The sequence below is a fragment of the Ensifer sp. GW821-FHT05G01 genome (assembly GCF_059419585.1).
Genome location: NZ_JBWKSC010000003.1, coordinates 173,015 through 285,913 on the forward strand (window position 1 = coordinate 173,015; position 112,899 = coordinate 285,913).

The following is a 112,899-nucleotide window of genomic DNA, read 5'->3' on the forward strand; positions in this document are numbered from 1 at the left end:
GGGTGCCCTTCTCGAGAGCATTCCTCAAAATGTTCTCGTCCCCCTTGTTGCCGCCGCTGAGTTCGATGTAGGCGGCACCGGTCAAGCCCTGCACTTCCAGCGTCGCCTTGGTCGATTTCAGCACGGGTGCGTCAATGGAGACTTCCGTCACCGCGATGGAATAGCGCGGGTCGTTGGCGTCGATCGCCAGATTGCGCACGGAGCCGACGGGAATACCGTTGAAGCGAACAGGCGAGCCGACGGAAAGCCCGTTGGCGGAGCCGGGAATGTTGACGACCAGCTCGACCATTTCGCCGCTGCGGCCGTATTGCGACATCCAGTAGACGAAGCCGAAGGCCGCCGCGATCACGAACACCGTGAAGAAGCCGACAATGGCGTAATTCGCTTTAGTTTCCATTCGTTCCGACTACCTCAGTGGCCATCCTATCGGCCGTTCATCTGCTCCAGACATCCGGAAAATCTCCCAAGCTGCCCGCCGGCTTCCTGGCGCTATTCGTCGTGACGCACGATCGACCGCGCCCGTTTCCCCCGGAAATAGGACTGCACCCAGGGATCGTCACAGGCCAGCATGTCCTCGACCGTCCCCTCGACCAGAACCTTCTTGTTTCCGAGCACCGCGATGCGATCGCAGACCGAAAACAGGCTGTCGAGGTCGTGAGTCACCATATACACGGTCAATCCGAGCGTGTCGCGCAGCTTGGCGATCAACTCGTCGAACTCGGCCGCACCGATCGGATCGAGGCCCGACGTCGGCTCGTCGAGGAAGACGAGATCGGGGTCGAGCGCCAGCGCCCTGGCAAGTGCGGCCCGCTTGATCATGCCGCCCGAAAGCTCGGATGGGTACTTGTCGGCCGCCTCTGGCGCCAGGCCCACCAATTCGATCTTCACGCGTGCCAGCTCGTCCATCAGGCTCTGCGACAGGTCGAGATACTCGCGCATCGGCACCTGGATGTTTTCGCGCACTGTCAGCGCCGAAAAGAGCGCGCCGTGCTGGAAAAGCACGCCCAGACGCATGTCGAGCGCGATCCGGTCGGCCTCCGACATCTTGTCGTATTCCGCGCCGAGGATCTCGATCGTGCCGGAGCGCTTGGCAAGAAGCCTGAGGACCGTCCGCATCAACACTGATTTTCCGGTGCCAGACGCCCCCACGAAGCCGAGGATTTCGCCGCGATAGATCTCCAGGTTGAGCTTGTCGAGCACGATATGGGGGCCAAAGCCGACCGTCAGGTCGCGCACGGACAGAACCGATTCATGGCCGTTCGCGGCGTCTGGCTGTCTTTCTGTGGCTGTTGTGTCCATCGTCCCATCCGCCTCAGAATTCGATCGCCGCGTAGAACATGGCAAACAGGCCATCGATCAGGATCACCACGAAGATCGATTTGACCACCGAGGAGGTCACGTGCCGGCCGAGCGATTCGGCGCTGCCGCCCACCTTCAAGCCTTCGACGGCCGCCACCACACCGATGATCAGCGCCATGAACGGCGCCTTGATCATGCCGGCCGCGACCGATGAAAAATCGACGGCCTCCTGCAGGCGCGACAGAAAGGTCGCAATGGTAATGCCGGAATAGGTCCAGGCGACCAGCGCCGCACCGGTCAGCGCCGCGAAATTGGCGATGATGGTCAGAAGCGGCAAAGCGATCGTCAGCGCCACAAGGCGCGGAAACACCAGGACGCCAACGGGGCTGAGGCCCATGACCTTCAGCGCGTCGACCTCTTCGCGCATCTTCATTGAACCGATTTCGGCTGTAATCGCGCTGCCCGAACGCCCTGCGATCATGATCGCGGTCAAGAGCACGCCGATTTCACGCAATTGCAGGATACCGACGAGATCGACGACGAAAACTTCGGCGCCGAAGTAGCGCAGCTGAAATGCACCCTGCTGCGCAATGATCGCGCCGATCAGGAAGGACATCAGCATGATGATCGGAACGGCCTTGACGCCCATGCGGTCGATCTGGTGGACGATGGCCGCCGGCGAGAGGCCGCTGTGTCGCCCGAGCTTGAGCTGCGCACCACGAACCGCCGAACCGAGAATGTACATTGCAGCGACGATATCGTTCCAGGTGGCGATCATCACTTCGCCGATCGGAGCGAAGAGCCGTTGGAACAGCGGAATCTTGTCGCTTTCGTCCTCCGGTGTCGGCAGTTCCGCAGGCAGCGCGCCGATCAGTTCGACATAGCGCTGTCCGCCATCGACAAACTGGATCCCGTCCTTTTCAGGGCCGGCGATCTTCGTCATGAAACGCCGGATGATCCATGCCCCCGCCGTATCCATGGCAGTGACACCCGACAGATCGAACTGCTTGACGCTACTACCCTTGCGCGCAAGCTGGTCGAGCTTGGCAGCCATGGCTTCAGCCGTCTCGTGCCGCCAGACGCCCGAAAAGACGTAAGTGCCATCAGAGCCTTCGGCGTCTCCGCCGAGCGCGACATCCGCAACGATCTTGGTCTGGGAACGCGTCACCTGGTCTCTGTCATCCCGATTTGCTAACCGCTCGTAAAAGCTTGCTCCGTCATAACGGCTCACATCCTTGATGTCATCCGGACGAAGCCGGTAACATCGCCACCAATGTGCCAGATAGCCCCCGCCGGAGAAGATTTCATGTCCACTGTGCTCGAAGCGACAACCGAAGACTTCCCGATTGCGGGCACTTTCACGATTTCACGCGGCTCGAAGACCACGGCGAGCGTGGTGACCTGCCGAATCACTGAGGGCGGCAGCAGCGGCTGGGGCGAATGCGTGCCCTATGGCCGCTACAACGAAAGCATTGCCTCGGTGCTTGCAGAGATCGAAGCCATTCGCCCGCAGATCGAGCAGGGTTTGACGCGCCAGCAACTGCAGTCCACGATGAAGCCGGGTGCTGCCCGCAACGCCGTAGACTGCGCGCTGTGGGACCTCGAAGCAAAGCAGAAAGGCAAATCTGTCCGCGAGCTTGCCGGTCTTTCCTCACCAGAAACATTGACAACGGCCTATACGCTTTCTCTGGCCGAGCCCGAAGCGATGCGTGCGCAGGCCGCGCAATATGCCCACCGCGCCCTGCTCAAGATCAAGGTCGGTACGTCGGACGATGCCTCTCGCATCCGCGCCGTGCGGGAGGGTGCGCCGGAGAGCCGCATCATTCTCGATGCCAATGAGGGCTGGACGCCGGACAGCCTCGCCTATCACTTCGCCATCTGCGCCGAACAGCGCATCGACCTGATCGAGCAGCCGCTGCCGGCCGGCCGCGATCAGGCGCTCGCCACCATTGCCCGCCCCGTTCCCGTGTGCGCCGACGAGAGCGTGCATGCGACCGGCGATCTCTCCGCCCTTGTCGACCGCTATGACGCGGTCAACATCAAGCTCGACAAGACGGGCGGCCTGACGGAGGCCCTCCGCATGCGCGATGCGGCGACATCGCTCGGCCTTAAGGTGATGGTCGGCTGCATGGTCGGAACCTCGCTCGGCATGGCACCGGCGATCCTGGCGGCGCAGGGCGCCGATTTCGTCGACCTCGACGGCCCCCTGCTCCTGGCGCGCGACCGCACGCCGAGCCTGCGCTATGAGGCCTCGCTGGTCTTTCCGCCCGAGCCGCGCCTCTGGGGCTGAAGGTATCGGGCAGTCAGGGCAAAGCAGCAGCCGGCAAAGGCGACCACCGACATCGAATAGAACCCGTTCACCCCGTACCAGGCATAGAGATAGCCTGACAGGAACGTGAAGATTGCCGTGAAGATGCCGGTGTAGAAGAAGTAGAGGCCCTGCGCCGATGCTTCCTGCTCCTCGACCACGCGCTCCACCAGCTTGTTCTGCATGCCGGTGTGCATGATGGCATAGGTGAAGGCGTGAAAGCACTGCAGCACGAAGTATCCGGAAAAGCCGAGATCCATCGGGAAGATGATCCAGCGCAGCACGGCCAGGAAACAACCGGACAGGATCATCGTCCAGACGCTGAAACGCCGAATGATCGCCTTGGCGAAGATGAACATCGTCACTTCGGCAGCAACGCCCGCACTCCAGAGAATCCCAATCTCCGTGCCGCTATAGCCGATATGCTGCCAGTAGATTGCCGAGAAGGCGAACAGCATGGCGTGGCTGGCGTTCACCAGCGTCACGCCGATCAACAGCAGTTGCAGATCGAGCTGGCGCAGCGATTTCGGCGGGGGCTCGGTCAAGGCCGTGATCGGCGACGGACGTCGCGGCCGACCGACCTTGGGCGCCGCGAAGGCCATCGCGATCGTCAGGCCAAATCCGATCGCCATCGCCGGCAGCACCATGTCGCCACCGAAGATGCCGATCAACCAGCCGCCGAGCATGGTTGCGCCGATGAAGGCAACGGAGCCCCACAGCCGCATCTGGGCATAGTCAAAACCCCAGCGCCTGACACCGGAAAGCGCGATCGCCTCGACGATCGGCACATAGGGTGAATAGACGGCAGATTGCAGCGTGTAGATGATCAGGATCGGCCAGAAATCGCGGGCATAAAACAGCACGAACGCCGTCGCCAGCGACAGGAACCCAGACCAGATCAGAACGATCGTGCGCTCTCCGAGCCGATCGGCGATCACGCCCGCGATCGGCGCCGTGAACACGCGCACGAACATCGGCAAGGCCAGCACAACTCCGATCTCGAAATCGCTCATGGAAAGCGTCGTCAGCCAGACCGGAAAATACGGCATGGCGAAACCGTTGACGATCAACGGAGCGCAGAAGAGCAAGGCTGTGCGAAGCGTAAAATAACGCGGCGGAGGGCCCACGGCAGCGGGCGCTTGGGAGGGAATCATGGGAGGACCTGATGGCTATGGGCCAGCAATAGCATAGCCCACTGCAGGATCGCCATAACCTAGATTTCGCTACAAGCGCGGTTCGTAGGCTGCTCGCAGCCTCTTCAGGCAGCCCGCTGCGTCAGCAATTGCGCCAACAGACGTTCGGCTTCTGCAGTTCCCTCGGCTTCAGCGGCGCCGCCGCGCATCTGATGCCAGGTGATCAGCTCCATGGTGCCGTCGTGGTGCTCGGCGATCGCCGTGCAGCTTTCGACCCAGTCGCCGGTGTTGATGTAGCGGATGTCGCCGATGTCTTCGATGACGGCATGGTGGATATGGCCGCAGATCACCCCTTGGGCGTCGTGACGCCTGGCCTCGTCGGCGACCACCTTCTGGAACTCGCCGATGAAGTTGACGGCGTGTTTCACCTGCAGCTTCGCCCAGGACGAGAACGACCAATAGGGCATGCCGAGCCGGCGGCGAATGGCGGCGAGACCGATATTGATGGCGATTGCCGTGTCGTAGGCCCAGTCGCCGAGATAGGCGAGGATGCGGGCATTGCGCACGACCACGTCGAACTCGTCGCCATGCAGCACCAGATAGTTGCGGCCGTCGGCGCCCTTATGCATGTGGCGCTGCGCCACCTCGATTCCGCCAAAATGAACGCCAGGAAAATCGCGCATGAATTCGTCGTGGTTGCCAGGGATATAGATGATACGCGTGCCCTTGCGCGCCTTGCGCAAAAGCTTCTGGACGACGTCGTTGCAGTTCTGCGGCCAATACCAGCTTCGCTTCAACCGCCAGCCATCGACGATGTCGCCAACGAGAACGATGGTTTCCGCCTCGTGATACCGCAGGAAATCAATGAGAAAGTCGGTCTTGGCCGCCTTGGAGCCGAGGTGGACGTCGGAGATGAACAACGTCCTGAGATGTCTTACGGAGTTGTCTTGCGGCGCCGCCATCATACCAGCCTCGTCTTGATTGAGCCTTCTGGGGCCCGTCAAAACCAGACTCGTGTTTCAGGAAGATGACACGGACGCCGGCCGCTTCGTCGCACCGGCGCAAAAGAACCGCGCAAAAACTGTACGCGGTTCGCAATTCGTGCCACAAGGCCACGTCCAAAAAAGAGGAATGCAGACTATGAGCACGGGCGACAAAAACAAATCCCACACCGGTCCGGCCAGCGGCGATATCGACCAGCAGGCTCTTTTCTTCCATCGTTACCCGCGCCCGGGGAAGCTCGAAATCCAGCCCACCAAGCCGCTCGGCAACCAGCGCGACCTCGCGCTCGCCTATTCGCCAGGCGTGGCTGCACCTTGCATCGCCATCCGCGACAACCCGGAAACGGCAGCCGACTACACGGCGCGCGCCAATCTTGTCGCGGTGATCTCCAATGGCACGGCCGTTCTCGGTCTCGGCAACATCGGTCCGCTTGCCTCCAAGCCCGTGATGGAAGGCAAGGCCGTCCTGTTCAAGAAATTCGCCGGCATCGACGTCTTCGACATCGAGATCGATGCGGCAAGCATCGAGCGCATGGTCGACGTCATCTCGGCGCTGGAGCCGACTTTCGGCGGCATCAACCTCGAAGACATCAAGGCACCGGAATGCTTCGAGGTCGAGCGCCAGCTGCGTGAAAAAATGCAGATCCCCGTCTTCCATGACGACCAGCATGGCACCGCCATCATCGTTGCGGCCGCGATCCTCAACGGCCTGGAGCTGGCCGGCAAGGACATCGCCAAGGCCAAGATCGTCACCTCGGGTGCCGGTGCTGCAGCGCTTGCCTGTCTCAACCTGCTCGTCACGCTCGGCGCCAAGACCGAAAACATCTGGGTGCACGACCTCGAAGGCCTCGTCTACAAGGGCCGCGAAGTTCTGATGGACCAATGGAAATCGGTCTACGCCCAGGAAAGCGACAACCGGGTGCTTGCAGACAGCATCGGTGGCGCCGACGTCTTCCTCGGCCTGTCGGCGGCCGGCGTGCTGAAGCCGGAACTGCTGGTACAGATGGCGGAAAAGCCGCTGATCATGGCACTGGCCAACCCGACGCCCGAGATCATGCCGGAAGCCGCCCGTGCGGCACGCCCGGACGCCATGATCTGCACCGGCCGTTCGGACTTCCCCAACCAGGTCAACAACGTGCTCTGCTTCCCGCACATCTTCCGCGGTGCGCTCGACTGCGGCGCAAGCACGATCAACGAAGAAATGAAAATGGCGGCCGTCCGCGCCATCGCCGGCCTTGCCCGCGAGGAGCCATCGGATGTCGCTGCCCGCGCCTACTCCGGCGAGACGCCGGTCTTCGGCCCTGACTACCTGATCCCCTCGCCCTTCGACCAGCGCCTGATCCTGAGGATCGCGCCGGCCGTCGCCAAGGCTGCTGAAGAGAGCGGTGTCGCCACTCGTCCGATCCAGGATTACGACGCCTATCTCGACAAGCTCAACCGCTTCGTCTTCCGCTCCGGCTTCATCATGAAGCCGGTCTTTGCCGCCGCCAAGAACGCGCAGAAGAACCGCGTGATTTTTGCCGAAGGCGAAGACGAGCGCGTGCTGCGCGCAGCCCAGGTGCTGCTCGAAGAAGGCACTGCCCGCCCGATCCTGATCGGCCGTCCGCAGATCATCGAGACGCGCCTGCGTCGCTACGGCCTGCGCATTCGTCCTGATGTCGATTTCGAAGTGGTCAACCCCGAAGGCGACCCGCGCTATCGTGACTATGTCGAGGACTATTTCGCCCTTGTCGGCCGCCTCGGCGTCATTCCGGAAGCAGCCCGTACGATCGTGCGCACCAACACCACGGTCATCGGGGCGCTTGCCGTCAAGCGCGGCGAAGCCGACGCACTGATCTGCGGTGTCGAAGGACGCTACAGCAAGCACCTGCGCGACGTCTCGCAGATCATCGGCAAGCGCGAAGGCGTTCTCGACTTCTCGGCGCTGAGCCTGCTCATCTCACAGCGCGGCGCAACGTTCTTCACAGACACCTATGTCAGCTATTGCCCGAGCGCCGAAGAAATCGCCCAGACGACAGTCATGGCGGCACAGGAAATCCGCCGCTTCGGCATCACGCCGCATGCCGCCCTTGTCTCGCACTCGAACTTCGGCTCACGCGATTCCGAAAGCGCCACCAAGATGCGTCAGGCATTGCAGCTCGTGCGCGAACTTGCGCCCGACCTCGAAGTGGATGGCGAAATGCATGGTGATTCGGCCATCTCCGAGGTTCTGCGCCAGCGCGTCATGCCCAACAGCACGCTTTCGGGCGAAGCCAACCTGCTGGTCTTCCCGAATCTCGATGCCGCCAACATCACGCTCGGCGTCGTCAAGACGATGACGGACAGCCTGCATGTCGGCCCGATCCTGCTTGGCTCGGCACTGCCGGCGCACATCCTGTCGCCGTCCGTGACCTCACGCGGCGTCGTTAACATGGCAGCACTCGCTGTCGTTGAAGCCAGCCATCCGGGTTGAAACTTTTTGCAGGGCCGTCGTACCCGGCGGCCCTGTGTTTCCGATCCGATCCTGGCAACAACCATTGTTTGTAGGATCGACAATCCACAGCAAATGCGGATGACGGTTCTGGACAAAAGGTGAACCCCCAACCATTGTGGGGTTCAGGGCAAGAATCGGTGTTGTGGCATGACTGAACAACAGGCTGTCCTCGACATGCTGGAAATCCTGGAATGCGGAGGCTGTGTCGAGCCGGCCCATTTTTTTACGTTGATGCGACGTACCTTTCGCATCGCTCATCTCCTTTATCTTGAGGCCGAGCCCTATGCGGACGAGCTCAAGATCTGCCGCCTGCACCACACATTCGGTGCCTACGCGGCGGAGCTTTATCTGACGCGTGGGCTCTATCGCATCGATCCGATCCTCAAGCTGGCGCTCGGCGGCGTCAGACCGGTCGAATGGACGACGGCGCGCCATCGCTTTCCCGAATGCGAGCCGTTGTTCAAGACGGCCGAAGAGATCGGGCTCTCTAGCGAAGGCGTCGCCCTGCCGCTACCCTCGCCGGCCGGTCGCATGGCGTTGCTTGCCATCAACGTCAACATGTCGGCGGCCGAATGGTCGATCTATCGGCGCAATCATCTGCGCGACTTCCAGCTCGCCGCCAACCTGTTTCATGCCGGCATGCTCGAGAATGCGGCCATGACGAGTGGCGCGGCAACGCGCGAGATGCGCTTGACCGGCCGTGAAACCGAGGTTCTCACCTGGTCGGCAGCCGGCAAGAGCTATTGGGAGATTGCCACCATTCTCGGCATTTCCGAGCGCACCGTGCGCTTCTTCATGACCAATGCCCGCCGCAAGCTCAACGTCGTCTCCAACACGCAGGCCGTGGCCCAGGCCGTCCGCCATGCGCTGATCCCCACAGTTTGATCCGGGCTAGAGCCGCTCCCCCCACGCTCTTCCGGAAACCCATCGAAATTTAGAGTAAAAAATCCGTTACCGGTACTGTCACTAGTGCCAGTTTCTTCTCCGCCGCCGGACTGACAGCATCACGCCATCCCCCAAAGACAAGGATGGAGAGAACGATGATCAGGATCCTCAACGGCAGGACACGCGGACAGCACCCACAGGCCATCGACGAGATGTTCAAGTTGCGCAAGCGCGTCTTTCACGACTTCCTGAAATGGGACGTTCAGACCGATGGGGACTGGGAGATCGACAACTACGACAAGTCGAACCCGCTCTACATCCTGTCCTATTCGCCGGACACCGGAAAGCTGCGCGGATCGCTGAGGCTGCTGCCGACGCTTGGCCCCAACATGCTGGACGATACGTTCCCGATCCTGCTTGGCGACAACCCGGAGATCCGCAGCGCCTCGATCTGGGAATCGAGCCGCTTTTGCATCGATCCGGAAATTTCCCAGGACCGTGCTTCCAATCAGGTCACGGTTGCCGCCGCAGAACTGATGTGCGGCGTCGGCGAACTCGGACTTGCCTCCGGCATCAGCCACATCGTTACGGTCACCGACGTCTTCCTCGAGCGGATGTTCCGTCGCATGGGTTGCCCCGGCGAGCGCATCGGTGAACCGCACCGGATCGGCTCGGTCTTTGCCGTGGCGGTCGCCTGGGAAGTGACGCCGTCGCTGCTGAGCGCCATGAAGGCCGTCGCCGCGATCGAAGGCACCGTGCTTGAGCGGCCGATGTCGCTGGAAACCGCACGCGCAGCCTGACACCGGATCGGAGCCGTCCATTCGTCCGAGAGGACGACACTGTTAACGCATTACGAGGCTTGTCGTTGCACACGCAGTGACAAGCCTTATGATAGGGCTGAAACAGGAAATGCCGACGGCGACCGATCCCGGACAACAAGGGCGGCGCAGCGCGGTTGCAGAAATGGACGTTCGCCCTTGTTCCGGAACATGAAAACCCTTGCCGCGGCGACTTTGCCGCTGCTTCTGGTTCTTGCCGATCAGGCGCTGGCCTCCAGCGTGTGCGACCGCCTGAACACCCGGCTTGCGCAATTGCCCGAGGCCATCACCACCACGGCCGATACGCGCGATTACGCCAGCGCGATTTCGCGACAGAACATTGAACTGCGTCGAGCGCGCAACGATCGCCGCCGCGCCGGCTGCGGCACAGGCAGCGTCGTCGTGTTCAATGGCGGCGACCCGGATATCTGCGCTGATATCAACAGCCTGATCGCCGAGATGGAAGACAATCTCGCTATCCTCAAATCGGAACGCCAGCAGCTGATATCGGGCGATGGCGACGACACGCGTCGGCGCATCCTGGCTGCACTTGAGATCAACGGTTGTTATGGCGACCGCGAGGAATTTGCCAGCGCCGACCCGGACGCGCCGGAAACGCATCGCAATATCCTGCGCGATCTGCCGCCGGAGGAATCCTACGGGCCGTTGTTGCGCGATGGCGACGCAGACGGATACCCTCCGGAAAGCGGCGTCTATTCCGGCACGCTTCGCACCATGTGCGTGCGCACCTGCGACGGCGCCTTCTTCCCCATTTCGTCCGAGGCGAGCCCGGCGGACTTTGCTCGCGACGAGCAGGCCTGTCGCGCCCGCTGCCCGGGTGCCGAAACCGAGCTCTTCTTCCACGAGCTTGCGACCGAAGAGAGCGACCAGATGGTTTCCGCCTCGACTGGACGCCCCTATCGGGAATTGCCGAACGCCTTTGCCTACCGGACGCGAGACGTCGGCAAGCCCGGCATCTGCGGCTGCCAGATCCCGAAGACGGTGGCAACAGCGCCCAAGGCAGGCGGCGGCAATTCCAGCGATAGTCGGTCCTCGATCATCGTCATCGAAGGCAATAAGGGGGCAGATGCCCCTTCTGCCAAGGTGACGGTTCCCGCTGAAGAGCGCCCCTACGATCCCGCCAAGAGCAAGGTGCGGGTCATCGGGCCGACGTTCCTGCCCCAGAAGGAAACGTCGATCGACCTTCGCCACCCCACGGGTCCGGCTTACCAGCCCGTTCAGAGCAACTGATCGCGGCGTCAGCCTTCCGGCAGGCTCCCCAACCTTCCTCGAATACCAGTTCCTCCAGCGGCAGGCGCTGGCGCCAGCCTTTTACCGCCAGTTCCGGCTCACGGTAGAGGTGGTCGACGAAGCCCAGGCAAAGCCAGGCGACGATCACGACATGATCGGGTATGCCGAGGATCGCCTTGATCTCGTTCTCATGAAAGATGCTGACCCAGCCGACGCCGACGCCTTCAGCGCGCGCGGCAAGCCAGAGATTCTGGACGGCGCAGACGGTGGAATAGACATCCATGTCAGGATTGTGGGTGCGCCCGAGAACGACCGAGCCGCCGCGTGTGCGATCGCATGTCACGCAGATACTGAGCGGTGCCTTGCGGATACCCTCCAGTTTCAGCGAGCGGTATTTCGCCCGCTGATCACCATCGAACATCAGCGCAGCTTCGTCGTTGGCGCGGGAAAACGCCTGCCAGACCCGCTCGCGGGTTTCCGCCTGGCGCACGACGACGAAATTCCATGGCTGCATGAACCCCACCGATGGCGCCCGGTGCGCTGCATTGAGCAGGCGCATCACCAGATCGTCAGGCAAGGGGTCGGGCAGGAACTGATCCCGCACGTCCCGGCGTGTTTCGATGGCGCGGTAGACGGCTTCGCGCTCGTCAAATGAAAAGGCTTCTGCGGCCGCAAGGCCGCCATTCGCGTCAGTCAGCATCGTTCGATCCCCAACAATGCACAACCTTCCGCCGTCCGCGCGGGTTTCGGTCTATCTTGCCAGGCCGGTCTTCTGACTTCGGATCCCCCGGCCGCTCCGCCTTCCCAGATCCGATGAAGATCCAGTGGCAAGACTTTGAGAAAACTCAAGATCCCTGGGGCAGCCGTCCCCGTCACAGCGTTGGGCACGTTCCGGAGTGACACCGGATTCCCGATTCTCCCGCGTCGCGGGCACCTGACGACGCCATAAGTGCACAGCCAATCGGGAATGACAAGCAACTCGGTGGGTGCCCGCCGGCACCGTGCGAGCCTTTCGGCAGCGGTCGACATCGGAGACCTTTCGACCGCTGCCCTTGCGGCTCACTATCAAAGCGGGGCGACGGGATGTGGCGAGCCGTCATAGCCACCCCAGACCGACTGGTCGAAGCAGATGACCGACCCCGTCATCAGGCCGGATTCGTTCGAGGACAGATAGGCGCAGGCGCGCGCGACTTCCTTGGGATCGACAAGCCGGCCGAAAGGCTGGCTGGCGGCCGCCTTTTCCAGCCAGTCGGCTGCAGCACCGTGAAACTCTCGCTGGATGCGATCTTCCCCCTCTGAGGCCATCCATCCGATATTGAGACCGTTGACACGAATACGGTTGCGCAACAGCGCGTAAGCCGTGTTCTTGGTCAGCGTCTCCAGCGCGCCCTTGGACGAGCAATAGGCAGCGATGAACGGCTGCCCGGCCATGGCCGACATGGAACCGATGTTGACGATCGTGCCCTGAGTGCCCTCCCTTCGCATAACCTTGACAGCCTCCTGGATCAGGAAGAACGGCGCCCGCACATTGATGGCGAACATCCGGTCGAAGAGTTCGGGGCTTGTATCGAGAATGGTGCCGCGGTCGGTGATTGCTGCCGCGTTGACCAGCGCATCGACCCGCCCGAAGGTGGCGTCGCAGGCGTTGACAACCTTTCGGGCATCTTCGACCTTTTCGAGATCCGCTTCGACATAAAGCACCTGCGCGCCGCTCGCCTTGCGGATCTCCTCAGCCTTCGCCTCTCCCTTGGCAGTGTTGCGCCCGCAGATGACGATGCCTTCGGCCCCGCGTTCCGCAAACAGGCTGGCGATCGTTGCCCCCAACCCTTGCGTCCCACCGGTGACGATGGCGACCTTGCCGTCAAGACGGCCGTGTTGTTCGGTCATGAAATTCCTCCCAGGAGTGAAAGTGTCATCGAAACAGGAACGGCCCCCGCCGCCGAGCGCCGGGGACCTGTCATGGCGATATCTTCTGTTCAGCTCAGCTTGCGCTGTGCCTGCTCTTCAAGCGCTTTGCGGAAATCCGCCTCGCTCCACCTTCCTGAAAGCGCCTCATGCATCAACTGCGCCTGTGTTTTCGGCGCAAGGCCGCCGAGCGGCGGGTCGCGATCGAGATTAGTCGGGAAGGAATAACCTTCGGCACAGGACGCAATCGCATTGGCGACCTCACCCTTCGAAAGGGCGCCGGATGCGATAAGAGCTGTCAGCGCCGGATAGAGCGCCGCGCTCATCTTCACGCGATCCACGGTCTCCATCGCTCGCCCGAAGGCCGACGAAACCTGCAGCAGATTGGCAACGCGCTTGATATCGGTCGAACGGTTGCTGCCGGCGGCATGGAACAGCGCCGGATTGAAGAAAACGACATCGCCCTTTGCAAGCGGCAACTGCACGTGATGTTCGTCGAAATAGGCGCGGAACTCCGGCCGCTTCAGCGCGAGGTAGCCGGGCACATAGGTCTGGCTATAGGGCAGGAACAGCGTTGGGCCGCTTTCAAGCGGCATGTCGCAATGAGCAACCGCCCCCTGCAGCGTCAGGACAGGTGACAGCCGGTGCACATGAGCCGGATATTGCTCGATGACATCAGAGCTCTGGAAGCCGAGGTGGTAGTCGCGATGCGCCGCCTGCGACGCCCCACCCGGATTGACCCGATTGACCTGCGCCGTCATCTGATAGTTCGGACCAAGCCAGGCTTCGCTGACAAGTGCAATGATGGCATTGGCATAGTAGGCAGCAAAATTTTCAGGGCTCTTCAGGCAGTGCTTTTCGAGCGAGTTCCAGATCCGGTCGTTGGCGCCGGGCTTGGCAAAATGGTCGCCGCCGCCGCTCTTGGTGCGGTGCTGCTCCTCGATGATCGCATCGAAGATGCCGCTGGCGGCATCGATGACGGTTGTGTCGGCGTAGGCGTGCTTGAACACGGCAACACCTGGACCGGTCGCCAGCACTTCGCAGATCTCGGCCAGTGCCGCGCGGCGCCCCTCGGCCGTCGCGCAGGCTGATACCAGGCTGGCGCTGTCATAGATCAGCACGTTCTTCTCGCAGGCGAGCGCATGCGGATAGTCCGCAAGGTTCGTCTGGCGCTCCACCTCGGCACGAAATTCTTCGATGTCGCAGCCATCTTCGCTCAGCCACACGCGTTCGAGGCGCTGGCGCGCATTGTTGTCGGTCTTCATCCCGTTCCTCCTCAGAAACATTCGATGCCCCGACTATAGGCGCCGTCCAATCGTGATATAGAGCAGGAATCCATCAAAAAACCATCAGGAGAGATCGCCGTTGGCTCATCCGTTTCTGGTCAAGGATATTGCTTTTCAGGCCGGGCTCAGCACCGCGACCGTCGATCGCGTCCTGAACGGGCGCCCCGGCGTGCGCCAGCAGACCGAAGCGCGCGTGAAGGCCGCCATTCGCGAGCTGGAAAAGCAGCAATCCGGATTGGAGATCCAGGGCCAGAGGCGGACGATCGACGTGGTGATGGAGGCACCGGAGCGTTTTACCGATACGGTCAGAGAGGCATTCGAAACCGAAGCGCCGACCTTCATGCCAACGACGTTCCGTTGTCGCTTCCACTTCGCCGAGACGATGCGCCCGCAGGACATCGCCCAGCTTCTCGACCGCATTCGGTTGCGCGGAACCGATGGGGTGGTGTTGAAAGCGCCTGATATGCCTGAAGTCGCGGGCGCCGTCGCCCGCCTGGAACAGGCGGGTATCCCGGTGATTACGCTTGTCACCGACCTGCCGAATTCGGCGCGGACCGCCTATGCCGGCGCAGACAACCGTGCGGCCGGCGAAACGGCGGCCTATCTCATCGGCGAACGCTTCGCTGAACGCTCCGCAACCGTGCTCGTGACAATTTCAAGCAGTCGTTTCCGTGGCGAGGAGGAACGCGAAATCGGCTTTCGCCGCGTACTGCGTGAACACTATCCGGCAATCCGCATTGTCGAGATCAGCGAAGGCCATGGCAAGGACACCGAGACCGGTGCGCTTGCGGCAAAGGCGCTTGCGGCACACGCCGACATCAATGCGGCCTATTCCATTGGCGGCGGCAACCGCGCTGTGCTCGCGGCGTTCGAGCGCGTCGGTCGCGATTGCACGTTGTTCATCGCCCATGACCTCGACCAAGACAATCTGGCGCTGCTGCGCGAACGCCGGATCCATTTCGTCCTGCACCATGACCTGCGCAGCGACGCCCGCATGGCCTTCCGCGCCATTCTCGCCGGGAGAAGCGGCAACGGTCAGAAGCCGGCCGGGGCCCGGCTGTCGGCCGTGGAGGTGATTACGCCCTACAACGTGCCCGTCGCCTGAGCGGAGCGGCCCGCAATGAAGCGGGGCCGGTCCGTCATTCGGGTAAAAGCACGATCTTTCCCGAGAACCGCCGGTCCTCGAGCCGAGCATGGGCCGCGGCCCCGTCCGATAGTGCGAAGGTCTCGATGCGCGGTCGTTCGATGACGCCGTCCCTGAACGACTGGAACAGCCGCCCGGCCCGGCTCAGCCGCTGCTGTCGATCGGTCAGAAAATTCCAGAGATCACCACCGACGACGGTTTTGGAATGCTCCATGAGATAGCGCGGATCGACCAGGGGTGCCGGCCCACCGGCCATGCCGAACGTCACAAGCGTTCCGCGCGAGCGCACCGCCGAGAGACTGTCGAGAAGGGTTATGCCGACTGAATCATAGGCGACATTGACGCCGCCGTCACTCAAGGCGCGCACCTTGTCCGGCCAGCCCTCGTCATAGCCGAGCGCATAGGCAGCACCCGCGGCCTTGGCGAGCGCCTGCTTCTCCAGCGTCGAGGCCATGCCAATGACACTGGCACCGCGCGCGATGGCAAGCCGGATCAGCAACTGCCCGACACCGCCGCCGGCGGCCTGCACCAGAACGGTATCGCCGGCCCGGACGCTATAGCTGTCCTCGACCAGATACTGCGCCGTCAGCCCCTGCAGCAGAAGGGCAGCAGCGGCCTCAAAGCCGATATCGTCAGGAAGCGGGATGGCCCGCTCCAGCGGCACGGTCACCCGCGTTGCATTGGCAAACGGCACGTCCGCAAACCCGATTCGGTCACCGACAGCGACGCCTTCGACGCCTTCACCGATGGCGATCACCTCGCCTGCCCCTTCGTAGCCGGCGATGTAGGGCGCCTTGCCCGCAAGCGTGTAGTTGCCCTTGCGCCGATAGATGTCGGCGAAGTTGAGCCCGATTGCCCGCATGGCCAGCTGGATATGGCCAGGTGGCACAGCCGGGTCGGCAACCTCGCGATAGCTCAAGACCTCCGGCCCACCGAAAGTGTCGAATACCAATGCATGCATGGTTGCCTCCCCCTATCGGATCAGTGTGCGGACGAAATCTTCGCCAAGCCCGACCGACTTGCAGTGTGCCGCATATCGGTCGAGCCTGACCAGCACGTCGTCATAACCTTCAGCGTTGCCGTCATCATCGAGATAGACCAGAGGTCCAAACACGTGGAACAGCGCCTTCATGTGGCCGGCCTCCGGATGCACGTAGAGCGTATGGATATCGCCCGCCGGTTCGAAGATGAAGGTGCCGGGCCGTGCGATCCAGTCGCGCTCACGATAACCCCAGGTGCCCTCCAGCGTCCAACCGGTGACCGGATTGGAATGACGATGCCGCTCGATGGTGCCGGCGCCCTTGGCCTTGAAGATGCTGACCCAACTGCCGCCCCGCACATCGAACAGCAACGGCAATGTGAAGGCGCTGTCGCCGAAGGGCAGCCAGCGCCGTTCATCCGCCTCCGCATCGGCGACCAGCAACTCGTCAACTCCGTATCTGCTTTCCTGAATGTTGATCAAAGTCCATCCTCCCGTTAAGTTTCACAAACGGGATTTATCTACTATAGTGGATTTCGTCAACAGAATTGAGAATCGTCGATTTTGCTCGTATGCATTGCCCGAGGAGACGCCATGCCAAAACTGACCATCACCCGCCGACCTGCCGAACAGAGACTTCGCTCGACCGAAGAGCGACCGGCCGAACTTGGAGCCCGCGTGAAGGAGCTCCGGGTCGCACGGGAATGGACGCTCGAAGAAGCGAGCCAGCGAATCGGCCTGTCGCGCTCGGCGCTATCGAAGATCGAGCGCAACGAGATGTCGCCGACCTTTCACGCCATGCAGAAGCTGGCGGCCGGCTTCTCGCTTGATCTCCTGAGCTTTCTCGCCTCCGGCGAGGCAAGCCCGCCCGCCGGCCGGCGCAGCGTCACCCGCAAGGACGATGGCACCCGCCATGAAACGCCGAATTATGGCTTGCGGCTGCTGATGGAAGAGGTGCGCAACACGGCCTTCATGGTGGTCGAAGTGCTGGTCAGGGCACGGGGGCTCGACCAGTTTCCCGATTGGGACCGGCACGATGACGAGGACTTCATGTATGTCCTCGACGGAGAAATCACCCTCTATACCGAGCACTACGCACCAGCAGTGCTGAAGAGCGGCGACGCCGTCTACTTCGATGCACGCCTCGGCCATGCCTGCATTTCAACCAGCGACGGCGACGCCCGGCTTTTGTGGGTGACCGCTCCGCTCGGCGGACGCTTCAGCCGCTCGGATGAAGACCATGGCGATGGAAAGCTACCGGCATGAAAACTCAGCCGGCGTGGCGCCTTGACACCTCTGCACTCAGCGCAACCTTGTCTTCCGGGGAAAGGTCGTCAGCCGTCTGGACACGGTTGCGCCCGCGTTTCTTGGCGAGATAGAGCGCCTCGTCGGCAGCGGCCAGCAGCGCGCGGGCAGTGCTGCCGTGCTTAGGCGCAAAGGCCAGGCCGACGCTGCTGCCGACGCGCAACATCTGCCCCTCAAGCTCGACCGGCGTCTGTGCATCGATGACAAGGCCCGCAGCCACAGCCGATACGTCCGCATCCTTGCCTGACGAACGATGGATAACCGCAAATTCATCACCGCCCAGGCGGGCAACGGTTCCACGCACCCCGACCCGCCGGCGGTACCGTTCGGCAATGGCCATCAACACCGCGTCACCCGCCGCGTGCCCATGCCGGTCGTTGACGGCCTTGAACTCGTCCAGATCGGCAAGGATCAGCGCGAATGGGCGGTTTTTCGCGTCGAGGAGCGCGGCGGCCAGCGCATCGTCGAAGCCGCTGCGATTGAGAAGCCCGGTGAGGCGGTCATGTTTTGCCATGTAGAGGTTTCGCGCCTCGCTCTGCTGCAAGGCGGCAAAGACACTGGAGAACCTGAGGGCTACAAAGGCCATCAAAAGCATTGCCAGGATCGCGATGGCGATCACGCTCGGCAGGATCTCCGCCCGCACGAAGCCGCCGGGCGATTTGGACGTCCAGGCAACGACCAGGCAGGAGGCGTCCAAGCACCGGCCGACGGACACGTGCACGCTATCGGCCGGAAGTTGAGACAGCGGGACGAAGGCAAGGCCAGACACCCCAAGCTTTGCTTCGATCTCCCGCAGCGACTGCGCCGTCAGCGGGCGAACAGAAACCATGAACACCGGTTTGCGGCGATCGGCGGCAAGCTGCAGCGTTTCCGGGATCACCGCCTGGACGACCGCGATGCTCATCTGCCCTTGAACCTCGCGCATATCCACGGCGTGGATGCCGGGTACGATCGGCGTTACCGATTGCCGGTTCGGCTGGGGGATATCGAGCGTATAGGTGCCGCCATTGTTTCTCAGCGCATTGTCATAGCGGCGACGTGCCTCGTCGAGCAGATCATCGACATCGCGAAGCGGGCCTTCGGCCGCCTGCGCGGGGATGGCCAGACCGTCCTTCAATGCTGTCGAAACATGTCCATCGGCATCACCGAAGATCAGCCAGGAGAAACCGTAGTCCTCCCAGAGCCACCCGGACAATTGTTCGGCCACGAAGGCGTCACTCAGCCGTCCGGTCGCAAGTTCGTCGTAAGTGTCGTCCCAGAAAGAGACCTGCGCCTGGAATTGCACGGCTGCTTCCATCTGGTGGCGCAATTCGTTTGTCACCAGTCTGCGCTCTGCAGAACGGCCGAAACGGTCCGCCTCGACGACGGAACGATTGAGAACGAAGATGAGGCTGGCGATTGTCAGGATCGCAACCAAGGTACAGGCAGCATGAATTGCCCAGACCGCCCTGTTCCGCTTCGGTTGCCGAAACTTTTCCTCGATCACGCCAACGCCCCCTCACCGGACCAGCCGTCAATGGCGAAGGGTGGCACCGATCAGACGCCACCCTAAAGATCAAAGCAGAAATTTAGTTTAAGCAAGCTGGTATTGAAAGCCTTAAAGACTTCAACCGCCTAGTATAAGCCAACAATCAGTAGTCGTACGACCACTAGTTGGGCGAAGAAAATCTACGCAACATCGAGACGATTTCCTCGTCGCCTTCGTCGCGGGCGAGATCCCGGATCGACCGCGTGCCGCTGCCATCACGCCGATTGGCATCGGCACCTTTTTCGATGAGCAGCTTGACCACGGCGGACCTTCTGTTGACGACGGCGATGGCAAGCGGTGTCATCCAGTCGCTTTGCGGGTTTGGCCGCCCGCGCCCGCGGAATTGGCCGAAGGGTATGTCGAGCAGTTCCGGTTTTTCATCGACGATCGCCATCACCCGTTCGCTCTTGCCGAAGGCGGCGGCTGCAAACAGGTCGAGCGACTGGCTCTCGAGGAAACGAACCATGTCGCCCTTGCCGTTATACTCGGCCCAGCCGATCGGCGGTGCGTGATGATAGGGGTCGCGCGCCATGGCGTTGGCGCCATGCTCGAGCAGCAGCTTTGCCATCTCGATATGTCCATGCAACGCCGCCTCGTGCAGCGGCGTTCGCGACGTCATGCGGTTGACGTCGAAGCCGAGCGACAGCATCAGCGCCGCCTGGACTTCACGGTTTTCGCCCGCAGCCTCATGCAGGATCGCGGGATGTGCCGACTGCGTGCGCGAAACGAGCGTTGCATCCCCAGCCACCAGCGCCTTCGCCTGTTCGCCCTTGCCCTCGGCAATCGCTCTCGCCAGGCGATCGACATCGGTAAGTTCCGCTACCGTGGCGCCATGAGCAACCAGATATTCTGCAAGGGACGCATCGCCGCCAAGCTCCGCCCATTGGTAGGGTGTGCGTCCCTTTACGGTTCGGTTGACGTCCGCACCATGCTCGACGAGCAATCGAACGCGATCGGCCATTCGTTTTTCCAGCGCCCAGGCGAGCTGGTAGTCGAAAACACTCTGGCTGTTTTCGATCAGTTCTCCATCCTCGCGCACCAGCCAGTTGTTCCTGTCCTTGGCGCTCAACCCGTGGCGCAGCAACAGCTCAAGGCAGGTATTGTCGGGCTCGAACATGCGGTTGTAGAGCGCCTGACTGTCGTTGGCCCTGGCGCCGGCCTTGAGCAGCAGCTCGGCAAAGGCGGTGCAATCGGGGTGTTCCGGTTGCCGCTCCTTGCCCGCTTCGCCTTGGCCGAAGACGCCTGTCAGCGCGGTGAAACGATACTGTCCATCATCCAACCAGAAGGCATTGGCATCGGTACCGCGCGCAACAAGCCGCTCACCGGCTGCAAGCGAAGACCTGCCGGGAACGCGGGCATAGGCGGCATAGAGCAGAGGCTCCCAGTCGTAGGGGCCTGCACGCTTGCCGGCGAGCTTCGGATCCTGATCGAGCCAGCGGTCGATAGCGTCGCCATCGCCGAGCGCGGCGGCAACGTGAATACTTTCGCCTGCAATTTCAGGATGCTCTTCGAGCAGAGCTTTCGCCTGGGCATACCGCTCAGGATCGGCGGCTATGTCGCCGAAGTAAGACACAGTCGCGAGCGCCAGGAAGCGGTTGGCAAGCTGCTCGGTGGCAGGCTTGCCCTGCTGAGAGCGCTCAAGGTGCGTTTTCAATCGGGTCCAGCTGGAAAAGCCAAACTCCCGAGCGAGGACCAGTTGGGCATCCTGCAGACCAATCGTGGCCGGTTCGGTGAAATAGGGCAGCGTCCGCTGGCGTGCCGCGGCATCGCCAGCCTTCAGGGCTTTCAGAAAAGCCTTGGCCTGCTTGCGGATGGATTCGAGGGTAGCATTCGCGGGAAGATCGCGCGTGATCATGAAAGACCTCCTTTCATTCACGTCCGGTATCCGCGCCCACAGACTGAAAAGAGGTGTGGCAACCAAGTTCAGTGAAACAGGTGGGTCTGGCCCTTCCCGCGGATCGGGTGCGCCCTGCAAGCGAGACGATCGCTAGCACGCAGTCCGTATTCTTGTCCAGCCTTCTCAGCTTTTCGCTTCGTAGCGAACGAAGGCAAAGCGATCGCCCTTCGGCGACCAGTTGGGAACGTTCATCGTGCCCTGTCCGCCGAAGAGTTCGAACAGGTCGCACGCGTTGGTGCCATCCACCTCCATCAGTCGCAGACGAACATTCAAGTCCCGCGGATGGTCGAAGACATCGCCGTCGTAGGAGAGAACCAGCAGGTGCTTTCCGTCCGGCGACGGATGCGGGAACCAGTCGCCATAGGGACTGTCGGTTATGCGCTCGACGTCCCTGCCGTCGGGCCGAACGCGCCAGATCTGCATGCGACCGGAGCGGCTGGAATTGAAATAGATCCACGCGCCATCGGGCGACCAGTCGGGGCCGTCATTCCGGCCCTCGCCCTGCGTCAACCGCCGCTCCTCGCCCCCGTCAACCGGGATCGTATAGATATCGAAAACCTGATCGCGAATGCCGCAATAGGTGAGTGTCTGGCCATCCGGCGACCAGCCATGCCAGTAGGACGGCAGGTTCTGTGTTACGAGCCTAGGTTCGCCGCCCGAAGCCGGCAGCAGATAGATCGCCGACTTGCCGAATTCGGTCTTGTCGCTGATCGCGATCGTGCTGCCATCAGGCGAAATGCCGTGGTCGTTGTTGCAGAGACGGGCAAAGCCGGTCTCGATCTGGACCGGTTCGCCGCCGTCAAGCGGAAGGCGATAGAGCAGCCCATCGCCATTGATGACAAGATGCGTTCCATCAGGCGACCAGTTCGGCGCCTCGACCAACCGGTCGGTCTGCCAGACGACATGCATCTCGCCGCTGACGATGTCGTAGGTTTCAACGGAACTGCGCATCGCATTCTCCTGCCGTCACTGCGGCTATCTGCGTCGTTCGTCCGCCGGCAACATCGCCAACACCTTGACGCAGATCGATTTCATCAGGCCGAATTTGCTCTGGTCTCGCCAGGTCGAAACGAAACCCCAGCCGAGCAGCAACAGGATACAGACAAAGGCGACGCCAACGATGACGAGACTGCCAGCCGAAAGACCATAGATCCCGAACACCGCCGGTGTCGCGAAATAGGCGATCTGCGCCGAAAGCTGGCCGCCAGCAGAACTATCGCAGAGCGACCACAGCCGGATCAGGTGGACTTCCTCGTCGGTGAACTCTGGCGAGCTCTTGGCGTCGCCCGCCTCTTCGCAGACGGCTTTCACCGCCTAGCCCCGGTCGCGGAACCGGTTCGTGATCGGATAGCGCCGGTCGCGGCCAAAATTCTTCTTGGTGATCTTCACGCCGGGCGCCGACTGCCGGCGCTTGTACTCAGCGATATAGAGCAGATGCTCGATGCGGTGCACCGTCGCCTCGTCATGACCGCGCGCCACGATCTCTTCCGTGCTCATCTCCTTTTCGACGAGGCATTCGAGAATGTCGTCGAGTACCGGATAGGGCGGCAACGAATCCTGGTCGGTCTGGTTGGGGCGAAGCTCGGCCGAAGGCGCCTTGTCGATGATGTTCTGCGGGATGACCACACCGGACGGGCCGAGCGCACCGGGGGGCACGGTGGTGTTGCGCCAGCGCGAGATGCCGTAGACCTGCATCTTGTACAAGTCTTTGATCGGATTGAAGCCACCGTTCATATCGCCGTAGAGGGTGGCATAACCGACCGACATTTCCGACTTGTTGCCGGTCGTCACCACCATCGAGCCAAACTTGTTGGAAACCGCCATCAGAATGGTGCCGCGTGTTCGGCTCTGCAGGTTCTCCTCGGTAATGCCGGATTCCGTGCCTTCGAACATATCGGCGAGCGCGCCGAGGAAGCCTTGCACCGGCTCCTCGATCGGCACGATATCGTAGCGGCAGCCGAGCGCTTCAGCGCAGTCCTTGGCGTCCTTGAGCGAATCCTTCGAGGTATAGCGGTAAGGCAGCATGATCGTGCGCACCCGCTCCTCGCCGAGCGCGTCGACGGCAAGGGCCGCACAGATCGCCGAGTCGATACCGCCGGACAGGCCGAGCACGACGTTCTTGAAGCCGTTCTTGTTCACATAATCGCGGAAGCCAAGCATGCAGGCGCGATAATCGGCTTCCTCCCGCTCCGGCAGACGCGACTGCAGGCCGCCGGCGCAGTGCCAGCCATTGTCACCCTTCTTCCACTCGACGATCGACAGCGCTTCCTCGAACTGGCTCATCTGGAAGGCGAGCGACTTGTCGGTGTTGAAGGCGAAGCTCGCGCCGTCGAACACCAGTTCATCCTGCCCGCCAAGCTGGTTGGCGTAGATCATCGGCAGGCCGGTCTCGATCACCTGCTTCAGCACCACCTGATGGCGCACATCCACCTTGTCGCGATAATAGGGCGAACCGTTCGGCGACAGCAGGATTTCAGCACCGCTTTCGGCCAGAGTCTCGCACACGCCGAGATCGCCCCAGATATCCTCGCAGATCGGAATGCCGATGCGGATGCCGCGGAAATTGACCGGCCCGGGCATCTCGCCCTGGTCGAACACCCGCTTCTCGTCGAACTCGCCATAATTCGGCAGATCAACCTTGTCGCGCACCGCAATGATCTTGCCGCCGTCGAGAACGGCGACGGCATTGTGGCGTCCCGTCTTGGCAAGACGCGGGAAGCCGATAATGACGCCCGGGCCGCCGTCGGCGGTCTCGCCCGCCAGCTTTTCCACCGCTTGCAGGCAGGCCTTGAGGAAAGCCGGCTTTAGAACCAGATCCTCCGGCGGATAACCGGAAATGAAGAGCTCGGTGAGGAGAAGAAGGTCGGCGCCCTGGCGCGCCGCATCGGCGCGCGCCTCACGCGCTTTCGCCAGGTTTCCGGCGATATCGCCGACAGTCGGATTGAGCTGGGCAACGGCGATGCGAAGCAGGGTGGGAGCAGCTTTATGAGCGGTCATGAGCGGGCCTGTCGGTCTGTTCTCGAACGAATGCGTCTGACTTTCGCCCCGATCTTTAGCGCAATCCGCGCCAAAATACCCACAGCCAATCGCAGCGAAGCGAAAAATTCCAAAAAAATTCTGCTATTTCGGATTGTTATCGGCTCCGGTTCGCACACCCTCACGTGACGAAAACCTGTTTCCAAACACCCTGAACAAGCCATTCATCCCCTGTTCAAAATGACAGTCGTATGACAGTTACACGACGCATTGATGAAATTGGAGAAGATGTTGGCTAGTATCGATTCAGCCGTAGCGAGGAGATCACGAGTCTACGCCGATAGACCCGGATTTGCCGCGCGGCACGCCAAGACGCTGACCTCCGCACGTAGCGCATTGCTTTCGCTGTCAATCGCGGCTGCGCTCGTTTTCGCAGTCGAGTTGATCGTGCGCCACTCCCTGGCCGACACGGTTTCCTACTTCCTCGATCCGACCCGCCCGGCCTGGACCACCATCGGTGCATTCTTCCTCATTCTGCTCGCCATCGATGGTGCTTTCGGCCGTGAGCACAAGTCCGCCGTGGTGCTCGCGCCGCTGGCGATCATACCGGCCATCATCTGCCAGCAGAAGCAGGTCTTCCTTTCCGACCCGCTCTATCCGACCGACTTTCTCTTCGGTCGCCAGATTCTCGAACTGATGCCGGTTCTGGTCAAGGACCGTCCCTGGACTGCTGTCGGCATTGCTGTCGGCCTTCTCGCAGCCGTTGCCGCCATCGGTCTTTTGCTGCGCTACGCCTGGCGCAACTTCCCCAAGCTGACGCGCCGCGAGCGCATCGCCCGCGCCGCCTTTGCGTTGCCGCTGCTCTTCGCCTTCTGGAACATCATGGACTACAACCAGTTCTCCTGGATCCGTGATCGCCTGAAGGTCATCCCCATCATGTGGGATCAGACCGAAAACTATCGTCACAACGGCTTTGCGCTGGCGTTCGCGATCAACCTGCCGATGGCCAATGTCAGCGCACCTGCCGGCTACATGGCCGATGCGATCGACCGAATCCCGGTCAAGCCGCTGCCGGCCGGGACGTCCCATCGCAGCAAGCCCGACGTTATCGTGCTGATGAGCGAGTCCTTCTGGGATCCGACCCGTCTGCCGAACGTCAAGCTGTCGCCCGACCCGATGCCGACGATCCGCGAGATGCAGTCCGGCAACGTGTTCTCGCCGGAGTTCGGCGGCATGACGGCCAATGTCGAATTCGAAGCGCTGACCGGCTTTTCCAACGCCTTCCTGCCCTATGGTAGCATCCCGTACCAGCAGTACATCCGCAATCCGATCCCTTCGCTTGCCACCTTCTTCCGTGGCGAGGGTTATGTTTCGCGGGCCATCCACCCGTTCCAGAGCTGGTTCTGGAACCGCACCGCCGTCTACAAGGCCTTCGGTTTCGACACCTTCAAGTCGGAGGAAAACATGCCGCCGATGCAGAAGCGTGGCATCTTCGCCTCGGACGAGTCCCTGACCAACGAGATCATCCGCCAGGCCGATGCCATGGATGACCCGTTCTTCTTCTTCGCGGTCACCTTGCAGGGCCATGGCCCGTATGAGGCCAACCGCTACGCCAAGAACACCATCAAGGTTGAAGGCAACCTGCCCGAAAGCGACCGCCAGGTGCTGGCGACATATGCTCAGGGCATCAAGGAAGCTGACGAGAGCCTGAAGAAGCTGATGGACTGGGCGAAGGAACGCGACCGCGAGACCATCATCGTGCTGTTCGGCGATCATCTGCCGCCGCTGAACACCGTCTACACCAACACCGGCTTCATGAAGGGCGTGACGGCCGAGCGCAAAGGTCCGAAGGACCAGATGAAGGCGCAGCATGAAACGCCACTCGTCGTCTGGTCGAACAAGACTGGTCCGAAGAAGAATGTCGGCACGATCAGCCCGGCCTTCCTCTCCTACCAGATCCTGAAGCAGTCCGGCTACGAGCATCCCTACTACACCGGCTTCCTCGGCAAGGTGCACGATCAATACCGCGTCGTCGACCGCTACATGCTGATCCGCAAGAACGGCAAGGACGTCGCCGAGTGGTCCCGTCAGCCGAAGGTGCCGGCGCTGCTGCGTGACTATCGCTTCCTTCAGCACGACATGATGTTCGGCAAGCGCTACTCGACGGACCGCTTCTTCAAGTCGCACGCGGATCTTTACGCCGCAGGTTTCTAGTTGGTATCGCCGGAAGACGCGTCGCGTAAACACCGCTCTTGCACAGCGCAGGGTGCCGGAGAGCCTGAATGACAACACAGAACCGGACGGGTGACCGTCCGGTTCTTTTCATCTGAGGTCTCCCGTTGATTTCCTCACCGAAGTGGTGCGCTAGATACCGCCCGGACCATTCTCGGAGATAGCCATGCCGCATTTCAACGACCTGTCCCAGCACCTGTTCGGCAAGCCGCTTGCCGAACTCGGCGAAATCGAGCGCCGCATCCTTACCCGCGCCAAGGAGCGGCGCACAGTTGCGACGGACACCAACGCCGAGTTCAGCGCCGAGCTTTCCGTCGGCGATCGGCTTGCCGACTCCATCGCCAGGGTTGGCGGCTCCTGGGCCTTCATTCTCAGCTTTTGCGGCTTTCTGGTTGCCTGGGTGGTAGTCAACACCGTCTTGCTCATGACCGGGGCATTCGATCCCTACCCCTTCATCTTCCTGAACCTGCTGCTCTCGATGCTGGCGGCATTGCAGGCGCCGGTCATCATGATGTCTCAAAACCGGCAGGCCGAGCGCGACCGCTTCGCCGCGGCAAAGGACTACGAGGTCAATCTGAAATCGGAAGTCGAGTTGATCGCCCTGCATCACAAGGTCGATGACGTGCTGCTGCGCGAAATTGCCGAGTTGCGGGCCGACCTCGCCACTCTCAATCGCCAGCTTGCCCAATACCGGCACATACCCGACAACGACTAGCCTTATCCGGTACGGCTAAAACCCTCAAGAATCTACGCAATCCCTAATTCAATCACAAATATGCATTTTGCACCAATAGGCTATTTCTAGCCATTGAAACAACCTATTCGCGTATCAGAAAATTAATATTTGAAGCGCAGCCTGACGGTGCAGGGACAGAGAAAAAGCAGTCACGGTTCGGTCGGAGTTGCTGAAATGTCCAGAATAACGCGCCTGTTTGGCAGCCGCGATGGCGCTGCCGCAATTGAATTTGCAATCATCGCCCCTCTCTTCTTTCTTTGCGTCCTGACGTTGATCGCCTACGGCATCTACCTCAGCGCCGCCCATTCCATTCAGCAGATCGCTGCCGATGCTGCTCGTACCGCCATTGCAGGGCTTTCGGAAGGCGAGCGCGAACGTCTCGCCACCGACTACATCCAGCGCACCACGATGGATCAATCCTTCATCAAGCCGTCCCGCATGACCGTGACGGTCAAGGCCGACGCGAGCAATGCCAACCAGTTCACGGTAAGGATCAAATACGACGCCAGCGATCTGCCGATCTACAACATGTTCACCTTCGCAATGCCGAGCGAGCAGATCGAGCGCTTCGCCACCATCCGCTTGGGAGGCATCTGAAATGGTTCCGAAAGCACCGGCATTGCGCGCGCTCGCCCAATCTAGGCATGGCAATATCGGCATGTCCGCCGCGCTTGTCATGCCGCTGGTTATTGCGTCCATGGGGCTTGGCATCGACTACGGTTATCTCACCGTCCAGAAGCGGGAGATGCAGCAAACTGTCGATCTTGCCGCCATCGCCGCCGCATCGAACGTCTCTTCCGCAGAGCAGGCCGTCCTCAAGTACTTTTCCAACAACAGTCATAATTTCGCGGTCGCGACGCCCACCGGCCTGTTGACCATCGATGGCAAGGTTGTGCGACCAAGCGATGTCGCCACCGCAAAGATCGAAGGTGTGGCAACGGTCACACGCGGGCGTTATGTCCCCGATCCGAACATTACCGCCGGCCAGCGCTTCGTCAAGAACGCGGCCCCTTCGGATGCCGTCCAGGTTCACCTGCAAAAGAAGGGACAGATCTTCCTCGCCTCGGTCTTCGCCGAGCCACCGGATCTCAATGTCGTCGGAACGGCCGCAAGCTCGAAAATTGCCGCCTTTTCTGTCGGATCCCGCCTTGCCAGCCTGAACGATGGCCTCCTCAACGCCATACTCGGCCAGATGCTCGGCACCACCATCTCACTGAAGGTGATGGACTACACCGCCCTGATCGACGCGGATATCGACATCCAGCCGTTCCTGAAGATCATTGCGACCAAGCTCAGCCTCAAAACCGCCTCCTATGAAGACGTGCTCGACGCCAAACTGACGATGCCACAGCTGCTGTCGTCCATGCGGCTGTTCCAGGGACTGTCGGGAACAGTCAACTCCGCGCTCAAGAGCATCGAACTTGCGACGGCCAACAACAGGAAGACCTTTACTCTGGCGCAGATACTCAATCTTGATCCCAAGAAAGACCTGAGGATCGATGCCGGTTCAGACTGGACGATGAGGGTCAGCGCCCTGCAGATTGTCTCCGCCGCGGCCGCCATTGCCAACGGCCAGAACCAGATCGCGCTGAATGCGGTCGCCGGGTTGCCGGGAATAGCGTCGGCGACCGTCAAACTGGCGATCGGCGAACCGCCGGTCGAGACGCCAAGCCATCGCCTCGGCACGCCAGGTACTGCGGTCCGCACGGCACAGACCCGCCTTGCCGTCGAAGTGGGCGTAGACGGGCTGGCCGCCCTTGCCGGTATCCGTATTCGTTTGCCGATCTACGTGGAGCTAGCCCACGCCGAAGCCAAACTCTCCGATATCCGCTGCTACGGCGGCAAGCCGGAGAATGCAGCCGTCGTCGTCGATGCGGTTCCGGGCGTCGCTGAAATCGCGATCGGCGACGTCAACCCGAAGGTGCTTTCGAGCTTTTCGTCCGATGCCCGCGTCGAGCGCGCCCGCATCGTCGACGCGCTGGTGGTCAAGATCGACGCGATCGCCCACATCGAGGCGCAAAACCTTCAGGCGTCCCGCCTCACCTTTAGCCCTGCCGAGGTCGCCGCGCGTTCGATCAAGAGCGTATCGACCAAGGACATCCTCTCGTCGACGACGAAGACGCTGCTCAACAATCTGGATCTGAACATCCAGGTCTTGTTCCTGACGCTTGGCAGCCCGACGATCCTGCAACAGGCGCTGGCCCAGACGCTGGGAGCCGTCACAAAACCGGTGGACGATCTGCTCTACAACCTGTTGCTCCTGGTCGGGGTGCGGGTGGGCGAAGCGGATGTTCGCGTCACTGGGGTCAAGTGCCAACCACCAGTGCTCGTGCAGTAACACCACCCCGGAAAATGCGATGGGGCTGGCGACGGAAAAATCCTTTGCTTGCTCTTTCGAACAAAATGGCGGCTTCACACGTTATGAGCAAGGTAAAGCTGCTAAAAGCAGTAGAGTTGAGTAGTATCGAGGCAGGCGTGGCGAGGGATCGGCCTCCGAAGCCTACGCGAAACATCGTCGGGAGACGTGCACGACACATGCATTTGGTGGCAAAACAGGGGGATGCTGCACCGGAAAAACCGCCCGCCTTTACGGCGGATGGAATTTTGCGCAACCCGCTGCTGCGCGAGACGCTGCAGATCAGCGCCCGCGATCTGATGGCCGTCTATGACATCTTTCCGCGCGTGGCTCGTCTGGTCGCCTCCCATCAGAAATGGATTTTGAGCCAGGCCGCCTATGCGCTTCATCTCGAGCGCGATCCGACGCATCCGGATTCCGGCATCACAGCGGCGCGGCTGTTGAAGTTCATGCGTGATACCGGCGGTGCAAGTCGAAACACGGCAGCCGCATTCCTGGCAGAACTGCTCGCCTACAAATTGCTGCGCGATGTCAGCGGCGAACGGACGAACAAGAAGGTTCGCCCGCTCGAACCGACGGAAGTCAGCGAGAGCGCCATGATGCGCTGGTTCATGAGCCAGATGGGTACGCTCGATCGCCTCGATGGCGGCAATCGGCTGGAACACGTTGAGGCCGACACCTCCGTCCTTGTACGCACGCAGCCGATTGCGGCAAGAATGCTCCTGTCCGACAAGAACTGGAGCGAGCCTCCCGAAGGTGTCGCCATCTTCGCCTGGACCGAGTGCGGTGGCTTGCTGCTCGATGACCTGATGGCGCGCCCGAAAAGCCTGACGCCCGTCGATGGGAAGGTTTGGCTGGAACTCAACCTGGCCGAACTCGCCAACCATTATACCATCTCCAACACCCATGTCCGCAGACTGTTTACCAAGGCGCAGGACTCCGGCTACATCGGCCGATCGAACGACGGTTCGCGCGGTCGCTTCTGGATGAGCATCCGGTTGGTCGACGAATACTGTCGGTGGCAGGCCGTCAAGCTTGCCGCACTGGCCAACGCCTATGAGCGAGCCACCGACGGTGCGGTGCGACTCGCAAAATAGTCCGCGTCTTTCTTGCGGCGAAATCGACGTGCGCGTCGGAACGATCGGAAGCTGTCGGCGATTGCCTGCGCCTGCCTTAACCTGCCGGCGGTTTTCCTTGGGCCGATTGCGATCTAGGCTGCTGTCCCTGTGAACACGCCTGGCCTCGTCGGCACGATTTCGACCCCGTGGCGCTCCAGTTCGGGCCGGTGCTCCCGAAAGACCCTGTTCCAGGTCGCCACATCGGCGATTCCGACAAAATTCGTCGCGCGTGCCCCGTCTTCGCGCACACGAACCTCGCTGATCAGCCGGCTCTTCCAACACTCGCTCGTGGCCGGGGTATCGGCCAAGAACACGAATGCGACCACCCGATCAGGGCGGTGAGCAGCAAGGTATGCCAGGAGCGTGTCGGACAGCGCGCGATGGGGCGCATTGATCGTAGCGCAGACCATATTCTCCGCAAACTCATCGTCCGACATGGCCTTCGCCCTTCCTCTCTTCTGACGAACACGGCGTCGCAGCGAACCTGTGACAGGTTGACCTTTCGCCACAAACACTTTCCACGGCCGCGCCCGGTTTAGGCAATCGCGGGCTCGGTGAAAGACTTTAGCGGTGCGCGCATCGCTGGGCAAACGCAACCAATATACAATCGGCATTCGTCCGTTCGGCTCCGGCCACTCAGAACCACGGTACCTGCTCTCTCAACTCCAAGCTTGCCGGGCGCAGGTGCCGTTATTTCTCAGCGGACAGTTGACCCGTCCCCGGGGCCAGGACCGATAAAGATCGCGGTGAACAGGAAGAGGTGATTCGTGAGCGACTCCACGTGTTTCTTGACTGCAACCGAGGCCGCCAGGCGCCTTGGCGTCTCGATCAAGGCATTACGCCTCTATGAGCAACATGGGTTGATCGCGCCTGTGCGGACTTCGGCAGGATGGCGGACCTATGGCCCGGTGCAAATGGCGCGCGCGGGCGAGATCGCCGCCCTACGCTCGCTCGGCCTCACCCTGGCACAGATCCGACGCGTGCTCGATGGCGGTGCGCGCGAGCTTGGCCCTGCCCTGGCGCAGCAGCAGGGGCTGCTGGAGGCGCGGGCGCAGGATCTGCATGAGACAGTCGCAAAGGTCCGGCGTCTCCGCCGAGATCTGGCAAGCGATGCGGACAATGCGCCCGACTTGCAGCAACTGGTACAAGGGGAGCCGTCATCCGGCAATCCCGCGGTCGCCTTCAACCTGCCATGGCCATGGGGCGGTGAGGCGTTCAGCCTTCAGACGATCCGTCCGCTGACCTACATCATCGGACCGCTCGGCAGCGGCAAGACACGGTTGGCCAAAGCCATTGCCACGGCCCTGCCCGGCGCGGTCTTCGTGGGCCTCGATCGGCTGGAGGAGATAAACGGCGAGGCCACTCTCCGGCGGCTCGAGGTCGAACCTCGGCTAAAATCACGCATAGACACCGTTCTTGCGCGACTACTGGACGACGGCGCCGTCGCATCGCCACCTTTGACTGCTTTGTTGGTGGCATTGGAAGGGGATGCCGAGGCATTCGTAGTCGATATGGTCGAACAGGGCCTCGATGCCGCTTCGCAAACCGCCTTGCTAAAGCACCTGCGTCACCACCGTACCGACCGGCGGCCGATCCTCATGTTGACCCGATCCAATGCCGTCCTTGACCTGGCCGCTCTCGGACCAGAGGAAACCGTCATTCTGTGCCCGGCCAACCATAGCCCGCCGACCGAGGTCGCGCCCTATCCGGGTACCCCAGGCTACGAGACCGTCGCCAACTGCCTGGCGTCGCCGGAGGTCCGTGCGCGGACGCAAGGTGTCATCGCCTGGCGGCCGGAAGTGGCCTGAAGGCTTTTACGGTCGCCCTGCGTCAAACTTCGGCAGGTCGTCGTCGATGCCATAGAAATCGCCCTTGTCGGCGCAATAGATGTGATAGCCGGGTTTGAGGTCCGTCGGCTTTTCAAAGACGCCGGCCATGATCGACGTATAGTCGAGCCCATCGGCTTTCCAGAACAGGGCCGACCCGCAATGACGGCAGAAGCCCCGTTGCGCGCCGTCGCTCGAGCGATACCAGGTGACATCCTCAGCACCTTCCAGCTCCAGGTCGCGATCCAGCACATTGGTCGCGGCATAGTAGAGGCCCGTCTGCTTGCGGCATTGCGTGCAATGGCAAAAGATCAGCTCGCGTAGCTCTCCCCGCGTCTTGAAGCGCACCGCAGTGCAGAGACAGCTGCCGCTGTGGATGTCCGACATGGTCCCCCGACCTCCCTCAATGAAAAATGCCGGGCCAGCTTCGCGAGCGGGCCCGGCATTGTCAATTTCATAGCAGTCGCCCGACAGTCAGAAAAACTGAACCGTGCGGCGCTGCGTCAGGATCAGCCGTTGACGACCAGCTTCTTCTCGTCGCGCCCGCCCTTCATGCGCTCGGCCAGCAGGAACGCCAGTTCCAGCGCCTGGTCCGCGTTCAGGCGCGGATCGCAATGGGTGTGGTAGCGATCAGCCAGATCGTCGCCCGAAAGCGCGCGCGCACCGCCCGTGCATTCGGTGACATCGTTGCCGGTCATCTCGATATGGATGCCGCCCGGATGCGAACCCTCCGCACGGTGGATCTGGAAGAAGCTCTCGACTTCCGACAGGATCCGCTCGAACGGACGGGTCTTGTAGTTGTTGAGCGTGATCGTGTTGCCGTGCATCGGGTCGCAGGACCAGACGACCTTCTTGCCCTCGCGCTCGACCGCGCGGATGAGGCGCGGCAGGTGCTCGGCAACCTTGTCGTGGCCAAAGCGGCAGATCAGCGTCAGGCGGCCGGCTTCATTGGCCGGGTTGAGCAGATCGATCAGTTCCAGCAGGCCGTCGGCTGTCAGCGACGGACCGCACTTCAGGCCGAGCGGATTCTTGATGCCACGGCAGTACTCGATATGGGCGTGATCGGGCTGGCGGGTACGGTCGCCGATCCAGATCATGTGGCCCGAGGTCGCATACCAGTCGCCCGAGGTGGAGTCGACGCGCGTCAGCGCCTGCTCGTAGCCGAGCAGCAGCGCCTCATGGCTGGTGAAGAAATCGGTCTCGCGCAGGCTCGGGTGGTTTTCCGAGGTGATGCCGATCGCCTTCATGAAATCCATGGTCTCGGAGATCCGGTCGGCGAGCTTACGGTAGCGCTCTGCCTGCGGGCTGTCCTTGACGAAGCCAAGCATCCACTGGTGCACGTTGTCGAGGTTGGCATAGCCACCCATCGCGAATGCGCGCAGGAGGTTGAGCGTGGCAGCCGACTGGCGGTAGGCCATGATCTGGCGTTCCGGATCCGGAACGCGTTCGGCTTCCGTGAACTCGATGCCATTGATGATGTCGCCACGGTAGCTCGGCAGCTCGACGTCGCCCTGCTTCTCGATGTTGGACGAGCGCGGCTTGGCGAACTGGCCGGCGATACGGCCGACTTTCACCACCGGCTGCTGTGCACCAAACGTCAGGACCACGGCCATCTGCAGGAACGCGCGGAAGAAGTCGCGGATCGTGTCGGCACCATGCTCGGCAAAGCTCTCGGCGCAATCGCCGCCCTGCAGCAGGAAGCCGCGGCCCTCGGCAACATTGGCAAGTGCGCTCTTCAGACGCCGCGCTTCACCGGCAAACACCAGCGGCGGATACTTCGCGAGCTTCGCTTCCGTTGCCGTCAATGCAGCAAGGTCCGGATAGTCCGGCACCTGCTGGATGGGTTTCTGCCGCCAGCTATTCGGAGTCCAAGTCTGTGCCATTTCGATCACCTGTTGTCTGCCGCGGACTGCGGTCCGCGCGGGTCGCGCCCTGACGGCTTTGATACCGCCCGGTATTCGGAAATTTCACTGCGTCCGCGCCCTGCTCCAGCGCTTGGCCCAAGCCTTGGCGCCCGCCCGAAGCCGGTCACTTCGCGGATGCGGGCTTATAGACGTTAAGCGATGGCTTGGAAAGACATCCTACCAGAATTCATGGCTTTCAGCGCCAGGGAAAGCGAAGCGGCGGCGGGCTCAGTTAACCCGCTCGCCCTTGTGCACTCGATAGGACGGCGCATACATCGTCACGAGTTCTTCGGATGCGGTCGGATGAACGGCCATCGTCCGGTCGAAATCGTCCTTGGTGCATCCGGCTTTGAGCGAAATGCCAAGCAACTGCGCCATCTCTCCGGCGTCGTGGCCGAGGATATGCGCGCCCAGCACCTTGCGGTCGGCAGCGTTGACGATCAGCTTCATGATCGTCTTTTCCTTGCGACCGGAAAGCGTCGCCTTCATCGGCCGGAACTCGGCGCGATAGACTTCCAGGTCCTCGAACTGGTGGCCAGCCTGCTCTTCGCTGAGGCCGACCGTGCCGATTTCCGGCTGGGAGAACACGGCCGTTGCGATCAGGTCGTGATCGGGCGAGACGGGGTTGTTCTTGTACTCGGTCTGGATGAAGCACATCGCCTCGTGGATCGCGACCGGCGTCAGCTGCACGCGATCGGTGACGTCGCCAAGCGCATAGATGCCAGGCGCGCTGGTGCGCGAGAAGGCATCGACAATGATCGCGCCGCGCTCATCCGTCTTCACGCCGGCGCTTTCAAGCCCCAGTCCCTTGGTGTTCGGCACGCGGCCGAGCGCCAGCATCACCTGGTCGACGGCGATCTCGCCGTGCTTCATCGTGTGCGCCACACGTTTGCCGTCGGCGTCGACAGCCACGGACTGGATGATGTCCTCGCAAAGGATCCGGATACCCTTCTCTTCCATCGCCGCGTGCAGACCGCGGCGCATATCCTGGTCGAAGCGCGACAGGATTTCCTTGCCGCGATAGATCAGCGTCGTCTCGACGCCGAGACCGTGGAAGATGTTGGCGAACTCGACAGCGATATAGCCACCGCCGGCGATCAGGATCGACTTCGGCAGTTCCGCAAGGTCGAAGGCCTCGTTGGAGGAAATGCAGAGTTCGTGTCCCGGCAGCGCGTCGTGCGGCGTCGGATGCCCACCGACGGCAATGACGATGCGCTCGGCGGTGACGGTCTTGCCGGTGTCGAGCAGACGAACGGTGTTCGGGCCGACGAGTTCCGCCCGGGTACGCAGGATCTCTGCGCCGGCATTGGCAAGCCCCTTCTGGTAGAGACCTTCAAGCCGCGTGATCTCCTGCTCCTTGGCGGCGACAAGCTTCTGCCAATCGAAGCGGCTTTCACCGACCGTCCAGCCAAACCCGGCTGCATCCTCGAAGTGCTCGGTGTATTGCGACGCGTAAACGTAGAGCTTCTTCGGCACGCAGCCACGGATGACGCAGGTGCCGCCGTAGCGGAATTCTTCGGCGATTGCGACCTTCTTGCCCAGGCTCGCCGCCAGCCGACCGCTTCTGACGCCACCGGAGCCGCCACCGATCACGAAGAGGTCATATTCGAAAGCGGGCATGGGCGAACTCCTGAAGGTCGTGCAGACGGAAATTGGGATCATGGGAGCACCGTCCGGTCGGCATTTCGCCGACGGCATGCCCCGCCCGGGGTGGGAGCCCCGTTGCAGGCACATATAGTGTTGCACTGCAGAAAAAGAAAAGCCCGGATTGCTCCGGGCTCCTCAAAACGTGATGACTTTGTCGGGCTGGCCCAAGGTCAGTTCAACTGGCCCCAGATTATCTCAGACTATTGAGCCGGCGCCGCCGGCGTGCCCTCAACAAGCGCCGGGGCCGACGTGCCGACCTTGGCGTCAAGCGACTTCGTCGCTTCCGTGTTCAGATCGCGCGACACACCAGCTGCCCAGATGTCGGCAGCCTTCAACAGTTCGCGCGAAGCGATCGGGCCATCGTTCAGAAGCTTCTTGCCGGCCGTCGAGTTGTAGAACTCGGAAATGGCGTTCAGTTCTTCCAGCGTGAAGGTCTTGGCGTAGATCGTCGCAGCTTCGTTTTCGAGGTCGGCGCGGCGTGCAGCCAAGGTCAGAGCCTTCTCGTCGACGGTCGCGGTGATCAGCTCCTGGAAGTTCGGCGAAGCCTGGATCAGCGTGTTCTTCAGGCGCTCGGCGAGGTTCGGCAGGATGTTGTCAAAGCTGTTGGTGACACCAAGTGCCGCGATGGTCGCGCGAGCAGCCTTGATCTGTTCTTCGGACACGTCCTGAGCCTGGACTGCCGGAATGGATGCAGAAAGGAGAACCGCGGTGGCTGCGAAAGTGCGGACAAGACCTGCGAGTTTGTTCATTTTTATCCATGCTCCTGTGTTTGTCGCATGCTGCCCGGGCGATTGCCGCCGCCAGGCCCGCATGTGTGGTAACCTGTTTTCTTCACCGTCCCGGCTCCTGGCGGAGCCACGGGAATCGGCTCAAGACGCGGTCAGAATGCGTGCCTCTTCCGGTCCAGCAATAATTGCCAGCGAAGCGATGCCGATGAAAAGTCCATGCTCGACGACGCCGGGAATGGCATTCAGCTCTCCCGCGAGCGCATCTGCATCAGGAATACGGCCAAAAGATGCATCAAGAATGAGGTGTCCGCCATCGGTCTTGAAGGGGCCGTCGCCTGAATTGCGCACGGAAATTTCGCCGGTAAGGCCGAGCCGCGAAGCCACCTTTTCAATGGCGATCCGCGTTGCCACCTGACCGAAGGGATTGACCTCGATCGGCAGCTTGAACGCGCCGAGAACGTCGACGACTTTCGATTCGTCGGCAATCACGATCATGCGCCTGGAAGCAGCCGCGACGATCTTTTCACGCAACAGCGCGCCGCCGCCACCCTTGATCAGCCGCAGGCGGCCGTCGACCTCGTCGGCGCCGTCGATCGTCAGATCGAGTTCGGGAAGTTCGTCCAGCGACTTCAGTTGCACGCCCAGTTCCAGGCAGAGCCGTGCCGTGCGCTCGGAGGTCGGAACACCCTCGATGCGAAAGCCTGAGGCGACCTTTTCGGCCAGCAGCCGAACGAATTCCTCCGCCGTCGACCCCGTGCCGATGCCAAGCCGCATGCCGTCTTCGACATGTTCGAGCGCCGCTGCCGCGGCTTTGATTTTCATTTGGCGGGCGTCCATGCGCCAGTCGCTCCCTTATGTTCACCGGATGTGCATGTGGTAAGCCCACCTTTGTCATCCGTTTTCCGCTGAGACACTTACACGCCCCAAGCTGCAAACAAAAGCCAAATTCAAAGGCGCCGCCCGGATTCCCGCACGCTTCCCACGCACACTTGCCATTGCATTTCGGCGCAACTTCGCCTACCCGAACGGCAACCCTTTCCCGCTACGCGAGGTTCTCTCCTTGTCTTCTCCCATTGTCGTCTTTGATCTCGACGGAACTCTTGTCGATACGGCGCCGGATCTGGTGGCGAGCCTCAACCATGCGGTGACCCAGGCCGGCGTCGAGCCCGTCACGTACCGCGACCTCACCCACCTCGTCGGCCATGGCGCCCGCGCGATGATCGAGCGCACGTTCGCCATGCGCAACAAGCCGCTCGATGAAGACGCGCTCGCCTGGCAGATGAAGGAATTCGTCGACTTCTATCATGGCTCGATGCCCGGTGATTCCCTTCCGTATCCCGGCATGCTCGATGCGCTCGACCGGCTGGCTGCAGCCGGGTTCAAGCTCGCCGTCTGCACCAACAAGCCGGAAATGCTGGCAAATCGCCTGCTTGAGCGCCTCGGCCTTCTCGATCGCTTCGCTGCGGTGTCGGGCGGTGACACGTTCGAGATCCGCAAGCCGGATGCGGACCATCTGCTGCGCACGATCGCCAATGCCGGCGGCAGCGCCCAGCACTCGGTGATGGTCGGTGACAGCCTCAACGATATCCTCGTCGCCCGCAACGCCGCGGTCCCATCGATCGCCGTCCCGTTCGGCTATTCCGACGTTCCGATCGAGAGCCTTGAGCCGACGATCATCATCCAGCACTTCGACGAATTGACGCCGGAACTGGTCACGGGACTTTTCAACGGCAAGTGAGTTGCGGCCCCGGAGCCGCCTTGGAAGATCCAAGTCGCTTCACAGCAACGGTTGACTTCATCGCCAAGACGGATCGCAGGACTGGCGATGCCCGATGGGTTGGCGGACTCGCACCAAAGCGACGCGACAGCCCTCCTTCGCGGACCGCCAGAATGAAAAGACCCCACGGAGGTTCTCCATGGGGTCGCAAATTCCGTGAACACGGATGGCATCAATGCCCACCGAGCCTCTTTGGCGCAGATTTACCCCTCGGCCCGGCGGGCGTTGCGGGTCGCCTCGAAGGCGCGGTTCATGTACATGTCGCGCTCGTATACGTCGTCGAAATACTCTATGACACCGTCCTTGTTCGGCCAGGCTGTGAAATAGGCGACGTAAACCGGAACCTTCTGCGGCACCTGCAGCGCCTTGTTGCGGCCGCCGCCGATTTCCTTGCCGACATCCTCGATGCTGGTGCCAAGCACGGCTGCTGCCATCCGGCGCGGATCGGCAAGCCGGACGCAGCCATGGCTGAGCGCACGCTGGTCGCGCTTGAAGAAACTCTTCGACGGCGTGTCGTGCATGTAGATGGCGTGTGCATTCGGGAACAGGATCTTCAGTTCACCGAGCGCATTGTCGCTGCTCGGCGGCTGTCTGACCGCAACAGACGCAGTCGATCCGTTCCAGTTGATCGACGACGACGGCACCGAACGGCCGCCGACTTCCACCTGATAGCCCATTCGATCGAGATAATTGGGATCGTTGCGCAGCTTCGGCAGCATCTCGTTGATGATGATCGACTGCGGCACGCCCCAGTAAGGGTTGACCTCGACGGTCTGGATCTCGTCCTGGAAGAAATAGGTCTGGTTTGCCTTGGAGCCGACGACCACACGCATCGAAAACTGCTCGGTGCCGTTGTCGGTATAGGACGCCGTAAAGGCCGGCTGGTTGATGAAGACGTAGCGGTTGCCAAGACCGTCGGGAAGCCAGCGCGCCTGTTCCATCGCGACTTCGAGCTTGTTGATCCTGGCGGCCGTGCTGTCGCCACCCGTCAGGATGCGCAGCGACGCCTGCCCCACCACGCCATCGGCCTTGAGGCCGTGCTCCTTCTGGAACGCTTCAACCAGTGCAACCAGCTCCGGGGTGTACTCCGGCGTTCCCTGGTAGGCCGCAAGCACCGCGGCGTGGTCCGCCTTCAGCGTCTCGGAGCCCTTGATGCGGATGCCCGCGACAATGTTGGCAAGTTCCGGATTGCTCTGGCCCGGCTTCAAGAGCGTGCCCGGCGCAATTTCGACGCGCTGTTCCATGCCTTTTTCCGCGCGCAGACGCTCAAGCTCCACCGACAGGGCGGCAAACTGCGCGCTCTTCGGGTTCTGATCGTTGAGCAGTGTGGCGACATCGGTCGATGCCGAAAGCTTGTCGAGGAAGGCGCCGAGATCGACGGTCTTGCGCTGAAAATCGTGATAGCCGGAAATCTTGTTGGGATCGATGCGGCCGCGCACGGTGTCCTGCACATAGGACAGGGTAGCTGCGGACAATGCGAGTTCGAACTGAACGAGCTCCTTTTCGCGCGCGATCATATCGCCCCGATCGAAATCGTCGGAGGGCACCTGAACGGCATAATCCTGTGGATCGAGCCCGACCTTCGCCGCCTCGGCAAGCACGGCCATCGCCGACTTCGCCCGCGCATTCACACCCGCGCCGTCGATCCAGACGAAATCTGAACGCGAGCCGTAATGGGTCTCGATGGCCTTTGCGACGGCTGCGGTTGCGCGCACATCGACGTCCGGCATGAACTGGCGAGCATCTGCGAGCGGCGTGCGCAGCATCGGTGGCAGTGCGCCATTGCGCACTGAGCCGGTCACGACCGGATCCAGCAGCTTGTCGGTTGCGATCCGGCGCAGCGGATCGGCCTTGTAGGTGTAATACTGCGGACCCGTGACCTTCGGCAAAGGCTTGGCAACCGCATTCTGCTGCGGCTCGACCATGGCGCCGACGCCTGGAAGCGACTGCGGCTGCGACTGCTGAGGTTCCGGCTTCTTCCTGCCTGCGCGGATGAAATCGCCGAGCGAGAAGGCCGATGCCGGCCGAGCATCCAAAGTCGCGACCGCACAACCGCTCATGAGCGCTACGATCGCTGCCGTCTTAAAAATTCTCATGTGAAACTGCGTCCCCGTATCGCGTTGTCGCCGAACTCGGCTTTAGCCAATTCCTCGCCACGCCCTCGTGCTCCAAAACTTATAGAAAAGGATGGTGAATGAAAAGGAAACGCGCCTGCCCGAACTCGCATGAAACCACCTCGATGACGCGAAAAAAAACGGCTCATTTCCAGGACGTTCGAAAGGGCATAAAAATTTGATTTGCATCGACATTAATGCTGCAGCAATGGGCGTCCGCGGCCAGTGCGCAGCATTCCTGACGGCACGGAAGGTTGCGAATGTGACTGAAACGCCACAAGAAATGCGCATGCGGCGAGAAGAAGGCGAATCACCCATTGCATGGCGTCAGAGCCGCGTTTCGTCGCAAGCCTGCCTTTCAAACGATTGTAGCATTGCCAGCGCCGCGGCCACCTCTTTACAAGCCTTTCCAGCCGGGGCAGAGAGAGGCCCGGCACCTTGGGGAGGGACAGCCGGTTGCGGCCGCGTCCCCTCGCCCAGACTTCATGAACCGCATGACGAAGGCAGGGATCACGATGACATCGACGCGCACGGAAACAGATACGTTCGGCCCCATCGAAGTGGCAAACGATCGCTACTGGGGCGCCCAGGCCCAGCGATCCCTGGGTAACTTCAAGATTGGCTGGGAAAAGCAGCCGGCGTCGATCGTCCGCGCCCTCGGCATCGTCAAGCAGGCTGCCGCCCGCACCAACATGGCACTCGGCCGCCTCGATGCGACCGTCGCCGATGCCATCGTAAAGGCGTCGCAGGAAGTCATCGACGGCAAGCTCAACGAGCATTTCCCGCTCGTCGTCTGGCAGACCGGCTCCGGCACGCAGTCGAACATGAACGCCAACGAGGTGATCTCGAACCGGGCGATCGAAATGCTCGGCGGCGTGATGGGCTCGAAGAAGCCTGTCCACCCCAACGACCACGTCAACATGAGCCAGTCGTCGAACGACACCTATCCGACGGCCATGCACATCGCCTGCGCCGAGCGCGTTATCCACGACCTCTTGCCGGCCCTGAAGCACCTGCACAAGGCGCTCGAAGCCAAGGTCAAGGCGTTCGATCACATCATCAAGATCGGCCGCACCCACACCCAGGACGCAACCCCGCTGACGCTTGGCCAGGAATTCTCCGGCTATGCAGCCCAGGTCGCCTCCTCGATCAAGCGCATCGAGATGACCCTGCCCGGCCTTTGCGAACTGGCCCAGGGCGGCACCGCCGTCGGTACCGGCCTCAACGCACCGGTTGGATTTGCCGAACAGGTTGCAGACGAAATCGCCAAGATCACCGGCATTGCCTTCACCACGGCGCCGAACAAGTTCGAAGCGCTTGCCGCCCACGATTCCATGGTCTTCAGCCACGGCGCGATCAACGCCGCTGCCGCCGCCCTCTTCAAGATCGCTAATGACATCCGCTTCCTCGGCTCCGGCCCGCGCTCGGGCCTCGGCGAACTGTCGCTGCCGGAAAACGAGCCGGGCTCGTCGATCATGCCGGGCAAGGTCAACCCGACCCAGTGCGAAGCGCTGACCCAGGTCTGCGTCCAGGTCTTCGGCAACAACGCCGCACTGACGTTTGCCGGCAGCCAGGGCCACTTCGAACTCAACGTCTTCAACCCGCTGATGGCCTACAACTTCCTGCAGTCTGTGCAGTTGCTCGCCGATGCCACAGTCTCCTTCACCGACAACTGCGTCGTCGGCATCGAAGCCCGCGAAGACAACATCAAGGCAGCCCTTGATCGCTCGTTGATGCTGGTGACGGCACTGGCGCCGAAGATCGGCTACGACAACGCCGCAAAGATCGCCAAGACGGCGCACAAGAACGGCACGACGTTGCGCGAAGAAGCAGTTGGCGGCGGCTACGTCACCAACGAAGAGTTCGACGCGGTCGTCCGCCCGGAAACGATGATCAGCCCGGCCTGATCGGCAGATCAGCCGGCCTGATCGGTTTGTTGCTGCCGCGGCCCTTCTATCGGCGTCGCGGCAGTGCCCTCGCCCGGGCTAAAGGGAAATCGCATTATCGGTGTTAAGTCGAATTGTCTTCGTTCGCGAAAACAATCATTAAGACTTCGCAAATCATTTGCCCCTAAAAATCAGTACCCGTAAGCAATGAGTAATATTGAGGGTTTGCGGATGCAAACGGCCACATCTGGAAAAACGCAGGCTCCGGATATCGCAGCGCAGGTGACCCATGCGATGCGCATGATGGGCGTTTCGCCGATACCGCGCAATTACGAGCTTTATTACGAAGCCTATCTCGGTTCGAACCCACAGCTGTCCAAGGAGCTCGCCGCCCTCGGCAGCCGGGCGACTCAGGAAGAACTCGACGCGATCGGCGCGCAGTATTTCAGCCATATCCACCGTTCGACCGGCATCGAACGCGCCCATACCAGTCTTGCGGCCAAGCTGGCCGAACTCGTCAACCTGTTGAAGGACGAGCAATATGCGCTCGAAAACTACAACAAGGTTCTCGACGAAGCCTATGTCAACATAACCAGCAAGAGCGCTTCCAGCGCCGACATCCTGCGCCACGCCATCGGCATCCTGACTGAAGCAACCGCCGACACGATGAGCCAGGGCAAGGAACGCGTCCAGACCGTGGTGCAGAAGTCCTTCGAGATGGAGGTCATCCGGCAGGAACTCGACGAGTACAAGCGGATCGCCAACACCGATTCGCTGACGCGGCTCGCCAACCGCCGCGCCTTCGACGACAATCTCGCAGCTGTCTACAACAACGATCACCAGAAGAACTTCACCGGCCTGCTGGTCGCCGATATCGACCACTTCAAGAAGGTGAACGACACGTTCGGACACCCCGTGGGCGACAAGATCCTGGCGACAGTCGGCAGCGTCATCCGTGCCAATGTCCGGCGCGATGCTTTCGTGGCGCGGACTGGTGGTGAAGAATTCGCCATCATCCTCAACGACAGCAGTCAGGAAGAATGCCTGCAGGTCGCAGATCGCATTCGCACGGTGCTTGCGGGAACGCCCTTCCGCAACTCCAAGACCGGCGTCAATTACGGCCCGATCACCCTGTCGGTCGGCGTCTGCATGGCGACCGCCGCCGAGGATGCCGTCGACCTCTACAACAAGGCGGATATCGCGCTCTACTCCGCCAAGAATGCCGGCCGCAACAAGACGATGCTGTTCGAAGACGGCATGCGCAAGGAATCCGGCCGCAACTGGCTGATCTACAGGCGCTAGCGAACTCTCGACACTCCCTTGGTAAGATGGCGCCCGATCGGCGCCATTTTCGTTTCGCCTCCCCGTTCCCTTGGAAACAGCCAGATCAGGTTGCACCCGCTACAACCCTGACAACAGGGAACAACGGCTACGAAAAGCGCGATCGGTTCCCACAATTCGAGGGGAGAACCGACATGAAGCGCATTCTTGCAGCAATGATAGCGACCGCCCTGATGGCCGGAGCATCGGCGACCGCCGACGCAAAAGACGTCAGACAGGATCCGATCACCGTTGCCTCGCTCGACAGCGCCACCGCCAACACCGGCTGGCTTCAGGTACTGTCGCAGGGCGGCACTAGGCAGAAGGCGAAGCGCAGCGACATCAGCCAGTCGCCGATCGCCCGAGAACTCGTTGCCATCCCGGCAACCGCAACGCCGGGCACCATCATCATCGACAACTCCGAGCGCAGGCTCTACCACGTCGTTGGCCGCGGTATCGCCGTCAAATACGCTGTCAGCGTCGGGCGCAAAGGGTTTCTCTGGACAGGCACCAACACCGTCAGCCGCAAGGCCGAGTGGCCGACCTGGATCCCGCCGGAAGACATGCGCGTTCGTGAAGCAAAGAAGGGCAAGGTGCTGCCGGCGAGCATGGAAGGCGGCATCGACAACCCGCTCGGCGCCCGCGCCCTGTATCTCGGCTCGACGATCTACCGCATTCACGGTACCAACCAGCCCCTCTCGATCGGCAAGGCGATGTCATCGGGCTGCATCCGCATGGCCAACGAGGACGTCGAGCATCTCTATGCCAATGTCGAGATCGGCGCGACGGTGATCGTTCGCGACTGACAGGTTGGTTTCCCCCAAGAGACTGGCGCGCAACGGCGGCTAGCGACAGTCGGAGGCGCCCGCCTGTCTCGCGATGGCGATCAATTCCGGCCGGTATTCGAAATGCATGGTGTCGAAATGATACCAGCGCCCGCCCCAGATGAAGCCGTGTTTCTCGAAGATCTCGACGATGTCGAGCGGATAGCGGTTACGGTAAGGCGCTGCCCCGCTCTTGGCGCCGCCGGCCCAACGCCAGTAGTCGGCAAAGGCGGTATTGAGATCGATCGCAGCACCAAAGCTGTGCACCGAGAGCGTGCGCGTACCGGCGATATTGCGCCAGTTGAAAGTCCCGGCACTGGGAACAAGATACCGCTTCAGCTTCGGTCGTGAGGTAAGTTCGGCCTCTACTGATTGCAGCGCCTTGGCCACGCCATGCCTGCGGGTGACCATCAGGCGCTCGCCGAACCAGTTGACCGTGACGAGATCGCGCCTGGCGCTCGCAGCGCTGGCGCCATAGAGACGTTTCATCAAGGCCTCGCTGCGGATGCGCCCCGGATCGAAATCCTTAGGCGGCGGCTTTGCGCAGGCGCCAAGCGGATAGATCTGCGAAAGACTGTCTTCGATGTCGCCGGACGCGAGCTTTTCGGCGTGGCTCTTCTGCCTGCCGTCATCGATCGGAAGCGCCGTGCCGCCATCGCGCAGCGTCAACGTATCTGTGCCAACCTCAACGATCCCTTCCGGATAGGCCCTGGCGAGCAATTCGAGTTTCTCTCGAAGTGTCGGATCGGCAGCCAAGGTATCGCCGACGCACACCGACAGAAACACAGTCGCTACCCTCAGACAGGTGCACAGAGAACCACGTCGCATCACGTCCCCATCTCTCGGCACTCCCGATCCGGCCGAAGACCACGCACGGGAATGCGCGGCCGATCGGTCCAGCCTACCACATGGTCTTTGCGGCGCGCTCCGGCCATTCGCGATCATAGGTTTCCCGGTCGAAATCCGCCTTGGCGGCCTTCAGCAGTGCGCCGGGCGTTGGAAGCGTGGCGGGATCGATGAAGCGTTCAGGGTTCCAGATCTGCGACCGCATCAACGCGCGAGCACACTGGAAATAGACCTCACCGATGGTGACGACGATGACGCTGCGCGGGTTCTTGCCATCCACCTCGAAGGAACCTGTCAGTGCCGGATCGATGCTGACCGCGGCGGTGCCATTGATCCGCATGGTGGTATTGGATCCGGGCACCAGGAACATCAGCGCGACACGTGGATCGCGCACGATGTTGGCCAGCGAATCGACGCGGTTGTTGCCGCGCCAGTCGGGCATCAGGATCGTTTTGTCGTCGGCGATCCTGACGACACAATCGTCGTCACCGCGCGGAGAACAGTCGAGCCCTTCGGGGCCGACCGTGGCAAGGGCGGCAAAAGGCGAAGCCTCGATCATCTGCCGGTATTCCGCGGTCAGCGCCTTGGTGACCTTTGCCACCGATGCCTCGCTGACACCGCCGTAAAGCGCGCTCAATTCCTCGACCGTGGTGATGATCGACATGCCGTCCTCCCGCTAATGCACGATATCCGCACGTCGAAATCGATGCACGGAATCATGCCGTCAATCCAATAGCAGCAGCAAGCCTTGCGCCACTAAAAAGCGCCCGACGCTGCGGATCGAAGCGATCCTTTCGACGGATAGCATGACAAGCGTATGACGACGTCAAAGCGACCGGCAGAAGCTGACCCGCCCAGGAGCGGCGTGACGCGACGCGCGTTCCGCCTTGACCGGCAAGGTGGCCTCAGGCCGCGGCCTTTCGATCCTCACCATGGACGAACGCATTGACCCTGTCGATGACGGGCGCTGCGGAGACGATACGGCGATGGCCATAACCGTTCGCCCAGTGAAGTTCGACATTGGGCCCGGCCGCCGCATAACGGCGGGCATGGTCGGCCGAAACCTCCTTGTCGTCTTCCGCATGGATGATCAAGGTCGGCACGGCCCTGACTGCAAGGATCTTGGCCGCATCGAAATCCTCCAGCCGACGCCCGGCCAAGCGCTCGACGACGCCTTCAAACGCTTGCTGCGTCTTCGGCGACAGGCGAAGAATTTTGCCAAAGCCCTTGAAAAGCCACGTCATCTCGCTCGGCGCACCGATGAGGACTAGCTTCTTTGCCACATGGCTGGGCACGTCGCAGACGACGCCCCCCGCCGCGCAAGCCAGGCTGCCGCCGCCAAAGGAATGGCCGACGCTCACATCAAACCCGCCAAAATGACGCCAGGCGGCGTCGATCGCCCTGACCGCTGCAACCATCGTCAGCGTGCGCCCCGGCGACGCGCCGTGCCCCGGCCAGTCGAGCGTCACCACTTCGGCGCCACCGGCAACCAGCCCCTCGATCATGGCGGCGAGATAGTCGCTACGCGATCCCCAGCCGTGGACAAGCAGCACGCGCTTGGCATTGGCGGCATTGCGCGGACCAACGAAATGCCGGGCCATCACCCACCCACCAGCATAAGACAGCGTCACCGGCTTACCCTTGGCAATCACGGGAGCCGCAGCCGCCAGTGCCGCGCGTTCCTTGGCGTTCTTCGGTTTGCGCCCGGGCGTCACGGTGAAAAGCTTGAAGGCCAGCCGGCCGGCGGCCTCCGGTGAAATGGCCGACACGCCGGCAAGCGCATGGCGGATGACCTTGATCGCAAAGGATGCCATAGTGAGAATCTCTTAATATGTTCAATGCTGAACATTATTGTACAACGATGAACAAAAATCAAGTGACGAACGAACAGCATCATTTCCCTTGGGACCACCCGCGTTTTCGCAGCTGGATTGCCGTTGCCCGCGCCTGTCAGCTGATGCAGCAGACGATGACGCGTTCTCTCGCGCATCTCGACATCAAGACGCCGCACCTCGACATCCTGATCAACCTCTATCGCTTCGACGGGATCTCGCAGCAGGAGCTTGCCCGCAAGCTGCTGGTGGGGCGGTCGAACATGAGCATGCTGCTGCCGCAGCTGGAAAAGCGCGGCCTGATCGAGCGCCGCGGCGACGACAAGGACAAGCGAGTGCTGCGACTGTCGCTGACGCCATCAGGGCGCACGCTGACCGAAGAGGCGATGGAGGTTCAGACCGGCCTCATCGGAAAACTGATGGAGGACGCGCCGCTCGAGGAGTGCATGGTTGTGGCACAATCCATGGAGCGACTGATCACCCTTCTCCTGAAGCACGAAAGCGAAATCGCCTGACGCCCGACCGGGCTGGTCAACCGGGTGAGCCTTCCTGTGCCTCACGCGCTTCCGCGAATCAGCTGCCACTCGGTATAGATGCCGCCGATGGTTTCGAGCGCGAACCGCTCCTTATCGAGGTCGCGGAACGCTTCGATCACATCCGCTGCGGTCTCGGCATCTCGCCCAGAACGTTCAACACCTGCGCGCCGAAGAGACGCGCTCGAACAGCGGTACGGCGACCGCACCGGCGATCAACAAACCGTCTCTTTTTGAAAAGGTTCAGCGCGGCTTTTCGGTCTTGTCGCGCGACATGCCCTTGTCGGCCAGCTCCTGTTCATAGACGGCAAACAGCTCTTCGCCCTTCTCGCCCAGTTCACGCAGGTAGGTCCAGGTAAAGATGCCTGTGTCGTGGAAATCATCGAAGCCGATGCGCACGGCATAGTTTCCTGTCGGCTGCATCGAAATGATCTGCACATTTCGCTTGCCGGGCACGGTCACCCGCTGGCCCGGCCCGTGGCCCTGCACCTCGGCAGACGGCGAAAGCACGCGCAGCATCTCCGCCGAAAGATCGAAGGATGCGCCGTCGTTGAAGGCGACGACGAGGCGATGGCGATCTTTCGATACGCGCAGTTCCGTCGGCCAGATGTCGCTCATGGTGTCTGCTCCTGTTTTCAAGCAACGCTTATCGGAAGAATCGCCTGCCGAGAATTACCCGGCTTTTCCAATCAACACTTTGCGACAGGATGCGCCTTGACGCGACCACGTTTGCTGACGACATTGAAGGAGCTGGGAGAAAGACGTGTGAACACTGCAGCGATAGTGAAAAACGGCGCTACGGCGCTTGTCGACAAAACCGTCCCGATGATCGACCCGTTCGGCCGGGCGATCACCTATCTGCGCGTATCCGTCACTGACCGCTGTGATTTCCGCTGCACCTACTGCATGGCGGAACACATGACCTTCCTGCCGAAGAAGGACCTGCTGACGCTGGAAGAGCTTCACCGGCTCTGTTCCGCCTTCATTGGCAAGGGCGTGCGCAAGCTGCGCCTGACCGGCGGCGAGCCGCTGGTGCGCAAGAACATCATGTTTCTGGTGCGCGAACTCGGCCGCGAGATCGAAGCCGGGCGGCTTGATGAGCTGACGCTGACGACCAACGGCTCGCAGCTTGCGAAACACGCCGCCGAACTGGCCGAATGTGGCGTGCGGCGCATCAACGTTTCGCTCGACACGCTCGACCCTGCGAAATTTCACCAGATCACCCGCTGGGGCGATCTCGGCAAGGTCATCGAAGGCATCGACGCGGCGCAGGCCGCCGGCATCAGGGTCAAGATCAACGCCGTCGCGCTCAAGGGCTTCAACGACGCGGAGATTCCCGATCTGATGCGCTGGGCGCATGGGCGAGACATGGACCTGACCTTGATCGAAACCATGCCGATGGGCGAGATCGAGGAGGATCGGACCGATCACTACATGCCGCTGTCGGAGATGCGCCGGCAGCTCGAAGAGCAGTTCACGCTCTCCGACATTGCCTACAAGACAGGTGGACCTGCCCGCTATGTCGAGGTAGCAGAGACCGGCGGCCGGCTCGGGCTGATCACGCCGATGACCCATAACTTCTGCGAAAGCTGCAACCGCGTCCGACTGACCTGCACCGGCACGCTCTACATGTGCCTCGGCCAGAACGACGCCGCCGATCTGCGCACAGCACTTCGCGCCTCGGATGACGACGCCTATCTCGGCCAGGTGATCGACGAAGCCATCGGCCGCAAGCCCAAGGGCCATGATTTCATCATCGACCGCGAGCACAACCGCCCCGCCGTCGCCCGCCACATGAGTGTCACTGGCGGCTGAGCGTCACTGGCGGTCGAGCGAGCCAATATTCATCAGTGCGTGGTCCGCCCCTCATCCGCCTGCCGGCACCTTCTCCCCGCCAGCGGGGCGAAGGACGCGTGTGGCAGCGCTCCACCCTGAGCCCTGAGCCCTGAGCCCTGAGCCCTGAGCCCTGAGCCCTGAGCCCTGATGGCGAGGAGTTGAGACGTCGGTCAAGCGCGAATAGCGCGTCGTAAGAGGCCATGTGATGGGTAGAATGGCCCAAGGTCACACGAAACCCATAGCGTGGCACGTCCCCTCTCCCCGCGGGCGGGGAGAGGGCTAGGGTGAGGGGCAACCGGCAGGCACATAGCACGCCGGAGGCGTCCCTCAAGCCGCGTAGTGTGCCCCGTAACCACGCCCATGCCCCTGGCCGCGAACCATCGACGTGCCGGTCTTGAAGCGCTCGATCTTTTCGTTGAGCGCCTCGACCTGCCGGCGCAGGCCGTGGATCTCGGCAGTGTTTTCTTCCACCATCGCCGCGTTCTGCTGGGTGATCAGTTCGACCTCGTGCACCGCCGAGTTGACCTCGTTGAGACCGGTATACTGGTCGGCAGCCGCAGCCTCGATGTTGCTGACGAGCTGGTGGATGGTGCCGATGTGGTCGTTGATGACGGCAAGCGCGTCGCCGGTTTCCTTCACCAGCGCCACACCACTTCTGACCTGCGCCGAGCTTTCGGAGATCAGCCCCTTGATCTCGCGCGCAGCCCCGGCGCAGCGCTGGGCAAGTTCCCGCACTTCCTGCGCGACAACGGCAAAGCCGCGACCCGCCTCGCCTGCGCGCGCCGCTTCGACGCCGGCATTGAGCGCCAAGAGGTTGGTCTGGAAGGCGATCTCGTCGATGACGCTGATGATCGTGCTGATCTTCTCCGACGAGCGGTTGATCTCCGCCATCGCGTCGATCGCCTTGGCGACCACCTGACCGGAATGCTTGGCATAGGAATTGGTCTCGTCGACAGAAACCGTGGTCTTGCGAGCGCTGTCGGCGGTCGAGCGGACGATCTCGGTCAGTTGGCGAAGCGCACGCGAGCTTTCCTCGAGAGCTGCCGCCTGCTGTTCCGTGCGACGGGCCAGATCGTCGGCCGAGGCTGAGAGGTTGCTGGTGCCACCGGTGATCTCGCCGGTCACCATCCTGACATCGCTGAGCGTAGCGCGCAGCGCCTCGACAGCATTGTTGTAGGTACGCGCCATGATCACGTAGTCGGCCGGCAGATCCTCCGCCATGCCTTCTTCGAGATTGCCGGCGGCAAGCTCTGCCAGCACGTCAGAAAGTGCGTTCAGCGCCTGCATCTGTTCGGCTTCGATCCGCGCGCGCTCCTCGGCCCGGCGGGCTTCCTCCTCTGCAGAAAGCGTGCGGGCGGCTTCCGCCTCGCGTCCCAGCCGGACGTTTTCGACCGCGTTGTCGCGGAACACCGCAACCGAGCGCACCATGTCGCCGATCTCGTCGCCGCGATTGCGGCCTTCGATCGCCACGTCGAGGTCCCCATTGGCCAACCGTGTCATCGTCTCCGTCACGCGCTTCAAGGGGCCGCGCAGCGTTTCGACCAGCATCAGGCCGCCGATGATGGCGAGCAGCGTGCCCGCTACCATCGCCACGATCGACATGTCTGCCGAACGCTGGCTGTCTGCCTTGCCGACCTCCTGGGCGCTGCTGACGAAGCTTTCGAGTGTCGCGCTCGCGCCGGCCACCAACGTCGAGGCGGCAGCCTTGGCTTCCTGCCAGCGCCCGCCGACGTCGATCAGGGCCGCCGTGCCCGTGTCGATATTGTCGAGCGAAGGCTTGAGCTTGGCCGGCAGGTCGCGAAGTGCTGCATTCTTGCCGCCGAGCTCGGACAATTTGCCCGCGCTGTCGCGAACGGCCTGAATGTCGGCTATCACCAGGTCACGACTTTCCGCGTCAAGCTTTCGGTGCAGTTCGCTGATGTGCAGCCGGGTGCTGTCGAGACCCTTGAAGGTGTCGCCCATCAGCGCGATCAGCGTCTTCAGCTGAGAGATTTCGCTATCCATGCCGACGAAGCGCTTGGCGGCCGTGTCAGAGTTCTTGGCAGCTTCCTTGCCGAAATCGGCTTCGTATTTCGAGAATTTGCTGAGGATCGGCACCAGCGCGTTCTTCTTGGTTTCGCTGTCTTCAGTGCCGGCAAGGATCGCCTCAACCTTGAGCGCCTGCTCCTTCAATTCTGCAATCGGCTTTTGAACCTTTTCCGAAGCGATCGTCTCAGCCTCCCCGATCTGTTTGATCAGATGCGGCAGCAGCTTGCCGGCCTGGTCGATCTTGGCATCGGCACTGGCCGCCATCGTCACCGGCAGGCGGAACTTCTTGATGCGCTCGGCAACGCCCTGATAGGCCGCGGCATCGAACAGCAGCGCCTTGGCGAAGGCTTCCTTCTCGCCCGATTCCTTGCGGATGATGTCGATCTGCTTGTAGGCGCTGTTGCCCTGTGCGGTCATCTCTGTCAGCGCCGCCTCGAGCGACGCTGTTACCTGATCCTGCTCGACCTTGATCGACCACAGCTTGTCGGTCTGGGCGCGCATCGCGTCACCGAGCGACAGCACCGAGGCGATCTCCGATTTGTCCGCCTCGCGCGTCAAAAGGCCGTCGAGCGCGCGGACGCCCGCTTCCTGCTCGTCGACCTGTGCACTCAGCGCGGCCCTCGTCTCTTCGCTCGGTTGATCGGCAAAGCCCTGCAGCGCACCGCGCAGCGCCTGGAAATCCGAGAGATTGTTGATGGTTTCCCGCGTCACGGTCATATGGCCGTTGAGCGTTCGCGCGGTGAAAAAGCCGACAAGGCCGATACCCGCGATCAGCACCACAAGCGGAACCACGAAGAGCAGGACTTTGGTGACGATACGCAGTCGCTGCAGCAGACGATCGATGAAAGACATTGCGGACCCCAGATTATTCTTATGAGAAACATGTCCGCGCGGTGGCTTCTCTTATTGGAAGCATGGTGTGAAGTCTCGGCGCAAGCGCCTCCCAGGCCCCGACCGACACCCCTTGAATGGCGCGCTACCAGGGTTCCGGCGCACGCCATCCACCGATCGCATCATGCGATTGGAAGCGGAATGTTCGGGACGATAGGCAGCGAAACTTAAGATTCCGCGAATAGAAGCGGCGCCTAATAGCCCTGCGTTCCAGGCTGACACAGTCTTCGATCGGCCTGAACTGACCGGCAGGACACCGTTTTACTTGCGATGGAAGAAAAAACGCCCTTCGGCCGCTTGGTGTTTGCACAAAATGACGGCCGATGCTTAAACGGTATGCGACATCCGGCAACGGATTCGCCTTCCCCATCCGCCTCAGGCCCCAGCCCGATCCGGCGCCGCAGGACAGCCAGCATGCAATCCTCCAGCAATTTCCGTGGCATCGTCTTTATGTGTTTGGCGATGATCGCCTTTTCCTGCAACGACGCCTTGGTGAAATCGGTGACCGGAGCGATGAATGTCGGCCAGATCATGTTCGTGCGCGGGCTGTTGACCACGCTCATGGTGATCGTGATCGCCCGGCACTTCCGCGCATTTCGCCCGCTGCGCACCATCCTGAAGCCGGTCATCATCCTGCGCATCGTCATGGAGGCACTGGCCTCCATCACCTATATTTCCGCCCTTGGCCAGATTCCGCTCGCCAATGCCTCGGCCATCATGCAGGCGCTGCCGCTGGCCGTTACGCTCGGCGCCGCAGTATTTCTCGGCGAGCCCGTTGGCTGGCGGCGCTGGACCGCCATCTTCGTCGGTTTCATTGGCGTGCTGATCGTGCTCCGCCCCGGACCTGAAGGTTTTACGCCGGCCGCGCTCACGGTTGTCGCCTGCGTCTTCTGCACCGCGACACGCGACCTCTGTACCCGCCGCATCGACCACGACATCCCTTCGCTCTACATCACCGTGACGACGGCACTGGTGACGACCCTGGTCGGCGCCGCACTGATCGTGCCGCTTGGCGGCTGGCAAGCGATGTCGTCGACCACGATGACCCACGTTGCCGCCGCCAGCCTGCTGTTGATGGTCGGGTACCAGACGATCGTGCTTGCCATGCGGGGCGGCGATATCTCGGTCATCGCGCCCTTCCGCTATACCAGCCTGCTGTTTGCGATCACGATCGGGATTTTCTTCTTCTCGGAAAAGCCCGATGCATGGATGCTGTTGGGTGTCGCGGTCATCGTCGGCTCGGGCCTCTACACCTTCTATCGCGAGAGCAGGCGTGGCAAAAATCCTGTTGCCCAGAGCGCGGTGACGGGACCGCTCGAATAGGAGTGATCGGACCGTGAAGCCACAAGACGAGACGCAAGGGCACACACGCCACGCATGGCCAGCCGTCGTCCTTGCCGGCGGGCTATCCCGCCGCATGGGGCAGCCGAAATCGGCGCTGCATCTCGGCGGACAAACGATGCTCGCGCGGATCATCGCAAGGCTTGAGCCGCAGGCCGAAGGTATCGCAGTCAATCTCAACGACGCCGACGGCCAGGCGACGATCGACGGCCAGCCGGTGATCGGAGATACCGTCGCCGGCTTTCTCGGTCCGCTTGCCGGCGTCCTGGCCGCCATGCGCCACACAGCCGCAACGACGCCAGCGGCAAGTCATGTTCTCGTCGTGCCGACGGATACGCCGTTCTTTCCGCCAGACCTCAGCCGGCGACTGACGATGGCGATGACCGCGCATGGCCAGATTGCCGTGGCAGCATCCAACGGCGCCCTGCATCCGCTCTTTGCGCTCTGGCCGGTCGCGCTCGCCGACGATCTCGAGAGCTGGCTGACCACAGATCCGAAACGCCGCGTGCGCGCCTTCATCGAGCGGCACCCGAACGTCACGGTCGATTTCCCGATGACAGACACGGCCGGCGGCATGTTCGACCCGTTCTTCAACATCAACACGCCTGATGACCTCAAGCAGGCCGAAGAGTGGCTGCATATCCTTGGAGAGAGTGCCGCATGACCGGAACGAAAACCTTCGGAATAGCTGGCTGGAAGAACTCGGGAAAAACCGGCCTGATGGTCCGCCTTGTCACCGAGTTGACGGCGCGTGGATACGTCGTCTCGACCGTCAAGCACGCCCATCATGATTTCGACATCGACAAGGTCGGAGCCGACAGTTTTCGCCATCGTGAGGCCGGTGCCCACGAAGTCACTATCGTTTCCGGTACGCGCTTTGCGATCATGCATGAGCTGCGCGGTGCGCCCGAGCCGAGCTTCGAGGAGATCATCGCCCGGCTCGCGCCTTGCGATCTGGTTCTGGTCGAAGGCTACAAGCGCGAGCCGATCCCCAAGATCGAGGCGCGTCGGCTCGAATCGGCGAACCGCGAGCCCTTGGCGCCGACAGATCCACATATCTGCGCCATTGCCGCCGATCATCCGGTCGCAGACACGAAGCTTGCGGTCTTCGATCTCGATGATACCGATGCGATTGCCGATTTTGTCGAGCAGATCACGGGCCTGACGCGAAAGAGCAGCACGCCCTGACGCGTCGATCGCGTCACTTCTTCGGCAGCGCGTCGAGATACTGTTGCGCCTCCGGGATCCCTTGGGCCGCCGCCTTGCGATACCATTCGGTCGCCGCAACATCATCCTTGGCAACGCCCTCGCCTCGCTCATACAGCAGCGCGAGATTGTACTGTGAACGCGCATGGCCCTGCTCCGCAGCCCGGCGGAACCACGAGACGGCCTTGGCATCGTCCTTGCCGACACCCCGTCCGCTGTAATAGGCAAAGCCGAGATTGTACTGTGCCGAGGCATTCGCCCCTTCGGCTGCCGAACGAAGCCAGCGCATCGCCTCGACCTCGTTGCGTGGAACACCCATACCTCTGCCGTAGATCAGCGACAGGTTGAACTGGGCGACGGCATCCCCCTTGTCGGCAGCGGCGCGAAGCCAAAGCATGCCTCTTTCAGTGTCGACGCGACCCGCCCGGCCATCCATGTAGCGCAGGCCGACCACGACCTGGGCCTCAAGATTGCCCGCTTCCGCAGAGCGCAAATACCAGCGCATGGCTTCCAGCGGATCAGGAGCGGCTCCGGCCCCCCTGTCATACATCATGCCAAGATTGAACTGCGCGCCATCATGGCCGAGCTGGGCCGCCTTCAATGTCCAGCGGTATGCCTCAGCCTCGTTCCTGGGCGCTCCGGTGAGACCAAGGTGAACAATGCCGAGATTGTACATTGCGGGCGCATAACCCTGCTCCGCTGCCTTCAATGACCAGCGAACCGATTCTGCATTGTCACGCTTCGTGCCCCGACCGTCCCGATAAAGAACCGCGAGATTGTACTGAGCCTGATCGTCGCCCTGCTCAGCCGCCAGCAGGTAATATTGCAGCGCCTGTGCCTCATCCTTCCCGACACCCAATCCTCGTTCGTAGAGGAGGCCAAGATTGTACTGAGCGAATGCCGTGCCGCGTTCTGCCGCCATGGAATACCAGCGCTTTGCCTCGGCATAGTTTCGTCTGACGCCGGCAGCGCCTTTCATGTAGATCCCGCCGAGATTGACTTGCGCCTTGGTGCTGCCATTGTCGGCCGCCCGTCGGTACCAGCCAATGGCTTTCATCACGTCAATTGGGACAGCCTCTCCCTTCTCGTAACGTGAACCGAGCCGAAACTGCGCCTCGACATCCCCTTCGTCCGCCAACGTCCGATCCTTTTCGAACGCGGCGACGGCACTGGTCGTTTCCGCCGACGCCAAGGGCGCAACCACGCTGAATGCAAGGGCAGCAATCAGGCCGAAGACGGTGCGTTTCATTCGTTCCTCCGGAGACGGATCAATCCGCCTCGGAAGCTAAACAACGAAAAGTTGATTCGCCACGGGTTTCAACCCGAAGCAGGAAAGGGAGCGTGCAAGACCTGATCTACCGCTTGAAGCAACCCCAAAAGTCGAGCAGCGTCAGTTGGTGGCGCCGACCGTCATCTCGTCGGGAATGTCATCGAGGCGCACGAAGTTGTAGCCCTTCGCCTTGAGGTCGAGAATGCCGCGCGCGACGCCGGCGCCGGCCGCATGTGTCGGCTGGTTGATATGGGCGATGATCACGTCGCCGTCCCGGGCATTGCGGATGCGCTTCTCGGCCATCGTCGCGCCCAGCAGCGAACCGCCGTCGCCGTTTACCGAATAGCCTGCAATGCGGTAACCCATCTCGCGGATCTGGCTCATCGAGGTGTGGGTGTATTTCGCCGTTGCGCCGCGGAACCAGCGCGGCGCCGCAAGGCCGTGCGCCTTGATCGCCGCCGCACCACCTTCGACCTCGGCTGCAACGGCAGCACTCGAACCGGCAGCCGCCAGCCCATAGACGGAAACCTTGATGTCGATTGGCGGCACGTGCATGGCGCCGTGATCCTCGATTTCGAAGAGATCCGGATGCGCCTTCATCACCTCGACCACCAACCCGTTGCGCTTCAGCCACCGCGCCGTCACGAAGATCGTCGCCGGGATGCGGTTTTCGATCAGCGTGCCGAGGATGCGCATGTCCGTTGCGCCACTGCAGGCATCGAGCGTCAACGCCACGCGCGGCGGTTGATCCTTGCCGGCAGGATTGCTCGGAAGCCGCAGGTCGGGCTCGACGAGAGCCGGTGCCGCATGGGCGGCCGGGGCGAACAGGACAAAGGAGGCAAGGAGCAGAGCAGTGGTTTTCATGGCAATCCTGGAAAGAAGTCTCGGAATGAAACGGCAGAAACCCGCCCTTTGAAAGGCGGGTTTCGCATATTCTAAGCAGACGCTCGAGCCAGGCTCGAACCTGTTAGCGCTGGGCGACCGGGCGAACGAGCGGCGTCACGCGGCGGATGGTCACGCGGCGGTTCTGCTGTTCGGCGGCCTCTGTGCGAACCTTGAGGAAGCGCTCGCCATAGCCCTGGGTCACCAGGTTTTCGGCAGGAATGCCGTAGACCTCGGTGAGCAACGAGGCAACCGATTCGGCGCGCTGGTCCGAAAGCACCAGGTTCGACCGGTCGGAGCCGACGGCATCCGTGTGACCTTCGATGAAGAAGGTTTCGCCCGGATCCTTGGCCAGCACCTTTTCCATGGCAGCTGCGACGCCGCGCATGGTCTTGGCCTGAGACATCGACACTTCAGCGCTGCCCGTCGGGAAGGTGATGGTGTCGAGGTCGATGCGGCGGACCTTGTCACGCAGACGCGCGGAGTGACGGACCTCGTCGATCGAATAGACACGCTCGACGCGCTCCACCGGCGGCTCGGCCAGGAAGTCGTAGTAGTCGCGGCCCGGGTCCTCGGAGACATCGGCGATGTATTCGCGAACCGGGATGCGCAGGCGCATCGGCGGCAGTTCGTAGCCGACGTCGATGATCGCCGGACGCGGACCTTCGTCACGCTCGGGCGCGTAGATCATCAGGTACTCGTTGCCATCACGATCGACGCGCGAACGCTGCAGGATGTCGCCATAGCGGTTGTAGATCGTCACGATCCGGTAGCCACCGGGACGAACGATGGTCTCGCGGGTGCGGCCGCGCGGAAGCTGGTCGTAGAAGGTTTCTTCCGCATCGCGACGAAGGCGCGGTCGGTCGTCGCCGCGAACGAAGATCTGGTCACCGACGCCGAGGATGATCCGGTTGTCGATCTCCTGCACCACTTCAACATTGGTGATGTTGTTCGTGACGTTGTTGACCGTCGTGTTGTTGTTAATCACCGTATTATTGATGATGGTGTTGTTGACGATGTTGGTCGTCTCGGGAACGGCGAACACCGGCACTTCCTCGACGCGTGTCCCCTTCTCGGCCAGGTTCGCCTCGATCTTCTGCGGCAGGTCTGCCTGGATTTCGGCCGGCATTTGCGCTTGGGAAGAAGCGTCATCAGTCGGCGCCGGCACGGCTTCCTCCTGCGCGCGCAGCTCTTCGCGCAGTTTCTGGCGGTCTTCGCGCGACTTGTTGCCGCCGGCATTGTCGGCGTCCTTGTCGCTGTCGAGAACGGCTGCACCGTTTTCAACCGGAAGGACGACGGTTTCGTCGCTCGCTGCCGGATCGTCGGCAATCTTCTGCTTTTCTTCCTCGGTCCGGGTCTCGACGATTTCCGGGACGGGCTGGACCTCAGGCTGCTGTTCAGCCGTCGCCGGCTGCTCGGTACCCGGAACCGGCTGGCCCTCGCCCGTCTGCGGTTCGCCGGTCTGCGGTTCGACAGCCGGTGCCACGGCTTCGCCGGCATTCTGGCCGTCGGTTGCCGGCGGCTGCTCGCCTGCCTTCTGTTCCTCGGTCACAGCAGGCTGTTCGCCGGCATTCTGACCTTCGGTTGCCGGCTGCTGGCCGGTCGTTGCTTCGCCACCAGCCGGCGGGCAAGCGGTCGATGCGTCCTGGCCTTCCGGCACGACGCATTCGCCAGCCTGAGCCTTCTTGGCTTCCTCAGCCTGGCGTGCGGCCTCTGCTTCGGCAGCCTTCTGCTGTTCGGCGGCCTGGCGGGCGGCTTCGTCTTCTGCAGCCTTCTGCTCGTCTGCGGCCTTCTGCTGAGCTTCGCCTTCAGCAGCCTTCTGGGCTTCAGCGGCCTTCTCCTGCTCGGCGGCCTGGCGTGCAGCCTCGTCTTCAGCAGCCTTCTGCTGTTCGGCGGCCTGACGGGCTGCCTCTTCGTCGGCAGCCTTCTGGGCCTCGGCTTCAGCGGCCTTCTGGGCTTCCGCGGCCTTTTCCTGTTCGGCGGCCTGACGCGCGGCCTCTTCTTCAGCAGCCTTCTGCTGCTCAGCCGCTTGCTGCTCCTGTTGCTGGCGCGCGGCCTCCTCTTCCGCCGCCCGCTGGGCTTCCGCGGCCTTCTCCTGTTCGGCTGCCTGGCGAGCGGCCTCCTGCTCGGCGGCCTTCTGCTGCTCGGCCGCCTGGCGGGCAGCCTCCTCTTCGGCAGCCCTCTGCTGTTCGGCCGCCTGCTGCTCCTGCTGCTGGCGCTGCGCTTCGGCTTCCGCCGCGCGCTGCTGCTCCTCTGCGGCACGCTGTTGTTCTTCGGCTGCGCGTTGCTGCTCTTCGGCCTGGCGCTGCTGCAGAAGCAGCTCTTCCTCGGACGGCTGGCCACTCCCTTCCTGCGCCACCTCGAACGGCTTCATCAGGCTGTCGGCAAGGGCTGGTTGCACCGCAAGCGACACCGAGAGCACCGGCAGCGCCACGGTCGCGAATAGTCTGGATCGAATCGACATTGTCTTCCTTCCTCGTCCTGGGAGGTCCCTTACCCGCCACTGTTACCCACCGGACAGCCGGTTCGGCAACAGAGACAGGCGTGAATTCTCAAGGGCTTTGTTCCAAGGTTCCGGCTTTTTTGTGTTGCCCGCTTCAAGAGCCGCCAACGCAACGCCCGAACCTGTGATCGGTTCCCGCAATAGGCCTAGCCAAAGCAAGATTAACCGCTGCTGAACGCGGCATTCATGTTCGCGGCGAGCATGGCCGATGCAATCTCCGGTCGAATTTCTTTTCCCGGTGGGCGCCGTCGCTTTCCAGTTGATTTTTGCCGGAAAACAGTACGAATATCGCCCCAACCGGTGGCAAGCGCCCCGGTCAAGATAGGCATCCGTGAAGAACAAGAAACCGGATGTCGGCCAACAGAGAGGACTATCATGCGTATTTCCAGACGGCTGGCAGCCGCCGCATCGGCTGCCGTTTTCGTGCTCATGGCTGGATCTGCCATGGCAGATGGCGAAAAGGTCGTTATCGGCACGGAAGGCGCCTACCCGCCCTTCAACAACCTTGCAGCTGACGGCACGCTGACCGGCTTCGACGTCGACATTGCCAAGGCGCTTTGCGTCGAGATGAAGGTCGAATGCACGTTCGTGACGCAGGACTGGGACGGCATCATTCCGGCACTTATCGCCAAGAAGTTCGACGCCATCATCGCGTCCATGTCGATCACCGCCGAGCGCAAGGAAAAGGTCGACTTCACCAACAAGTACTACAACACGCCGCCGGCGATCGTGGTGCCGAAGGATTCGCCGATCACCGAAGCAACCGAGGCAGCCCTTGCCGGCAAGACGCTCGGCGCCCAGGGCTCGACCACCCACTCCAACTATGCCGAAGCGCATATGAAGGAAGCGGAAATCAAGCTCTATCCGACGGCTGAAGAATACAAGCTCGACATCGTCAACGGTCGCGTCGATGCCGTGATCGACGACGTCGTCGTTCTCTCGGAGTGGCTGAAGTCGGCAGACGGCGCCTGCTGCAAATTGCTCGGCACGCTGCCGGTCGACCCGGTCATCAACGGCGAAGGCGCCGGCATTGCCGTGCGCAAGGGCGACGACGCGCTGCGCGAGAAGTTCAACAGGGCCATCGAAGCCATCCGCGCCAACGGCAAGTACAAGGAAATCAACGAAAAGTACTTCCCGTTCGACGTTTATGGCAGCTGATCGACGGCTTCCGGCCTGTTTTCCTAGTGAATCATGCCGGAAAAACGTTGGTTGATGAAAAAAATGCAACGGCGGATGGCTTGCCCTTCCGCCGTTTTTGTTTGACAAGAACCTAAAACATAAGCGCGATCCATTTTCATAAGAACAGCGCAAAGGGGAATTCTCTGACATGAGCGGGTTATTTGCCGGCTTCTATTCGATCCTAGCTTGGATCGGCTCCATCGTGGATCCATTTTGCGGCCCGGTCGGCGTTTTTCGCTGGTTTGCATCGGGCACGCTTCTCGCCTGCGGCGACGCCGGCTGGGGCGACGAGATCGCCTATGGCTTCGTCGTCACCGCAAGCCTTGCCATCGCAACCTTGCCCGTCGGGCTGTTGATCGGCTTCTTCGTCGCGCTCGGAAAGCAGTCGGAAGAGCGCACCGTTCGTCTCGCATCGAACATCTACACCACCATATTCCGCGGCCTGCCGGAGCTCCTGACGCTGTTCATCGTCTACTACGGCTTGCAGATTTTGGTGCAGCAGCTCCTGGCATCGTTCGGTTACGACGGTCCCGTTGAGATCAACGCCTTTTTTGCCGGCATGATCGCGCTGGGTGTGGTCTTCTCCGCCTATTGCTCCGAGGTTCTGCTGTCGGCTTTCAAGGCGATCCCGCATGGCCAGTACGAGGCCGGTGCTGCGCTCGGCCTGCATCGCGGCCGCACCATGCGGCTGATCATCCTGCCGCAACTCGTGCGCATCGCCCTGCCAGGCCTCGGCAATCTCTGGATGGCGCTACTGAAAGACACGGCGCTCGTCTCGGTCGTCGGCCTGCCCGATATTCTGCGCCAGACCGGTATCGCTGCCCGCGTCACCAAGCAGGCCTTCGAGTTCTTCGGCATGGCCTGCGTCCTCTTCCTCCTTCTGGCCATGGTTTCGTCAATCGTATTCTCGAACCTTGAACGCTGGACCAAGCGTGCGGAGATGGGCCGATGAGCTTCGTCGAGACGATGATCCCGCCGCAGGCACCGCCACCGGCGCCACCCAAAGCCTACACGCTTGCGCGCTTTGTCGGCAGCGTGACGCTCGGCATCTGGCTGGCCCTCGGCGTCGGCATATTCCTGACCGTCGTCAACGGCTGGGACCCGGCGAAGTTCGCCAAATACGGTCCGAGCTTCCTGTCGGGCCTTGGCGTCACCCTGATGCTGGTCGCCTGCTCGGTCGTGCTCGGCGCCATCCTTTCGCTGCCGATCGCGCTCGGTCGCATGTCGAAGAACAAGATCTGGTCCTGGCTTGCCTACGCCTATGTCTACTTCTTCCGCGGCACGCCGCTGATCGCCCAGTTGTTCCTGATCTACTACGGCCTCGGCAGCTTCCGCCCGCAACTCGAATCGGTCGGCCTCTGGTGGTTCTTCCGTGAAGCATGGAACTGCGCGCTCTTCACCTTCACGCTGAATACCGCAGCCTATCAGGCGGAAATCCTGCGCGGCTCGATCGAGAGTGTGCCGCGCGGCCAGCGCGAGGGTGCTGCCGCCCTCGGTCTGCCGGAGCGCGTCGCCTTCTACAAGATCATCCTGCCGCAGGCGATGATCGTGGCGTTGCGCCCCTATGGCAATGAGATCATCCTGATGATCAAGGGCTCGGCCATCGTCGCGATCGTCACCGTCTTCGATCTGATGGGTGAAACGCGCCGCGCCTTTTCGCGCACCTTCGACTACCAGATGTATGTCTGGGCGGCGATCCTCTATCTCCTGATGGTGGAACTGCTGCGCAATGTCTGGGCCTGGCTGGAAAACCGCCTGACGCGGCATCTGAAACGCTAGACTGTCGTTTCGACAAGACCAAGTTGAGACAAAAGGCTTGGCAGCACTCTTCATCGAGCGCTGCCAAGCCTTTGTTATTACGCCTAAAGTTTCAGGTTGAAGCAAATATTAGAACTTGATTAATAAATCAAGCGTTTCATCATAAAGACCAACCTTTGCGAGAAGTGAGGTTCATATGACGAACGAAATGGAACTGCAGTTGAAGGGCTACGGCATGACCACGGCCCAGATCCTCTACCGCATGCCGGATCATCCGACATTTCTGCAGACCTTTATCTGGCAGCACTACGACATCGCTCCGGATTTCCCGGAGATGCGCGGCTTCCTGAAGTTCTGGCAGGAAAAGCTGGATGGTCCACTGCATTCGGTCCGCTACGTGCATCGCAAGCTGATATCGGCCACCGAATGGCGGGCGCTCAAGGGCGAGTTCATTCTCAACTGAACCCGCCAAAGAATGCATAATTCCTCAAGTCGGATTCGATTTGGGGGAAATGGTCCGGCGAAGTTGAAGCCTTACGCCGTCCCCGGGCATCGTCGTCGAGGCGCCGTGCTGTTGAAGAAGACGCGAGCAGATCTGGCGCATGATACCGACGTCGATCCGAGTGTTCTGGCCGGTCCTGTAAGCACCGCGGTCGGTCGCCAGGAACGCGACCGGTTCGACCATCTCTTCCGACGTGCCGTGGCGCTTCATAGGAATGCGATTACGCCGTTCTTCCGTCTCCGGCAGCCTGTCGATCCCGGGCAGTCATCAGCAGCAACCTCAAGCGACAAACTCTGAAGAAGGATACACATCCTTTTCGGACGGGCCGCATCAGACGTGCACCTCGCCGTGGGCAAGCTCGCCCTCGCCTCGCTCCTTGTGCAGCGAACCGTAGAGCACGACGGCATAGAACAGCACCACCGCCAGTATGACCGGCCAGCCCGGCAGCGGGCCGAGCGCGGCATTCTGCGTCACATCGGCCCAGGAACGCACATGCCCGAACGGCTCGCCGTTGGACGACAGTTTCGGCGATGAAATCTTGAGCGCCCAGGCGAGCAGCAGGATCAGATACATCCAGCAATAATTGCGCTGCAGCCGCCGGCACACCGCCTCGCGATAGCTCATCAGGAAGGCCGGCTTGCGCAGGCTCTTGGCGATCGAGGCGGCCCAGTTGAGGTTCGGCGCGCCATCCGGAGCCAGGATCTGGGCGAAATACCCGCGCTCAAGCTGACGCACCCGGGCGCGGTAGACATCGAAGAAGCGGTAGCGCCGCGCCTCGATCAGGAGCAGCAGCGTGATCAGCAGCATGGCAAACAACAGCACGCCGTGATGCGAGGATGGCGTCGACAGTGAGACGGACAGGAGGGCGGCGACCACGGTGATCGCCCAGTTGGACGTGCGGTCGATGCGATCCCGCCAGCCGGCCATCCGCCCCATCTCGCCGCGATAATAGTGCACGACGGCATTGATCTGCTCCTGCGACGTCTGGGGCAGCGGCGGGCCTTTCAGCTCCTTGATTTCCGTGCCAACGAGCAGCGGACTGAGTTCGGCAGCCATCGGCATTTCCTCCGTCTTTTCTTGTTGTTGCGATCATGAACCCTTTCCGGGCCGGGATAAATCCCACGCTCGCCGCTTGCCTTCTTTTTTCGTTTTTCGGCACCCTGCCGACGCCTGATTTCGTCCGGCCGCAACGGCAGCACATTGCCAAAGACCGCCTTCGGACGTAAGAAGCGCCAATGACCCAGAACACCACGAAAATCGACGAGGAAGCGTTGGCGGAAGCCTACAACCGCGCCCTCTCCCTGGAAAAATCCGGCAACTTCGATGCTGCGGCCGATGCCTATGCCGAAGTGCTGGCGCTCGATCCCGAGGATCACGGCGGCGCTTCCGTGCGTCTTGCCTCGATGGGGCGCGGCGAGACGCCGGTGAAGGCGCCGGACGCCTATGTCGCCACTCTCTTCGATCAGCACGCTGACGTCTTCGACAACGTGCTCGTCGAGCAGCTTGGCTACTGCGTACCGCTTCTGGTGCGCCAGCGCCTGCAGGCACTCGAACTCGGCCCCTTCAACCGCGTTCTCGATCTTGGCTGCGGCACGGGCCTGACCGGCGGCGCGCTGCGCGACATGGCCGAAGACATCACCGGCATCGACCTCTCGGAAAACATGGTCGAGCTCGCACACGAGAAGGATCTCTACGAGACCCTCTACGTGGCGGAAGCCGTCGATTTTCTCGACGACAATGACGACGAGCCCTTCGACCTGATCGTCGCAACCGACGTGCTGCCCTATATGGGCGCGCTCGAGGCGCTGTTCTTCGGCGCCGTCGACAATCTCGTGCCAGGCGGCCTGTTCATCTTTTCGAGCGAGACCCTGCCGGCCGAAACCTTTGCTGGCCGCCCCTTCATGGTCGGCCCGCACCAGCGCTTCGCCCATGCCGAGACTTATCTGCGCGAGCGCCTGACGGCGACCGGCTTCGAAGTGATCGAGGTCGGCGACATCACCGTGCGCATGGAAGAGGGTGAGCCGATCTCCGGCCACCTCGTGATCGCCCGCTTCAAGCCATAAGCGACACGACAAGATCAACGACGGAACGGGATCCACCCGTTCCGTCGCCCCTTTCCCGCATCCGCGCCATCAGCTAAACCTCACCCAAAGCAATTGGGAGTGTTCAGGAAATGGCAAAGGTCGCATTCATCGGTCTCGGCGTCATGGGTTATCCCATGGCCGGCCACCTCAAGGTTCGTGGCGGACACGTACTGACGGTCTATAACCGCACCTTCGCCAAGGCCGAAAAGTGGGCTGCCGAATTTGGTGGTCGCGCCGTCAGGACGCCGGCGGAAGCCGCCGATGGTGCCGATTTCGTCTTCGCCTGCGTTGGCAATGACGACGACCTGCGCTCGGTCACCACGGGCAAGGACGGCGCCTTCGAGACCTTGAAGGCCAACGCCATCTTCATCGACAACACCACTGCCTCGGCCGAAGTCGCCCGCGAACTTTATGAGGCAGCCACGAAGCGGGGCGCCCATTTCATCGATGCGCCCGTGTCGGGTGGCCAGGCCGGCGCTGAAAACGGCGTGCTGACAGTGATGTGCGGCGGCGACGAGCCCGCTTTCGAGCATGCCAGGCCGGTGATCGATGCCTTTGCCCGCATGGTCGGCCTGATGGGCCCGGCCGGCTCCGGCCAGATTACCAAGATGATCAACCAGATCTGCATTGCCGGGCTCGTCCAGGGGCTCGCCGAAGGCATCCATTTCGGCAAGAAAGCCGGCCTCGACATCGAGAAGGTTGTCGACGTCATCTCCAAGGGGGCTGCCGGATCCTGGCAGATGGAAAACCGCCACAAGACGATGAATGCCGGCAAATATGATTTCGGCTTTGCTGTCGACTGGATGCGCAAGGATCTCGACATCGTCTTGACGGAAGCCCGCCGCAACGGCGCCAAGCTGCCGGTGACCGCCCTCGTCGACCAGTTCTATGGCGACGTCCAGGAAATGGGTGGAAACCGCTGGGATACGTCCTCGCTGCTGGCACGACTGGAAAAATGACGCTCTCGCCGACCTCGAGTGCCGAAGACATCATCACGCACCTGCGGGCACAGCGCTCGCAGGAAAATCTTGCCGGCATGGCGCGGTTCGGCATCGTCACCGATACGGCGCTTGGACTCTCCAATGTCGAGCTGCACCGGGTCGCGCGGCAGGTGAAGATCGACCATGCCCGCGCGCTCGAACTCTGGCAGTCCGGCATCCGCGAGGCCCGCATCCTCGCCGCCTTCACCGCCGACCCGAAAATGCTGACGCTCGACCGGGCAAGGCGCTGGGTTGAGGATTGCAATTCCTGGGAGATCGTCGACACCGTCGCCGACCTCTTCGTCACCGCGCGCTTCGAGCAGGTGCTGATCCCGGAATTTGCGGCGGATGATCGGGAATTCGTTCGCCGCATGGCCTTTGCCATGATCGCGACGGCAGCCGTGCATCTGAAGAAGGAGCCGGACGCCAGCCTGCTTGCCTTGCTGCCGCTGATCGAGCAATACGCCGAGGACGAACGCAACTTCGTCAAGAAGGCAGTCAACTGGGCGCTGCGCCAGATCGGCAAGCGCAGTGCCGCCTGTCATGGCCCGGCGCTGGCACTGGCCGGGAAGCTTGCCGGCGGCAACGACCGCACGGCAAGATGGATCGGCAAGGATGCGTTCAGGGAACTGAGCAGCGACAAGATCAGGGCGAGGCTCGGCATCCACGATGGTGTCGCTGAAGACACAGAACGCTGAAGCGGCGCGTTGACGAATCACGATGGCAACGCCATCCTTTTTTAAAGGCGTGGCCTGCGCCCAACCTCCGAGGACCTTCCCCAGCAGGGTCTTAAACGGAGGCAAAGGGACTTCTGTCTCGGGTTACTCGTCTTGGTCCGACCGTCTCGGGCGTGTTGCTGGGGAACTGACGCCTGCGACGTGAAAGGCCCGACAATGACCAAAAATGCAAACTTCAAACGCCGAGTCCGTGCGCGCGCCGCCAGAACGGGCGAATCCTATACATCGGCACTCAGGCATATCCGGCAGATAGAAGCCGACCATCCGACCATCGGGTCCGTTCGGCTTGCCGTGGCGCAGACTTCGCTTTTCAACGATCCTCGCGATGCTTCCGGCCTCCGGGCCAGCGGTACTGAAATGCGCCGCCTGATGCGAGACGCACGCGCTGCCGGAGCACGGCTTATTCACTTTCCGGAGGGCGCAACGTGTTCGCCCAACAAGCGGATCATGTCAGAAACCGGCCCCGGAGAAATTGGCCTGTCCGATTGGACCTGGTTCGAGTGGACGGTTCTGCGCGACGAGTTGGACGCAACCAGCCGCGTTGCCCGCGAGCTCGGGCTGTGGACGGTATTCGGCTCGGTCCATCGACTGAGCGCGCCGCACCGGCCGCACAACAGCCTCTACGTCGTCTCCGATCGCGGGGAACTCGTGACGCGCTACGATGAGCGCATGCTGTCGAACACGAAAGTCTCCTACTTGTACACGCCGGGCAATGCACCGGTGACATTCGAGATCGATGGCATTCGTTTCGGCTGTGCCCTTGGTATGGAAACGCACTATCCGGAAATCTTCACCGAGTACGAAGGACTGGATGTCGATTGCGTCCTGTTCTCGACAACGGGCGAGACACCGTCTGCCGCGCCGGCTTTCGCCGCTGAGGCACTCGGGCATGCTGCAAGCAACACCTATTGGGTCAGCTATAGTGCCCACGCGCCGCAAAGCGTCGCCTTTCCCTCGGGAATTGCGGCACCCGATGGCCGCTGGACCGCGCAATGCCCGCCCGACGGAGCGGCCGCCATTGCAATTGCCGACATCGAAATCGATCCAATGCAGCGTGCACGACTGTGGCGGCGAACGGCACGCGGCGATCTTTATGCACCGCATCAGGTGCTCGACGACCCGAGAAGCGACGGTCGCAACACGTTCTGAGAAAGTCGCGGCGGGCGGCGGCGACCGCCACCCGGCTGTCAGCTTCAATCCTCGCTGGATTTCGCCTGGTCGATCATCATGTAGTCGAGCGGAAGCTCGGTCGTGTACTTAATCTGCTCCATGGCAAAAGCAGAGGAGACGTCGCGGATCTCGATCTTGGCGATCAGACGCTTGTAGAAGGCGTCATAGGCGGCGATATCGGGAACGACGACGCGCAGGAGGTAATCGACGTCACCGCTCATGCGGTAGAACTCGACCACTTCGGGGAATTCGCCGACCACTTCCGAGAAGCGGCGCAGCCATTCGATCGAGTGCGTATTGGTGCGGATGGAGACGAACACCGTCACCTTGGTGTTGATCTTGACCGGATCAAGCAGCGCCACGCGGCGGCGGATGACGCCGTCCTCTTCCATCTTCTGGATGCGCCGCCAGCAAGGAGTGGTCGACAGGCCAACCTTCTTGGCGAGGTCGGCAACAGCCAACGTGGAATCCTCCTGCAACAGGCGCAGGATTTTGCGGTCTAGGCGATCCATGAGTGTCCCTCTCGAATTATTTTTCTTTCTATAGCGCGAAATCGGCAAAGATAAAGAATAATTTTTCAGGAGATCAACAGGCTGATCCGCTCGCGCAAAAACGGCAGGACATCCGCCTCAAACCATGGATTGCGCTTCAGCCAGCCGGTATTGCGCCAACTGGGATGCGGCAGTGGCAGGATCGCCGGTACGGCGTTGCGCATCGCGTATCGGCGCCAGCCGGCAACGGTCTCGGTCATCGATTTCGGACAATCCGGCCCGATGTGCCAGCGCTGCGCATAGTGGCCGATCGCCAGCACCAGTTCTACCTGGGGCATTGCTTCCATAACCCGCGAACGCCAGAAGGGGGCGCATTCGCGGCGAGGCGGCAGGTCGCTGCCATGGGCGTCGTAGCCGGGAAAGCAGAAGCCCATCGGCGCGATCGCCAGCTTGACTCTGTTGTAGAACGTCTCGCGGTCGACGGCGAGCCACTGCCGCAGCCGGTCGCCGGAAGCGTCATTGAACGGCAATCCGCTTTCATGAACCCTGAGACCAGGCGCCTGACCGGCCAGCAGCACCCGTGCGGATCTTGAGATGACGGCCACCGGTCGCGGTTCGTGCGGCAGGCGGTCTTCCGGCCCGCGAGCCGGTTGATCGCGACAGATGCGACAGGCAGCGATCGCGGCGCGGAGCGGTCCGAGATCGTCCTGCTCCTCATGCATCGCCAATCCTCGCAAACAGTGCCGAGAGCTGCTCGAACAGCCAAAGCCGGATTGCGTCCAGCCAGCCATCAACCACATGCGGCGTCTCGTCCGCATGGCCGTTGGCCCGACGCCAGGCTTGCGGCCGGGTGAAATCGCCGGCCCAAAGCCCAACATTCTGTTCTTCCGCCGAAGCTTCCTCTTTCTGGTAGCGGCCATAGCTGACGGCATAACCGGTCGCCACCATCTGCCGTCCGATGTCCCTCCCATTCGTTTCGCACGTACCGAGGTCGCGACCATATTTGTCGCGTCCGTGCAGGCGACAGACCGTCGTGCCACCCGACACCATCGTGCGCAGTCGCTGGCGGGCGTCAGCCCCACAGTCCCATTCCGCGCCTTGGCGGTTGCAGGTCTGGCCGATCTCGGGAGCATCGATGCCTTCGAGGCGTATGCGCCGGCCGTCGAGACGCAGGCTGTCGCCATCGCTTGCGCTCGCCACTCCCGAGAGCTCGCCTGTGACGGCGCGCTCCGGCGGTGGCAGCTTCGAGGCGAAGTAAGCGCCGACGCAGAGCAGCAGAAAGAAGATCCAGCCACCGATGGTTCCCATCCGGCCGGCAGGAGCGCCACCCTCAGCGCCCCTTCTGCCGCCCGTGAAGCGATATCTTGATCTGCCCGATCTCAATTTGCGGCACCCTTTGGTTTTGCAACGCCCGATCGATCCGGCAAATCACGATCGCGCCACAATGGTTGTCGAATCCTTCATGTCAGGCAGCAACTTCTTAAGGATTGCTCACTAGACTGCAACCAGCTGTAACCTTTGCATATATGAGCATGAGTATCGCCGTCAGCACATCGACAGATAAGATTATTGTCGACAAGTCGCGAAGCCATCGAAACAAGGCTGTTTCGAAGACGGTACGCGCGACGCGCGAACGGCTGCAAACCGGTTCGTCCGCGCCTTCCGGCTTCGAACGCGAAATGCTCAATCTCTATATCGGCTCGGTATTGCATGGCGCCATCGCCATGCCGCTGCTGGTGGCTCTCATTACCGCCGTCGGCATTTACCTCTCCGGCAATCTGAGCATCGTCGTCTGGGCCGTCATGACACTCTCGGCCCACGCCATTACCGTCTTTCTGGCGCGAAAGGCGCGCAAGGACGAAATCGCCGCCGACAAGGTGCCGGTCTGGCGTCGCCGCTTCCTGATCGGCCAGCTGCTGATGGGGCTGTGCTGGGCAACGTTCATGACGCAGGACTGCGCGGCCTGCGGCGACATTCGTTACGGCTTCTTTGAAGGTACGGTATTGCTGATCGCGCTTGCCGCCACCGCCATGGGCACCTTCCTCCTGCGCAACGCCCTGCTCTACACCTTCCTGCCTGTCGTGGCCGCCCTCGCCTTTTCGTCGCTGACGACCGGCGATCCGGTGCATGTCGGCCTGACCGGCGTGATTTCGCTTTCGCTGCTCTTCCTCGTGTTTATGACCGACCGCATGAACCGCGCCAATGTGCATATTCTTTCGATGCAATCGGAGAAGGACGATCTGATCGCCGAGTTGGAAGTGGCGAAATCCATGTCCGATGAAGCCCGCAGGCGCGCCGAGGAAGCCAACCTTGCCAAGTCGCGCTTCCTGGCCTCGATGTCGCACGAGCTGCGGACGCCGCTCAACGCCATTCTCGGCTTCTCCGAAGTCATGTCGACGGAGGTGCTTGGGCCGCTCAACAACCCGACCTACAAGGAATACACCAGCGACATCCATCGCTCGGGCGAACACCTTCTGAACCTGATCAACGAGATCCTCGACCTCTCGCGCATCGAGGCCGGCCGCTATGACCTCAACGAAGAGGCCGTCAGCCTTGTCGATATCGCCGACGATTGCATCGGCATGGTCCAGCTTCGCGCCCGCGCCAAGACGATCGGCATCAACGCGCAGTTCGAACAGGGCATGCCGGCCGTCTGGGTCGACGAAAAGGCCATGCGCCAGGTCATCCTGAACCTCTTGTCGAATGCGGTTAAGTTCACAAGTTCGGGTGGCGAGATCACCGTCAAGGTCGGTTGGACGGCCGGTGGCGGTCAATATCTCTCGATCAAGGACAACGGCCCCGGCATTCCCGAGGAGGAGATCCCGATCGTGCTCTCCGCCTTCGGCCAGGGCTCCATCGCCATCAAGAGCGCCGAACAGGGCACCGGTCTCGGCCTGCCGATCGTCCAGGCAATCCTCGCCAAGCACAATGGCGAGTTGATCCTGCGCTCCAAACTGCGCGAAGGCACGGAAGCCATCGCCATCCTGCCGGCCCGCCGTGTGCTCGAAAGCCTGCCGGCCGTCGAGGACGTGCCCGCCCCTGCCCGCCGCCGCAAGAGCTTTGCTTGATCCATGCAGATTGAAACCGAGCGCCTGCGGCTGCGGCCCTGGCAAGAGCGCGATGTCGCACCCTTTGCCAACATCAATGCCGACCCGGAAGTTCGTCGCTACTACTATCCGAGCATCCTCACGCCAGCAGAGACAGCAGATGTCATTGCTGAATGCGATGCTCACCTGCGCCAGCATGGCTTTGCCTTCGTCGCATTGGAGCGCAAGACCGATGCGGCCCTTGTCGGCGGCCTGGGTCTTTCCATCGCCGGCGACGAAATCCCAGGTGGTCCGCATATCGAGATCGGTTGGATCCTCGGACGGCCCTACTGGCGCAACGGCTATGCTCTGGAAGCGGCCGGCGCCTGCCTCGAGCATGCCTGGAGAAGGCTCGGTCTGACTGAAGTTATCGGCTACACGTCACGCATCAACGATCCCTCGCGGGCGTTGATGGAAAAGCTTGGAATGCTTAGCGACCCGGCCGAGGATTTCGACGATGCGACCGTGCCCGTAGGCAACCCGCTGCGGCCGCACGTGCTTTATCGCGCCAGACCGAACGGCTGATATCGCTCAGCCGAAAAAGCCGACGAAGATCACCACGTAGCCGGCATAGACTGCGTTGGCGACGATCAGGCACAGGCAGGCGAACGAGCCGAGATCCTTGGCATTCTTGCCCATCTCGGAAATTTCCGGCGAGACGCGGTCGACGATCTCTTCGATCGCCGTGTTGATCGCCTCGAAGGCCATCATCAACAGGAACAGAATCGCCATGGCGATGTACTGGAAGAAGGTGGCGCCGGCGATGACGAACGCGACCATGGCCACCGCAAAGGCGATCAGCTCGTGCCGGAACGCCGCCTCGCCGATCAGCCGTTTGGCGCCACCAAGCGAATAGCTGGCAGCTGCTAACAGATGGCGGATCCCCGTCTGTTTTTCGACCGGTCCGGTCTGGCCGCGGCGGGGCGTGGTGTTGTTGGCGTCCATTTCATCTCGACTGGCTGTAAAACTGCGCTGCTTCGACATCGTTATTGAGGCGAATGCAAGGCGGTCTCGGTTGCAGTGGTCGCCCGCAGGTGGCTGCGGCGTGCATGTGCGCCTCTGGATAGGCGAGAAGAATGCGGCCAGCAAGGCCCGTTACGGCAAGAGAGAGGCTGGCGACAGCCAATCGACAGCAAACGGCGGACCTTTACTCAAACGCCCGCCGTTTCCTGCTCAGTTCTTGTTGCTGACGCCCGCCTGCGCGAACGTCGCCATACCGCCATGGCAGGCGGCAGCCGCCTTGACGATGCCGGCGGCAAGGGCTGCACCCGTGCCCTCACCAAGGCGCATGCCAAGGGCCAGCAGCGGTGTCTTGCCGAGTTTCTCGATCGCCTTCATGTGACCGGGTTCGCCCGAGACGTGGCCGATCAGGCAATGGTCGAGCGCAGACGGGTTGGCGGCCTTGAGGATCGCGCCGGCAGCCGTCGCCACGTAACCGTCGAGGATGACGGGGACCTGCTGCATCCGCGCCGCAAGGATGGCACCGGCCATGGCCGCGATTTCACGACCGCCAAGGCGGCGCATCAGCTCCAGCGGATCGGACAAATGGCTTTGGTGCAGCGCAACCGCCTTTTCGACGGCGGCGACCTTGCGCTTCAGAACCTCGCCCTCCGAGCCGGTTCCCGGGCCGACCCAGTCTTCGGCAGTACCGCCGTAAAGACCGAGATTGATTGCCGCAGCGATCGTGGTGTTGCCGATGCCCATCTCGCCGATGCACAACAGGTCGGTGCCGCCGGCGACGGCTTCCATGCCAAAGGCCATGGTGGCGGCACAGTCACGCTCGGAAAGGGCAGCCTCCTCGGTGATATCGCCGGTGGGATAGTCGAGCGCGAGGTCGAAGACCTTCAGGCCAAGGTCGTGGCTGACGCAGATCTGGTTGATCGCGGCACCACCGGCGGCGAAGTTCTCGACCATCTGTGCCGTGACCGACGACGGAAAGGGTGTGACGCCCTGGCGGGTGACGCCGTGATTGCCAGCGAAGATGGCAACGAGCGGCCGGTTGACCGCCGGCGGCTTGCCGGTCCATGCGGCGAGCCAGAAGGCGATCTCTTCCAGGCGCCCGAGCGCGCCCGGCGGCTTCGTCAGCTGCGCATCGCGATCGCGCGCGGCGACCAGCGCGGCCGAATTGGGGCCCGGCAGGTTGCGCAGCAATTCGCGGAAATCATCAAACGGGAGGCCGCTGGCGCTCATGGAGAAGAATCCTTGCATATCGTGAAGTTCAATCCACGCTCCTCATAGAGGGCGAGGAAATTTGGGGCAACGACATTTGCGCCAATCCGCGTCGCCGGCGCATGATCCGCCGAACGCGCGTCGATTCGGCGCGGCCGGGACTGGAGGGCCCATGACCTATCTTCGCGACTTTTGTGACGATCTGGCACGCTCGGTCGCCTTCCTCAGCCGCATCCATATGCCGCAACGCCATTTCGTCGATTACGACGGTCGGCTGAACCGTGCCGTTCGCGCCTTTCCGCTGGCGGGCCTGCTGATCGCCCTGCCCGCGGCCGCCGTTGCCTCGTTGCTGATCGCGCTGCAGGTCAGCTCCCTCTTCACAGCCTTCCTGGTCGTCGCCGTGCAGGCGCTCGTCACCGGCTGCCTGCACGAGGACGGGCTCAGCGATACCGCCGATGGCTTCGGCGGCGGGCGTGATCGGGAGGGGGCGCTGGTCATCATGAAAGACAGCCGCATCGGCTCCTATGGCGCGGTCGCCCTGATCCTCTCCTTCGGCCTGCGCGTGTCGGCGCTCGCCTCCTTCCTGCCGCTGTTCACGCCGACGGGTGCCGGGATGATGATCCTTGGTGCCGCAGCCCTCAGCCGTGCGGCCATGGTCTGGCACTGGTCGCGCCTGCCGCCGGCCCGCCGCGACGGTGTCGCAGCCTCGGCCGGTGAACCGGATCCGGCAGCCACCTCGTTCGCACTTGGCTCAGGATTTCTCATCGCCATGCTGCTTTTCTATTTTGCCAAGGCCCCAGCGCCGGCGCTCGTCCTGTCGCTTGTCGCCGTCATCGCAACCGTTGCTGTCTTTGGCCGCCTCGCCAACCGCAAGATCGGCGGCCATACCGGCGATACGATCGGCGCCACCCAGCAACTGACCGAGATCGCGGTTCTCAGCGCCCTTGCACTGACGGTTTGAAAAGCCGATATAATCAGTCGAAACAACACCGGCCCGCGCCGCCGCAACCCGGGACCTTCAGTTCAGGACCATGGAAACTCCCTGCATTCTCGTCTGTTCCATCGATGACAAGACCGGCTACTGTTTCGGCTGCGGTCGCACGCGCAACGAGGTCGGCGCCTGGTCGCTCTACACCGACGCCGAGCGCCGGGCGATCATGCTGGCCCTGCCGGCAAGGCTCGAAACGATGGAGCGCAAGCCGCGCCGCGAAACGCGCCGCACGCGCATGGCCAGGGAACGCGGCGACGCATGACACGCCTTCTGATCCTGCTCTCGATCTTGGCGATCGGCCTTTTGTTGCTGATCGTCAACCACGACGCCGGCCGCACCTTTGGCCTTGCGAATGACGATTTCGGCCAGCTCGTTTCGCTCGGTGCCATTGCCACGCTGCTGAGCGCCGGCATCTGGCAGAGCCGTCGCCGCTTTGGTGAAGGCGCCCGCCAGGCGGCAATCTGGCTGCTCATCGTGCTCGCCCTCGTGTCGGCCTATGTCTACCGCTTCGAGCTGCAAGGCTTCGGCAACCGGGTCCTTTCCGGCCTGATACCCGGTCGCGCGACGGTCATCACCGACAGCGAGGGTCGCCAGGAGGTGGTGCTTCAAAAGATGATCAACGGCCATTTCGAGACCAATGCTGCGGTCAACGGCCAGGAGATCAACATGCTGGTCGACACTGGCGCCAGCAGCATCGCGCTGACTTTCGAGGATGCCGAGCGCATTGGTCTCGACCCGGCGAACCTGAGCTACACGATGACGGTCATGACCGCCAACGGTCAGGCGATGGCGGCGCCCGTGCTGCTCTCCGAAGTCGCCATCGGCCCGATCGTGCGCCATGACATCCGCGCGACGGTCGCCGCCGAAGGCAAGCTCGACCAGAGCCTGCTCGGCATGAGCTTCCTGTCGACGCTCGACTTCCTGCAGATGCGCACCGACGAACTTCGACTGCGCGACTGACCGGAATTTGCGGCAGACGCATCTTCGTGCATGTTGGCGATACCGCCGTGCGAATTTCCGCAGATCGTTGCTCAAGGAGTCGCCGCATGGATTTCATGCGCTTGCTGAAGTCGATCGAAGAGCTTCTCTACGAACTTGTGTCGTGGCTGCTGTTCTATCCGCTGACGATGTGGCGCACGCTGCGCCAGCCGCAGGCCATGATGCACTATGCAGACATGGAGCTGACGGACGACGTCTCGGAGCAATACACCGAGACGCTGAGCCCGCCGCTCTTTTTGCTGATCACGCTCATGCTCGCCCACGGCGTCGAGCTCAGCCTGGTCAATCAAACGACGCCCTGGGCACCGCCGCCGCTGCTCGCAAACGATTCCAATCTTCTGATGTTTCGCGCCGTCGCCTTCAGCATTCTGCCCCTGCTGATGGCGGTGAAGCTGCTCCGCCATAAAGGCGCGCGGCTCACCCGTGATACGCTGCGGGCACCCTTCTATAGCCAGTGCTACGTCACCGCCCCATTTGCGCTCGTGCTCAGCGTCGGCATGCTGCTCACCCGAACGGAAAGCCACACAGCGCTTGTCGCCGGCCTCGCCTGCGTGCTTGCCGCATTCGTGTGGTACGTGATCGTCGAGACACGCTGGTTCAAGACGGACCTTGGCTTATCGACGACAGGCGCCGTCCTGCGCGTCATCTGGACGTTGCTTCAGGCACTGCTCGCCATTCTGCTTGCCGGCGCCGCTATCGTTTATGGCACAGGCAGCCCGCCCGCCTGATATCGCTCGGTCCCGCCGTCAGTTGCGCAGCCGGTAACCGGTGCGGAAGATCCAGGCGAGCACCGAAAGGCAAATGCTCAGGAAAGCCAGGATGATCACGCCACTGACGACCGGGTTGACATCAGACACTTCAAAGAAGCTCCAGCGGAAGCCGCTGATGAGATAAAGCACCGGGTTGAAGTGGCTGACCGCCTGCCAGAATGGCGGCAACATGTCGATCGAATAGAAGCTGCCACCGAGGAACACCAACGGCGGGATCACCAGCATCGGGATCAGGTTCAGCTGCTCGAAGTCCTTGGCCCAGATACCGATAATGAAGCCGAACAGGCTGAACGACACGGCTGTCAGCACGAAGAAGAAGATCATTGCCAGCGGATGGGCGATCGAAAGGTCGACGAACAGCGAAGCCGTCAGAAGAATAATCGTGCCGATCATCAACCCCTTGGTCGCCGCCGCCCCGACATAGCCGAGCACGATCTCGATCATCGACACAGGTGAGGACAGAACCTCGTAGATCGTGCCGGTGAATTTCGGGAAATAGATACCAAAGGAGCCGTTGCCGATGCACTGTGTCAGAAGCGTCAGCATGATCAGGCCGGGCGTAATGAAGGCGCCATAGGAGACGCCGTTGATCTCCTGGATGCGCGCGCCGATCGCCGCACCGAAGACGATGAAATAGAGCGACGTGGAAATCACCGGCGACACCACGCTCTGCAGCAGCGTGCGCCGCGTGCGCGCCATCTCGAAGAAGTAGATCGACTTGATCGCTTCGATGTTCATCGTCCGGCTCCCACGATCTCGACGAAAATGTCCTCCAGCGAGCTTTGCCGCGTGGAAATGTCCTTGAGGCGCACGCCCGCCTCGGCGAGCGCCGCCAACAGCGAAGTAATGCCCGTGCGATCGGCGCTGGTGTCATAGTCGTAGATCAGACAATGGCCATCGCCCTCGAGCGTCAGGTTGTAGGCGGAGAGCGTGTCCGGCACGGCGTCCAGCGGATGCGACAGGTCCACCCTGAGCTGCTTGCGCCCGAGCTTCGACATCAGCGCCGTCTTGTCCTCGACCAGCAGGATTTCGCCGCCATTGATGACGCCGATGCGGTCGGCGATCTCTTCCGCCTCTTCGATGTAATGCGTCGTCAGGATGATCGTGACGCCCGAGGCGCGCAGGCGTTCAACGACTTCCCACATGCTCTTGCGCAGGCTGACGTCGACGCCGGCCGTCGGCTCGTCGAGGAAGAGTACGCGTGGTTCGTGCGACAGCGCCTTGGCGATCAGCACGCGCCGCTTCATGCCGCCGGAGAGCTCGCGCAGCATGTTGTCCTTCTTGTCCCACAGGGACAGATCCTTCAGCACCTTTTCGATATGGGCCGGGTTTGGTTTCTTGCCATGCAGCCCGCGCGAAAACGTGACGGTGTTCCAGACCGTTTCGAATGCGTCCGTGGTCAGTTCCTGCGGCACAAGGCCGATCATCGACCGGGTCTCGCGAAAGTCGCGCACGACGTCATGGCCGTTGACCAGAACGGTGCCACCGCTCGGATTGACGATGCCGCAGATGATCGAGATCAGCGTGGTCTTGCCCGCCCCGTTCGGTCCGAGCAGCGCCAGGATTTCACCCTGCTCGATGTCGAGGCTGACGCCTTTCAGCGCCTTGAAACCCGAAGCATAGGTTTTCGACAGATTGGAAACTGAAACGATAGGCGCCATGAAGCTGATCCGGATGCGGGGGGCGAAGTCGGCAGGTCACGCCTATATGGGACGATTCACCGCAATTTGCAGCCTACCGGATGGAAAAAACAAGGTGACGAAGCGTCAACGCTCCGACAACCGGCCGCCGTCTGCCCGCAGGGCAAGCGCGCCCTCGCCTTGCCGACGCGCGCCGATGCGCGGCAGCCGGTCATGCAGCGCCATGCCGGCGAGCATGGCGACGACGAAGAGCATCGTCGCCGGCAACCCGAGCGAAAGCGACGCGACCGCCGGACCGGGGCAAAGACCGACCAGGCCCCAACCAACGCCAAAAATCGCCGAACCGACGATGAGGCGGCGGTCGATCACGCGGTTCTGTGGCAGGTGAAAGGCATCATCCAGCAACGGCCGCTGCATGCGTCGCGTCACCACGACTCCGAGCGCCGACACGACGACCGCGCCGCCCAGCACGAAAGCAAGGCTCGGGTTCCAGTCACGTGTGACGTCGAGAAAGCCGCGAACCCGAGCCGGATCCAGCATGCCGGAAAGCGACAGACCAATGCCGAAGATGACGCCGGACACAAGCGTTGCGCCCAACCGCAGGAAGGCACTGCCGCTCATGGGAAGAAACCTTGGAGATAGACCGTGGCGATGGCCGCGATCATGAACGTGGCAACCGCCGCGACCGACCGGCGGGAAAGCCGGGCGAGACCGACGACACCGTGACCGCTGGTACAGCCCGAGCCCATGCGTGAGCCGAAGCCGACAAGCAGTCCGGCAATCATCAGCAGTGGCCAGGAGGATGTGACGGTGACCGTAGGCCAGGCGCCAGCGAAAAGACGGTAGATTACCGGCCCCGAGATCAGGCCAACAACGAAAACAAACCCGGTTGCGGCCTGCACACCCTGCAACAGCCTTCCGACAATTCCGCTGATGCCGGCCACGCGACCGTTGGCCACCATCAGGATCGCCGCCGAGAGCCCGATCAGCAGGCCTCCGGCAAGCGCATTCCAGTATTCATTCATTTTTTCGCGCCTTCGCGACAGAAGATCTGACAGAGCGTGCCCACAAGCCGCCCGACCTTATCATGGCTGAGGCGATAGAAAACCTGCTTGGCCTGCCGCCGCGTCGAAACGACGCCGGCATCGCGCAAGACGGTCAATTGCTGCGAAAGCGTCGGCTGGCGGATCCCGAGCAATTCCTCCAGTGCCGCCACGGAATGTTCTCCTTCGAGAAGCGTGGTGACGATCAGCAGCCTGTTGCGGTTGGCAAGCGTGCGCAGGATCAATGAGACTTCGGTGGCGTGTGCCGTCATGTCGGCACGCACCCCTGGAAATCGCATAACAGTACCCATGCTTTCCTCCTGTCGTGCCTAGGAGTGAGTGGAGACCCAAAAGAAGCGCCCGGAACAAACCGGGACTCAATCCATGATTGTTATACGAATTAATATATTATGGTATTACTTATTCATATGTCAGACGAAACACAAACGCGTTACCACCGCGCGCCGACGCACTTCAACGCGAACACAAAAAATCATATAGCAAAAACACTTCGCCACAACCGTGCGTCGTTGAAAAGATACCCGCTTGAGTTGGTGTGCGCACGGAAAGAAACCATAAGGTCAGGCTAAAATCCCTGACGCGAAAACGCTTTACCCGTACAGGCTGTAGAGAAATCGTGCCGCAATCAAAATCATGAAGATGCCGAATCCGGTCTCGAGCTGACGCCGGTTCATGGCGTGAGCGGCGCGCACGCCAAGTGGTGCCACCAGCAATGTGATCGGGATGATCAATGCGACAGCGATCCAGTTGATGAAGCCGGTTGAAAGCGGCGGCAGCCCCGGCAGGCCCCACCCGGCCCAGACGTAGCCAAAAAGTCCCGGGATCGAAATCAGCACCCCGACGCCGGCAGAGGTCGCGACCGCCTGATGGATCGGGCGACCATAGAGCGTCATGAAGGTGTTGTTGAGCACACCACCGCCGATGCCCATCAGGCCAGAGAGGATGCCGATCGCGACGCCGACCAGCCATTTTACCGGATTGCGCGGCAGGTCGGAGCCAAGCCGCCAGCTTGCGCGGTTGAACAGCATGCGAAAGGCGACGGCAAGTGCGATCACCGCAAAGATCAGCCGAAGCGTTCCGCTGCTGACGGACGCTGCGATGACCGACGCCAGGATGGCGCCAAGCGGCACGGCGACGGTCCAGTTTCGCAACAGCGCCATGTCGACGACGCCCCGCTTGTAGTGCGACAGGAAGGATCGCACAGAGGTCGGCACGATAATGGCGAGAGACGTTCCGACCGAAAGATGCATGCGAACGGCGTCATCGATACCAAGCAATCCGAATACCTGGTAGAAAACGGGAACGAGGATCGCCCCGCCGCCAATGCCGAAAAGACCGGCAAGCAGCCCGGCGACCACACCTGCGGCGGCCAGCGCCAGGGCAAACATCATCAGTTCCGAAACCGGCGGCACGGCTGCTCCGATCGTGACAGTGGGAATCCGGCGAAGAAACACGATACGGCCGCCGGCACGGCAGTTCTGTCACGAAACGGTGATGCTTTTCAATCAGTTTGGCGTGGCACGCGGCGCGCTCGCCACGTGATTTGCACGCATCGCTTTGGTTCCGGGGCTTCTTCTCCGGACGTCGGCCGGCTCCCCCGCCGGCCTCTTTTTTTGCCGGCTCACGACCTGACTGCATAATCCCTTAAATCGGAATCGATTTGGGGAGAAATTATGCAGTAAATTTATAGTGTTACAGCGTCCTTAGCGCGCCATATTCGGCGCGCGGCGCTGTAGCGGCGCAAGCGCTCCTCAATCGCAGTGACGGTAACCGGTCTTGCGGGTCCTCAGATCGAAATGGAAATGATCCTTATGAAAGGGATCGCTGCCCGGGCCGAGAACCGTGTTGAAGTATTTGCAGCTGTCGGTGCGCACCGCCTTCAACAGACCCTTTTCGCGAAAGGCAAAGAATCCCTTCTTGCGCACGTCGATTTCCTTCCCGTTCTTCAAGACAAACTTGCCGACGTCGATGGCGTTGCCATGCGCATGTTCGGACATCGGGTTGCCGCGGCGCGAGTTCATCGTGCGGCAGGAATAACCGCCGAGCGGCTTGATGGTCTTGACGCCGGACCAGTAGCGGTAGCGCGACGACGGCGCCAGTTCGTACTTCACCCACTTGGCGAAGGCTTCGGTCACTTCGCAGTTGAGCTTGACCGCAGGCTTGACGTCGATGCCTCCGGAGAGACCGCTGAGTTGGATCGGATAGTCGATGCCACAGGACGGACCGTTGCTGATACGCGGGATATCGCGAAACTCGACCCCGAGCTTGCGCAAGCGCTGGCGGCAGGCAATTTCCGAGCGCGGCATCTGGCCGTTAAACTGCGATTCCGGCTCCGATAGCGGATTGCGTGCCCGCGGCAGCATCGCCACCTCCTGCGGTTCCTGGGCGCGCTGCATTGCCTGCTGGCGCTCGAAGGCGCGACGACGCTGTGCCTCTTCCGCGGAAATTTGCTCCGGCGTCAAAGGCGGCAGATCCGGGTCGCCGCCAAGGCTCGCCTGCGCCTCGTTCAGCGTCTGTGGCGGGCTGCCGAGCTGGCGGACATTGTCCTCGCCGATGCCGCCGACCACAGGCTGGCTGGCGTTGCCCTCGGCGATCTCGTTGTTCTGCTCCTCCGCCAGCCCGACCACGGGCTGAACGCCAAGCATCGCATCCATGTTGACGCCTTCGGAAGGAATGGCGGTCGAGCCGGTGTTGGCCGGCTGGGCACCGGAGAGCGCCGCCTCTTCGCTATCGATCATCGGCAAGGCACGCCGGGTCGGCTGATGGGTCGCCGCAGGCACGGTTCTGCCGTTGCCGTTGCTGAACGTCGAAACCGGGTCCCCTGAAGGATAGGCCGCAACCTCCTGTTCCGGTACGGCATCGACCGGAACGGGGCTGATCGCGCCGACGCGTTCGCCGCTATCGATCCGCGCAGACGGCGTCAGCGCATCGGTCGTGCAGGCGACAAGCGAGATCGACAGCACGAACGCCGTCAACGGACGATGGAGAGTGGGAACATACGCCATACCGATTTGCCGCCTTCATCCAGAACGATATCAACGACATCGCCGCACACAATCGACGTCAAAACGGTGCAGGCCACCTGTGTCGCAAGCCGGGCACACCGCCGAAAAAGGCCGATTTGCGATGCATTTTATGCAAACACGGTAAATGAAGCCTTGCGTGCGGCTCCCAACATCCGGCAGGTCCGGTGACGAAACCTTTCCGGTGTCATGGCCATAAAGGCCTGTGTATCCACGGGCCGCGGACCTCAAAATTGAAGAATGAAATATGCTGCGCCTTGCCGCAATTCACGCCAGGGAGACACCAAAAGCGCACTGGCGCAAAAAGGCCCGCGTCGATTGCTCTGCGCGGGCCTTTAGCGATCCTGAGGTTTAAGCGTGTTTAGCGGCACTCACCGGGGTGTACGACCCGGAAGCCGGCGCCACCAGCTTCGCAGGAGTTCGGGAAGGTCTGAATCCGGTTGCCGCGCTGGCCGCAGACCGGCGCGTATTCGCGGGTGCAGAACTGGCCCTGCGGCGGACGATCCTCGTCGCGGCGGCACTCGCCGGGCGCAACCACGCGGAAGCCGTCGGCACGCGCTATGCAGGCGTTCGAGAACGTCTGCTGCTGGCGGCCGCGCTGGCCGCACACAGGCGCATATTCCCGCGTGCAGACCTGCGGCTCTCGCTCGGGCGGACGGTTGTCCGGGCGGCACTCTCCGCGGTGGATCACGTTGAAGCCGTCAGCCCGCGCCTGGCACGAATTCGAGAAGGTGCGCGTGCGATTGCCACGCTCGCCGCAAACCGGGGCATATTCCATCGTGCACATCGGCGGGCGGATCGGCCCCGGGCCAGGCCGCGGCTCATCGACCACGACGGTACAGGCTGACAGAAATCCGAATGCCAGAAGAATAGCCGCCCCCGGCCGGGTGAAAAGAAGTCTGAGAAGCGCCATGAATATCCCCTGGACAGTACCGGTAGCCGCCGACCCGGCGACATGCCGCATCATTCCGCTCCCCGTCCAACCGTATCTAACCCCGCACAAGGATTGGTCAAGCCCGCTTCGTCCCCGACACACAACCGATTGAACAGGGCTCGATGGCTCAACGTGCACGCGCAATCGAGCCTTCAGCACCGCATCCACGCTTCCGATCCCATGGCACGCCCCGGCGAACGCCCGAGACGGCAAAGGGCCCGCGTGCTTTCGCAGGCAGGCCCTTCATCAATCGTCGGATACCGTTTCAGGCAGCGCGGCCGTAGGCGGCCTGCCGAGACGTTTCCTGCAGGCGGAACTTGGTCAAGAGCATCTTCAATTCGCGGCTCTCGGCTGCAAGCGTCTGGCTTGCGGCCGTCGTCTCCTCCACCATGGCTGCGTTCTGCTGGGTCATCTGGTCCATGCTGTTGACGGCGCTATTGACCTCGGCAAGGCCCGTCGCCTGTTCGCGGGCCGCCGTTGCAATCGAGGCAACCTGCTCGTTGACGCGGTTGACCAGCGCTTCGATCTCGGTCAGTGCATCGCCGGTCGAGCGCACCAGCTCGACGCCGGCGCCGACTTCGCGCACCGATGTGCCGATCAGTTCCTTGATCTCCTTGGCGGCGCCGGCAGAACGCTGTGCCAGTTCGCGCACCTCCTGCGCCACCACCGCAAAGCCACGGCCGGCTTCGCCTGCCCGTGCGGCTTCGACACCGGCGTTCAGCGCCAGAAGATTGGTCTGGAAGGCGATCTCGTCGATCACGCCGATGATCTGGCTGATCCGGCTCGAAGACGTCTCGATCCGGCCCATGGCGTCGATCGCGTTGCGCACGATGCCGCCGGATTTCGCCGCACTCGCCTTGGTCTCATCGACCATATTGCGCGCTTCGTTGGCCCGGTCGGAGGAATGGCGCACGGTCGAGGTGATCTCGTCGAGGGCCGCTGCCGTCTCTTCGAGTGCTGCCGCCTGTTGCTCGGTGCGGCGCGACAGGTTGTTGGCCGCTTCAGAAATGTCGCCGGCGCTGGCGGTGACGATCTCGGTCGAATGCGAGATCGAGCCGATGACGTCGCGAAGGGCGGCAACCGCCGTGTTGAAGTCCTGCCTCAACTTTCCATATTCCGGGGCGATGTGGCCGATCTCAGCCGTCAGGTCACCGCTTGCCAGCAGCTCGAGCGCTGCCCCCACCGTTTCCATCGCGTCGGCCTGCGCATCGGCGGTCGCCCGCTGGCGCTGCTCGTTGCCGCGACGCTCCGATTCCAGCCTGTCCTGCTGCTCGGCTTCGCGTGAACGCAGTTCCAACCGCTCACGCACCGAATCGCGCAAAACCACGAGAACCTTGGCCATCTGGCCGATCTCGTCGCCACGGTCGGTTTCCGGCACGTCCGAGGAGAGATCCTCATCGGCAATCGATCGCATCGATGCCTTCAGCTTCTCGACCGGCCTGACCACGCTGCGCACGATCGCCAATGCTGCCATCAGGATCGCAAGCGCTGCGGCGAGAAGAATGCCGGCCACCTGCCAGGCGCGCTCACGGAACATGGCCGTGAGATCATCGGAATAGACGCCGGTTCCGACCACCCAGCCCCAGGGCTTGAAGCCGGCAACGTGGGAGTATTTCAGCACCGGCTCGTCGGCGCCCGGCTTCGGCCAGTAGTAGTCGACGAAGCCCTGCCCGCTCTTTTCCACCGCATTGACGAACTCGACGAAGAGGTGCTTGCCGTTCGGATCCTTGTTGGCGGAGAGGTCGCTGCCATCCATTTCCGGCTTGATCGGATGCATGATCATCGTCGGGTGCATGTCGTTGATCCAGAAATAGCCGCTGCCCTGATAGCGCATCGCCTTGACCGCTTCGAGCGCCCGCTTCTGCGCGTCCTCGCGCGACAGCGTGCCTGCCACTTCCTGCTTGTGATAGGCGTCGAACACTGCAACGGCATTCTCGTTCATGGCCGACAGCATCGCCTTGCGTTCGCCGACGAGTTTGTCCTGCGCCTGAAACAGGCCAAACGTCAGCGCCGCCGCCATGGTCAAAAGTGCGAATGCGACGAGCGCATAGAGCCGCACCGAAATCCTGAATCTCTTCATCCCCAGTCCCCTGCCTCCAGTAGAAGCGTGCAGGATAGGGGTGGCTCTTTGCAAAGCCCCTAACAAACGATACCTAAATTTCACAGATCTCCATTAACATATTCGCAAGAAGTGAAGTTCGTGATCGTCCACCTCGCGCGATTTGTCTGACGGCGCACTTCCCTGACGAAGCAACCATGCGCTACATCTCCTAGGACACGAGGGAGACAGGCATGACCGCAGACACCAGACCGACCGGCGAACTGACCTTGCGCACACTGGCCATGCCTGCCGACGCCAATGCCGCCGGCGACATCTTCGGCGGCTGGGTGATGGCGCAGATGGACCTTTCCTGCGGCATTCGCGCCGCCGAGCGGGCCCGCGGCCGCGTGGTGACAGCGGCAGTCAAGGAAATGGCCTTCGCGCTGCCGGTCAAGATCGGCGACACGCTCTGCATCTACACCGACGTCATCAAGGTCGGACGCACCTCGATGACGCTCAAGGTCGAGGCCTGGGCGCAGCGTTATCTCTCGCACCTGATGGAGAAGGTAACCGACGCCATTTTCGTCATGGTCGCGCTCGACGAGAACGGCAAGCCAAAGGTGGTACCGGCGGAATAGACGGAAGAGGAGGAACGACCGTGGACCCGACCCAGCCTGATCCGGCGATCTTTTCGCATATCCGGGTCGTCATGGGCATGGTCGTCAGCCTCAGCCTCGCTCGGCTCTTAAGCGGGCTTGCGCTCTTCGTACAGCACCCGGGAAAGACCCGGGTTTACTGGATCCATCTCGGCTGGGTCCTGTTCATGTTCGTCTTCCTCGTGCATTTCTGGTGGTGGGAATTCCACCTCCACGCCCTGCCCGTTCTCGACGTCACCGTCTACCTCTTCGTCATCCTCTATTGCTGCGTCTTCTTCTTTCTTTGCGTGCTCCTGTTTCCGACCACGCTCGACGATTACAGCGACTACGAGCACTACTTCATGTCGCGGCGAAAGTGGTTCTTCGGCTTTCTGGCGCTGGCCTTCGCCGTCGACCTCGTCGACACGGCGCTGAAGGGCAAGGCCTATTTCGCCTCCTACGGGCTCGAATACCCGATGCGCAACGTCACCTACATCGTGTTGTGCATGATCGCCGCCTGGACGCCGAACCGACGCTTCCATGCGGCCTTCCTCATCGGCGCGGTGGCCTACCAGCTGGTCTGGATGTACCGAGCCTTCGATCTCCTGGATTGAGAGCGACTACCAGCGCAGCCAGCGCCGCCCGACGAAATAGCCGACTGCGGTTACGAGCAAGACAGCGATCGAGTACCAGACCGAAAGAAACAGCGGACTGTCATCAGGGCAGTGAAACGCATAGAGCAAGGCGGCAATGGCGCCGGCGGCAAGGCCCGCCGACGCGCCTGCAAGACCGGGGTTGTCGGGCGCGCCATTCCTCAGGACGATCAGGAAGCCGGCGAGCGGCGCCAGCGACAGCACCGGAATGAAGAACAGGCAGAAGCCGGCATTCCTGCCGATCAAGCTCGCCGTCCAAGCCTGCGATGGCAGCACCAGGAGCTCGGAAACAACCGCAATTGCGAGAAGAAGGCCAGGGACGGCGAGTTGAAATCCACGTGCCTTGAGTGATCGCCCGGGCTGTCCGACAAGGAAGACGAAACGGCACGCGACAATGGCGAGAACCAGCGTGAAGCCGATCTTGAACAGGACGCGCGCCGTCTCGATGGCTGTTGCCAGGTTGGGGCGGACACCGACCGTCGACAGGAGAACCAGAGCGGACACGACGCCCCCTGCGACGAGGGCAAGCGCCAGCATACGGCCAAGCCGCATGCCCACGGGCGCGTCCTCTGCGAGCAAGCTGATCAGGTCATTCGTCTTCACGTGTCTCACTCCGATAGAGGGCTGCCAACGACTTCAACGCCCTGTGCAGCGCCACGCGCACCGCCCCTTCACTCATCTTCAGCCGATCGGCCGTCTCGCGCACACCTGCACCTTCAAGCGAAATAGAGCGGACGATATCGCGCTGCGGGTCCTTCAGGCGCTCCAGCATGTTGACCGCATCCATCCGGTCCAGCCCATCACCCTGCTCTTCCGCCTCCAATGTCGCAATCACATCTTCGATCGGTACATTCACGTGACGACCCCGGCGCCGCAGGCTGTCGATCAGCTTGTTGCGCACGATCGCCGACAGCCATGGACCGATCGGGCGATCCGGATCCCACGTTGCGCGCTTGAGGTGGACGGCCAGCAGCACCTCCTGCACCACATCCTCTGCCTCGCTCGCAGGCGCCCCGAACTGATCGCAGCGCCGGCGCGCCATGGCGCGCAGATGCGGGGTCACCGACGAGAGAAAGCGATGGTAGGCCTGCGTATCGCCCTTCATGGCGCTGCGCATCCACTCTGCCCATTCCTGCTCACGCGTCGAAGAATTCACCCGACATCATCCTCTACGAACCGGCACACGTTTTTGTTACCGAGCGCAGAAGAAATATTTCTGAATCGCCGGAAAGCCTTGGTTCGCCTGGGTTTTCCCTTGCAATCGGAAAGACTGCAAGCGCACGGCGCGAAAAAAATCGAAAAGCGCGATGTAACGAACGGCACCCCGCCTCCGTAGCCCAAGTGTCAGCCAATCACGGCCGACCACCAACGGAGACAGTTCCATGAAAAACAGCATCGCTACTCTGGCGCTCGCAGGTTCGCTCGCTTCGGCCCTTGCCACTATAGCTGCGCCGGCCGCCTTCGCCGCCGAAAACAACGAAAAGTGCTACGGCGTTGCCATGAAGGGCCAGAACGATTGCGCGGCCGGCAAGCATGATTGCGCCGGCAAGTCGACCATGGATTTCGACAAGGGCTCCTTCAAGCTGGTGCCGGCTGGAACCTGCACCTCGATGAAGACCCCTGACGGCCACGGCATGCTGATGCCGGCCTGATCACGCCGATCCGTCGACAGCAAGCCTCCCTCAACAGATTCAGGACTGAACAGCATCATGAACAAGATATCCGCAAGCGTCTTTGCCGCCTCCGTCGCAACCGCGCTGTCTCTCGTCGCAAGCGCCCCGGCCCCGGCCGCCGACGCGACAAAAGAGAAGTGCTACGGCGTCGCCCTCAAGGGCCAGAATGATTGCGCCGCAGGACCCGGCACGACCTGCGCCGGGACCTCCAAGATCGATCATCAGCAGAACGCCTGGAAGCTCGTTCCCGCCGGCACATGCGAAGCGATGAAGACGCCGAATGGCCATGGCTCGCTGACGCAGGGCCCGGCGCCAGCCTAGGCCCCGGATCGCTGAAATCCGCCAAGACGGCGGCGCAGGCCTTGCGCCGCCGTCCCGCAACCAGAGGAGCAATCCGAATGAAATTTTCCGATCTTCCGCGCCGCGCCGGTGTCGGCTTCAAGCCCGAGCACTTCCCCGCCATCAATGCGGAACCCCAGCCGATCGGCTTTTTCGAGGTGCATGCCGAAAACTACATGGGCGCCGGCGGCCCGCCGCACGCACAACTCGGCAAGCTGCGTCAAGACTACGCGCTCTCCATCCATGGCGTCGGGTTGTCGATCGGCTCGGTTCAGCCGCTCGACAGGGAGCATCTCTCACGCCTGAAGATCGTCTGCGATCGCTACGAGCCGGAGAGCTTCTCTGAGCATCTCGCCTGGTCGACACACGATAGCGTCTTCCTCAACGACCTGCTGCCGCTGCCCTATACCGACCACACCCTGGCGTCGGTCGCCGACCACATCGACCAGGTGCAGGAAACGCTGAAACGTCAGATGCTGCTCGAAAATCCGGCCACCTATCTGCTCTTTGCCGAAAGCACGATCGAGGAAACGGAATTTCTGGCCGAAATCGTCAGGCGCACCGGCTGCGGGCTGCTGCTTGATATCAACAATGTCTTCGTCGCCTCGACCAACCACCATATGGACCCAGGCGATTACCTCGCTCGTTTCCCGGTGGAAGCCGTCAGCGAAATCCATCTGAGCGGCCACTCCGAAACGGTCGACGATGCGGGTGCGCCGCTGTTGATCGATAGCCACGATACGCCGGTCAAGGATCCGGTATGGGCCCTCTATGCCGCCTTGATCGCACGCATCGGGCCGGTCGCGACCCTGATCGAATGGGACAACGACGTGCCCGCCTGGTCGGTTCTCAGCGCCGAAGCGCAGGCCGCTGACGAGATTCTCAAAAACACAAACAAGCGTCGCGCCGCCTGAAGGAGATCTCGATGTCCCTTTGCACCCAGACGCGGTTTGCGGCGGCCTTGGCCGACCCGGCCGTTGCCGTTCCGCCGGGACTGACCGCCTGGAACGGGCTGCAGCCGCAGCGTCGCTTCGCCGTCTATCGCAACAATGTCATGGTGGGGCTGACAGGGGCGATCGCCTCACGCTTCCCGGCCGCCCAGGCGATAGTCGGGGAAGCATTCTTCTCGGCGATGGCCGCCGAGTTCATCCGCGTCCACCCGCCGCGCTCGCCATTGCTGCTGTCCTACGGCGACGACTTCGCCGATTTCGTCGAGCGGTTCGAACCGGCGAAGGACATTGCCTACCTGCCCGATGTTATTCGGCTGGAGGCGGCGCGCGGCAAGGCCTATCACGCCGCCGACGTCGCACCGCTCGACGCCGCGAAGCTTGCAGCCCTGCCGCCGAAGCGGCTCGCCGACCTTGTCTTCGTCCCGCATCCTTCGCTGAGCATCCTGAGGTCGCCGCACCCTCTCGTCACCATCTGGGCGATGAATGCGGGCGAAGCCGAATTGCGGCCCATCGAGGATTGGACGGCCGAAGACGCAATGGTGGCCCGGCCGCACATGACGGTCGAGGTCCGGCGCCTGCCGCCTGGCGGCGCGGCCTTCCTCCAGGCATTGGCAAGCGGAGAACGCCTTGCTACCGCCGTCGAGCATGCGATCGAGAATGCTTCCGCATTCGACCTTTCGGCCAACCTCGCTGGCGCCTTGCAAACCGGCGCGTTCATTGCTTTCCACTGACAGGAGTAAGGACCATGCAGAACGAAATGACCATGACACCGGACACCCAGCAGGGCATCGTCGGCAAAATCTGTTCCGTGCGAGACCTGCTCGACCGCGTGCCGCACGATGTCGTCGCGCTGATTGCGCGCCTGTCGATCGCCGCCGTCTTCTGGCGATCGGGCCAGACCAAGGTCGATGGCTGGCAGGTGACCGACAGTGCCGTCTATCTCTTCGAGAACGAATACCGGCTGCCGCTGGTCGATCCGTGGCTTGCCGCCCATGCGGCGGCGTTCGCCGAACACCTGTTCCCGCTATTGCTGGTGATCGGTTTCGCCAGCCGGCTGTCAGCGCTGGCGCTTTTCGGCATGACTGCGGTGATCGAGATCTTCGTCTACCCCGATGCCTGGCCGACACACGGGACCTGGGCGGTCTGCCTGCTTGTCATCATCGCCGGCGGCCCCGGCCGCGCTTCGATCGATCATCTCATCGCCTGTCATTTCGGGGCTTGCCGTGCGCCTCGCTGAACGGCGGCAGGCTGCGACGATCAATCCGTCGGCGCGCCACGCTACGGCTGGCGCTCGGCGAGAAATCGGCCCGGCGGTTTGCCCGTCATCTTCTTGAACATGACCGCAAAGGCGCTGGCGCTTTCATAGCCGAGTTCATGGGCGACAGACTGCAGCGATAGACCGTGGGCGAGCAGTTGCACGCCGGCGACGACATGCATCTGCCGCCGCCAATGGCCGATGCTCATTCCCGTTTCCTGCGGGAACAGCCGTCGCAGATTGCGCTCGCTCATCCCGATATGACCTGCCCATTCGGCAAGGGTGCGGCGGTTGGCAGGATCGGCCAGCATGCCATCCGTCATCAGCCGCAGGCGTGTGTCGGCGGGGCGCGGCAGGTGAACCTCATCAACAGGGGAATGCGCGAGTTCATCGAGAAGCAGTCGGACGAAACATCCGTCAATGCCCTCCTCGTCGTAAAGCGCGGGTAACGTCACCGCGCGCATGAGAAGCGCTGCCAGAAGCGGCGACACGGCCAGACTGCAGCAGACATCAGGCAATCGGTCGATCGCGTCCGGCTCGACGAACAGCGCGACTCCGGTCATCTCTCCTGCGCAGCGCGACCTGTGCAGCAGGCCACCGGGGATCCAGATCGCACCATGAGGCGGGATGACCCAGACACCCTGTTCCGTCTCGCAGGTAATGAGACCACTGTCGTTGTAGAACACCTGCGCCCGCCGATGGCGGTGCCAGGGCATTTCGCCGTCTTCGGTCAATAGCGTGAAACCGGCGGCCGCGATCGGCCGGGCGCTGTCGTCCGGCTCGAAGTCCTGCGTTGGCAAGGCGGTGATCAGCATGGCACCCGGTGAAATTTTCAGACCATGGATTGAGCGGCGCCCTGCTCCGGATCCGCTTCGGGCGCGCTCGGCAGCACGGTGCGGATAATGGCGCTCGCTTCGTCCCTGGAAGCGGCAACGAACATCGGATACCCCCAGAACTTCTCGTAGACCAGTGCGAAAGCCCGGGCCGCGATCCGCTTGGAGGTATTCGGCTCGATGTAGATCATCGCCCGCACCAGGGCCGTGATCGGCGTCTTGTTCCGCTTCATCCAGAGGGAGATCTTCTTCCTGTCTGCCACAGCATGAGCGTCCTTGTCGCCCTCGACATCACCGCCTTCACCGAGAAAGACGAAGGGCGCGCCGCGCGCAAGCAGGCCAGTATAGACATCCAGGACCTCGTCTATGGTCTGGCCTGTGCCATGAGTGAAATCCATCCAAACTTCGGGAAACGCGGTGGCATCAACGTGCATGATCAGCTCCTTGCCTCTTCGGGAACGTCCCGGCTTCTGTCTTCCGGCATGGAATTAGCACCGGCGCCTCTCAGGCGTCATTGTCGCGCCCGGCCAGAAGAATGCGAGAACCGGCCAGAAAACGGGAAGTCCCGGATCGGCCTTCAGCGCCGGCAAGCCTTCGCCCTGCACATGCCGAACCGCAGCGACCGGATGACGATTATTCCCGCACCGCCGGGCTCAGCCGCAAAAGCGTTTCGCAAAGCACGCCGACAACAAAACAAACAAACTCCATAAATTTTATGATCTTCTTTTACACTGATCCCAGTTCACAAGGACGGCGCCCATGGCCCTCCAGCAAACAGGAGCGGGACAGATGTTCAAACTGACCAGACGGCTTTTCGGCACCGGCCTCTTCACTGCCGCGGTGCTCGCCTCCTTCGGCGTCATGGCCGAAGACCTGAAGGAATTCCGTATCGGCTTCCAGAAGACAGGCCTGCCGGTCGTCGCCCAGCAGCAGAAAGTCATTGAGAAGGCGCTGGAGCCGAAAGGCGTTGCAGTATCCTGGGTGGAATTCACTGCCGGACCGCCGCTGGTCGAAGCCTTGAACGTCGGCTCCATCGATGCCGGCTGGACCGGCGACGCTCCGCCGATCTTCGGCCAGGCGGCCGGCTCGGCAATCGTATACGCCGCGGCCCTGCCTTCGAACGGCAAGGGCGAGGCGATCTTCGTCAAGCCGGATTCGCCAATCCAGTCGCTGGCCGACCTCAAGGGCAAGAAGATCGGCGTCGGCAAGGGCACCAGCGCCCACAATCTCGTCGTCGCGGCATTGGAAAAAGCCGGCATCGGCTTTGGTGACGTCACGCCCGTCTACCTGAGCCCCGCCGATGCGGCAGCCGCCTTCGCCAGCGACAAGATCGATGCCTGGGCCGTCTGGGATCCGTTCTTCGCCATTGCAGAAACACGCTACAAGCCGCGCATCCTGACGACCTCGGCCGAGACCCTGAAGGTCAACACCTACTTCCTCGCCAATCGCGACTTTGCCGCCAGCCATGCCGAGACCATCACGTCGGCAATCGGCGCGCTCAAGGATGCCGCGGTCTGGGCCGATGGTAACCGCGACAAGGTCGCAGCCGCACTCCACGAGGTGACCGGTGTGCCGCTCGAAGCCCAGACGATCGCCGCCAACCGCACGGTCTTTTCGATCGGCCCGATCACCGACGATATCGTCGCCGGCCAGCAGCAGACCGCCGACCGCTTCTTCAAGCTCGGGCTGATCCCCAAGCAGATTACCATTTCCGATGCGGTCTGGACCGCACCGGGCAACTGATCCCTCTGCCTCCCAAGGCGAAAACCGGCCGGCGTCGGGACGAAAGTTTCGGCGCCGGCGCCGCGAAGACTTGAGGCTACGAGCGAGCAAGGACCTGAGCCATGGCGAAGACCGCAACGAACACACTTGCGCGAAATCTCGCAGGCTGGCTCCTGCCCGCCGTCCTGATCCTCGCCTGGGAAGCCGCCTCCCGCACGGGTCTGATTTCGGAAAGCGTGATCGCGCCACCCTCCGCAGTGCTTGCAGCCTTCATCCGCCTGCTGGCATCAGGCGAACTTGCCGAAAACATCGGCGTCAGCACTTTGCGGGCGCTCTCGGGCTTTGCCATCGGCGGCTCGATCGGTTTTGCCTTCGGGCTTGCCAACGGCCTGTCACGGTTGAGCCGGGATCTGACCGACACCACTCTGCAGATGGTGCGCAACATTCCGCATCTGGCGCTGATCCCGCTGGTCATTCTCTGGTTCGGAATCGACGAGGAAGCAAAGCTGTTCCTCGTGGCACTCGGTGTCTTCTTCCCGATCTACGTCAATACGCTGCTCGGCATCCAGGGTGTCGACCCCCAACTCCTGGAGATGGGCCGGATCTACGGCATGTCGAAGCGCCAGCTCTTCTTGCGCGTCATCCTGCCCGGTGCGCTACCGGCCATCTTCGTCGGCCTTCGTTATGCGCTCGGCATCATGTGGCTGACGCTGATCGTCGCCGAGACGATCGCGGCCTCCTCCGGCCTTGGCTACATGGCGATGCAGGCGCGCGAATTCCTGCTGATCGATGTCGTCATCCTGTCGATCTTGATCTACGCGCTGCTCGGCAAGCTCGCCGACAGCTTCGCCAGGCTGCTCGAGCGTCTGACGCTGCAATGGCACCCGGCCTTCCAGCCGGCCTGATCCGGCGCAGGCCCGGAAAAGACGAAGAGAGGAACGATCCGATGTCCGTCATCGCCCTTCACCCGAAACACGAGCAAGAGCGTGACCGCGTCGATGCGCCCGAGACCGGCCGCGTCGCCCCCTTGCCACAGCTTTCGCCCGCCCCGCCTCTCGCCTTCTCGCTCAAGGGCATCGGCAAACGCTTCGGCGACAAGACCGTGCTCGACGGCATCGACCTCGACGTGCCCGAAGGGCAGTTCGTTGCGGTCATCGGCAAGAGCGGCTGCGGCAAGAGTACGTTGTTGCGCATCCTGGCCGGACTCGACAAACCAACGAGCGGCACCTTGACCATCCCCGTCGGCAGCGCGCCCGATCGTCGAAGCCGCATCATGTTCCAGGAGCCGCGGCTGCTTCCTTGGGCGCGGATCGGCAGCAACGTCGAGGTCGGGCTGACAGGCATCGCCAAGGGCGAAGTCGCCCGCGATCTGTCGTTGAAGATCCTTGACGAAGTCGGGCTTGCCGACCGCGCAGAGGAGTGGCCGTCGGTGCTGTCGGGAGGGCAGAAGCAACGGGTGGCGCTTGCTCGGGCGCTCGTTGCTCACCCGTTCATCCTGGCGCTCGACGAACCGCTTGGCGCGCTCGACGCCCTGACGCGCATCGAGATGCAGCAACTGCTGGAGCGCATCTGGCAGCAACAGAACTTTACCGCGGTGCTCGTGACGCACGATGTTGCCGAGGCCGTGGCACTTGCCGACCGTGTCGTGGTTGTCGATGAGGGCCGCATCGCGCTCGATCTACCGATCCCGCTCGCCCGCCCCCGCCGCCACGGCAGCGCCGAAACCGCCAGGCTCGAAGGGCAGATCCTGGACCGATTGTTCGGCCGGGGATAAAGTGCCGCTTACGATCGCTGTTTGGCACGATGCACATTGACGAACACAACCTCCCATGGAAGCAATGCAACCATTGCCCGCATGGAAGGTCAATCATGAATTCAACGGTCGCCGGCTCAATTCTTCCACGTTTCTTTTGGCGGCGGCTGGCGGCCTTTGTCGTTGACACTCTTCTGTTTTACATCGTCGCAGCTATTGTCTCGATCGTCCTGGTCGTCGCCCTCCCGTGGGCGCCGCGATACTTCATTCCCTCAATGACCGCATGCGAACCAACCGCGCCTGACGCGCTGGTGCAAAGGATCGAACGCGAATGGCCTCTGGCACCCGGCCAGTCGCGCGTAAGCCAGATCTGCACAACATCCTTCTGGGGCGTAGCCGACAGCAGGTCGTTTGTTTCAACTTTGGTCGATGCCGGCGATAATCCAACGCAGCGGACGATCAATTTCGAGATCGACGAGGCCGGCAATCCGGTCGAGCTTGAAGCGATGAGGCTGGGAACAGAAGTGTTCGACGAACTGGTGCCGGTGCTGCTCTTCTGCCTGTCGGGCGCGGCCCTGATCGCACGCTTCGGCACGACCCCGGGCAAAAAGCTGTTCGCATTGCGCGTCATTGCAGACAATGGCGAAGCGCTGCCGTTTGCCAAGGCCGCCAAACGGGAAGCATTGCGCATGCTGCCGGCGATGCTCGATGCATTTAGCGCTCCGTTCATGCTGCTGTCGATTGCGAGCTTTGGTTCCGGCGACATCCTCAGGGACTTGATGGACGCCACGACCATCCTTGGCGCGCCGGTTCAGATCATCATGTTGGCCGGCGGCCTGATCTTCCCATTGTTCGCAATCGTCTGGTGGGTCTTGCCTCTCCTGCGCTGGCGCGGGCAGACCATCTACGACCACCTGTCAGGATGCCACGTCATCCTCAGCCCCAGAGCGCAGACAACATCGCCGGCAGAAGCAGCCGCCTGATCGCCCAATGTGACCGCGCAGCAGTTGCCTGGCTTCAGCCCTTGAAGATGAACGAGGCGCCGATGGCGATCAGGGAGAAGCCGACGAGGTGATTCCAGCCGATCGACTCCTTCAGCCAGAACACGGAGAACGCCGCGAACACCAGGAGGGTGATCACCTCCTGCATCGTCTTCAGCTGCGCCGCCGAATAGACCTCGTGGCCGATGCGGTTGGCAGGTACGGCCAGGCAATACTCGAAGAAGGCAATGCCCCAGCTTGCGGCGATCGCCATGTAAAGTGGCGATGAGGTGTATTTCAGGTGCCCGTACCAGGCAAACGTCATGAAGACGTTGGAGATCAGCAGCAGCAGGATCGGCCAGAGATAAGCCGGGTTGATAGCGAACGACATGAGGACCCTCGAAGGCGCGAATCGGTCCGGCAGAATGGTCCTGCTGGCCTCCTTCTGACAAGCTACGACATCGTGTTTGCAACAGCCCACGCCGTATCAGCCCGGCCAATGTGCTGAGAGCTTTTTCATAGATCCGGCTTTTGGCGACGTTCGCACGCGAAGGCAGCCACAACAGAACGATTGCGGCCCCTCACTCCGTCGCAACCTGCCACGCCCCATCCAACTGGCTGCCTCTAAGCCCCCCGGGGCTCGGGCGGAGGATGTCAATTCCGCCCACTTGCATCGCAATTCCCGCTTGATCGCGGTGGGCCGCCGCTGAAATTGCCGCCTCAATTAAGGCAGCAAGTGCCGCTCAACGGCGAGCGAACCGTCTGACGAACACCGCTTGAACACAAAAACAACGCGTAATGGTCGTAAAAGTTGACGATATCTAACCCAAACGAGTTAGATTACGCACGAAAATTCTCTCTTTTTGCCCTTTGCCACAATTTTGCACCAGACAGTGAGCAAAAGTCCGCGCACCGTCCGACGGGACAGGCAGGGGAATACCACACTCCGACGGCAATCGCCGTGAAGTTGGCACCGCGTTTCATCGCGGTTCGCCGGCGCGCTGATGCTGCGTTCAAGGTGCAACGCGCAGGCGCTTGCCGCCGATATCCCCCGAAACAGTGATCGATGCAGATGAAAACCGGGGGCAGTGTTCGGCGATCGCCAGGCACATCCGGGATGCACGCACCAAACAACTTGGCAAGGAGACCTGACCATGAAGGTCCTGGCGTTTCTCGCGGCTGCCTATGTCGCGCTTCTGACACCGGATGTGGCCACGGCGGGCATGTTGGCCCAGGCCCAGCAATATAACGGCATGCACGAAGTCAAGAACAACAGGCGGCTACGCACCGCACTCGGCATCAACCCGGCCCGCACCCCCTGGTGCGGCCACTTCATGGGCCTGATTGCCCGGAAGTCGGGCCGAACGCCACCGCAAAGTTTCGGCATTGCCCGCTCGTGGCTGCGTTTCGGCGCGCCGGTCAAGCTCTCCTATGCCCGCCCCGGCGATGTTATCGTCGTGCGCACCGGGCGCAGCTATCATGTCGGCATCCTCTCCGCCCTGTCGAAATCGACCGCGCAGGTGATGGGCGGCAATCAGTCCGGTCGCGTCAGGGTCTCGCAATTCAACCGCGGCCAGGTCGTTGCCGTCAGGCGTTAGCCAGCGGAGAAAACAGGTTCGCGATTACCGAACCGGGGGCTCGTTGTAGCCGTCGGGCTGTCCGTCGTCGAGCGTCAGGCGCATTGCGCAGCGCCGCTCCGCCGGCAAGCCGCAGGCAACCTCCTTCGCAAGGGTCCGCGTAAGCCTTGCATCGGCATCGAGCGCATCGGCTTCAAGCGTCACGAACCCGAGCTTTCGGTAGAAGCGCTCGTTCCATGCGAGTTCGCGGAAGGTGGTCAGCGTTACCGCGCCAAGCGATCGTTCGTGCGCATGGGCGACGGCGGCTGCGATCAAGGCACACCCGAGCCCAAGCCCTTGTCGATCATGCAACACCGCGAGTTGCCAGATATGCAGGGCGTCGGCGATGATCTCAGAGCAGAGAAAGCCGAGCGGACGATCACCATCATCGACCGCGACCCAGGAGAGACCGGCGCGAACGAAATCGAGATGTGCGTCAACGGATTGCACATCGTCGTCGGCAATCCAGGCCAGTTCGGAAACACTGCGAAATGCCTCTCCCGACGATCGCTCGATATCGGGCAGTGCGGGTGCGTCGTCTTGGCGGGTCAGTCGAATCAGGGCGTTCATGGCGGCATCCTATCGACGGAATTCGCCCCGTCGACCCCGTCTCTGGCCAGGACCAACCGGCAAGACGGAACAGGGCCATCTTGAGGTGTTTGTTTATATAAAAACAATATCTTAAATAGACATCTTCGCCATACACACGATCCTCGCCCGCAACCGGTCCCGCAGGCGGCCGATCCCGGCATGTCCGTACCGCTCTTAGAAGCCGCGTTGAGCGCCGCTAGACGAGCGGCAGCGCCATCAGCATCTCATCGAAATACTGCCCATCGACGCATAGGGCACGCGCCTCCAACCCGTAACCGACAAAGCCGAGTTTGGAATAGAGCCGGATGGCTACGGCATTGGAGGAGACGACGGTCAACTGCAATTGCTCGACCTTCCCCCGGGCCTCGTCGATCACCGCCTCGACCAACCGTTTTGACACGCCGCTCCCGCGCGCCGCCTCGAGCACATACATACCCCAAAGGATACCCTTGTGCCTCGTCTTAATGGCGCTTGGGATCGTCAGGCCCGCGACACCCACAAGCGCACCGGCGGCATCGAAGGCACCGATGATCGCGGCGACCGTCAACCGATTGGCGAACCAGTCAAGCGGCTGCTTCGCCTCATCTTCGTGGGACGCACCGAACGACTCGGGATGGCGCTTAAGACCATCGAGGCGCAAGGCTCGGTAGGCGTCGACATCTCTGGCTTCGAGGCGGCGGAGTTGAAAGGAAGGCATTCAGCGGTTCCGAAATCCGGTTCTGGGCGCACGATACTCTCCGCGTCGACCCAGCCCTGTCAACGCCGATCCGCACTATCAGAGCCGCACGAAGAACATTAGATTCTCCTTCTAAACACCTGAATCAATTTTTAAATGCCCTGCTCATCACTCGACCGTCGAGACCCGTTGTGCGATCCGTTCCAGCGCCGCGCGCAACCCTGCCTCCGGGCTCGTCAAAGGGGGCGGTCCTCGATGCACAAAGTCCGCCGCTCCCGCCATGGAGGCTTGAGCAAGGGCTACGATCGAAGCGCCATCGGCATAGGCGACGTCGCAAGCACCAGCGATCGCAGCAAGATAGCCGTCGCGGTCACCCGCCTTGAACGAACTCCAGGCGCCGGCGACGAGGCGCACCTCGAGCGCCACCGCCCTGCGCTTCGCCGCCTCGGAAAACACTGCGGTGGTCGGAGCCACCGTCGTCTCGACGGCGCAGAGCACCACGACCTTGCCACCGACAGCCGTCGCCCCTTCGGCAAGCGCCGCATCGATCCGCAACACCGGCACCGGCGTCTGACCAACAATCGCCGTACTGGGCCCGAGTGTCGAGCAGGTGAGGAGCACGGCATCGGCCCGCGCTGCCAATGCGCCCAGCGCTGCGGCCGTCGAGCGGGCGATTTCGTCTGTGAGACCCCCAGCCCGTTCCGCGGCCTCGAGCAGGTCCGGCCGCACCGTGTGATGAAGCACGTCGCTTGCAAGCCCGAGTTTGCGCGCGGCGGCTTCAAAAACGGCGCAGTTGCTGTCGGCCGTATGCAGGCAGGCGATGATCAAGGTGTTTCCCTTCGTCGTGAGTTTCAGGCCACGCGCACGCGCCGCCAGCGTATCGGGATACCTTGCACGTTTCGCTGCCGGGCGAAACCGCGTCCGGCCGAGCCCACAACGCAAACTCTTCGTCGTCCCCAGCACGCAATCCACGAGTGAAGGCCTTGTTGGCCCGCAAATGGCCTCAAAATCGGCGCAGCAATCGTTGGTTAGAGACGATCATGGCGTTTTCGCACTTCTAGATACACCTAATTTACGATACCCTTAACTTCCTCTAGCCATACGCCGCAGGAGGGGCTCGCCCCCTTGGAACGGAAGCTCGCAGTCATCCTCGCTGCCGATGTCGCTGGCTATAGTCGCCTCGTCGCGACCGACGAGGAAGGTACGCTTGCGACGCTAGGCACCTATTGCGCCACGATCGGCGATCTCGTCGCCGAGCATGGCGGGCGAATTTTCAGCACTGCCGGCGACAGCGTCGTTGCCGAATTCCACAGCGCCGTCCAGGCCGTGCGCGCCGCCGTTGCCATCCAGCGCGCCCTGCAACGCCGCAATGCCGATCTGGCGCCGGAGAAACGCATGGAGTTCCGCATCGGTATCAATCTCGGTGATGTCGTGGTCGAGGGCGCCAATCTGCTCGGTGACGGCGTCAATGTCGCGGCACGGCTGCAGCAGGTGGCTCGCCCCGCGGGCGTGTGCATCTCGGGTACACTGCATGACCAGATCGAGGGAAAGCTCGACTTCCCGATGGTCAAGCTCGGCGAGCAGACGCTGAAGAACATGCCGCGGCCGGTGCTCGTGCACAGTGTCGACTGGCGCGAGGATCCGACAGGCCCCGATTTGCCCGGAATGCCACTCCGGCTGCCGGACAAGCCGTCGATCGCCGTGCTTCCCTTCGTCAACATGTCAGACGATCCCGGCCAGGACTACTTTGCCGATGGGCTGACCGAAGACATCATCACCGGGCTCTCGCTCTGCCGCTGGTTCTTCGTCATCGCCCGCAACTCCTCCTTTGCCTACAAGGGGCGCGCGGTCGACGTGAAGCAGATCGGCCGTGATCTCGGCGTGCGCTACATCGTCGAGGGCAGCGTGCGCCGGTCGGGGAGCCGAGTTCGCGTCACCGGGCAGTTGATCGAGGCCGAGACCGGCGTGCATCTCTGGGCGCAGCGCTTCGATCGAGAGGTGGCCGACATCTTCGCCATCCAGGACGAACTGACACAGCATGTCGTCGCCGCGATCGAACCGGAAATCCTGATCGGCGAAAATCGCCGTGCGCTCCTGCGCGGCACCGAAAATCTCGATGCCTATGAGTGCCACATGCGCGGCACGCTGCTGCACAACGCCCAGGACACGGCCGCGCATTTTGCCGAGGCGATCGACTGGCATCGCCGCGCGATCGCGCTCGACCCGGACTTCGGCCGCGCCCATATGATGCTGGCACGCTCGCTCTACGCCCGATGCTTCTTCGGCTTCAGCGACGATATCGATCGCGACCGGGCCGAACTGCTTGTCGCAGCCGAGCGGGCCATCGCGCTCGAAGACAGGGATTCCTATTCGCACTACGTCATGTGCCTTGCCAATTTCGCAGCCCGCCGCCCGCACGCGGCCGTTGCCGAGGCCCAGCAGGCTATCGATCTCAACCCCAATCTCGCGCTGGCCCATATGGCGCTCGGCTGGGCCCGCATTTTCGTCGGCCGTTTCGCCGACGCGCTCGATCCGCTGCACAAGGCACTGCGGCTGAGCCCGCACGATCCGCTGACCTACCTCTTCCTCAACCGGATCGCGCTTGCCCATTACCATCTCGGCAATTACGAGGAGGCGCAGCACCACGCCGAACGCGGGCTTCTGTTGCGGCGCACCTATTTCAACCTGGTCGTGCTGCTCGCCTGCCTCGGCCAGCTCGGACGCACCGAGGATGCCTGCAAGCTCGTCGACGAGGCGGTCGCCAACGCGCCCCTCGATCTTCCGGGCTACTGGCAGATCTTTACCGCCTATGTCGACCCCGCCGATTACGCACATTTCATCGACGGGCTGCGCAAGGCGGGCCTGCCAGCCGTTCCGTGAGGCGCCATGACCCGTGCGCAACAGCTCGGCGTCGTGATCGGTCTGGCGGTCGTTGCAGTGCTGACATTGCTGCGCGCCAGCGACCCGCAGCTTCTGAAGCAAGGGCGCGACGTCACCTTCGATGAGTATCAACGGCTGTCCCCGCGCGCCTACGAGACCATGCCGGTCAAGGTCGTCGATATCGACGAAGCGTCGCTGCGCGCCTTTGGGCAATGGCCCTGGCCGCGAGACAGGCTGGCGAAGCTGACCGACAGGCTGGTGGAGATGGGAGCGTCGGCGATTGCCTTCGACATCCTGTTTGCCGAACCGGACCGGCTGTCGCCGCGCAACGTGCTGCGCGACGTGCCCGAAATCGATCCATCGCTGCTTAAGCGCCTGCCCGACAATGACGAGGTCTTTGCCAGGTCGATCGCGGAAAGGCCTGTCGTCCTCGGCTTCGGGCTGACCAATGAAGGAAGCTACCTGCCGCCGGTCAAGGCCGGTTTCGCCTTTACCGGCGAAAGCCCCGTTGGTGCGCCGCCGCGCATCCGCGCCGCCACCCCGCTGCGGCCGCAACTGGAGAGCAACGCCGCCGGGCTCGGCCATATCAGCCTCAACCCCGGTGGCTCCTCGGCCGTCGTGCGTGCAGTGCCGTTGTTCCTGAGCGACGGCCAGCAACTCTACCCCAGTCTGGCACTGGAGGCGCTGCGCGTGGCACAAGGCGGCTCGACCTATGTGCTGGCCGGGGCGCCCGATGTGCCGGATACGCTGACGGCCGCCAAGATCGGGGATTTCGTCGTGCCGGTGACCGCTTCCGGCGAACTCTGGCTCTACGTCAGTCCTGATACGACCGAGCGCTATGTCTCCGCGCGGCGCGTTCTCGAGGATGCCGATGTATCCCCCGATATCGCTGCGGCGATCGAAGGCAGCATCGTCTTCATCGGCACCTCCGCCGCCGGGCTGCAGGACGTGCGCACGACGGCACTCGGCCAGAACGTTCCCGGCGTCTCGCTGCACGCCCAGATCGTCGAGCAGATCCTCTCCGGCCGCTATCTCTCGCGTCCGGACTGGGCCAACGGGCTGGAAATCCTGTCGATCGCGATTGCCGGCTGCCTTCTCGTGCTGCTGACGACCTTCGTCAGTCCCATCGTTGCGCTTGCCTGCGGCCTGGCAATCACGGCGCTGGCGCTCGTCACGTCCTGGGTTGCATTCTCCTATGCCGGCCTGCTGTTCGATCCGCTGGCGCCGATCCTGGCTGCATCCATCACCCATTTCTCGGCGACGGCATTCCGTTTCCTGGTCACTGATCGCGAGCGCCGCGAGGTCCGCCAAGCCTTCGGCCGCTATCTCTCTCCCTCGCTGCTCTATCGGATAGAACACAACCGCAACGCCCTCAGGCTCGGCGGTGACGATCGCGAGCTTACCGTCATGTTCGTCGATGTGCGCAGCTTCACCGAGATGAGCGAGCGCATGGCACCAACCGATGTCGTTGCCTTTCTCAACACGTTGCTCGACGCGCTCAGCCGACATGTGATTGCCAACGAGGGTACGCTCGACAAGTTCATCGGCGATTCGATCATGGCCTTCTGGAACGCGCCGGTCGATGTAACCAACCATCCACGCAAGGCGCTGCGCGCTGCACTCGGCATGCGCCAGACCTTGGCGCGGCTCAATGCGGACGACGCCTTCGGCTTCGGTGCGGCGCAGGAGGTCGGCATCGGCATCGGCATCCACACCGGGATTGCCTGCGTCGGCAACATGGGCGCCGAGACGCGTTTCAACTATTCGGCCGTCGGCGACACCGTCAACATCGCCGCCCGTATCGAGGCGGCGTGCAAGGATGTGAGCTTCGACATCCTGGTGTCGGAGGCGACAGCGCAGGCCCTGCCCGGCTGCGCATTGCTGGAAGCCGGCGCCCTGGGGCTGAAAGGAAAGACGACGCGGACCCGGCTGTTTGCCGTCGCCGGCGACGAAGACGTCGCCGCATCGCCCGATTTCGATGAACTGCAACGCCTGCATTCAAGACTGGTCGAAAACCTGCGTGTGCGCGCCTCGGCCAGCCGCAGCCTTGCCAACGCCGCCAAGCTCAAGGCAGCAGCCATCACGCCCGGCCTGGTGGCGTTCTACGGCAGGATCACCCGTCGCTCCGACCATTTCACAGAAACCCCAGCCGATCAGGCCAGCCGCATCGCCGAATAGCGATCAATCGTCGTCGTCGTTGTCGCTTCGATCGCGGTCGCGGTCGCGGCCACCATGGCGATCATTGTTGCCATTGCCATGATCGCGGTCGGCACGCTCGCCGCTGTCGCCATCGTCGCTGCCGCCAGCGTGGCCGTCGTTGTCGGAGCCAGACGAGCCATGGTCGTCTTGGTTGCCTCCGCCGCCACCCTGCCCGTGATCCCCGTGATCGTCGTCATGATCCTTGTCGTGATGGCCGTGATCCTTGTCCCGGTCCGGCTTGTCGCGATCCGGTTTCTCATGATGGGGCTTTTCGTGATGCGGCTTTTCAGGTCTGGGTTTCTCCGGCTTGGGCTCTTCGCGCTCGATCGGCGCCTGCTGTTGCTCGATCTGCGCCGGCGGACGGGCGACATCATCGCGACGCGCGGCCTGCAATCCGCAGCCGGCACCGACGGCGCCGATCGTGCCGGAAAGCCTCTGGCCGCCGGAAAGGAAAGGCAGGGCCTGCGCATTGCCGAGGCTGCGCAATGTGCGCTGGCTGACGCGCGCCGCCTGGCTGACCCCACCACCGGGTGTGGCAACCACACAATCGCAGCGCCGCGTCAGTTGCCGGCACCCACCGGCGCCGCAAAAGCTGGCCGCACCATTCAGCAGCACGACCGCAGTCGTGCCGTCGCGCCCCACATAGAAATCGAACGCCGTGCCACGCACGCCGATGGTGCCGGCCGGCGTGACGATCTCATAGGCGGAATGTTTGGATTTGCCGCTGACCCAGCGAAAGGTGCCTTTGGCGGCCGTGATCGTCAGCTTCTTCACCGACCTGGTGCCGTCGTAGACGAATTGGTCGATGACCACGGAAGACCCCCAGCCGACGGCGAGCTTGGTCCCGTCCTGGAAAACGAACTGGCCAAGACCGGACTTTGACGTCCGGATCCGTTCGTCCCGGTAGACCGGGTCCCTGACCGCCAGCGGACCGCTCGCGCCGGACACTTCGGTCCTGATCGATACCGCTTGACCGACGGGTTCGGCCGCAAAGCTCGTGGCAGGGCAAAGAAGCATTGCACGAAAAGCGATAAGGGCGGCACCACTCAAACGCGACATGGCCCCCTCCAAACCACAATTGATATCATGCGTCAGGCTTGGGTGTCTTCTCGCCCATTCGGGGTAAGCTTCCAGCAACCAGAACTCGTATGGGCTATCCAGCGCCACCCTGGGCATCGGCCATGGCAATGCAGCCGCTCAAACGTGCCACTCGCAGCGGGCCGTTGGCTCAGAAATCGAGCCAATGCGTGATCCCCGATTGCGCGGCCGGGAGAAGGCCCATCCTTTCCCAAAACGCCCCGGCTTCGGCCGTGCCGGCATTCACGGTGACACGTGGGGCATGGTTGCGGGCATGCCCGAGCAGCCTGATCGCCAGCTCACGCCCCAGACCGAGGCCGCGGAACTGCGGGCGGACATAGAAGCGGCGGAGCCGCAGAGCGTCTGGCGCGCAGGGATCGGCGGTCAGACCGCCCAGTCCCGCGCAGGTCCCGGCCACGGCTGCGATCAGCAGGACCTCGCCGCGCCCATCGAAGCGCATGGCGCCTGAACCCCAATCCTCATGCAGCCGCTCGACAAATCGGTATTGCTCGGAGACGGCGTCACGCCGCAGATCGTCGAAATCCTGAGGCAGGGACGATGTCGGCAAACAACGATCGATGACAAACATGCTTACCTCCTGCCATCCGCCGACAGACGAGTTCGACGGCAATGACCTCCTATTTGCAAAGCGAACGCATTGGTAGCCGCGATCATCTGTCCTGTGATCCACTGGCTCCCGAAACGCTGAAAACGAGCCTCGGAAAATCCGGAAATTTCGTTTCCCTTTTGTACTCATTCCCCCTTTATTTTCGGCATGACTCTGTCCATATTCCCGCCATGGCCCAGGATCCGAAGAAGTCTGCAAAAAATCCCCCGAAAAAATCGACAGTGCCCGGCGGCTTCGAGGAAGCCCCGCAGGCACCGCTGTCGGGAACCCCGCTCTCCGGCAATGTTTCCGATTGGGTGAAACAACTCGAGGCGGATGCCGAGGCCTCGGCCTTCGAGAGCCAGCGCGAGGTCGCCTCCAAGGCCGGCAAGCACCGCAAGAAGGTGGAAATCGCCGCTTCCAAATCCTCTAGAGGGACGTCGATGGGCGGGACAACCGACCCGAAGACGCGCGCCGCGGCGGGCCTCAATCCGGTCGCCGGCCTCGACGTGTCGCTTGAGGATGCCGACAAGCTGTCCAACTCGGGCGTCACCGCCACGGTGGAGGCGCTGTCGGCGCTGATCGAGAGCGGCAATCCGCTGTTCAAGGACGGCAAGCTGTGGACGCCGCACCGCCCTGCCCGGCCGCCGAAATCCGAAGGCGGCATCGAGATCCGCATGGTCTCCGATTACGAGCCGGCCGGCGACCAGCCGACGGCGATCGCCGATCTCGTCGAAGGCCTTGCCTCCGGCGAGCGCAGCCAGGTGCTGCTCGGCGTCACCGGTTCGGGCAAGACCTTCACCATGGCCAAGGTGATCGAGGCGACGCAGCGCCCCGCCGTCATTCTCGCGCCCAACAAGACACTGGCGGCCCAGCTCTATTCCGAATTCAAAAACTTCTTCCCGGATAATGCGGTCGAGTATTTCGTTTCCTACTACGATTACTACCAGCCGGAAGCATACGTGCCGCGCTCGGATACCTTCATCGAGAAGGAATCCTCGATCAACGAGCAGATCGACCGCATGCGCCACTCCGCCACCCGCTCACTGCTGGAGCGCGACGACTGCATCATCGTCGCCTCGGTCTCCTGCATCTACGGTATCGGCTCGGTCGAAACCTATACCGCCATGACCTTCCAGATGAGCGTCGGCGACCGGCTCGACCAGCGCCAGCTGCTGGCCGACCTCGTGGCGCAGCAATACAAGCGCCGCGACATGGATTTCCAGCGCGGCTCTTTTCGCGTGCGCGGCGATACCATTGAAATCTTCCCGGCCCACTTGGAAGACGCGGCGTGGCGCATCTCCATGTTCGGCGACGAGATCGACGCCATCACCGAGTTCGACCCGCTGACCGGCCAGAAGACCGGCGACCTGAAATCGGTCAAAATCTACGCCAACTCGCACTATGTCACCCCGCGCCCGACGCTGAACGGAGCGATCAAGGCGATCAAGGAAGAGCTGAAGCACCGACTGGCCGAACTGGAAAAGGGCGGCCGCCTGCTGGAAGCCCAGCGGCTGGAGCAGCGCACCCGCTACGACATCGAGATGCTGGAGGCCACCGGCGCCTGTGCCGGCATCGAAAACTATTCGCGCTATCTCACCGGCCGCAATCCCGGCGAACCGCCGCCGACTCTGTTCGAATACATCCCCGACAACGCGCTGCTGTTCATCGACGAAAGCCACGTCTCCGTCAGCCAGATCGGCGGCATGTATCGCGGCGACTTCCGCCGCAAGGCGACGCTGGCCGAATACGGCTTCCGCCTGCCCTCGTGCATGGACAACCGTCCCTTGCGCTTCGAGGAATGGGACGCCATGCGCCCCGATACCATCGCGGTTTCGGCCACCCCCGCCGCCTGGGAACTGGAACAGTCCGGCGGCGTCTTTGCCGAACAGGTCATCCGCCCGACTGGCCTGATCGACCCGCCGGTGGAAGTGCGCTCGGCCAAAACCCAGGTCGATGACGTGCTTGGCGAAATCCGCGAAACGGCCGCTGCCGGCTATCGCACGCTCGTCACCGTGCTGACCAAGCGCATGGCCGAGGATCTCACCGAATATCTGCACGAACAGGGCATTCGCGTCCGCTACATGCACTCCGACATCGACACGCTGGAGCGCATCGAGATCATCCGCGACCTGCGCCTCGGCGCGTTCGACGTGCTCGTCGGCATCAACCTTTTGCGCGAAGGCCTCGACATTCCCGAATGCGGCTTCGTCGCCATCCTGGATGCCGACAAGGAAGGCTTTCTGCGCTCGGAAACCTCGTTGGTGCAGACCATCGGCCGCGCCGCGCGTAACGTCGACGGCAAGGTCATCCTCTATGCCGACCAGATCACCGGCTCAATGCAGCGCGCCATGGACGAAACCAGCCGCCGCCGCGAAAAACAGATGGCTTACAACCAGGCCAACGGCATCACGCCGGAATCGGTGAAGGCGAAGATTTCCGACATCCTCGACTCGGTCTACGAGAAGGACCACGTGCGCGCCGACATCTCCGGCGTCGCCGGCAAGGGTTTTGCGGACGGCGGCCATCTCGTCGGCAACAATTTGCAGGCGCACCTCAACGCGCTGGAAAAGCAGATGCGCGACGCCGCCGCCGACCTCGACTTCGAGAAGGCCGCCCGCCTGCGCGACGAGATCAAACGCCTCAAGGCCGCCGAACTCGCCGCCATGGACGACCCGATGGCACGGGAAGAGGCCAAAGCGATCGAGGGCCGCTCGAAGAGCAGCAAGTCTAGCGCGCGGTCACCGGCAGCCGACGTTGGCATCGGCGACGCCAGAGGCGACCGAAGCGGCGGCGTTGCTCGCCCTGCGCGCGACATCACCGCGATCAGCCGAACAACCGGCCCAACGGACGACGAAAAATCGCTGTTCCAGAAACCATCGCTCGACGACATGGGCCCGGGCACCGACACTGAACGCCCGCTGTTCCGCAAGCCCGACCTCGATGAAATGGGCCGCGACGTCGCGACGCCGGCCGGCCGGAAGGATGCCGAGGGCCAAAGCCTCTTTCGCAAGAACAGCCTCGACGAAATGACCGTCGGCCGCACCGAAAAGCCTGTGATCGGCAAGGTGCCGGACAAGCCGATCATCCGTGCCAAGCCGGGTGTCGGCTCCTATGAGGATCCCGTGGATGAGAAGCGGCAGAAGGGTCGGACGAAGGGGAAGACCGGGCGGCCGGGCAAATAAACCAGCGCTGCAATGTCAGCTGTGGGCAACCGCCGAGGCCCAAGCCTCTACACCTTCATCTCCGCCAGCGCCCGATGCAACGGCGCATCCGAAATCTGGATCGCACCGGTAAACGGGATGTCCATGTCGAGCACGATGAAGACCGAGCCGGCGATGAACAGGGCTGAGACCAGGAACATGGCGACAACCGCGGCATTTTGCGGGGCGCGGTAGCCGAAGCTCGCGAAGACCAGCGTCATCCATGCGATCAGCATGCCGATGACAGGCATCGGGATCGCGCCTTCCGATTGCTCGACGATCGTCCAGCGTTGATCGACGATGCGGTTATACTGCTCGCGTGCTTCTGCCAGCATGGATTCATGGAGGCTGTCGGCCGGCTGGATGGACGCAAGGCTGTTGCCGACAGTGTCCAGCCGCTGCTGTCCGGCGTTGCGCGCTTTATGCAGCGCATCGTTGACGCGCTCGGGGTTGGCGATCGCCGCCTCCACATAGGCGATCAGATATTGCCGGGCATCGTTGCCGGCGAGGCCATAGCTCCGGAGCGTGCGGTCGAGCAGGATCAGGTTGGTGGCAAAGGAATGCACATTGTCGTCGATGCCCTCGAAGGTGTTCTTGGCCGAATTGATCATCAGGCCGAAAACCAGCGACGCCATGACGACAAAAATGTTGGCGACGAGCCGCACCACAGTATTGGTATCGTCGTCACGATGCCGCGCGTGCAGCTTGGGGTAGACATGCATCATGCCGAGCGCCGCGACACTCAGGCAGAGGAAGGCGGCAACGGCAATCAAGATCGCACTCATTCCAGCCCCGCTCCTGCTGCGCCGCCGCCCTCTGGGTCGGGGCAAATCAACGTCCCCTGCTGCGTGTTTCTATCCCTAAATGCTATTCGATTTACGGGTAGAAACATGCAGCAGTTCAAAGTGCTACAGCGCCGCGCGTCCAACAAGACGCGCGGCGCTGTAGGATAGGACCTTTGGCGATGCGCGCAACGCCCTCGCGCGCCGAACCTTCGCAATGTCGGATCCAGCGGCCGCTCGAAATTAAGGGCAAGACATTGCTGCCGGGGCCGGATCATCGCCTGGCGATTGCCGGCCTCACCTTAGTTGCCGCCGCTGGCCGTCGCCTGCCCCAGCACCCCCACCAGCGCCTTGCCATCGGTGAAATAGGGATCGCCGCCGCCGTTACGGCCGGTCTTGGTCGCACCGATGCCGGGGATCTCGTAGGTCGATGCGATCTGCCCGGTTTTCTGCAGGTCTGACATCACCAGGTTTCGCTCCGCGTCCAGATCCGGGCCGATGTGGTGGGTGATCTGGCCCGTGTCGTGGCTTAAGCCGACGCCGCGGTCGAAGCTGGCCGAACCGAGCCAGAGCGACCCGCCGCCCTCCGCGGGCTGGTTGCTCAACCAGAAGCGCACATGGTTGCGCTCGTCGGCGCTTTTGCCGACCGGCTTTTCGAACGCCAGATCCTGTTTCCGCCCCTCGAAGAACAACGGGCTGACCGGCGCATCGAGGTCGGGCCGATCCAGCACCACGCTCAAGCCGATATCGACAGATGAGCGGAGCGTGACCTTGTCGGCCGGATCCCAGCCCGCGGCCGCAAAGGCGCGGATAACCTGCTCCTTCGAACCGACGAGGCCGACATTGATGGGGTCGCCGGGGATATCCTGTTCCGTGGTGGTCACCATGGGGCTGAGACTGTCAATCCGGCTGCGGTCGCGGAAAAGCCAGATGTCCGGCAGCAGGAAGTAGCTGATCAGCAGATAGGCTACGAGCCCGGCGGAAAGGGCGCTCAACACTGCACGAAGTTTGCTGTGGCGGGTCATATGCGTTCACCTCGATCCCGGTGCGGCGATATCAGCTAAACCCGATACGGCCCGGAAAGCAACGGGGCGGCAAACGTGCAATCCCGCCCGCACCAAGCGGGATCGACGGGCTTTCAATCGCGGGGTCAATCGGCTGCAGCGCCGCGCATCAAGTGCGACATGCAGACGCCACCGTAACACTTTCTATTTCCTGAAGAATTCTCTCATCAAATCGATCCGGGCCCAAGGAATTATGCAGGATCGGCAGACCGGCGACGGGCGTCAGGTCCCGAACGGCCGACAGCTCGACCAGGAACGCGCAGCGCCTCTGCCGCAAGTTGCTACCGCGCCGCTTGTCGACAGGATGCGCGCTGCCTCTACTCCGCCGCGTGCGCCTTGGCCTCCAGCGCCTCCAGCTCGTAGGAGTAGCCTTCCAGCATTTCATAGGCCTGCTCGATGGTCTTGATCTGCTCCTCGGTGGTCTTGATCGCCTCGGCGATCGAGCGGGAGCGCGCGCGCAGCATCGAGCCGAGCACGTCTGTCTCCGGCCGTCGGCCGAGACGGTCGAGGTGTTTTCGCACCCGGGCGCGGTGACGCTCCAGTTCGAGGATATGGAAGCGGCTCTTGACGATATCGTCGGAGAGTTTGCGGCGCATGGCGGCAACGGGATCGAAGCTGCCGGGCTCGCGCTCGTCGAGGATGAAGTCGTTGACCAGCGTCTCAAGCATCATCAGGCCCTTGAGGTCGCGCGGCTCGGCGAGCTGCGGATCGTAGCCTGTGTCGTCAAAGACCTTCCGGCGCACCGGGTCCTTCAGGAGTTCATAGACCGCCTGCAGCCGGGCAAATTGCTCCGCATCGCCGCCAGAGTCGGGATGGGCCGCCTTGGCCGCCTTGCGATAGGCCGTGCGGATGGTCTGGTCGTTCGCGTCGCGGTCTACGCCAAGCATCTCGTAGGGATCGATCACGCTGCCCCCTGTTCGTCTTGCATTCCGATTTCTCCGCCTGACCTAACGCACGTACCGGAAGACCGGAACCAATCACCGGTAAAGCCTGCGCGTTATCCCAAACATGTTCAAGTGCTGATGCGATGTGAAAGGGATCAGCGTCGCACACCGCCGCCGCTCGTCGGGGCGATACCCGTCCGTCGCGGCGGCGCGCACGTTCGATCGTGGTCGGGACGAAATTGTGGTGAGAAACGGGCCTTCCCCGATTTTTACGCGCCACGCGCGCGCCGAGCGGGAGCCGAAGGGACGCACAGCCGCTCGTGGGATCGCAACCGGTGGCAGCCACCCGGGCGGCAATGATGGACTCTTCAGTCACATTCGGCATCGTCACTCGATATCCCCGGACGTTGGACCATGTTGCCGACGCTTGAGAAGAAAGGATATTGCGTGGCGGATACCGCAGCTCGCCACGCCTGCTCAGGCCAGTGCTCGCGCCGCGTGCGGCCGCCCGTCCAAAACCCCTGAGAATGCTGTGGTTGGCGGCTCATTTTCCCGAAATATGCCGCGCGAATGGCTCTTGCCTTTTTTTGCAAATACTGTCACTGCTGCTACCGTTCGGGCGTTTTCAATCCCGGAGACTGGACTTTCTCTTTTGTGCCCGGCTTGCCGGGCCGGCCGGAAGCGGCAAATGGACGTTCTTTCCCCGTTATCGTGACTACTCGACGCCTATCCGCTTGCATGCGGAAGACGACACACCCACATCCTCACGGGGGCGCGGGTATAGCTTTAAGACTGAAGGAAAAGGACTTCTTCCATGGCCACTAAGGGCACCGTAAAATTCTTCAACCAGGACAAGGGTTTTGGTTTCATCACGCCGGACGGCGGCGCTAAGGACGTATTCGTCCACATCTCCGCTGTACAGGCCGCTGGCCTTGCTACGCTGAAGGACGGCCAGGTTGTCACGTTCGACACCGAAGCTGACCGCATGGGCAAGGGCCCGAAGGCCGTCAACATCCAGGCTTCGTAAGCCGGATCGTCCGACTGGACTTTTGGAAGCGGCGCTCCCTCGGGGGCGCCGTTTTCGT

At 62.2% G+C, this 112,899-nt stretch carries 111 protein-coding genes and 1 riboswitch (1 of these 112 running past the window's edge); of the genes, 52 read left to right on the forward strand and 59 right to left on the reverse strand.

The features are described 5' to 3' along the window. From AC07UR_RS09555 to AC07UR_RS09565, 3 genes are all read right to left on the reverse strand, one after another. Positions 1–397: the start of an MlaD family protein gene (locus AC07UR_RS09555; protein ID WP_173420106.1), read on the reverse strand. Its footprint begins 974 nt before the window's first position; only the first 397 of its 1,371 coding nucleotides appear in the window; the start codon lies at positions 395–397; its stop codon lies off the left edge, out of view. 92 nt (positions 398–489) lie between these two features. Beyond that, positions 490–1,299 carry an ABC transporter ATP-binding protein gene (locus AC07UR_RS09560; protein ID WP_209791936.1) on the reverse strand — a complete coding sequence of 270 codons (810 nt, stop codon included), beginning with the start codon at positions 1,297–1,299 and terminating at the stop codon, positions 490–492. Between the two features lie 13 nt (positions 1,300–1,312). Next, complete coding sequence (locus AC07UR_RS09565; RefSeq protein WP_173420107.1) at positions 1,313–2,467, reverse strand: ABC transporter permease; 1,155 nt, start codon at positions 2,465–2,467, stop codon at positions 1,313–1,315. 138 nt (positions 2,468–2,605) lie between these two features. Between AC07UR_RS09565 and dgcA the strand changes: the two genes are divergently transcribed. After that, positions 2,606–3,589 carry an N-acetyl-D-Glu racemase DgcA gene (gene dgcA / locus AC07UR_RS09570; RefSeq protein ID WP_209791938.1) on the forward strand — a complete coding sequence of 328 codons (984 nt, stop codon included), beginning with the start codon at positions 2,606–2,608 and terminating at the stop codon, positions 3,587–3,589. Here dgcA and AC07UR_RS09575 read toward each other — a convergent pair. Both AC07UR_RS09575 and AC07UR_RS09580 read right to left on the reverse strand, forming a co-directional pair. After that, positions 3,541–4,761 (reverse strand): MFS transporter, encoded by a 1,221-nt coding sequence (locus tag AC07UR_RS09575; protein WP_209791940.1) that lies wholly within the window; start codon positions 4,759–4,761, stop codon positions 3,541–3,543. The genes dgcA and AC07UR_RS09575 overlap by 49 nt on opposite strands. A 104-nt stretch (positions 4,762–4,865) precedes the next feature. Next, positions 4,866–5,705, reverse strand: a complete 840-nt coding sequence (locus AC07UR_RS09580) for a UDP-2,3-diacylglucosamine diphosphatase (RefSeq protein ID WP_173420110.1) — start codon at positions 5,703–5,705, stop codon at positions 4,866–4,868. Between the two features lie 175 nt (positions 5,706–5,880). On the opposite strand from AC07UR_RS09580, the gene AC07UR_RS09585 reads away from it, so the two are divergent. From AC07UR_RS09585 to AC07UR_RS09600, 4 genes are all read left to right on the forward strand, one after another. Beyond that, positions 5,881–8,193 carry an NADP-dependent malic enzyme gene (locus tag AC07UR_RS09585; RefSeq protein WP_209791941.1) on the forward strand — a complete coding sequence of 771 codons (2,313 nt, stop codon included), beginning with the start codon at positions 5,881–5,883 and terminating at the stop codon, positions 8,191–8,193. Between the two features lie 168 nt (positions 8,194–8,361). Further along, positions 8,362–9,099 (forward strand): helix-turn-helix transcriptional regulator, encoded by a 738-nt coding sequence (locus tag AC07UR_RS09590; protein ID WP_173420112.1) that lies wholly within the window; start codon positions 8,362–8,364, stop codon positions 9,097–9,099. 155 nt (positions 9,100–9,254) lie between these two features. Beyond that, positions 9,255–9,899 carry an acyl-homoserine-lactone synthase gene (locus AC07UR_RS09595; protein WP_173420113.1) on the forward strand — a complete coding sequence of 215 codons (645 nt, stop codon included), beginning with the start codon at positions 9,255–9,257 and terminating at the stop codon, positions 9,897–9,899. Between the two features lie 189 nt (positions 9,900–10,088). After that, positions 10,089–11,168: a DUF2865 domain-containing protein gene (locus AC07UR_RS09600; protein WP_173420114.1), complete on the forward strand. Its 1,080-nt coding sequence runs from the start codon at positions 10,089–10,091 to the stop codon at positions 11,166–11,168. Here AC07UR_RS09600 and bluB read toward each other — a convergent pair. From bluB to AC07UR_RS09615, 3 genes are all read right to left on the reverse strand, one after another. Then, positions 11,077–11,868: a 5,6-dimethylbenzimidazole synthase gene (gene bluB / locus AC07UR_RS09605; protein ID WP_173420115.1), complete on the reverse strand. Its 792-nt coding sequence runs from the start codon at positions 11,866–11,868 to the stop codon at positions 11,077–11,079. The genes AC07UR_RS09600 and bluB overlap by 92 nt on opposite strands. A gap of 45 nt (positions 11,869–11,913) precedes the next feature. Further along, positions 11,914–12,121: riboswitch (cobalamin riboswitch) on the reverse strand. A 112-nt stretch (positions 12,122–12,233) separates the two neighbouring features. Continuing rightward, positions 12,234–13,055, reverse strand: a complete 822-nt coding sequence (locus tag AC07UR_RS09610; RefSeq protein WP_173420116.1) for an SDR family oxidoreductase — start codon at positions 13,053–13,055, stop codon at positions 12,234–12,236. 89 nt (positions 13,056–13,144) lie between these two features. Further along, entirely contained in the window at positions 13,145–14,338 is a 1,194-nt protein-coding gene (locus AC07UR_RS09615; RefSeq protein WP_209791946.1) for a phytanoyl-CoA dioxygenase family protein, read from the reverse strand. A 100-nt stretch (positions 14,339–14,438) separates the two neighbouring features. On the opposite strand from AC07UR_RS09615, the gene AC07UR_RS09620 reads away from it, so the two are divergent. After that, a complete protein-coding gene (locus AC07UR_RS09620) occupies positions 14,439–15,464 on the forward strand; it encodes a LacI family DNA-binding transcriptional regulator (RefSeq protein WP_209791948.1) in 1,026 nt (341 codons plus the stop codon). Between the two features lie 34 nt (positions 15,465–15,498). Here AC07UR_RS09620 and AC07UR_RS09625 read toward each other — a convergent pair whose 3' ends face one another. Both AC07UR_RS09625 and AC07UR_RS09630 read right to left on the reverse strand, forming a co-directional pair. Continuing rightward, entirely contained in the window at positions 15,499–16,464 is a 966-nt protein-coding gene (locus AC07UR_RS09625) for a quinone oxidoreductase family protein (protein ID WP_209791950.1), read from the reverse strand. 12 nt (positions 16,465–16,476) lie between these two features. Beyond that, positions 16,477–16,965: a 2,4'-dihydroxyacetophenone dioxygenase family protein gene (locus AC07UR_RS09630; protein ID WP_112834168.1), complete on the reverse strand. Its 489-nt coding sequence runs from the start codon at positions 16,963–16,965 to the stop codon at positions 16,477–16,479. Positions 16,966–17,076: 111 nt separating this feature from the next. Here AC07UR_RS09630 and AC07UR_RS09635 point away from each other — a divergent pair, with 111 nt between their 5' ends. Continuing rightward, positions 17,077–17,748 carry a helix-turn-helix domain-containing protein gene (locus tag AC07UR_RS09635; protein WP_209791952.1) on the forward strand — a complete coding sequence of 224 codons (672 nt, stop codon included), beginning with the start codon at positions 17,077–17,079 and terminating at the stop codon, positions 17,746–17,748. Positions 17,749–17,752: 4 nt separating this feature from the next. Here AC07UR_RS09635 and AC07UR_RS09640 read toward each other — a convergent pair whose 3' ends face one another. The 5 genes from AC07UR_RS09640 to AC07UR_RS09660 all read right to left on the reverse strand — a co-directional run bounded on the left by AC07UR_RS09640 (position 17,753) and on the right by AC07UR_RS09660 (position 24,209). Continuing rightward, positions 17,753–19,273: a diguanylate cyclase domain-containing protein gene (locus AC07UR_RS09640; RefSeq protein ID WP_209791962.1), complete on the reverse strand. Its 1,521-nt coding sequence runs from the start codon at positions 19,271–19,273 to the stop codon at positions 17,753–17,755. Positions 19,274–19,436: 163 nt separating this feature from the next. Continuing rightward, on the reverse strand, positions 19,437–21,170 hold the full coding sequence (locus AC07UR_RS09645) for an ankyrin repeat domain-containing protein (protein ID WP_209791964.1): 1,734 nt from the start codon (positions 21,168–21,170) through the stop codon (positions 19,437–19,439). 165 nt (positions 21,171–21,335) lie between these two features. After that, a complete protein-coding gene (locus tag AC07UR_RS09650) occupies positions 21,336–22,163 on the reverse strand; it encodes a TolB family protein (RefSeq protein WP_209791966.1) in 828 nt (275 codons plus the stop codon). Positions 22,164–22,187: 24 nt separating this feature from the next. Beyond that, positions 22,188–22,523: a hypothetical protein gene (locus AC07UR_RS09655; protein WP_209791968.1), complete on the reverse strand. Its 336-nt coding sequence runs from the start codon at positions 22,521–22,523 to the stop codon at positions 22,188–22,190. A gap of 3 nt (positions 22,524–22,526) precedes the next feature. Continuing rightward, complete coding sequence (locus tag AC07UR_RS09660; protein WP_209791970.1) at positions 22,527–24,209, reverse strand: NAD+ synthase; 1,683 nt, start codon at positions 24,207–24,209, stop codon at positions 22,527–22,529. A gap of 270 nt (positions 24,210–24,479) precedes the next feature. Here AC07UR_RS09660 and AC07UR_RS09665 point away from each other — a divergent pair, with 270 nt between their 5' ends. From AC07UR_RS09665 to AC07UR_RS09685, 5 genes are all read left to right on the forward strand, one after another. Further along, entirely contained in the window at positions 24,480–26,402 is a 1,923-nt protein-coding gene (locus AC07UR_RS09665; protein ID WP_209791972.1) for an LTA synthase family protein, read from the forward strand. Positions 26,403–26,586: 184 nt separating this feature from the next. Further along, positions 26,587–27,135: a DUF1003 domain-containing protein gene (locus tag AC07UR_RS09670; RefSeq protein WP_209791974.1), complete on the forward strand. Its 549-nt coding sequence runs from the start codon at positions 26,587–26,589 to the stop codon at positions 27,133–27,135. A gap of 195 nt (positions 27,136–27,330) precedes the next feature. Beyond that, complete coding sequence (locus tag AC07UR_RS09675; protein WP_209791975.1) at positions 27,331–27,753, forward strand: TadE/TadG family type IV pilus assembly protein; 423 nt, start codon at positions 27,331–27,333, stop codon at positions 27,751–27,753. 1 nt (position 27,754) lies between these two features. Continuing rightward, positions 27,755–29,494: a pilus assembly protein TadG-related protein gene (locus tag AC07UR_RS09680; protein WP_209791977.1), complete on the forward strand. Its 1,740-nt coding sequence runs from the start codon at positions 27,755–27,757 to the stop codon at positions 29,492–29,494. Between the two features lie 197 nt (positions 29,495–29,691). Continuing rightward, entirely contained in the window at positions 29,692–30,609 is a 918-nt protein-coding gene (locus tag AC07UR_RS09685) for a helix-turn-helix domain-containing protein (protein ID WP_173420130.1), read from the forward strand. Between the two features lie 113 nt (positions 30,610–30,722). Here AC07UR_RS09685 and AC07UR_RS09690 read toward each other — a convergent pair whose 3' ends face one another. Beyond that, on the reverse strand, positions 30,723–31,067 hold the full coding sequence (locus AC07UR_RS09690; protein ID WP_209791979.1) for a hypothetical protein: 345 nt from the start codon (positions 31,065–31,067) through the stop codon (positions 30,723–30,725). A gap of 330 nt (positions 31,068–31,397) precedes the next feature. Here AC07UR_RS09690 and AC07UR_RS09695 point away from each other — a divergent pair, with 330 nt between their 5' ends. After that, positions 31,398–32,438, forward strand: a complete 1,041-nt coding sequence (locus AC07UR_RS09695; RefSeq protein ID WP_209791981.1) for a MerR family transcriptional regulator — start codon at positions 31,398–31,400, stop codon at positions 32,436–32,438. Positions 32,439–32,444: 6 nt separating this feature from the next. Here the strand turns inward: AC07UR_RS09695 and AC07UR_RS09700 are convergent, their stop codons facing one another. The 5 genes from AC07UR_RS09700 to rpiA form a co-directional block, all read right to left on the reverse strand. Beyond that, positions 32,445–32,843, reverse strand: a complete 399-nt coding sequence (locus tag AC07UR_RS09700) for a GFA family protein (protein ID WP_209791982.1) — start codon at positions 32,841–32,843, stop codon at positions 32,445–32,447. Positions 32,844–32,965: 122 nt separating this feature from the next. Then, positions 32,966–34,339, reverse strand: a complete 1,374-nt coding sequence (locus AC07UR_RS09705; RefSeq protein WP_077503918.1) for a class II 3-deoxy-7-phosphoheptulonate synthase — start codon at positions 34,337–34,339, stop codon at positions 32,966–32,968. Between the two features lie 249 nt (positions 34,340–34,588). Further along, a complete protein-coding gene (gor, locus tag AC07UR_RS09710) occupies positions 34,589–35,980 on the reverse strand; it encodes a glutathione-disulfide reductase (protein WP_209791984.1) in 1,392 nt (463 codons plus the stop codon). A gap of 227 nt (positions 35,981–36,207) precedes the next feature. Beyond that, positions 36,208–36,756 (reverse strand): DUF2059 domain-containing protein, encoded by a 549-nt coding sequence (locus AC07UR_RS09715; protein ID WP_077503695.1) that lies wholly within the window; start codon positions 36,754–36,756, stop codon positions 36,208–36,210. A gap of 120 nt (positions 36,757–36,876) precedes the next feature. Next, a complete protein-coding gene (gene rpiA, locus AC07UR_RS09720; RefSeq protein WP_173420136.1) occupies positions 36,877–37,572 on the reverse strand; it encodes a ribose-5-phosphate isomerase RpiA in 696 nt (231 codons plus the stop codon). A gap of 223 nt (positions 37,573–37,795) precedes the next feature. Between rpiA and AC07UR_RS09725 the strand changes: the two genes are divergently transcribed. After that, positions 37,796–38,473, forward strand: coding sequence for an HAD family hydrolase (locus tag AC07UR_RS09725; RefSeq protein ID WP_209791986.1), 678 nt, complete (start codon positions 37,796–37,798; stop codon positions 38,471–38,473). A gap of 242 nt (positions 38,474–38,715) precedes the next feature. On the opposite strand, the gene AC07UR_RS09730 is transcribed toward AC07UR_RS09725, so the two are convergent. Then, positions 38,716–40,608: a L,D-transpeptidase family protein gene (locus tag AC07UR_RS09730; protein WP_209791988.1), complete on the reverse strand. Its 1,893-nt coding sequence runs from the start codon at positions 40,606–40,608 to the stop codon at positions 38,716–38,718. A 533-nt stretch (positions 40,609–41,141) separates the two neighbouring features. Between AC07UR_RS09730 and fumC the strand changes: the two genes are divergently transcribed. From fumC to AC07UR_RS09745, 3 genes are all read left to right on the forward strand, one after another. Continuing rightward, entirely contained in the window at positions 41,142–42,533 is a 1,392-nt protein-coding gene (gene fumC / locus AC07UR_RS09735) for a class II fumarate hydratase (RefSeq protein WP_209791990.1), read from the forward strand. Positions 42,534–42,743: 210 nt separating this feature from the next. Continuing rightward, positions 42,744–43,814 carry a GGDEF domain-containing protein gene (locus AC07UR_RS09740; RefSeq protein ID WP_173420140.1) on the forward strand — a complete coding sequence of 357 codons (1,071 nt, stop codon included), beginning with the start codon at positions 42,744–42,746 and terminating at the stop codon, positions 43,812–43,814. 173 nt (positions 43,815–43,987) lie between these two features. Beyond that, positions 43,988–44,638 carry a L,D-transpeptidase gene (locus tag AC07UR_RS09745; RefSeq protein WP_173420141.1) on the forward strand — a complete coding sequence of 217 codons (651 nt, stop codon included), beginning with the start codon at positions 43,988–43,990 and terminating at the stop codon, positions 44,636–44,638. A 39-nt stretch (positions 44,639–44,677) separates the two neighbouring features. Here the strand turns inward: AC07UR_RS09745 and AC07UR_RS09750 are convergent, their stop codons facing one another. The 3 genes from AC07UR_RS09750 to AC07UR_RS09760 form a co-directional block, all read right to left on the reverse strand. Further along, the gene (locus AC07UR_RS09750; protein WP_327795877.1) at positions 44,678–45,442 is read right to left on the reverse strand and encodes a M15 family metallopeptidase; all 765 of its coding nucleotides are present in this window, start codon (positions 45,440–45,442) and stop codon (positions 44,678–44,680) included. A gap of 115 nt (positions 45,443–45,557) precedes the next feature. Further along, entirely contained in the window at positions 45,558–46,166 is a 609-nt protein-coding gene (locus AC07UR_RS09755) for a pyridoxamine 5'-phosphate oxidase family protein (RefSeq protein WP_209791994.1), read from the reverse strand. A 241-nt stretch (positions 46,167–46,407) separates the two neighbouring features. Further along, positions 46,408–47,316 (reverse strand): alpha/beta fold hydrolase, encoded by a 909-nt coding sequence (locus tag AC07UR_RS09760; RefSeq protein WP_209791996.1) that lies wholly within the window; start codon positions 47,314–47,316, stop codon positions 46,408–46,410. A 47-nt stretch (positions 47,317–47,363) separates the two neighbouring features. Here AC07UR_RS09760 and AC07UR_RS09765 point away from each other — a divergent pair, with 47 nt between their 5' ends. Next, positions 47,364–47,849, forward strand: a complete 486-nt coding sequence (locus AC07UR_RS09765) for a MarR family winged helix-turn-helix transcriptional regulator (protein WP_173420145.1) — start codon at positions 47,364–47,366, stop codon at positions 47,847–47,849. Between the two features lie 261 nt (positions 47,850–48,110). Here AC07UR_RS09765 and AC07UR_RS09770 read toward each other — a convergent pair whose 3' ends face one another. Further along, positions 48,111–48,485, reverse strand: a complete 375-nt coding sequence (locus tag AC07UR_RS09770; protein ID WP_173420146.1) for a gamma-butyrobetaine hydroxylase family protein — start codon at positions 48,483–48,485, stop codon at positions 48,111–48,113. Positions 48,486–48,632: 147 nt separating this feature from the next. On the opposite strand from AC07UR_RS09770, the gene moaA reads away from it, so the two are divergent. After that, positions 48,633–49,682, forward strand: coding sequence for a GTP 3',8-cyclase MoaA (gene moaA / locus AC07UR_RS09775; RefSeq protein WP_209791998.1), 1,050 nt, complete (start codon positions 48,633–48,635; stop codon positions 49,680–49,682). 348 nt (positions 49,683–50,030) lie between these two features. On the opposite strand, the gene AC07UR_RS09780 is transcribed toward moaA, so the two are convergent. After that, entirely contained in the window at positions 50,031–52,583 is a 2,553-nt protein-coding gene (locus tag AC07UR_RS09780; protein ID WP_209791298.1) for a methyl-accepting chemotaxis protein, read from the reverse strand. Positions 52,584–53,036: 453 nt separating this feature from the next. Here AC07UR_RS09780 and AC07UR_RS09785 point away from each other — a divergent pair, with 453 nt between their 5' ends. Genes AC07UR_RS09785 through mobB form a run of 3 tightly spaced genes read left to right on the forward strand, consistent with a single transcriptional unit; the run spans position 53,037 to position 55,151 of the window. Further along, a complete protein-coding gene (locus tag AC07UR_RS09785) occupies positions 53,037–53,945 on the forward strand; it encodes a DMT family transporter (RefSeq protein ID WP_209791299.1) in 909 nt (302 codons plus the stop codon). Positions 53,946–53,958: 13 nt separating this feature from the next. Further along, positions 53,959–54,627: a molybdenum cofactor guanylyltransferase MobA gene (gene mobA / locus AC07UR_RS09790; RefSeq protein WP_209791300.1), complete on the forward strand. Its 669-nt coding sequence runs from the start codon at positions 53,959–53,961 to the stop codon at positions 54,625–54,627. Then, positions 54,624–55,151, forward strand: coding sequence for a molybdopterin-guanine dinucleotide biosynthesis protein B (gene mobB / locus AC07UR_RS09795; protein WP_209791301.1), 528 nt, complete (start codon positions 54,624–54,626; stop codon positions 55,149–55,151). The genes mobA and mobB overlap by 4 nt, the downstream gene beginning before the upstream one ends. A 13-nt stretch (positions 55,152–55,164) precedes the next feature. Here the strand turns inward: mobB and AC07UR_RS09800 are convergent, their stop codons facing one another. From AC07UR_RS09800 to AC07UR_RS09810, 3 genes are all read right to left on the reverse strand, one after another. Then, a complete protein-coding gene (locus tag AC07UR_RS09800; RefSeq protein WP_209791302.1) occupies positions 55,165–56,418 on the reverse strand; it encodes a tetratricopeptide repeat protein in 1,254 nt (417 codons plus the stop codon). Between the two features lie 141 nt (positions 56,419–56,559). Beyond that, complete coding sequence (locus AC07UR_RS09805) at positions 56,560–57,303, reverse strand: polysaccharide deacetylase family protein (protein WP_209791303.1); 744 nt, start codon at positions 57,301–57,303, stop codon at positions 56,560–56,562. 103 nt (positions 57,304–57,406) lie between these two features. Next, entirely contained in the window at positions 57,407–59,785 is a 2,379-nt protein-coding gene (locus AC07UR_RS09810) for an OmpA family protein (RefSeq protein ID WP_209791304.1), read from the reverse strand. Positions 59,786–60,199: 414 nt separating this feature from the next. Here AC07UR_RS09810 and AC07UR_RS09815 point away from each other — a divergent pair, with 414 nt between their 5' ends. The 4 genes from AC07UR_RS09815 (at position 60,200) to AC07UR_RS09830 (ending at position 63,224) form a co-directional block, all read left to right on the forward strand. After that, a complete protein-coding gene (locus AC07UR_RS09815) occupies positions 60,200–60,982 on the forward strand; it encodes an ABC transporter substrate-binding protein (protein ID WP_209791305.1) in 783 nt (260 codons plus the stop codon). A 169-nt stretch (positions 60,983–61,151) separates the two neighbouring features. Further along, positions 61,152–61,955 (forward strand): ABC transporter permease, encoded by an 804-nt coding sequence (locus AC07UR_RS09820; RefSeq protein ID WP_209791306.1) that lies wholly within the window; start codon positions 61,152–61,154, stop codon positions 61,953–61,955. Beyond that, on the forward strand, positions 61,952–62,782 hold the full coding sequence (locus tag AC07UR_RS09825; protein ID WP_173420157.1) for an ABC transporter permease: 831 nt from the start codon (positions 61,952–61,954) through the stop codon (positions 62,780–62,782). Before AC07UR_RS09820 ends, AC07UR_RS09825 begins: the two co-directional genes overlap by 4 nt. Positions 62,783–62,957: 175 nt before the next feature. Next, a complete protein-coding gene (locus AC07UR_RS09830; protein ID WP_077503719.1) occupies positions 62,958–63,224 on the forward strand; it encodes an usg protein in 267 nt (88 codons plus the stop codon). A gap of 24 nt (positions 63,225–63,248) precedes the next feature. On the opposite strand, the gene AC07UR_RS09835 is transcribed toward AC07UR_RS09830, so the two are convergent. After that, positions 63,249–63,527: an SDR family oxidoreductase gene (locus AC07UR_RS09835; RefSeq protein ID WP_412728397.1), complete on the reverse strand. Its 279-nt coding sequence runs from the start codon at positions 63,525–63,527 to the stop codon at positions 63,249–63,251. Between the two features lie 66 nt (positions 63,528–63,593). Further along, the gene (locus tag AC07UR_RS09840) at positions 63,594–64,319 is read right to left on the reverse strand and encodes a DUF2270 domain-containing protein (protein ID WP_209791308.1); all 726 of its coding nucleotides are present in this window, start codon (positions 64,317–64,319) and stop codon (positions 63,594–63,596) included. A 179-nt stretch (positions 64,320–64,498) separates the two neighbouring features. Between AC07UR_RS09840 and AC07UR_RS09845 the strand changes: the two genes are divergently transcribed. From AC07UR_RS09845 to AC07UR_RS09860, 4 genes are all read left to right on the forward strand, one after another. Further along, a complete protein-coding gene (locus AC07UR_RS09845) occupies positions 64,499–65,326 on the forward strand; it encodes a class I SAM-dependent methyltransferase (protein WP_209791309.1) in 828 nt (275 codons plus the stop codon). A 110-nt stretch (positions 65,327–65,436) separates the two neighbouring features. Next, positions 65,437–66,306: an NAD(P)-dependent oxidoreductase gene (locus AC07UR_RS09850; RefSeq protein WP_209791310.1), complete on the forward strand. Its 870-nt coding sequence runs from the start codon at positions 65,437–65,439 to the stop codon at positions 66,304–66,306. Beyond that, complete coding sequence (locus tag AC07UR_RS09855; RefSeq protein ID WP_209791311.1) at positions 66,303–67,025, forward strand: DNA alkylation repair protein; 723 nt, start codon at positions 66,303–66,305, stop codon at positions 67,023–67,025. Before AC07UR_RS09850 ends, AC07UR_RS09855 begins: the two co-directional genes overlap by 4 nt. A gap of 195 nt (positions 67,026–67,220) precedes the next feature. Continuing rightward, entirely contained in the window at positions 67,221–68,213 is a 993-nt protein-coding gene (locus tag AC07UR_RS09860; RefSeq protein WP_209791312.1) for a carbon-nitrogen hydrolase family protein, read from the forward strand. A 44-nt stretch (positions 68,214–68,257) separates the two neighbouring features. Here the strand turns inward: AC07UR_RS09860 and AC07UR_RS09865 are convergent, their stop codons facing one another. The 3 genes from AC07UR_RS09865 to AC07UR_RS09875 form a co-directional block, all read right to left on the reverse strand. Next, the gene (locus tag AC07UR_RS09865; RefSeq protein WP_025427268.1) at positions 68,258–68,746 is read right to left on the reverse strand and encodes an Lrp/AsnC family transcriptional regulator; all 489 of its coding nucleotides are present in this window, start codon (positions 68,744–68,746) and stop codon (positions 68,258–68,260) included. Positions 68,747–68,811: 65 nt separating this feature from the next. Continuing rightward, on the reverse strand, positions 68,812–69,447 hold the full coding sequence (locus AC07UR_RS09870) for a uracil-DNA glycosylase family protein (RefSeq protein ID WP_209791313.1): 636 nt from the start codon (positions 69,445–69,447) through the stop codon (positions 68,812–68,814). Beyond that, positions 69,440–70,033 carry a thermonuclease family protein gene (locus AC07UR_RS09875; RefSeq protein ID WP_209791314.1) on the reverse strand — a complete coding sequence of 198 codons (594 nt, stop codon included), beginning with the start codon at positions 70,031–70,033 and terminating at the stop codon, positions 69,440–69,442. Before AC07UR_RS09875 ends, AC07UR_RS09870 begins: the two co-directional genes overlap by 8 nt. A gap of 224 nt (positions 70,034–70,257) precedes the next feature. On the opposite strand from AC07UR_RS09875, the gene AC07UR_RS09880 reads away from it, so the two are divergent. Then, on the forward strand, positions 70,258–71,793 hold the full coding sequence (locus AC07UR_RS09880; RefSeq protein WP_494700038.1) for a sensor histidine kinase: 1,536 nt from the start codon (positions 70,258–70,260) through the stop codon (positions 71,791–71,793). 3 nt (positions 71,794–71,796) lie between these two features. Continuing rightward, entirely contained in the window at positions 71,797–72,336 is a 540-nt protein-coding gene (locus AC07UR_RS09885) for a GNAT family N-acetyltransferase (RefSeq protein ID WP_209791316.1), read from the forward strand. Positions 72,337–72,342: 6 nt separating this feature from the next. On the opposite strand, the gene AC07UR_RS09890 is transcribed toward AC07UR_RS09885, so the two are convergent. Together AC07UR_RS09890 and cobT are read right to left on the reverse strand one after the other, a co-directional pair. Beyond that, entirely contained in the window at positions 72,343–72,756 is a 414-nt protein-coding gene (locus AC07UR_RS09890) for a diacylglycerol kinase (RefSeq protein ID WP_209791317.1), read from the reverse strand. Positions 72,757–72,984: 228 nt separating this feature from the next. After that, positions 72,985–74,001, reverse strand: a complete 1,017-nt coding sequence (gene cobT, locus AC07UR_RS09895) for a nicotinate-nucleotide--dimethylbenzimidazole phosphoribosyltransferase (RefSeq protein ID WP_209791318.1) — start codon at positions 73,999–74,001, stop codon at positions 72,985–72,987. A gap of 151 nt (positions 74,002–74,152) precedes the next feature. On the opposite strand from cobT, the gene AC07UR_RS09900 reads away from it, so the two are divergent. From AC07UR_RS09900 to AC07UR_RS09915, 4 genes are all read left to right on the forward strand, one after another. Continuing rightward, positions 74,153–74,941, forward strand: coding sequence for an adenosylcobinamide-GDP ribazoletransferase (locus AC07UR_RS09900; RefSeq protein ID WP_173420170.1), 789 nt, complete (start codon positions 74,153–74,155; stop codon positions 74,939–74,941). Between the two features lie 70 nt (positions 74,942–75,011). Beyond that, positions 75,012–75,233 (forward strand): DUF1289 domain-containing protein, encoded by a 222-nt coding sequence (locus AC07UR_RS09905; RefSeq protein ID WP_176352396.1) that lies wholly within the window; start codon positions 75,012–75,014, stop codon positions 75,231–75,233. After that, positions 75,230–75,931, forward strand: coding sequence for a TIGR02281 family clan AA aspartic protease (locus AC07UR_RS09910; protein ID WP_173420172.1), 702 nt, complete (start codon positions 75,230–75,232; stop codon positions 75,929–75,931). The genes AC07UR_RS09905 and AC07UR_RS09910 overlap by 4 nt, the downstream gene beginning before the upstream one ends. Before the next feature lie 86 nt (positions 75,932–76,017). Further along, the gene (locus AC07UR_RS09915) at positions 76,018–76,698 is read left to right on the forward strand and encodes a permease (RefSeq protein ID WP_173420173.1); all 681 of its coding nucleotides are present in this window, start codon (positions 76,018–76,020) and stop codon (positions 76,696–76,698) included. A gap of 18 nt (positions 76,699–76,716) precedes the next feature. On the opposite strand, the gene AC07UR_RS09920 is transcribed toward AC07UR_RS09915, so the two are convergent. The 9 genes from AC07UR_RS09920 to AC07UR_RS09960 all read right to left on the reverse strand — a co-directional run bounded on the left by AC07UR_RS09920 (position 76,717) and on the right by AC07UR_RS09960 (position 85,481). Continuing rightward, positions 76,717–77,478 (reverse strand): ABC transporter permease, encoded by a 762-nt coding sequence (locus tag AC07UR_RS09920; RefSeq protein WP_209791319.1) that lies wholly within the window; start codon positions 77,476–77,478, stop codon positions 76,717–76,719. Next, a complete protein-coding gene (locus AC07UR_RS09925; RefSeq protein ID WP_173420175.1) occupies positions 77,475–78,401 on the reverse strand; it encodes an ABC transporter ATP-binding protein in 927 nt (308 codons plus the stop codon). The genes AC07UR_RS09920 and AC07UR_RS09925 overlap by 4 nt, the downstream gene beginning before the upstream one ends. Before the next feature lie 105 nt (positions 78,402–78,506). Next, positions 78,507–79,001 carry a YeeE/YedE family protein gene (locus tag AC07UR_RS09930; RefSeq protein WP_209791320.1) on the reverse strand — a complete coding sequence of 165 codons (495 nt, stop codon included), beginning with the start codon at positions 78,999–79,001 and terminating at the stop codon, positions 78,507–78,509. Next, positions 78,998–79,405, reverse strand: coding sequence for a YeeE/YedE family protein (locus AC07UR_RS09935; protein WP_173420177.1), 408 nt, complete (start codon positions 79,403–79,405; stop codon positions 78,998–79,000). Before AC07UR_RS09935 ends, AC07UR_RS09930 begins: the two co-directional genes overlap by 4 nt. Then, entirely contained in the window at positions 79,402–79,734 is a 333-nt protein-coding gene (locus AC07UR_RS09940) for an ArsR/SmtB family transcription factor (RefSeq protein ID WP_077503740.1), read from the reverse strand. The genes AC07UR_RS09935 and AC07UR_RS09940 overlap by 4 nt, the downstream gene beginning before the upstream one ends. A 300-nt stretch (positions 79,735–80,034) precedes the next feature. Then, positions 80,035–80,856, reverse strand: a complete 822-nt coding sequence (locus AC07UR_RS09945) for a sulfite exporter TauE/SafE family protein (protein ID WP_173421026.1) — start codon at positions 80,854–80,856, stop codon at positions 80,035–80,037. Between the two features lie 339 nt (positions 80,857–81,195). After that, positions 81,196–82,449 carry an extensin-like domain-containing protein gene (locus AC07UR_RS09950; RefSeq protein ID WP_173420178.1) on the reverse strand — a complete coding sequence of 418 codons (1,254 nt, stop codon included), beginning with the start codon at positions 82,447–82,449 and terminating at the stop codon, positions 81,196–81,198. A gap of 379 nt (positions 82,450–82,828) precedes the next feature. Then, positions 82,829–83,380 carry a Kazal-type serine protease inhibitor family protein gene (locus AC07UR_RS09955; RefSeq protein ID WP_209791321.1) on the reverse strand — a complete coding sequence of 184 codons (552 nt, stop codon included), beginning with the start codon at positions 83,378–83,380 and terminating at the stop codon, positions 82,829–82,831. A gap of 286 nt (positions 83,381–83,666) precedes the next feature. Continuing rightward, the gene (locus AC07UR_RS09960; protein WP_209791322.1) at positions 83,667–85,481 is read right to left on the reverse strand and encodes a methyl-accepting chemotaxis protein; all 1,815 of its coding nucleotides are present in this window, start codon (positions 85,479–85,481) and stop codon (positions 83,667–83,669) included. Between the two features lie 212 nt (positions 85,482–85,693). Here AC07UR_RS09960 and AC07UR_RS09965 point away from each other — a divergent pair, with 212 nt between their 5' ends. Both AC07UR_RS09965 and AC07UR_RS09970 read left to right on the forward strand, forming a co-directional pair. After that, complete coding sequence (locus tag AC07UR_RS09965; protein ID WP_209791323.1) at positions 85,694–86,080, forward strand: acyl-CoA thioesterase; 387 nt, start codon at positions 85,694–85,696, stop codon at positions 86,078–86,080. A 77-nt stretch (positions 86,081–86,157) separates the two neighbouring features. Then, positions 86,158–86,691, forward strand: a complete 534-nt coding sequence (locus AC07UR_RS09970) for a hypothetical protein (RefSeq protein ID WP_210264476.1) — start codon at positions 86,158–86,160, stop codon at positions 86,689–86,691. A 6-nt stretch (positions 86,692–86,697) separates the two neighbouring features. Here the strand turns inward: AC07UR_RS09970 and AC07UR_RS09975 are convergent, their stop codons facing one another. Further along, on the reverse strand, positions 86,698–87,333 hold the full coding sequence (locus tag AC07UR_RS09975; RefSeq protein ID WP_209791324.1) for an NrsF family protein: 636 nt from the start codon (positions 87,331–87,333) through the stop codon (positions 86,698–86,700). Continuing rightward, complete coding sequence (locus AC07UR_RS09980) at positions 87,320–87,886, reverse strand: sigma-70 family RNA polymerase sigma factor (protein WP_209791325.1); 567 nt, start codon at positions 87,884–87,886, stop codon at positions 87,320–87,322. The genes AC07UR_RS09975 and AC07UR_RS09980 overlap by 14 nt, the downstream gene beginning before the upstream one ends. 226 nt (positions 87,887–88,112) lie before the next feature. Between AC07UR_RS09980 and AC07UR_RS09985 the strand changes: the two genes are divergently transcribed. From AC07UR_RS09985 to AC07UR_RS10005, 5 genes are all read left to right on the forward strand, one after another. Beyond that, complete coding sequence (locus AC07UR_RS09985; RefSeq protein ID WP_173420184.1) at positions 88,113–88,382, forward strand: BufA1 family periplasmic bufferin-type metallophore; 270 nt, start codon at positions 88,113–88,115, stop codon at positions 88,380–88,382. 57 nt (positions 88,383–88,439) lie between these two features. Next, complete coding sequence (locus tag AC07UR_RS09990) at positions 88,440–88,724, forward strand: BufA1 family periplasmic bufferin-type metallophore (RefSeq protein WP_209791326.1); 285 nt, start codon at positions 88,440–88,442, stop codon at positions 88,722–88,724. Positions 88,725–88,801: 77 nt separating this feature from the next. Beyond that, positions 88,802–89,656 carry an MNIO family bufferin maturase gene (gene bufB, locus AC07UR_RS09995; RefSeq protein ID WP_209791327.1) on the forward strand — a complete coding sequence of 285 codons (855 nt, stop codon included), beginning with the start codon at positions 88,802–88,804 and terminating at the stop codon, positions 89,654–89,656. A gap of 11 nt (positions 89,657–89,667) precedes the next feature. After that, a complete protein-coding gene (locus AC07UR_RS10000; protein WP_209791328.1) occupies positions 89,668–90,423 on the forward strand; it encodes an HvfC/BufC N-terminal domain-containing protein in 756 nt (251 codons plus the stop codon). 14 nt (positions 90,424–90,437) lie between these two features. Then, entirely contained in the window at positions 90,438–90,929 is a 492-nt protein-coding gene (locus AC07UR_RS10005; protein WP_209791329.1) for a DoxX family protein, read from the forward strand. A gap of 41 nt (positions 90,930–90,970) precedes the next feature. Here AC07UR_RS10005 and AC07UR_RS10010 read toward each other — a convergent pair whose 3' ends face one another. After that, positions 90,971–91,762 carry an AraC family transcriptional regulator gene (locus AC07UR_RS10010; protein WP_209791330.1) on the reverse strand — a complete coding sequence of 264 codons (792 nt, stop codon included), beginning with the start codon at positions 91,760–91,762 and terminating at the stop codon, positions 90,971–90,973. A gap of 17 nt (positions 91,763–91,779) precedes the next feature. Next, entirely contained in the window at positions 91,780–92,214 is a 435-nt protein-coding gene (locus tag AC07UR_RS10015; RefSeq protein ID WP_209791331.1) for a hypothetical protein, read from the reverse strand. Positions 92,215–92,569: 355 nt separating this feature from the next. Here AC07UR_RS10015 and AC07UR_RS10020 point away from each other — a divergent pair, with 355 nt between their 5' ends. The 4 genes from AC07UR_RS10020 (at position 92,570) to AC07UR_RS10035 (ending at position 96,238) form a co-directional block, all read left to right on the forward strand. Further along, positions 92,570–93,523, forward strand: coding sequence for an aliphatic sulfonate ABC transporter substrate-binding protein (locus tag AC07UR_RS10020; protein WP_173420191.1), 954 nt, complete (start codon positions 92,570–92,572; stop codon positions 93,521–93,523). Positions 93,524–93,624: 101 nt separating this feature from the next. Further along, positions 93,625–94,407: an ABC transporter permease subunit gene (locus AC07UR_RS10025; RefSeq protein WP_173420192.1), complete on the forward strand. Its 783-nt coding sequence runs from the start codon at positions 93,625–93,627 to the stop codon at positions 94,405–94,407. A 41-nt stretch (positions 94,408–94,448) separates the two neighbouring features. Beyond that, positions 94,449–95,276 carry an ATP-binding cassette domain-containing protein gene (locus AC07UR_RS10030; RefSeq protein ID WP_209791332.1) on the forward strand — a complete coding sequence of 276 codons (828 nt, stop codon included), beginning with the start codon at positions 94,449–94,451 and terminating at the stop codon, positions 95,274–95,276. A gap of 29 nt (positions 95,277–95,305) precedes the next feature. Beyond that, entirely contained in the window at positions 95,306–96,238 is a 933-nt protein-coding gene (locus AC07UR_RS10035) for an RDD family protein (protein ID WP_209791333.1), read from the forward strand. Between the two features lie 34 nt (positions 96,239–96,272). Here AC07UR_RS10035 and AC07UR_RS10040 read toward each other — a convergent pair whose 3' ends face one another. Beyond that, positions 96,273–96,626, reverse strand: coding sequence for a DMT family protein (locus AC07UR_RS10040; RefSeq protein WP_077503757.1), 354 nt, complete (start codon positions 96,624–96,626; stop codon positions 96,273–96,275). Positions 96,627–97,389: 763 nt separating this feature from the next. Here AC07UR_RS10040 and AC07UR_RS10045 point away from each other — a divergent pair. Continuing rightward, on the forward strand, positions 97,390–97,833 hold the full coding sequence (locus tag AC07UR_RS10045; protein WP_173420194.1) for a TIGR02594 family protein: 444 nt from the start codon (positions 97,390–97,392) through the stop codon (positions 97,831–97,833). Positions 97,834–97,857: 24 nt separating this feature from the next. On the opposite strand, the gene AC07UR_RS10050 is transcribed toward AC07UR_RS10045, so the two are convergent. The 3 genes from AC07UR_RS10050 to AC07UR_RS10060 form a co-directional block, all read right to left on the reverse strand. Further along, positions 97,858–98,421: a GNAT family N-acetyltransferase gene (locus AC07UR_RS10050; RefSeq protein ID WP_209791334.1), complete on the reverse strand. Its 564-nt coding sequence runs from the start codon at positions 98,419–98,421 to the stop codon at positions 97,858–97,860. Between the two features lie 217 nt (positions 98,422–98,638). Next, positions 98,639–99,139 (reverse strand): GNAT family N-acetyltransferase, encoded by a 501-nt coding sequence (locus AC07UR_RS10055; RefSeq protein ID WP_209791335.1) that lies wholly within the window; start codon positions 99,137–99,139, stop codon positions 98,639–98,641. 147 nt (positions 99,140–99,286) lie between these two features. Next, the gene (locus AC07UR_RS10060) at positions 99,287–99,946 is read right to left on the reverse strand and encodes an aspartate/glutamate racemase family protein (RefSeq protein WP_209791336.1); all 660 of its coding nucleotides are present in this window, start codon (positions 99,944–99,946) and stop codon (positions 99,287–99,289) included. Positions 99,947–100,243: 297 nt separating this feature from the next. Between AC07UR_RS10060 and AC07UR_RS10065 the strand changes: the two genes are divergently transcribed. Both AC07UR_RS10065 and AC07UR_RS10070 read left to right on the forward strand, forming a co-directional pair. Next, complete coding sequence (locus AC07UR_RS10065; RefSeq protein WP_209791337.1) at positions 100,244–101,998, forward strand: adenylate/guanylate cyclase domain-containing protein; 1,755 nt, start codon at positions 100,244–100,246, stop codon at positions 101,996–101,998. Positions 101,999–102,004: 6 nt separating this feature from the next. Beyond that, complete coding sequence (locus AC07UR_RS10070) at positions 102,005–104,176, forward strand: CHASE2 domain-containing protein (RefSeq protein ID WP_173420199.1); 2,172 nt, start codon at positions 102,005–102,007, stop codon at positions 104,174–104,176. A 3-nt stretch (positions 104,177–104,179) separates the two neighbouring features. Here the strand turns inward: AC07UR_RS10070 and AC07UR_RS10075 are convergent, their stop codons facing one another. Together AC07UR_RS10075 and AC07UR_RS10080 are read right to left on the reverse strand one after the other, a co-directional pair. After that, entirely contained in the window at positions 104,180–105,256 is a 1,077-nt protein-coding gene (locus AC07UR_RS10075; RefSeq protein ID WP_209791338.1) for a FecR family protein, read from the reverse strand. Positions 105,257–105,425: 169 nt separating this feature from the next. Beyond that, on the reverse strand, positions 105,426–105,863 hold the full coding sequence (locus AC07UR_RS10080) for a GNAT family N-acetyltransferase (RefSeq protein WP_209791339.1): 438 nt from the start codon (positions 105,861–105,863) through the stop codon (positions 105,426–105,428). Positions 105,864–106,072: 209 nt separating this feature from the next. On the opposite strand from AC07UR_RS10080, the gene uvrB reads away from it, so the two are divergent. Beyond that, positions 106,073–109,066: an excinuclease ABC subunit UvrB gene (uvrB, locus tag AC07UR_RS10085; protein ID WP_209791340.1), complete on the forward strand. Its 2,994-nt coding sequence runs from the start codon at positions 106,073–106,075 to the stop codon at positions 109,064–109,066. A 47-nt stretch (positions 109,067–109,113) separates the two neighbouring features. Here uvrB and AC07UR_RS10090 read toward each other — a convergent pair whose 3' ends face one another. From AC07UR_RS10090 to AC07UR_RS10100, 3 genes are all read right to left on the reverse strand, one after another. Further along, the gene (locus AC07UR_RS10090) at positions 109,114–109,869 is read right to left on the reverse strand and encodes a bestrophin-like domain (RefSeq protein WP_173420206.1); all 756 of its coding nucleotides are present in this window, start codon (positions 109,867–109,869) and stop codon (positions 109,114–109,116) included. A 299-nt stretch (positions 109,870–110,168) separates the two neighbouring features. After that, positions 110,169–110,891, reverse strand: a complete 723-nt coding sequence (locus AC07UR_RS10095) for an LssY C-terminal domain-containing protein (RefSeq protein ID WP_209791341.1) — start codon at positions 110,889–110,891, stop codon at positions 110,169–110,171. A 356-nt stretch (positions 110,892–111,247) separates the two neighbouring features. After that, positions 111,248–111,817 carry a J domain-containing protein gene (locus AC07UR_RS10100; RefSeq protein WP_173421027.1) on the reverse strand — a complete coding sequence of 190 codons (570 nt, stop codon included), beginning with the start codon at positions 111,815–111,817 and terminating at the stop codon, positions 111,248–111,250. 811 nt (positions 111,818–112,628) lie between these two features. Here AC07UR_RS10100 and AC07UR_RS10105 point away from each other — a divergent pair. Next, entirely contained in the window at positions 112,629–112,841 is a 213-nt protein-coding gene (locus tag AC07UR_RS10105) for a cold-shock protein (protein ID WP_025427309.1), read from the forward strand. The last annotated feature ends 58 nt before the right edge of the window (positions 112,842–112,899 follow it).

Coding starts and splice junctions, on each gene's coding strand:
- AC07UR_RS10000 (WP_209791328.1), top strand. CDS start 89,668: ATGTCCCTTTGCACCCAGACGCGGTTTGCGGCGGCCTTGGCCGACCCG.
- AC07UR_RS10035 (WP_209791333.1), top strand. CDS start 95,306: ATGCACATTGACGAACACAACCTCCCATGGAAGCAATGCAACCATTGC.
- AC07UR_RS09815 (WP_209791305.1), top strand. CDS start 60,200: ATGCGTATTTCCAGACGGCTGGCAGCCGCCGCATCGGCTGCCGTTTTC.
- AC07UR_RS09950 (WP_173420178.1), bottom strand. CDS start 82,449: ATGGCGTATGTTCCCACTCTCCATCGTCCGTTGACGGCGTTCGTGCTG.
- AC07UR_RS09850 (WP_209791310.1), top strand. CDS start 65,437: ATGGCAAAGGTCGCATTCATCGGTCTCGGCGTCATGGGTTATCCCATG.
- AC07UR_RS10055 (WP_209791335.1), bottom strand. CDS start 99,139: ATGCCTTCCTTTCAACTCCGCCGCCTCGAAGCCAGAGATGTCGACGCC.
- AC07UR_RS09820 (WP_209791306.1), top strand. CDS start 61,152: ATGAGCGGGTTATTTGCCGGCTTCTATTCGATCCTAGCTTGGATCGGC.
- AC07UR_RS10040 (WP_077503757.1), bottom strand. CDS start 96,626: ATGTCGTTCGCTATCAACCCGGCTTATCTCTGGCCGATCCTGCTGCTG.
- AC07UR_RS10080 (WP_209791339.1), bottom strand. CDS start 105,863: ATGTTTGTCATCGATCGTTGTTTGCCGACATCGTCCCTGCCTCAGGAT.
- AC07UR_RS09860 (WP_209791312.1), top strand. CDS start 67,221: ATGACCAAAAATGCAAACTTCAAACGCCGAGTCCGTGCGCGCGCCGCC.
- AC07UR_RS09785 (WP_209791299.1), top strand. CDS start 53,037: ATGCAATCCTCCAGCAATTTCCGTGGCATCGTCTTTATGTGTTTGGCG.
- AC07UR_RS10025 (WP_173420192.1), top strand. CDS start 93,625: ATGGCGAAGACCGCAACGAACACACTTGCGCGAAATCTCGCAGGCTGG.
- AC07UR_RS09740 (WP_173420140.1), top strand. CDS start 42,744: ATGCAAACGGCCACATCTGGAAAAACGCAGGCTCCGGATATCGCAGCG.
- AC07UR_RS09885 (WP_209791316.1), top strand. CDS start 71,797: ATGCAGATTGAAACCGAGCGCCTGCGGCTGCGGCCCTGGCAAGAGCGC.
- AC07UR_RS09965 (WP_209791323.1), top strand. CDS start 85,694: ATGACCGCAGACACCAGACCGACCGGCGAACTGACCTTGCGCACACTG.
- AC07UR_RS10105 (WP_025427309.1), top strand. CDS start 112,629: ATGGCCACTAAGGGCACCGTAAAATTCTTCAACCAGGACAAGGGTTTT.
- AC07UR_RS09770 (WP_173420146.1), bottom strand. CDS start 48,485: ATGAGCGACATCTGGCCGACGGAACTGCGCGTATCGAAAGATCGCCAT.
- AC07UR_RS09810 (WP_209791304.1), bottom strand. CDS start 59,785: ATGTCGATTCGATCCAGACTATTCGCGACCGTGGCGCTGCCGGTGCTC.
- AC07UR_RS09685 (WP_173420130.1), top strand. CDS start 29,692: ATGCATTTGGTGGCAAAACAGGGGGATGCTGCACCGGAAAAACCGCCC.
- AC07UR_RS09830 (WP_077503719.1), top strand. CDS start 62,958: ATGACGAACGAAATGGAACTGCAGTTGAAGGGCTACGGCATGACCACG.
- AC07UR_RS09730 (WP_209791988.1), bottom strand. CDS start 40,608: ATGAGAATTTTTAAGACGGCAGCGATCGTAGCGCTCATGAGCGGTTGT.
- AC07UR_RS10100 (WP_173421027.1), bottom strand. CDS start 111,817: ATGCTTGGCGTAGACCGCGACGCGAACGACCAGACCATCCGCACGGCC.
- AC07UR_RS09635 (WP_209791952.1), top strand. CDS start 17,077: ATGCCAAAACTGACCATCACCCGCCGACCTGCCGAACAGAGACTTCGC.
- AC07UR_RS09930 (WP_209791320.1), bottom strand. CDS start 79,001: ATGAGCGGCAGTGCCTTCCTGCGGTTGGGCGCAACGCTTGTGTCCGGC.
- AC07UR_RS09645 (WP_209791964.1), bottom strand. CDS start 21,170: ATGATCACGCGCGATCTTCCCGCGAATGCTACCCTCGAATCCATCCGC.
- AC07UR_RS10070 (WP_173420199.1), top strand. CDS start 102,005: ATGACCCGTGCGCAACAGCTCGGCGTCGTGATCGGTCTGGCGGTCGTT.
- AC07UR_RS09955 (WP_209791321.1), bottom strand. CDS start 83,380: ATGGCGCTTCTCAGACTTCTTTTCACCCGGCCGGGGGCGGCTATTCTT.
- AC07UR_RS09915 (WP_173420173.1), top strand. CDS start 76,018: ATGGATTTCATGCGCTTGCTGAAGTCGATCGAAGAGCTTCTCTACGAA.
- AC07UR_RS10050 (WP_209791334.1), bottom strand. CDS start 98,421: ATGAACGCCCTGATTCGACTGACCCGCCAAGACGACGCACCCGCACTG.
- AC07UR_RS09595 (WP_173420113.1), top strand. CDS start 9,255: ATGATCAGGATCCTCAACGGCAGGACACGCGGACAGCACCCACAGGCC.
- AC07UR_RS09560 (WP_209791936.1), bottom strand. CDS start 1,299: ATGGACACAACAGCCACAGAAAGACAGCCAGACGCCGCGAACGGCCAT.
- AC07UR_RS10095 (WP_209791341.1), bottom strand. CDS start 110,891: ATGACCCGCCACAGCAAACTTCGTGCAGTGTTGAGCGCCCTTTCCGCC.
- AC07UR_RS09675 (WP_209791975.1), top strand. CDS start 27,331: ATGTCCAGAATAACGCGCCTGTTTGGCAGCCGCGATGGCGCTGCCGCA.
- AC07UR_RS09865 (WP_025427268.1), bottom strand. CDS start 68,746: ATGGATCGCCTAGACCGCAAAATCCTGCGCCTGTTGCAGGAGGATTCC.
- AC07UR_RS09800 (WP_209791302.1), bottom strand. CDS start 56,418: ATGAAACGCACCGTCTTCGGCCTGATTGCTGCCCTTGCATTCAGCGTG.
- AC07UR_RS09805 (WP_209791303.1), bottom strand. CDS start 57,303: ATGAAAACCACTGCTCTGCTCCTTGCCTCCTTTGTCCTGTTCGCCCCG.
- AC07UR_RS09935 (WP_173420177.1), bottom strand. CDS start 79,405: ATGAATGAATACTGGAATGCGCTTGCCGGAGGCCTGCTGATCGGGCTC.
- AC07UR_RS09760 (WP_209791996.1), bottom strand. CDS start 47,316: ATGGCATCCTTTGCGATCAAGGTCATCCGCCATGCGCTTGCCGGCGTG.
- AC07UR_RS09890 (WP_209791317.1), bottom strand. CDS start 72,756: ATGGACGCCAACAACACCACGCCCCGCCGCGGCCAGACCGGACCGGTC.
- AC07UR_RS09680 (WP_209791977.1), top strand. CDS start 27,755: ATGGTTCCGAAAGCACCGGCATTGCGCGCGCTCGCCCAATCTAGGCAT.
- AC07UR_RS09920 (WP_209791319.1), bottom strand. CDS start 77,478: ATGAACATCGAAGCGATCAAGTCGATCTACTTCTTCGAGATGGCGCGC.
- AC07UR_RS09650 (WP_209791966.1), bottom strand. CDS start 22,163: ATGCGCAGTTCCGTTGAAACCTACGACATCGTCAGCGGCGAGATGCAT.
- AC07UR_RS09755 (WP_209791994.1), bottom strand. CDS start 46,166: ATGTCGATCATCACCACGGTCGAGGAATTGAGCGCGCTTTACGGCGGT.
- AC07UR_RS09845 (WP_209791309.1), top strand. CDS start 64,499: ATGACCCAGAACACCACGAAAATCGACGAGGAAGCGTTGGCGGAAGCC.
- AC07UR_RS09870 (WP_209791313.1), bottom strand. CDS start 69,447: ATGCATGAGGAGCAGGACGATCTCGGACCGCTCCGCGCCGCGATCGCT.
- AC07UR_RS10045 (WP_173420194.1), top strand. CDS start 97,390: ATGAAGGTCCTGGCGTTTCTCGCGGCTGCCTATGTCGCGCTTCTGACA.
- AC07UR_RS09925 (WP_173420175.1), bottom strand. CDS start 78,401: ATGGCGCCTATCGTTTCAGTTTCCAATCTGTCGAAAACCTATGCTTCG.
- AC07UR_RS10005 (WP_209791329.1), top strand. CDS start 90,438: ATGCAGAACGAAATGACCATGACACCGGACACCCAGCAGGGCATCGTC.
- AC07UR_RS09875 (WP_209791314.1), bottom strand. CDS start 70,033: ATGGGAACCATCGGTGGCTGGATCTTCTTTCTGCTGCTCTGCGTCGGC.
- AC07UR_RS09985 (WP_173420184.1), top strand. CDS start 88,113: ATGAAAAACAGCATCGCTACTCTGGCGCTCGCAGGTTCGCTCGCTTCG.
- gor (WP_209791984.1), bottom strand. CDS start 35,980: ATGCCCGCTTTCGAATATGACCTCTTCGTGATCGGTGGCGGCTCCGGT.
- AC07UR_RS10015 (WP_209791331.1), bottom strand. CDS start 92,214: ATGCACGTTGATGCCACCGCGTTTCCCGAAGTTTGGATGGATTTCACT.
- rpiA (WP_173420136.1), bottom strand. CDS start 37,572: ATGGACGCCCGCCAAATGAAAATCAAAGCCGCGGCAGCGGCGCTCGAA.
- AC07UR_RS09900 (WP_173420170.1), top strand. CDS start 74,153: ATGACCTATCTTCGCGACTTTTGTGACGATCTGGCACGCTCGGTCGCC.
- AC07UR_RS09910 (WP_173420172.1), top strand. CDS start 75,230: ATGACACGCCTTCTGATCCTGCTCTCGATCTTGGCGATCGGCCTTTTG.
- AC07UR_RS09880 (WP_494700038.1), top strand. CDS start 70,258: ATGAGTATCGCCGTCAGCACATCGACAGATAAGATTATTGTCGACAAG.
- AC07UR_RS09990 (WP_209791326.1), top strand. CDS start 88,440: ATGAACAAGATATCCGCAAGCGTCTTTGCCGCCTCCGTCGCAACCGCG.
- bluB (WP_173420115.1), bottom strand. CDS start 11,868: ATGCTGACTGACGCGAATGGCGGCCTTGCGGCCGCAGAAGCCTTTTCA.
- AC07UR_RS09855 (WP_209791311.1), top strand. CDS start 66,303: ATGACGCTCTCGCCGACCTCGAGTGCCGAAGACATCATCACGCACCTG.
- AC07UR_RS09705 (WP_077503918.1), bottom strand. CDS start 34,339: ATGGCACAGACTTGGACTCCGAATAGCTGGCGGCAGAAACCCATCCAG.
- AC07UR_RS10030 (WP_209791332.1), top strand. CDS start 94,449: ATGTCCGTCATCGCCCTTCACCCGAAACACGAGCAAGAGCGTGACCGC.
- AC07UR_RS09610 (WP_173420116.1), bottom strand. CDS start 13,055: ATGACCGAACAACACGGCCGTCTTGACGGCAAGGTCGCCATCGTCACC.
- AC07UR_RS09625 (WP_209791950.1), bottom strand. CDS start 16,464: ATGCATGCATTGGTATTCGACACTTTCGGTGGGCCGGAGGTCTTGAGC.
- AC07UR_RS09765 (WP_173420145.1), top strand. CDS start 47,364: ATGAACAAAAATCAAGTGACGAACGAACAGCATCATTTCCCTTGGGAC.
- AC07UR_RS09660 (WP_209791970.1), bottom strand. CDS start 24,209: ATGACCGCTCATAAAGCTGCTCCCACCCTGCTTCGCATCGCCGTTGCC.
- AC07UR_RS09700 (WP_209791982.1), bottom strand. CDS start 32,843: ATGTCGGACATCCACAGCGGCAGCTGTCTCTGCACTGCGGTGCGCTTC.
- fumC (WP_209791990.1), top strand. CDS start 41,142: ATGACATCGACGCGCACGGAAACAGATACGTTCGGCCCCATCGAAGTG.
- AC07UR_RS09780 (WP_209791298.1), bottom strand. CDS start 52,583: ATGTCTTTCATCGATCGTCTGCTGCAGCGACTGCGTATCGTCACCAAA.
- dgcA (WP_209791938.1), top strand. CDS start 2,606: ATGTCCACTGTGCTCGAAGCGACAACCGAAGACTTCCCGATTGCGGGC.
- AC07UR_RS10075 (WP_209791338.1), bottom strand. CDS start 105,256: ATGTCGCGTTTGAGTGGTGCCGCCCTTATCGCTTTTCGTGCAATGCTT.
- AC07UR_RS09690 (WP_209791979.1), bottom strand. CDS start 31,067: ATGTCGGACGATGAGTTTGCGGAGAATATGGTCTGCGCTACGATCAAT.
- AC07UR_RS09970 (WP_210264476.1), top strand. CDS start 86,158: ATGGTCGTCAGCCTCAGCCTCGCTCGGCTCTTAAGCGGGCTTGCGCTC.
- AC07UR_RS09670 (WP_209791974.1), top strand. CDS start 26,587: ATGCCGCATTTCAACGACCTGTCCCAGCACCTGTTCGGCAAGCCGCTT.
- AC07UR_RS09575 (WP_209791940.1), bottom strand. CDS start 4,761: ATGATTCCCTCCCAAGCGCCCGCTGCCGTGGGCCCTCCGCCGCGTTAT.
- AC07UR_RS09585 (WP_209791941.1), top strand. CDS start 5,881: ATGAGCACGGGCGACAAAAACAAATCCCACACCGGTCCGGCCAGCGGC.
- cobT (WP_209791318.1), bottom strand. CDS start 74,001: ATGAGCGCCAGCGGCCTCCCGTTTGATGATTTCCGCGAATTGCTGCGC.
- uvrB (WP_209791340.1), top strand. CDS start 106,073: ATGGCCCAGGATCCGAAGAAGTCTGCAAAAAATCCCCCGAAAAAATCG.
- AC07UR_RS09590 (WP_173420112.1), top strand. CDS start 8,362: ATGACTGAACAACAGGCTGTCCTCGACATGCTGGAAATCCTGGAATGC.
- AC07UR_RS09600 (WP_173420114.1), top strand. CDS start 10,089: ATGAAAACCCTTGCCGCGGCGACTTTGCCGCTGCTTCTGGTTCTTGCC.
- AC07UR_RS09905 (WP_176352396.1), top strand. CDS start 75,012: ATGGAAACTCCCTGCATTCTCGTCTGTTCCATCGATGACAAGACCGGC.
- AC07UR_RS10020 (WP_173420191.1), top strand. CDS start 92,570: ATGTTCAAACTGACCAGACGGCTTTTCGGCACCGGCCTCTTCACTGCC.
- AC07UR_RS09745 (WP_173420141.1), top strand. CDS start 43,988: ATGAAGCGCATTCTTGCAGCAATGATAGCGACCGCCCTGATGGCCGGA.
- AC07UR_RS09580 (WP_173420110.1), bottom strand. CDS start 5,705: ATGATGGCGGCGCCGCAAGACAACTCCGTAAGACATCTCAGGACGTTG.
- bufB (WP_209791327.1), top strand. CDS start 88,802: ATGAAATTTTCCGATCTTCCGCGCCGCGCCGGTGTCGGCTTCAAGCCC.
- AC07UR_RS09615 (WP_209791946.1), bottom strand. CDS start 14,338: ATGAAGACCGACAACAATGCGCGCCAGCGCCTCGAACGCGTGTGGCTG.
- AC07UR_RS09715 (WP_077503695.1), bottom strand. CDS start 36,756: ATGAACAAACTCGCAGGTCTTGTCCGCACTTTCGCAGCCACCGCGGTT.
- AC07UR_RS09825 (WP_173420157.1), top strand. CDS start 61,952: ATGAGCTTCGTCGAGACGATGATCCCGCCGCAGGCACCGCCACCGGCG.
- mobB (WP_209791301.1), top strand. CDS start 54,624: ATGACCGGAACGAAAACCTTCGGAATAGCTGGCTGGAAGAACTCGGGA.
- AC07UR_RS09940 (WP_077503740.1), bottom strand. CDS start 79,734: ATGGGTACTGTTATGCGATTTCCAGGGGTGCGTGCCGACATGACGGCA.
- AC07UR_RS10010 (WP_209791330.1), bottom strand. CDS start 91,762: ATGCTGATCACCGCCTTGCCAACGCAGGACTTCGAGCCGGACGACAGC.
- AC07UR_RS09840 (WP_209791308.1), bottom strand. CDS start 64,319: ATGGCTGCCGAACTCAGTCCGCTGCTCGTTGGCACGGAAATCAAGGAG.
- AC07UR_RS10090 (WP_173420206.1), bottom strand. CDS start 109,869: ATGAGTGCGATCTTGATTGCCGTTGCCGCCTTCCTCTGCCTGAGTGTC.
- AC07UR_RS09960 (WP_209791322.1), bottom strand. CDS start 85,481: ATGAAGAGATTCAGGATTTCGGTGCGGCTCTATGCGCTCGTCGCATTC.